A 114,689-nucleotide genomic window follows, 5' to 3' on the forward strand; every position below is an offset into this window, starting at 1 on the left:
CTGGAGCGCGTACGCCCAGGTGATGAGGAAGACATGGGCGACGACCAGGCTCACCGTGTACCGGCCGCTCATCGCGTGCCAGCGGGCGACCCGGTCCGAGCCCACCCGCCGCTCCAGCGCCGGCACCCGGGCCATCTGGAGGACGACCAGCGCCATCAGATAGCCGGACAGCAGTCCGGTGATCCGGCCCGCGGCCAGGATCCTGGCGGTGTTGTCCGCGAGGGACGGGGTGTTGTCCCACCACAGCCACAGCACCGCCGCCGCGCCCGCCCACAGGGCGATCAGCAGCGGGACGGCCGGGGAGCGGCGCGGGCGGATGCGGCGCATCGTCTGGCGGCGGGCGGCGCGGCCGCCTGCGAGCGTCGTGGTCACGGTTCCTCCGGGGACGGATCAAGGGGGGTGGCGTGGTCCCTTGGCCCTCAGGTACGTGTGGCGACGCCCGTGTGTTCAGCCGCTCATCGAGTCCAGTGCGGACTGAAGTGACTGGCGGTAACCGTCACTTGTGTACGTGGCCCCCGACACCGTGTCGATGTCCGCGCTCTGCGCCTGGAGGGCCTCGGTGCGCAGGGTCGGGATGGCGTAGCTGTTGATCTGCTGGTCCCGTGGGTTGTCCTGGGGGTAGTCGACCGCGGTCACCTCGGTGAGCTTGCCGTTCGTGACGGTGACACGGACCTGGACCGGACCCCAGCGGGTGTCCACGGAGTCGCCGGTCACGGTCTTCGTGCCGGTGACCTGGGCGCCGCCCGACGGCGCGGAGACGGCCGGCGCGGTCACCGCAGCGGTGTGCGGCTTGAACGACAGCAGCAGCACCACCCCGGAGACGGTGGCGGCACTCGCCAGCACGATCCGGCGCAGGGGGCGGTTCTTCTTCAACGCGTGCATGGCAGCGGCCTTACGACTCTCAGAGTTCGAACGACTCGTGGTGGATACGGCGGTCGGGCACCCCGGCGGTGCGCAGCGCCACGTACAGCTCGCGGGCGAAGCCCTGCGGACCGCAGAGGTAGACGTCCCGGTCGGCGATGTCCGGGAAGGTCGCGCGCAGGGCGGCGGCGGAGAGATCCGGGCGCTTTCCGTCCGGTCCGTTGAGGGCGTAGCGCACCTCGGCGCCGCGCCAGCGGGCGACGGCCTCCAGCTCGCCGCCGAGGGCCAGGTCCTCGGCCGTGCGGGCCCGGTAGAGGAAGGCGACATCGCCGGGCAGGGTCTCGAACAGGGCGCGCAGCGGGGTGACGCCCACCCCGGCGCCGATCAGCAGCGAGCGGGACGCGGTCCGCCGGTCCCCGGTCAGTGAGCCGTACGGCCCCTCCGCCCACACCCGGGTCCCGGGCCGCAGCAGTGCCACGGCCGCGCTGTGGCCGCCGAGCGCCTTGACGGTGATCCGCATGAGGTCCGGGCGCGGGGGCGCCGACAGCGAGTACGGCGTCGACGTCCAGCCCAGCCCCTGGCCCAGGAACCGCCAGCGGAAGAACTGCCCGGACCGCGCACCCAGCTCGTCCAGCCGCCGGCCGCGGACGACTACGGAGTACACGCCCGGCGCCTCGCGGTGCACCGACTCCACCCGCAGCCGGTGCCGCAGGTTCAGCCGCACCGGGGCGAGCACGCGGAACCACAGTACGAGGGCCGCCACCCCGAGGTACAGCACGTACCAGGCGGTCGTGGCCGCGGTGTGGCCGCTGAAGTCGTCGCCCAGCGTCAGCTGGTGGAAGAAGGCCAGGAACACGGCCGCGTACGTGAGCAGATGGACGTAGTACCAGAACTCGTAACTGAGCCGGCGGCGCGCGGCACGGGCCGAGGTGACGCCGACCGCGAGGAGGATCAGCGTGCCGAAGGCCGCCTTCAGCATGTCCGGGTAGTCGAGAACCACCGTCACCGTCTCGTGCCAGACCGAGGCCCGGTCCTGGGCGGCGTACCCGAGCAGGATCAGCACGATGTGCGCGACCAGCAGACAGACCGTGTACCGCCCGGCCATCGCATGCCAGCGCGCCACCCGGTCGGAGCCGACCCGCCGCTCAAGCAGCGGCACCCGGGCCATCAGCCCGACCAGCACCGCGCAGACGTACCCGCACAGCAGCCCGGCGATCCGCCCGGCCCCGGTCAGCCAGCCGGCCGTACCGACCACCGTGCCGGTGTCCGCCCACCACAGGCCGACCACGGCCGCCGCCCCCGCCCACAGCACGGCGAGCACCGCACCCGCGGGGGAGCGCGGTGCGGGCGGCGTCACGGCCGGTGCCGCCCGCCGTTCGTACACGGTGGTCATGTGTGCGCCCCTTCTCCTGCCTGTCTCCTGCCAGGGACGCCACTGTGCCGCCACAACTTCTCAGGACCCTCTGAACCGGCACCCCGCTCAGCCCACTCAGAGCAAACTCAGAGCATCCGACGGCGCCCGCGGCCCCCGCGAGGGGTGATCCTGGGAGGGCGATGAACACCACCCGCTCCGGCCGCCCGGCCCTCGCCCGCCCCGACGGCACGCCCCTGCGTGTCCTCGTCGTCGACGACGACCCCGATCTCGCCGAGGTGCTCTGCGGCGCCCTGCGCTACGAGGGCTGGGAGGTCCGCACGGCCGGCGACGGCGCCACGGCGGTGACCGCGGCCCGGGAGCTGCTGCCGGACGCGGTCGTGCTCGACGTGATGCTCCCGGACACCGACGGCTTCGCCGTACTGCGCTCCCTGCACACCGTGAAGCCCGATGTGTGCGTGCTCTTCCTCACCGCGCGGGACGCGGTCGAGGACCGCATCACCGGGATCACCGCGGGCGGCGACGACTACGTCACCAAGCCCTTCAGCCTGGAGGAGGTCGTCGCCCGGATCCGCGGACTGCTGCGCCGCGCCGGCATGGCCCGCCAGCTGGAGGAGGGGCCGCGGCTGACCGTCGGCGACCTGGTCATGGACGAGGAGGCCCGTGAGGTGACCCGGGCGGGTGAGCTCATCGAGCTGTCGCCGACCGAGTTCGAGCTGCTGCGCTTCCTCATGCGCAACCCGCGCCGGGTGCTCAGCAAGACCCAGATCCTCGACCGGGTCTGGTCGTACGACTTCGGCGGTCGCGCCCATGTCGTCGAGCTGTACATCTCCTATCTGCGCAAGAAGGTGGACGCCGGGCGCGAGCCGATGATCCACACGGTGCGCGGGGCGGGCTATGTGCTCAAGCCGGTGACCGGATGAGGCGCGTGCCGCCGCGCACCCTGCGGGCCCGGCTCACCCTCGGCCTGGTGGTGCTGCTGGCGGTGAGCTGCGCCGCGGTCGGCGTGGCCGCCGTCGTCGGACTGCGCGGCTTTCTCACCGGCCGCCTCGACGAGCAGCTGACCGAGGCGGGGAACCGGTTCGCGGTGAGTCTGGAGCACAAGGGAGAGCCGCCGGGTACATCCGGCGACCACGACGCCGACGATCGCGGCGACACCCGCCGCCAGGCCACCGGCACCTTCGGCGCCCGGCTGGTCGACGGCACGGCCACCCACGCGGCGGTCGTCCGTCCGAGCGGCACCAAGGACGTCACCCTCACCGAGCGCGACGAGAAACGGCTCGCCGAGATCCCGGCCGACGGCAAGGGCCACACCGTGGACCTCTCCGCGCTGCACGACTACCGCGTGCTGGTGTCGAGCGGCCTCGACGGCGACACTCTGGTCACCGGCCTGCCGATGGAGCCCGTGGAGGCCACGGTCCACCGGCTCGAACTGCTCGCCGGGATCGTCTTCGGCCTCGCGCTCACCGTCACCGGCGTGGTCGGCGCCCTCTGGGTGCGCTGGTCGCTGCGCCCGCTGAGCCGGGTCGCGGCGACCGCCACCCGGGTCAGCGAACTCCCGCTGGCCAGCGGCGAGGTGGCGCTGCCGCCCCGGGCCCCGGAGTCCGACCCCCGCAGCGAGGTCGGCCAGGTCGCCGGCGCCTTCAACCGCATGCTGGGTCATGTCGAGGACGCCCTCACCAAACGGCACGCCAGCGAGGAACGGCTGCGCAGCTTCGCGGCCGACGCCAGCCATGAGCTGCGCACCCCGGTCGCGTCGGTGCGCGGCCACGCCGAACTGGCGTTGCTGCACCCGGGCCCGGTCCCGCCGGAGATCACCCGGGCCCTGGAACGCATCGCCGCCGAGTCGTCCCGCATGGGCGAGATGGTCGACGAGATGCTGCTGCTGGCCCGGCTGGACGCGGGCCGCCCCCTGGAGCGCCGCCCGGTCGACCTCACGATGCTGGTCCTGGACGCGGTCACCGACGCCCGGGCCGCGGGCCCCGGCCACCGCTGGACCCTGGAACTCCCCGAGGAACCGGTGACGGTCAGCGGCGACGCCCACCGCCTGCAACAGGTGTTGGCCAACCTGTTGGCCAACGCGCGTGGGCACACACCCGTCGGCACCGAGGTGACGGTCTCCCTGGAGACCGTCGACACGTCGGTCGTCCTCACGGTCCACGACGACGGTCCCGGTGTCCCCGAGGACATCCAGCCCGGCGTCTTCGAACGCTTCACCCGAGCCGACCGTCGCCGCACCGACGCCCCGGGGGGCGGCGCCGGCCTGGGCCTGTCGATCGTGGCCGCGGTGGCCGAGGCGCACGGCGGAGAGGTGAGCCTGCGGAGCGCGCCGGGCTCGACCACCTTCACCGTCCGGCTCAGTACCGGGTGATCGCCGTAGGCCCGCCCGTCGTACCGATCGCGATGTGGGGCTCCCGACCGGGAGAGGCCCACTTCAGGATCCGGCGCATCGCGTCCGCCGGCACGGACACACAGCCCGCCGTCGCACCGTCGCCGTTGACGTGCAGAAAGATCCCGGCGCCCCGACCACGCACCGGATGGCTGTAGTTGAAGCCGATCACCATGGCGTACGCGTACTGCTTCTCGTACGTGATCAGATGCTCGGACTCGGCCGCCCGGCAGTCCTTGGCGCGCGGCTCGCTCCAACGGTTGTAGACGCGCGAGTCGTTGTCCTGGCACCACCAGGAACTCGCCCGCACCGGACGGTACTTGTACGAGGTCCCGCTCGGCGCGCCCTTGATGCCGAAGGCGTACGGCAGCTCGTACAGCCCCGCCGGTGTGGTGTTCGTGCCCTGCTTGCGCGAGGTGCCCGCCACGAGCCCGTTCGCCCCGAACCGCGCCTTCGCCGAACCGGCCTTCACCCACTGCCCGTTGCGCAGATCCCACCAGGTGACGGTCCCGGAGGTGGAGGTGTCCTTGGCGGCCACCGCGGTGATCAGCTGGCTGCCGCCCCCGGTGTCGGCCATGCGTGCGGGAAGCGGGAGTCGCCCGCCGTCAGGAGCGGCGCCGAGCACGAGGAGGGACGCGGACACGAGAGCCGTGGCGACGGCGGGGGAGCCCATGGCTCAGACGGTAGAGGGCGGCAGCGGCAACGGCAGCCCGGGTAGGCCATCCAGGCTCGTCGCGATGTGCTCCTTCTTGGCGAAGTAGGCGCTCAGGGATTCGTCGTCCTCGCGCGCGAAACGCCGGGCGTGCAGATCGCGGTCCTCGTCGTACGTCATGAAGGGCACCGCGTAGCCACAGGAGTCGCGGATCTGCCGGGCCGTCACGACGATGATCGCCCGCAGGCCGTGCAGGCGCGGGTCGATGTCCGGGAAATGCGTGAGCAGTTCCGGGAAGCGGGGGTCGTCGCGCAGCACCGCCTCGCCCTCGCCGTGCACCCGGACGATGTTGGGCGGGCCCTGGAAGGCGCACCACATGAGCGTGATCCGGCCGTTCTCCCGCAGATGCGCCACCGTCTCCGCGGTGGAGCCGGCGAAGTCCAGGTAGGCGACGGTCAGTTCGTCGAGGACGGCGAAGGATCCCTTGAGCCCCTTGGGGGAGAGGTTGACCGTGCCGTCACCGGAGAGAGGGGCGGTCGCGGTGAAGAAGAGGGGCTGCGCCTCGATGAAAGTGCGCAGCCTGCCGTCTATGCGCTCGTAAGTCTTTCCCATGTCTAACGATTATGGGCGCAGATCTTTCGCCTGTCTAATGAATTGCGGGGTCCGCTTCCCCGGTCCCCGCCGTGGCCGCCCCGGCCGGCGCATCACTCGGGGCGGCCACAGCACCTGTCACGTCACTGGGTGAGCGTGCAGGTGGCCAGGGAACCGAGGCCCTGGGGCTTCTCGGCGGTGCGGCCGATGGAGATGGCGATGCGGTCGATCGTGGACGTCCGCTTGTCCGCCAGCGGGCCGAGGATGGCGTTCTGGACGAAGTTGGGGCCGCCCTGGCCGACCGTGTTCACCAGGCGCGTGTTCGCCTCGTTGATCTGGGTCTGCAGGAGCGCGAGGTTGCGGTCCACCTCGGCCTGCGCGGAAGCCGGGATCGCGGGGAGCTGGGAGGCGACGTCAGGGCAGGTGATGGTGCCGACGCCGGCGTTGTCCGCATCGCCCGCGCCGTTGCCCGCGTCCTCGCCCGCGTTGCCGGTGTCCTGCCCGGCGTCCTGGCCCGTGTCCCCGGCAGCTTCCGAGGCGGGGGCGCTCGGCGTGGCCTCGGCCTCCCCGCCCGTGTCCGCGGCGCCGTCGGCGTTGAGGGTGCAGGGCGCGAGCGCGTCAAGGCCCTGGGGCTTCTCCGCCGTACGGCCGATCGCGGTGGCCATGCGGTTGACGGTCGCGATCCGCTTGTCCTCCAGCGGGCCCAGAATGGCGTTCTGGACGAAGTTGGGTCCGCCCTGGCCGACGGTGTCGACGAGACGCTTGTTGGCCTCGTCGATCTGGGTCTGGAGGAGGGCGAGGTTGCGGTCGATCTCCGCCTGCGCGCTCGCGGGGATGGCGGGGAGCTGGGAGGCGACGTCCGGGCAGGTGATGGTGCCCGGGCTCGCGAGGGTGCGCGCGGTGTTGTCGCCGCTGCTCTTGGAGGACTCCCCGGCGAGGGCGGAACCGGCGATCACCGCACCGGTCAGCACCAGTGCGGTAGCGCTGCCGATGAGGGCGACGCGGCGCTTGTTGTACTTCGGAAGGGCCCTGGACATGCGGATGCCTCACAAGGGTCGGGAGTGTCGTGATGTTCGTCGTGTGTACAAACGCGGCGCCTGCGTTCGGGGAGAGGTACGAGCAAGCGGTTTCCCATGTTCAAAGGGAATCCCAAAAACACGTCAGATTGACGAATCATGCAGTGGTCTGCATACTCATGCATAACACTCATGCACAACCCTGAATGCGGCGATGAGGAGCAACGCAAGTGAGCAGCAACAGCGGTGACGTCCGGCTCTGGGGCGGCCGTTTCGCCGACGGTCCCGCCGAGGCCCTGGCCAAGCTGTCCGCGTCCGTGCACTTCGACTGGCGGCTGGCTCCCTACGACATCGCCGGTTCGCGTGCCCACGCGCGCGTGCTGCACAAGGCGGGGCTCCTCACCGAGGGCGAGCTTCAGCGCATGATCGCCGGGCTCGACCAGCTGGAGGCCGACGTCGCCGCCGGTTCCTTCGTCGGCACGATCGCCGACGAGGACGTCCACACCGCCCTGGAGCGGGGCCTCCTGGAGCGCCTCGGCCCCGACCTCGGCGGCAAGCTCCGCGCCGGCCGCTCCCGCAACGACCAGGTGGCGACCCTCTTCCGGATGTACCTGCGGGACCACGCCCGGATCATCGCCGGCCTCATCGCCGACCTCCAGGACGCCCTGGTCGGCCTCGCCGAGGCCCACGCGGACGTGGCGATGCCCGGCCGCACCCACCTCCAGCACGCCCAGCCGGTGCTCTTCGCCCACCATGTGCTGGCCCACGCCCAGGCCCTCTCCCGGGACGCCGAGCGGCTGCGCCAGTGGGACGAGCGCACGGCCGTGTCGCCCTACGGCGCCGGCGCCCTGGCCGGCTCCTCCCTCGGCCTGGACCCGGAGGCGGTGGCGAAGGACCTCGGCTTCGAGCACGGCAGCGTCGGCAACTCCATCGACGGCACCGCCTCGCGTGACTTCGTCGCGGAGTTCGCCTTCATCACCGCGATGATCGGCGTGAACCTCTCCCGGATCGCCGAGGAGATCATCATCTGGAACACGAAGGAGTTCTCCTTCGTGACCCTGCACGACGCGTTCTCCACGGGCTCGTCGATCATGCCGCAGAAGAAGAACCCCGACATCGCGGAGCTGGCGCGCGGCAAGTCCGGCCGCCTGATCGGCAACCTGACGGGTCTGATGGCGACGTTGAAGGCGCTGCCCCTCGCCTACAACCGCGACCTCCAGGAGGACAAGGAGCCGGTCTTCGACTCCTGCGACCAGCTGGAGGTCCTCCTCCCCGCCTTCACCGGCATGATGGCCACCCTCACCGTCAACCGCGAGCGCATGGAGGAACTGGCCCCGGCCGGCTTCTCCCTCGCCACCGACATCGCCGAGTGGCTGGTCAAGCAGGGCGTCCCGTTCCGCGTCGCCCACGAGGTCGCCGGCGAGTGCGTCAAGGCCGCCGAGGCCGAGGGCAAGGAACTCGACGAACTGACGGACGACCAGTTCGCGAAGATCAGCGCCCACCTCACCCCGGAGGTCCGCACGGTCCTCAACGTCAAGGGTGCCCTGGCCTCCCGCAACGGCAGGGGCGGCACGGCCCCAAGTGCGGTGGCGATCCAGCTGGCGGAGGTAAAGGCGAACGTGGAGGCTCAGCACGCCTGGGCCACTGCGAAGAAGGGTTAGGGGCAGCGCCGCCAGGGGCGCGGGGAACTGCGCGAGCAACCACGAACCACCCGCACTCGCACAGCGAACCGCACCACCCGAGCTCTGAACCGAAGGTCATCGCGGGTTAGGTTGGGAACAGCCTTGAGCCGACCCAACGGAGCCCGCGATGCCCTTCGCCCGCCTGGCCACAGCGACCACCCCCACCTGCCACATCGGACTGGGCCTCGCGGCCGTGGGCCGCCCCGGCTACATCAACCTCGGCCGTGACGAAGACCTGGGCCTCGCGGAGAACCGCAGCGTCGAATCGCTGCGCGCCCGCACCCACGAACTCCTCGACGCCGCCTACGCCCAGGGCGTCCGCTACTTCGACGCGGCCCGCTCCTACGGCCGCTCCGAGGAGTTCCTCGCGGACTGGCTCAACGCCGACCCCGGCCGGAACGACGTGGTCATCGGCAGCAAATGGGGCTACACCTACACCGCCGCCTGGACGACGGACGCCGAGAAGCACGAGGTCAAGGACCACGGCCTCGACACCTACGAACGCCAGCGCCGCGAAACCGCCGAGCTCCTCGGCGATCATCTGGACCTCTACCAGATCCACTCGGTGACCCCGGACAGCCCGGCCCTCACCGACAAGGAACTGCACGCGAGGCTCGCCGAGGCCGCCGCCGACGGCATCAGCATCGGCTTCTCCACCAGCGGCCCCGCCCAGGCGGACGCCATCCGCGCCGCCCTGGAGGTGACGGTCGACGGCGAGCCCCTCTTCCGTACCGTCCAGGCGACGTACAACGCCCTGGAGACCTCCGCCGCCCCCGCCCTCGCCGAGGCGCACGACGCCGGACTCACGGTGATCGTCAAGGAGGGCATGGCCAACGGCAGGCTCGCGGGCCCGCATGCTCCGGACGCCCTGAAGGCCGTGGCCGAGGAGACGTCTCTCGGCTGTGACGCGGTCGCCCTCGCTCTCGTCCTGCGCCGGCCGTGGGCCGGGGTCGTCCTGTCCGGGGCGGCGACCACCGCCCAGCTGGCCTCCAATCTGCACGCGGCCGTCGTGGACCTGGACGAGGACCAGCTCGCGCGCCTCGCCGAGCTGACGGAGGAGCCGCGGGAGTACTGGGAGAAGCGCGGCAGCCTTCCCTGGCACTGAGACAACAAAACCCCTGCTCAGCACCACATGTGTGAGACGTTCATGCCTACAGTGAGACATCAATGTCTCACATGGGCTATGGTTGTCTCATGGCTGTCGACCGAGCTCATGTGCTGCGCAGCGCCGCGGCCCTGCTGACCCGCAAGTCCACCGCGACCATGGACGAGGTCGCCAAGGCCGCGGGGATCAGCCGGGCCACCCTGCACCGGCACTTCGCCGGGCGCGACGCGCTCGTACGCGCCCTTGAGGCACTCGGCATCGAGGAGTGCGAGGCCGCGCTGGACGCGGCCCGGCTCGACGAGGGCCCGGCGCGGGACGCCGTACACCGCCTCGTCCGCGAGATCGAACCGGCCGCCTCCCTGCTCGCCTTCCTCTACACCGAGAACCAGCTGTTCGAGGGGGAGGGGCAGAACCCCGGCTGGACCCGCATCGACGAGCGCATCGCGGCCCTGTTCCGACGCGGTCAGGCGGCCGGTGAGTTCCGCATCGACCTGACCCCGGCCTGGCTCACCGAGGCGCTGTACGGCCTGCTGGCCTCCGGCGCCTGGGCGGTGATGGAGGGCCGCGTGGCGGCGAAGGACTTCACGTACATGATCGCCGAGCTGCTGCTGGGCGGTGCGCTGAGGCACCACGCAGAGCCGCCTCCCGCACAACCGCGTCACACAGCAGCGCGTCACACAGAACCGCACCACACAGATACGAGAGAGGAATCATGACCAGCACCCTGCAGCCGGCGACCACGACCGAGGCGGTGACCAAGCGTCCGGGCCGTTGGCTCGCGCTGTCCGTCCTCGTGCTCGCCGTGCTGCTGGTGGCCGTCGACGCGACCGTCCTCGGTCTCGCGACCCCCTACATCAGCGAGGACCTGAATCCGACCGGCTCCCAGCTCCTGTGGATCGGCGACGTCTACTCATTCGTCATCGCGGGGCTGCTCGTCTCCATGGGCAGCCTGGGCGACCGCATCGGCCGCAAGCGCATCCTCCTGATCGGCGCGACCGCGTTCGGCGCGATATCGGTCCTCAACGCCTATGCCACGACACCGGAGATGATGATCCTCGCCCGCGCCCTTCTGGGCGTCGCGGGCGCGACCCTCATGCCGGCGACCCTCGCCCTGATCCGCAACCTCTTCCACGACCCGCGGGAACGCAGTCTCGCCGTGGGCATCTGGGGCGCGACGGCCTCCGCGGGCACCGCGATCGGCCCGATCGCCGGTGGCTTCCTGCTCGAACACTTCTGGTGGGGCTCGGTCTTCCTGATCAACCTGCCCGTGATGGCGGTCCTGGTCCTCGTCGGCATCAAGCTGCTGCCGGAGTCGAAGAACCCGAACCCGGGCCCGTGGGACCTGATCAGCGTCAGCCTGTCCCTGGTCGGCGTGATCGCGGTGGTGTACGCGGTCAAGGAGACGGCCACGCACGGCTTCGGCTGGGAGATCCTCGGCGTCGGCGCACTCGGCGCGGGGGCCCTGTACTGGTTCGTCCACCGCCAACTGACCCTGCCGACACCCCTGTTGGACATGCGGCTGTTCCGCAACCGCGGCTTCAGCGCGGCGGTCCTCGCCGACCTGCTGACCATCCTCGGCCTGTCCGGCCTGGTCTTCTTCCTCTCGCAGTATCTGCAACTCGTCCAGGGCCGCAGCCCGTTGGAGGCAGGCCTCGCCGAACTCCCCGCGGCCGTGGGCGCGGTGGCGGCCGGCCTGATCGCGGGCTGGGCGGCCCGCCGCTGGTCGGTCCGCGCGGTGGTCTCCGGCGGCCTGGCGGCGGTAGGCGTGGCACTGGCCTCGCTGACCGTCATCGACCAGTCCACCGGCTACCCGTTGCTGGGCGCGGCCCTGCTGGTCGTAGGCATCGGCGCCGGCTTCTCCTTCACCGTCACCGCCGACGTCATCCTGTCGAGCGTCCCGAAGGAACAGGCGGGCTCGGCGTCAGCGGTCTCAGAGACGGCCTACGAGTTGGGCGCGGCCCTGGGCATCGCCGTACTGGGCTCGATCGTGACGGCCGTGTACAGGGGCTTCACGGCTCCGGCCGGCACACCCGCGGGCGCCCATGAGTCACTGGGAGCAGCGGTGGAGTCAGCGGCGGGAATGCCGACGCAGCAGGCGCAAGCACTGCTGACGTCGGCGAGAGACTCCTTCGTGGACGGCCTGGCGATCGCGGCGGGAGCAGGAGCGGCAGTCCTGCTCGCCACGGCACTGGCAGCATGGTTCCTGCTACGAAACCAACGGTTGGATGGCCGGCCTTAAGGGGCGCGGGGAACTGCGCGACCAGCCCCCACCGGCCGTCGGACGAAGTACTACGCAGCCTTCGCCTTCGTCGCATACATGTCCACGTACTCCTGCCCGGACAACCGCATGACCTCGGTCATCACGGAGTCCGTCACGGCCCGCAGCACATACCGGTCCCGGTCCATCCCGTCGTACCGGGAGAACTCCATCGCCTCACCGAACCGAACAGTCACCCGCCCAGGGCGCGGCATCCCCGCGCCCCCCGGCTGCAACTTGTCCGTGCCGATCACGGCGAACGGCACCACAGGCGCCCCGGTCATCATCGTCAGCCGCGCGATACCGGTACGCCCCCGGTACAACCGCCCGTCGGGCGACCGCGTCCCCTCGGGGTAGATACCGAAGACCTTCCCCTCCTCCAGCACCCGCCGCCCGGTCATCAGCGCGGCGACGCCGCCACGTCCGCCGTCCCGGTCCACCGGGATCATGCCGACGCCGGTGAAGAACCACGCCATGAGCCGGCCCTTCAGGCTCTTGCCGGTGACGTACTCGTCCTTGCCGATGAAGAACACCTGGCGGTCGCAGACGAGCGGAAGGATCATCGAGTCGATGAAGGTGAGGTGGTTGCCGGCCAGGATGACCGGACCGTCTCCGGGGATGTGCTCGGCGCCTTCCACCTGTGGGCGGAACATCAGGCGCATGATCGGTCCGAGCACTGCCTTGATGAGCGCGAAGCGGGACAACGGGCCCTCCGGTGTCAAGGGAATCGGTCTAAGTCTGTGCAGGTGAGGACGATACTCGCGGCCCGGGGGGTCTTGCACATCGGGTTCACCGAGGTCTTACGCAGTGTTGACGCGGGTTTACCTGCGGCGGCGCGCCGAATACCGGTCGTAACCTGGCGGCCATGATGTGACGGACATCGCGCTCAGGGCCTGATGGGCCGTCAACTCCTGCCTCATGGACGACATCCCGCGTCACCCGCGTGTTCCGCCGCGGGTCTCCCCGCGGTCATGTACACGCACCTACGATCGGCCCGCAGTGACGAGCCGACGCAAGGAGGGCGCTCATGGGATCGCAGGATTCTCAGGCCGTGGACGGGCAGACGGGTGTAACCGGACGGCGGGCGCTGCTCGGCGCGGCCGTGCTCGGTGCCGGGGGAGCGGTCCTCGGGCTGTCCGGCACGGCGAGAGCCGCCGAGGCCGCCGGGACCGCCGAGGCCGCCGGGGCCGGTGGAGTGCGGCACGGCGGTGGGCTGAGCAGCCTGCCCGTGCCGACGATCATCGGGCACCGGGGCGCCAGCGGCTACCGGCCCGAGCACACCTTCGGGTCGTACCAGCTCGCCCTCGACCTGGGCGCCCATGTCGTCGAGGCCGGCGACCTGGTGCCCACCAAGGACGGTCACCTGGTCTGCCGTCATGAGCCGGAGATCGGCGGGACGACGGACGTCGCGGACCACAAGGAGTTCACCGACCGCAGGACGACGAAGGTCCTGGACGGTGTCTCCGTCACCGGCTGGTTCACCGAGGACTTCACGCTCGCCGAGCTGAAGACCCTGCGCGCGATCGAGCGCATCCCGGCCAACCGCCCGCACAACACCCTCTACAACGGCCGCTGGGAGATCCCCACCTTCGAAGAGGTCCTGAAGTGGCAGGACGAGCAGACCCGCAAGCGTGGCCGGCAGGTGTGGATCTACCCGGAGACCAAGCACCCCACCTACTTCCGCAAGCTGGGTCTCGGTCTTGAGGAGCGGGTCGCCAAGCTGCTGCGCAAGCACGGCAAGGACGGCCGCAACGCGCCGGTCATCCTCCAGTCCTTCGAGCCGACCAGCATCCAGCGCCTGAACCGGCTGGTCGACAACCCGCTGGTCGTGCTGCTCTCCTCCGCGACCAGCCGCCCCTGGGACTTCGTCGAGACGGGCGACCCGCGCACGGTCGCCGACCTGATCACGCCCGCCGGGCTGCGGGAGATCGCCGGATACGCCCAGGGCATCGGCCCCACCCTCGACCTGGTCATCCCCAAGGACGCCAACGGCGACCTCACCAGCCCGACCACCCTGGTCGCCGACGCGCACAAGGTGGGTCTGCTCCTCCACCCCTACACCATGCGCAACGAGAACCCGTTCCTGCCGACGAGCTTCCGCAAGGGCACCGACGCCGACGCCTACGGCGATGTCTTCGGCGCCTACAGGACGTACTTCGCCACCGGTATCGACGGTGTCTTCACCGACAACGCGGACACCGGCCTGCTGGCCCGCGAGGACTTCGTCAACCGGTGAGCGCCCGGCCCCGGTTGGGGTGACAGCCGGCCGTCCGGGCAACCCGCAGCCCGGACGGCCGCGTCGTGAGGCGTATGACGCACGACCTGATCGCCACCCCGCCGCGCGACCTGACCACCACCCCGCCGCACCACCCGGTCACCGCACCGCCGCACGACCTGCTCACCACCCTGCGCCCGCTGCTCACCGCCGAGGCCTTGGCGGAGGCGCACGCCTCCGGTGCCGAACCCGGCGACCTGGAACAGGCGGTCTGGCTCCGCCTCCTGGAGCGCCTCGACACCGACGGTCCGCCCGTGGACCCGCCGGGCTGGCTCCGCCGGGCGGTCCGCTCCGAGGCGCGCCGCTCCCGTCGTACGACGCGCCTCGAACGGCCGTATGAGACGGAACCCGCGGACGACGCCGGCCGCAGCCCCGAGGACCATGCTCTGGCGACCGCCCGGCGCCGGGCGCTGCGGGACGCCGTACGCCGTCTGCCCGGCCGCTGCCCCCGGCTGCTTGAGGCGCTGCTCTCCCCGATGGACCTCACCTACCGGGAAATCGCGGGGGAGTTGGGTATCTCACAGGGCAGTCTCGGTCCGGAACGTTCCAGATGCCTGGGATGTCTGCGTCGTTTGCTCACACCGGAGGTTGCGGCCCGCGGAGCGCGGGGATAGGAGTGAGGGACGACAGGCGATCAGGTGAGCGGGAGGCGTGCGCACATGGGCATGAGCGTGACCATCTCTGCGGCGACCGTGCAGGACGCGGAGCAGATCTTCAGGTTGCAGTACCTGTGCTTCCAGAGCGAGGCGGCGCTGTACGGCAACTACCGCATCGACCCGCTCGTCCAGAGCCTGGACTCGGTCCGTGAGGAGGTCGCCTCGGACTGCGTCTTCGTGGCCCGGCTCGGCGAGGAGGTCGTCGGCTCGGTCCGCGGCCATGTCACCGAGGACGGCTCGGCCGCCATCGGCAAGCTCTGCGTCCACCCCCGCCTCCAGGGCCACGGCATCGGCGCCCGACTGCTGCGGGCGGCGGAGTCGGCCCTGGCCGAGGAGCGCGGCGCCACCCGGTTCCGCCTCTTCACCGGCCACCGCAGCGAGGGCAACCTGCGCCTGTACCGCAAGGTCGGCTACGAGGCGGTGGGCACGTCGAAGGGCGCGGACGGCGTACCGATGATCGTCCTGGAGAAGCCGGCGGGGACGTACGCGGCTACCGCGTAGCGGAGGCGGTACCGGCCTTCCGCAGCCAGTAGAGGGCGGACAGCGGCAGCAGCACCGGGATGAAGACGTACCCCATGCCGAAGTCCGACCAGACGGTGGCGTCGGGGAAGGCGGACGGCTCCACCAGCGTCCACGTACCGACGATCAGTACGCCCGCGAGCTCGGCGGCGCAGCACACCTGTGCCGCCTTGCGGGCCGTCTCGCCACCCCGGACGAGCGAGTACGTGATGAACCCGTAGACCAGCCCCGCCACGGCGGACAGCGAGTAGGCCAGCGGAGCGCGGTCGAACTCGGTGGCGATCTGGTACGCCGAGCGCGACACCGCGCCGACCACCATCACCCCGTACAGCCAGACCAGCAGCATCCCCGGCCCGCTGATCAGCCGCGCCGGCTTCTCCTCGGTCGCCGTCACGTCAGCCTCCCCAGATGTCATAGAGCCGCACCTCCAGCACGGCCAGCACCACACCGCCCGCGGCCGCCGTCACCGAGCCCCACTTCGAGCGCTCGGTCAACGACATGAGCCCCGCCGCCGGGACGCACGCGAACGCGCCCACCAGATACGCCACGAAGATCGTCGTCCCCTGCTCCGGCTTCTCGCCGCGGGCCAGCTGCACGATCCCCACGACCAGCTGGACCAGTGCCAGCAGCGACACCACGCCCATCCCGATGAAGTGCCAGTCCTTCGTCGGCTGATCACGGTAGGCGGCCCAGCCGCACCAGGCGGCGAGCAGCAGCGCGGCGACGCCGGTCACGAGCGTCAGGGCATCAAGCATGGGGCGACCCTATTACGGAGCGGAAGACCGGCCGGGGTCGCCCCCGGCCTCGCCTCGACGCCCCGTGCAGCGAGAATCGAGCAGGGTTCGAGCGGCCGACGCGACCCCGTAGGGTCGACGGCATGAAGATCCGTGCACAGGCCATGCTTTTCGACAACGACGGCACCCTCGTCTCCTCCCTCGCCTCCGTGGACCGCTGCTGGCGGCAGTGGGCCGAGGAGTACGGCATCACGGCCGAGGACTTCGCGCGCGTGGAGCTGCACGGACGGCCGGCCGTCGAGATAGCCGCCGATCTGCTGCCCGCCGAGATCGTGCCCGAGGCCGTCGCGCGGATCGAGACGCTGGAGGTGGAGGACGTGCCCAACGACGGTGTCCAGCTGCTGCCCGGCACCCGGGAGTTCCTCGCCTCGCTGCCCGCCGACCGCTGGGCCGTCGTGACCTCCGCCACCCGCCGGCTCGCCGAGGCCCGCCTCGACGCCGTCGGCATCCTGCCCAAGACCCTCGTCTCCGCCGACGACATCACCCGCGGCAAGCCCGACCCCGAGCCCTACCTCCTCGCGGCCCGCGAACTCGGCGTCGACCCCGCCGACTGCGTCGTCTTCGAGGACGCCCCCGCGGGCCTCGCGGCCGGACGGGCCGCCGGGATGACCACCGTGGCATTGACCACAACCCACCAGGCCCACGAGCTGGCGGCCGACCTGGTGATCGAGAACCTCTCGGCCTTGTCCGCCCTGGTCACGGCGGCCGGCGTGGAGATCTCCGCCCGCCCGTGACACCTGTCCGCCGCTGTCCAGGATGCGGACAGCGGCGGTTGGTAAGGACCATACGTCTGCTTTACTGATTCCATGACCACGACGAGCGACCGCACCTTTGCGACCGAGGCGACCATGACGCCCGGTGCTCGCTGTATGTGTCGAATGTGCGCCTTCTAGAGGGCCCCCGCACCACCCCTGAGCCTCGCGCCCCGAAGCGAGCAGCCGTGGCATGTCCGTACCGGCCTCGCCGTACGTGACCGTGCTGCCCCGCGCACACCCGTTCCTCTCGTACCAGGGCACACCCACGCCCGCGTACGAACTCGACAGTGATGGAATCCCAGTGATCACCACCTCGGGCCTGACCAAGGTCTACCGCTCCCGCGGCCGTGAGGTCACCGCCCTCGACGGCGTCGATCTCCATGTCCGCGAAGGCGAGGTCTACGGCGTCATCGGCCAGTCCGGCGCCGGCAAGTCCTCCCTCATCCGCTGCGTCAACCTGCTGGAGCGCCCCACCGCCGGCACGGTCACCGTCGCCGGCCGCGACCTCACCGCCCTCGCCGGACGCGGCCCACGGGCCGGCAAGGAACTCCGCGAGGCACGCAGCCGTATCGGCATGGTCTTCCAGCACTTCAACCTGCTGTCCTCCCGGACCGTCCAGGACAACATCGAGCTGCCGCTCGAGATCCTCGGCAAGTCCGGCAAGGAGCGCTCGCGCAAGGCGCTGGAGCTGCTCGACCTCGTCGGGCTCGCCGACAAGGCGAAGGCCTACCCGGCCCAGCTCTCCGGCGGCCAGAAGCAGCGTGTCGGCATCGCCCGCGCCCTGGCCGGCGACCCCAAGGTCCTGCTCTCCGACGAGGCCACCAGCGCCCTCGACCCGGAGACCACCCGCTCCATCCTCCAGCTGCTGCGCGACCTCAACCGCCAGCTCGGCCTGACCGTCCTGCTCATCACCCACGAGATGGACGTCGTGAAGTCGATCTGCGACTCCGCCGCCCTCATGGAGAACGGCCGCATCGTCGAGTCCGGGACGGTGAGCGAGCTGCTCGCGACCCCCGGCTCCGAACTCGCCACCGCGCTCTTCCCGGTCGGCGGCGAGGCCACCGGCGCCGACCGCACCGTCGTCGACGTCACCTTCCACGGCGAGGCCGCGACCCAGCCGGTCATCTCCCAGCTGTCGCGCACCTACAACATCGACATCTCGATCCTCGGCGCCGCCATCGACACCGTCGGCGGTCTCCAGGTCGGCCGGATGCGCATCGAACTGCCCGGCCGTTACGAGGACAACGTCGTGCCGATCGGGTTCCTGCGCGAGCAGGGCCTCCAGATCGACGTCGTCGACGAGCCGGTGCTCGTGAAGGAAGGTGCCAAGTGACCTGGTCCGAGATGCAGCCCCTGCTGTCCCAGGCGTGTTGGGACACCCTCTACATGGTCGGGTGGTCCACCGTCATCGCCGTGGTGGGCGGCCTCCCGCTCGGCGTCCTCCTCGTCCTCACGGACCGGGGCGGACTGCTCCAAAACGTCGTCGCCAACAAGGTCATCGGCCAGGTCGTGAACGTCGCCCGGTCGATGCCGTTCATCATCCTGATGGTCGCGCTGATGGGCTTCACCCGTTCCATCACCGGCACCACCATCGGCCGCGAGGCCGCGATCGTGCCGCTCGCCATCGGGGCGATCCCGTTCTTCGCGCGGCTGGTCGAGACGGCGGTCCGCGAAGTGGACGGCGGGCTCGTCGAGGCCGTGCAGTCGATGGGCGGCAACACCTGGACCATCGTCCGCAAGGTCCTCGTACCGGAGTCGCTGCCCTCCCTGATCGCCAGCACCACGACCACGATCGTGGCGCTGATCGGCTACTCCGCCATGGCCGGCACCGTCGGCGCCGGCGGCCTCGGCGACATCGCCATCCGCTACGGCTACCAGCGCTTCGAGACCCAGCTCATGTGGATCACCGTGGCGATCCTCGCGGTCGTCATCTCGCTGATCCAGTTCGCCGGCGACTTCGCGGCCCGCTCGCTGCACAGCCGCGGCGGCAAGGCGGGTCCGGCGCCGAAACTGCGGCTGCTGAAGGCCGCGACGGCGGACACCAAGACCGTCTGACCCACCCCTCCCAAAACTTCCCCGCACACCCTTCGCGGGGTCGCTCTGCCCAAAAGGAAAGGCACTTTTCGTGCGTAACACCGCAAAGCTCACGACCGCAGTCCTCGCCGCCGGCGCCCTCACCTTCGGCCTCACCGCCTGCGGTTCGGACAACGACTCCGCCGGCTCCACCGACAAGAGCGGCCCGCTCGTCGTCGCCGCGAGCCCCGTCCCGCACGCCGAGATCCTCAACTACGTCAAGGACAACCTGGCGAAGAAGGCGGGCCTCGACCTGGAGGTCAAGGAGTTCACGGACTACGTCACGCCGAACACGGCGACGGAGGACGGCTCGGTCGACGCCAACTACTTCCAGAACCAGCCGTACCTCGACGACTTCAACAAGAAGAACGGCACCCACATCGTGCCCGTCGTGACGGTTCACCTGGAGCCGCTCGGCCTCTACTCCCACAAGGTGAAGAGCGCCGACGCCCTCAAGAGCGGCGCGACCGTCGCGGTCCCGAACGACAGCGTCAACGAGGCCCGTGCGCTCAAGCTCCTCGCCGCCAACGGGATCATCACGCTCAAGGACGGCGTGGGCAACGAGGCGACCCCCGCCGACATCACCAAGAACCCCAAGAACCTCAAGTTCAAGGAGCTGGAGGCGGCCCAGACCCCGCGCTCCCTGGACGACGTCGACGCGGCCGTCATCAACGGCAACTACGCCATCGAGGCCGACCTCTCGCCCGCCAAGGACGCCCTCGTCCTGGAGTCCGCGACGGACAACCCGTACGGCAACTTCCTCGCGGTGAAGGACGGCAACGAGGACGACCCGCGCGTGAAGAAGCTCGCCAAGCTCCTCACCTCCGACGAGGTCAAGAAGTTCATCGAGGACAAGTACGACGGTTCCGTCATCCCGTCCTTCTGATACGTACCGATACGTACAGGGTCCACTCGATCACCCCGAGTGGACCCTGTCGTGCGGTTGAGTGCCTTCATGCTGCATGCTGGGCAGTTCAGCAGGCCCTGAAAGTTCCCGAAGGTTACGGAGCGGCGCATGACTAGCACCTTCCCCAACATCTCCATCAGCACGGAGCGGTTGGTGCTGCGTCCCCTCGACGAGGACGACGTGCCCGCGTTGACCGAGATGATGAACGACGAGCAGATCGCCGCCTGGACCGACGTCCCGCAGCCCTTCACCGAGGAGAACGCGCGTGGCTGGATCGACGAGTACGCGCCCACCGAACGCACGGCGGGCCGCGGACTCGACCTCGCCGTCACCGAGTTCCTCACCCAGCGCCTGGTCGGCATCGTCCAACTGACGAAGACCAACTGGCACATCCGCGCCACCGAACTGTCGTACATCATCGCCCCCTGGGCCCGCGGCGAGGGCTACGCCTCCGAGGCCGCCCTCGCCACCGCCCAATGGCTGTTCACCGACCAGAAGTTCGAGCGCATAGAGCTCCGCACGGCCGCCGACAACACCGCCTCCCAGCAGGTCGCCCAGAAGATCGGCTGCATCAGCGAGGGCGTCCTGCGCAACGCCTGCATAGCGCGGGTCCGCACCGAGGACGACACCTGGGCCGACGTCCGCACCGACTTCATCGTCTGGAGCCTGCTGCCGGAGGACATCGAGGGCGCGGGGGAGCAGTTGGCCGACACGGGCGGTTTCACCTCGTACGGCGACTGGAACTGAACCAGGAGGGGCGGACGGTACCGCTGTCCGCGTTCGCCGGGTCGACCAGGTACCCTCACGGAACCCGCCCCTGACGACCTGCGCAAACCTGGAGACTGACGAAGATGGCCGACCGGGTCACGGTGATCGGCTGGGACGGCTCGCCGCTGACGGCCGCGGCCCGCGCCGCGCTCGGCGCCGCGACGCTGGTGGCGGGCGCCCCCCACCATCTGACGCTGCCCGAGGTACCGGCCGCCGCCGAACGCATCCGCCTCGGCAGTGTCTCGCTGGCCGCCCGCGGGATCGCCGGCCATCGCGGCACCGCGGTCGTCCTCGCGGACGGCGACCCCGGCTTCTTCGGCGTCGTACGCACCCTGCGCGCACCCGAGTTCGGCCTGGAGGTCGAGGTCGTCCCCGCCGTCTCCTCGGTCGCCGCCGCCTTCGCCCGCGCCGGCATGCCCTGGGACGACGCCCAGGTGGTCGTCGCACACCGCCGCACCCTGCGACGCGCGGTGAATGTGTGCCGCGCCCACACCAAGGTCGCCGTCCTCACCTCACCGGGCGCGGGCCCCGCCGAACTCGGCCTCCTGATGGAGGGCGTCCACCGCACCTTCGTCATCTGCGAGGAACTCGGCACCGCACGCGAACAGGTCACGGTCCTCACCTCGGACAAGGCCGCCGACCACACCTGGCGCGACCCCAACGTGGTCATCGTCATGGGCGGCCCGGTCGCCGCGGCCGACGGCGGCGGCTGGATCGCCGGCCGGGACCCCGGCACCGGACCGCGCGGCTGGGTCCAGCCCGCTGACGCCTACGACGGCCCGCTCGGCGAGGGCGAGACCGAGGTGCTGCGCGCGGCCCAACTCGCCCGGCTCGGCCCGCGCGTCGGCGACCTCGTCTGGGACATCGGCTGCGGCAGCGGGGCCTTCGCCACCGAGGCCGCCCGGGCCGGGGCCGCCGTCATCGCCGTCGACCGGGACCTCACCGCCTGCGGCCGCACCGACGCCGCCGCCCGCCGCTTCGGCGTCCAGCTCCAGATCGTCCGCGGCACCGCCCCGCACGTCCTGGAGAACCTCCCCGAACCGGACGTCGTCCGGGTCGGCGGCGGGGGAGCGGCGGTCGTCTCCGCGGTCGCCGACCGCCGCCCGCAGCGCATCGTCGCCCATGCCTCGACCCGCGACGAGGCCGAACTCCTCGGCCGCGACCTGACCGAACACGGCTACCGCGTCGAGTGCGCCCTCCTCCAGTCCGTCGAACTCGACACCAGGGCCTGGACGGAGACCGAACGGAGCGTCGCGTTCCTGCTCAGCGGGGTATTGCCCGACCGCACCGGGTGACCCTGTTTGTCCTCCCCGTGATCCTGTTGTCGTACTGCGCGCGGTAGGCTGGCCGACTGTTGTACCGCACCCGGTGGCCCGGCCTTTCGTTCGTCAATGTCCGGAAAACGCGCCCGTTTTGGGGTGGGTGTGGTACGGCAGAACCGGAGGACGCGCAACGTGGCGCAGTCCACAGCGGGCTGTCGCGGATCAACCTGTCGCGACGGGGGAACGGCCGGGACAATGCCAGTTAATGGCTTTGTCGTCTTTCTCGGCGGGCCGTTCGTGCCGCTGGGCACGCACGCTCGTTCTTCACTGCGGGGGCGGTCGGTGCGCCGTTCCCGGTGAGCTGGTCGTAGAAGCACTAACCGATGGGCGAGGGGTACGCATGACCGACACCGGCCAGGTCCCGGGCGAGGGACTGCCGGAGAACGCAGGCATGGTGGAACAGCCGGGCGCCCCCGCGCACGGTGCGTACACCTACCTCTCCGAGACCACCGCCGAGGACGAAGACCTGTTGCTGCTGCCGGGCGCCCAGGGCGCGTGGGGCAACGAGGTCGCCCCGCCCGCACCGGAGCCCGTCGTCGAGACCTGGGAGGCACCGTTCACGGAGCCGGCGCAGGAGCCGTACGCGGACACGGCGCAGGAGCCGTACGCGGACGCCGCGCAGGAGCCGTACGCGGACGCCGCGCAGGAGTCATTCGGGCAGCCCGTCCAGGAGCCCTATGGGGAGTTCGCACAGGGTTCCTCCGCGGAGGCCGTGCACGAGCCTGGTCCGCATGAGACCGCCGGCCGCGACAGTGGTTCCGTCGACCTCGGTGGCGTCCGCCTCCCCACCCCGCAGCCCGTTCCGTCGGCTCCTACGACGCCGATCCCGCCGATCACCCCCCGTCGGCCGCTGCATCTCGGCCCGCCCATCCCCGACGCCTCCGCGAGCCCGGTCCGCTCCCTCGCCGACCGCGGCCCCGCAGGCGCGCCGGCCCGCCACGCGGGCCCGCCGACGACGGGCCCCGAGTACCTCGACGTCCCCCAGCCCCTGCGTGAGATGGCCCCGCAGGGTGCCGTGCCCTGGGGCGCCGCGGGCGTGGTGGCCCAGGCTGCCGAAACGGTTGTCCCGGCGACGGATCATCACGCGGCCCTGCAAGCCCCGGAGCCGGTGGGCGCGGCCCAGGCCGCGGTCGCCCGCCTGACGGGTGAGGCGGGGGTCGCCCCGGCTGTGGGGCAGACGGGGGGTGCGGGTCCGGAGGGCGTGCCGTCCGAGGCCGCGTATCAGGAGGGCGTGCCGTCCGAAGGCGTGCCGTCGGAGGGTGTGCCGTCGGAGGGTACGTATCCGGCACAGGCTCCGATCGGCGGTGAGGGTGCGCCGGTCGCTGGTGCTGTGTCCGAGACGGGCGGTGGGGAGCCGCCGCTGGTCGGGGAGGTTCCGGCCGAAGTTCCGGCCGAGGCTTCCGAGACCGGCGGGGCGGACCTGCCCGATGCCGATGCCGAGCAGACCGCTGCCGTGGTGAACGGCGATGCGATCGATCAGGTTGCCGAGGCTCCGGTCGCACCGGAGCCGCAGACGGTGCTACCCCCGGAGGCCGTCGCGCCCGAGGCCGAGCAGGTCGCGGATGCCGTGGCGACTGAGGAGGCCGGGCAGACTGCCATGGCTGAGCCCGCCGACCCCACCATCGTGCCCGAAGCCATTGCCCTCACCGCCGATCCCACGGCTGTGGCAGAAGAGGCCACCCCCGCAGTCCCCGGACCGGAGGCCACGGCCGCCGAGCCTGACGCCGCCGCCCCGACCGTCATCGCAGCCGTACCCGCGCCCGAGATCACTGAGGCCACCGCTGCCGTAGCCGAGACGAGCGCCCCCGCAGAGGCTCCCGTCGAAGCCCCCGCCGCTACGCCCGAGGCCCCCGTAGCCGAGACCATGACCGTCTCCGAGCACACCGCCCCGATCCCGACGCCTGTCCCGGCTCCGGCCCCGGACGCCCCCGAAGCCGTACCGACCCCGCAGGCCCCCGAAGCCGTACCGCAGCCCGCGGCGACCTCACCGGCAACCGCCCCCGCGACACCCGCGGCGGACACCCCCACGGCTCCCGCGGCGGACGCTCCCACGGCTCCCGCCACGGACGCTCCCCCGGCTCCCGCCACGGACGCTCCCACGGCTCCCGTCATCGACATCCCGGCGCCCCCTGCCACCGACACCCCCGCAGCGGCCGTCGTCGGGCAGATCGCGCAGCCGGAGGCCACCGCCCCGGCCGCCGAGCCCGTCGCCCCCGCGGAGGTCACCGTCGTGGAACCGTCGCCCGAGACCGCCCCCGGCGCCGAGCCGCTGCCCCACCCCACGGACCTCGCACCGGGCACCCCCGACCAGCAGACCGCTGCCGCCGAGGCGGAAGCCACCCCGCAGCCGGTCGCCGTCCCCGACCCCGCCTCCCAGGTCGCGGACGCACCTCAGCCCGAGGTTCCTGCGACGGACGCGGCCCAGCCGGGAGACGACCTCCAAGCCGTTCCCGTTCCGGCTCCCGTCGCCCCTGCCGCGCAGGTGGACGTCCCGCAGCCCCCGGCCGCCCCCCACGGCCTCATCGCCGAACCCGCAGGCCCCCAGGTGCTGTTCATGGACCAGGCCACGCCCGCGCAGACGCCCGGCGGCGTTGCCACCCCCCATCCCGGCCAGCCCCTGGGCCAGTTCGTCCAGGTGGAGGGTTCCGTGCCGACGACTCCGCACCTCGCTCCCACCCCGCCGCAGCCGCTGATCCTGCCCGCGGAAACCCCAGGGGACGCGGAGGCCCACCAGGACCAGCCCGCTGTCCCCGCACCGCGCGAGGGCGACGACCCGGAACACGTGGAACTCGTACAGAACGCCGACGACCTGGACACCCGGGCCGCCGATCAGGAAGAAAGCACGGCCACCGTGGAAGAAGTACGCCAGTCCACCGGCCCGGCCGCGCCCGCCTACGACGACGCCGAGCGCGAGGCCGTCCTCAAGGTCATGCGCGAGCGGCGCGACATCCGCAACGGCTTCCGCGGTGACCCCATCCCGCACGAGGTGCTGCTCCGTGTCCTGGAGGCGGCCCACACGGCCCCGTCCGTCGGCCACTCGCAGCCGTGGGACTTCGTCGTCATCCGCTCCGCCGACACCCGGCGCAGCATGCACGAATTGGCCATGCGCCAGCGCGACGCGTACGCCAAGTCCCTCCCCAAGGGCCGGGCGAAGCAGTTCAAGGAACTGAAGATCGAGGCCATCCTCGACACTCCCGTGAACATCGTCGTCACCGCCGACCCGACCCGCGGCGGCCGGCACACCCTCGGCCGGCACACCCAGCCGCAGATGGCGCCGTACTCCGCCGCGCTCGCGGTCGAGAACCTGTGGCTCGCCGCCCGCGCCGAGGGCCTCGGCGTCGGCTGGGTCAGCTTCTTCGACGAGCGCGAGATGGTCCGCGCGCTCGGCCTGCCCGAACACCTCGAAGTCATCGCCTACCTGTGCGTCGGGTACGTCGACGAGTTCCCGGACGAGCCCGAGCTGATGCAGGCCGGCTGGTCCAAGCGCCGTCCGCTGTCCTGGGTCGTCCACGAGGAGACGTACGGCCGCCGCGCCCTGCCCGGCGAGGAGCCGCACGACCTGCTCGCCGAGACCGTCGCCCAGATCCGCCCGCTGGACGCCAAGGCGCTCGGCGAGGCCTGGGAGCGGCAGAAGCGGATGACCAAGCCGCCGGGCTCGCTCGGCATGCTGGAGATCATCTCCGCCCAGCTGTCCGGCCTGTCCCGCCAGTGCCCGCCGCCGATCCCGGAGCCCGCGGCGGTCGCGATCTTCGCCGGTGACCACGGCGTGCACGCCCAGGGCGTCACCCCCTGGCCCCAGGAGGTGACGGCCCAGATGGTCGCCAACTTCCTCGGCGGCGGCGCGGTCTGCAACGCCTTCGCGAGCCAGGTGGGCGCCGAGGTCTGTGTGGTGGACGTCGGCGTCGCGGCCGACCTCCCCGCGACCCCCGGTCTCCTGCCCCGCAAGGTCCGCGCGGGCACGTCCGACATGACCACCGGCCCCGCGATGACCCGCGAGGAGGCCAAGCAGGCCATCGAGGTCGGCATCGAGACGGCCCGCGACCTGGTGGCGGCAGGCAACAAGGCGCTTCTGACGGGCGAGATGGGCATCGCGAACACCACCGCGTCCGCCGCCCTGATCTCGGTCTTCACGGACACCGACCCGGCCGAGGTGACCGGCCGCGGCACCGGCATCAACGACGAGACTCTCGCCCGCAAGACCGAGGTCGTCCGGCGCGCCCTCGAACTCCACCAGCCGGACCCCGCCGACCCGATCGGCGTCCTGGCCGCGATCGGCGGCTTCGAACACGCGGCGATCGTCGGCCTCCTCCTGGGCGGCGCCTCCCTCCGCACCCCGGTGATCCTGGACGGCGTCAGCGCCGGCGCCGCCGCCCTGGTGGCCCGCGCCATCGCCCCCGAGGTCCTCGCGGCCTGCATCGCGGGTCACCGCAGCGCGGAGCCGGGCCACGTGGCCGCCCTGAACAAGCTGGGCCTGCGCCCCCTGGTCGACCTCGACCTCCGCCTCGGCGAGGGCACCGGCGCGCTGCTCGCCCTGCCGCTGGTCCAGAGCACGGCGAGGGCGATGCACGAGGTGGCGACGTTCGACTCGGCAGGGGTCACGGAGAAGTAGGACGGAAGCGAGAGGGCTCGGGGAATCCCCCGAGCCCTTTTCTCCGTGGGTCCGCACCTGGTTCTCGGTGGGTCCCGCACCCGGCTTCTCCATGGATCCGCGCCCGGCAGCGACGCCCAGCCACCGGACACCCGACCCGCCAAACCCGCCCACCCCTTAAAATCTGCACGTCAGGGCCACTGCCAAGCCCCCGGAGGAGCCGCCCCTCATGGCCGAAAACCCCGCCTACCCCGTAGGCCTCCGCCTCACCGGCCGCAAGGTCGTCGTCCTCGGCGGCGGCCAGGTCGCCCAGCGCCGCCTCCCGGCGTTGATCGCGGCGGGCGCGGACGTCCTCCTCGTGTCTCCCGAGGCGACCCCCTCCGTCGAGGCCATGGCGGACGCGGGTGAGATCGCCTGGGAGAAGCGCCCCTATGCGACCGGTGACCTCGCCGACGCCTGGTACGCCCTGATCGCCACCAGCGACACCGACGCGAACACCGCGGCCTCCGCCGAGGCCGAAGCGCACCGCGTCTGGTGCGTCCGCTCCGACGACGCGGACCAGGCGACCGCCTGGACCCCGGCCACCGGCCACAGCGAGGGCGTCACGGTCGCCGTCCTCACCACGAACGCCAAGGGCCGCGACCCCCGGCACACCGCGGCCATCCGCGACGCGGTCGTGGAGGGCCTGCGCGACGGCACCCTCGTCGCCCCGCACCACCGCACCCGCACCCCCGGCGTCGCCCTCGTCGGCGGTGGCCCCGGTGACCCGGACCTGATCACGGTCCGCGGCCGCCGTCTCCTCGCCGAGGCCGACGTCGTCATCGCCGACCGCCTCGGCCCGCGCGACCTCCTCGCCGAACTCCCGCCGCACGTCGAGGTGATCGACGCGGCGAAGATCCCGTACGGCCGTTTCATGGCCCAGGAGGCCATCAACAACGCCCTGATCGAGCACGCGAAGCAGGGCAAGTCGGTCGTACGACTCAAGGGCGGCGACCCCTACGTCTTCGGCCGCGGCATGGAGGAGCTGCACGCCCTCGCCGAGGCCGGCATCCCCTGCACCGTCGTGCCCGGCATCTCCAGCTCGATCTCGGTCCCGGGCGCGGCCGGCATCCCGGTCACCCATCGCGGTGTCGCACACGAGTTCACGGTGGTCAGCGGCCATGTCGCCCCTGACGACGAGCGCTCGCTCGTCGACTGGCCGTCGCTGGCCAAGCTCACCGGCACCCTCGTGATCCTCATGGGCGTCGACAAGATCGGCAAGATCGCGGAGACGCTCGTGGCGCACGGCAAGCCGGCGGACACCCCGGTCGCCCTGGTCCAGGAGGGCACCACGGCCGCCCAGCGCCGCGTGGACGCCACCCTCGCGACCGTCGGCGAGACGGTCGTACGCGAGGATGTGAGGCCCCCGGCGGTGATCGTCGTCGGCGCGGTCGTCGGCGTAGGCCCGCAGACATCCGCGTAACCCCGGGTAACCCAACTCGTACCCAGCCGTTGGCACCGCACCCAGAGCAAGGCAGTATCACCCTGTGGCCGATCTCATCACCGTCGAGGATCCCGACGACCCGCGCCTGCGCGACTACACAGGCCTGACCGACGTGGAGCTGCGCCGCAAGCGCGAACCGGCCGAGGGCCTGTTCATCGCCGAGGGCGAGAAGGTCATCAGACGCGCCAAGGACGCCGGCTACGAGATGCGGTCGATGCTGCTGTCCGCGAAGTGGGTCGACGTCATGCGCGACGTCATCGACGAGCTGCCCGCCCCGGTGTACGCGGTCAGCCCGGAGCTCGCCGAGCGGGTCACCGGCTACCACGTGCACCGCGGCGCGCTCGCCTCCATGCAGCGCAAGCCGCTCCCGACGGCGACCGACCTCCTGCAGACCGCCCGCCGGGTGGTGGTCATGGAGTCGGTCAACGACCACACCAACATCGGTGCGATCTTCCGCTCGGCGGCGGCCCTGGGCATGGACGCGGTGCTGCTGTCGCCCGACTGCGCGGACCCGCTCTACCGCCGCAGCGTGAAGGTCTCGATGGGCGCGGTCTTCTCCGTCCCCTACGCCCGCCTCGACAGCTGGCCCAAGAGCCTGGAGTCGGTCCGCGAGGCGGGCTTCTCGCTCCTCGCGCTCACCCCGGACGAGAAGGCCAAGACCCTGGACGAGGCCGCCCCGCACAAGATGGACCGGGTCGCCCTGATGCTCGGCGCCGAGGGCGACGGCCTCTCCACCCAGGCCCTGGTCGCCGCCGACGAATGGGTCCGCATCCCGATGGCCCACGGCGTCGACTCCCTCAACGTCGGCGCCGCGGCGGCGGTGGCCTTCTACGCGGTGGCCACGGGCCGCCCCGAGCTGTAGGCCCGGTGCCGCAGCGCCAGGCGATCGTCGCGGTCCTCCTCCGGGCGGACCGCGTCCTGGTGATCCGCCGCGCCGCGGGCGTGGCCCGCCCCGGCTACTGGCAGCCCCTCAGCGGCAAGCTCGAACCGGGGGAGACCCAGCGGGAGGCGGTGATCAGGGAGGTCCGCGAGGAAGTCGGCCTGACGGTCGTCCCGCTCGCCAAGGTCTGGGAGTCGGAGACCGACGACGGCGTCTTCCGCCTCCACTGGTGGACGGCCCGCGCCGACGACGGCGAGGTGGTCCCCGACCCCTCGGAGGTAGCCGACACCCGCTGGATCACCCCTGCGGAATTCCCGGCCCTGGACCCGGTGTTCGAGGGCGACCTCGAGTTCTTCGACCGGATCCTCCCGGGCCTGTGACGCCTCAGTCGGACGTCTCCAGCGTCGACTCGAACCGTTCGGACATCAACTTCCCCTCGTCCAGCGGCGGATGGTGCACCCGCTGCTGCCGTACGACATCACGGTCGTCGCCGATGCCCCGCGCGGGCCCCTGACACCCCTGGGCCGCCGCGATGCCGAGCGCCACCAGCAGGGTCACGACCACGAACACGAACAGCCGCTGCCGCAGCAGCCGCGGATTGGCGGGCCGCCGGCCCGTCCCCGTGGTCCTGGGCGCCGGACGCCCCGTACCGCTGCGCTGCGCGGGACGGTTCCCGCCCCCGGAACGGGTCGTGTTCCGCGAGGCCGGCGTGGGCCGGGCACCGGACCGGGAGGTGGGGCCACCCCCGCGCGACGGCGTCCCGTTCCGCGACGGAGCGGGCCCGCGCGAGGACGACGGCGTACCACCGCGCGGCGCCGGAGTGCGCTGCGTGGGCCCCGGCTGCGTCCCCTGAGGCCGCCGCTGCTGCATCCGCTGCTGGTCGGGATAGCTCTCGGTGACCCGCCCGGCAGGCCGGTCCACATCGGCCCCACGGGGCGCCGGAGGCCGCACATCCGCGAGCCCCTGCGCCTCCCGCGCGGCGATCTCCTTGAGCCGCAACGACAGTTGGAGCGTGCTGGGCCGTTCCTCCGGGTCCTTGGCGAGACAGGCACGCACGAGCGGAGCAAGAGCATCCGGTACGCCGTGCAGCTGGGCCTCCTCGTGCACGACCCGGTACAGCATCACCTCGGAACTCCCGTGCCCGAAGGGCGAGTCGCCCATCGAGGCGTACGCCAGCGTCGCGCCGAGCGAGAACACGTCCGTGGCCGGGGTGACGGCGGCGCCCCGCACCTGCTCCGGCGCGAGAAAGCCGGGCGAACCGACGGCGGTACCCACATGCGTGAGCGTCGAGGCCCCGGTCGCCCAGGCGATGCCGAAGTCGATGATCCGCGGACCCTTGGGGGAGAGCAGGATGTTGGACGGCTTCAGATCCCGGTGCACGACACCGGCCTCGTGCACGGCGACCAGCCCCTCCGACAGGGCCGCACCGATCGCGGCGACCTCGGCCGCGACCAGGGATCCCTCGTCGGCGACCTTGTCGTGCAGGGAGGGCCCGGGCACGTACTGGGTGGCGAACCACGGCCGCTCGGCGTCCAGATCGGCGGCCACGAGCCGTGCCGTGCAGCCGCCCCTGATCCGCCGGGCCGCCGAGACCTCACGCGCGAACCGCGAGCGGAACTCCTGGTCCTCCGCCAGATCGGGCCGGATCACCTTCAGCGCGACCCGCTGCCCCTTCTTGTCGGAGCCCAGGTAGACGACGCCCATACCGCCCGCGCCGAGCCGTCTGTGAAGCCTGAACGAGCCGACGACGCGCGGGTCCTCGCGCCTCAGGCGCATCATCGCCATGTTCATCCCCGCTGCCCGGTCCGTGTGACGTGCCACAGCTTACGTTTATGCGGCCGCCCACGCGCAGAGGCCGCGCCCTCTCGTCCCGACGGATTGTCAGTGCCCGGTGGGAGAATTGAGGGGTGGTCAGGGAGCGCGCGCTCGGACGGGCTTTGATCCGCGCGCCTTCCCAACCATCCGTCGCAGAAGGGGGATTGAACCCGTGAAGGGTGATCGCGTGGAGATAGTCGTGGACGCAGGAGACACGACGCGTACGTACGAGGTGGTGGCGAGCAGGGCGGGTCGCCGAGTGGAGACGGCGGTCCGCCGAGGTGTGGTGGAAGTGAGCGAAGTCACCCGTAGCGGCTCCGTCGTCCGGACGGCCCGCTTCATGGCGACCCGGGTCCTGGCGCTGGTCGAGCAGCCGGTGCCGCGCGAGGACGGCTCGGAGAAAGCCGGGTAAAGCGGGCGCCCCCTCGGGGAAGACCCGGAGACCTAGGTCCTCGTCTCCACCCAGGGGAGTACTCCGCAGGTCATGGCTCATCCTCCGGGAGGCCCGGCAATCGGTACGAGGGCATGACGTGCGGCGCTCGCCGTCCGCCTAGATTTGAGGTCAAGCGGCGGGTGCAGCACTCGTCCCCCGAGGTCAGACACCCGCCGCTGCCAACGACAACAGAACGGTCAGGAGAGGGACCATGGCCCACACGGCACCGCGGACGATCGTCCGCACACAGGAACGCACCACGTTCCGCCCCCGCCGCACGGGCCGTCGCCACCCCTTGGTGGCGACGCTGATGGCCCTTCCTCCTGCGGTCCTGCTCTTCCTCCTCTTCGGAGGCTGGGAGACCGTGGCCACACAGGCGTCGTCCGTGGGAGTGATGCTGGGGCGCTGAGCGGCGACCCCAGGCCCGGAAGAGCGGTCCGGGCGGGGACATCCACCCATGAAACCCCGTGGGGACGGGGGTGCGGCGGACGGCACAAATGCCGGCGCAGCTGGGGAGCTGCGCCGGCATTGCTTTTCCCCGGCGGCTTTCCGCGACGCGGTCGAAGCGGGCCCTGCCCGTACCCTCGCAGTCACACCCCGCACCGCCTCCAGGGAGCCCCGTGACCGCCTCCGCCCTGCTGCTCTCCGAGCTCACCACCCGAGCCAGGGTCACGGCCCACTCCGCCACCTCGACCTGCGTCTGCGGCACCAGCACCCTCGCCGACCGGCCCGACGCCACGGTGGTCCGGCACGCCGACACGGTCGCCAAGGCCCACGCACCCGCCACACCACCCGCCGAACTGACCGCCCGCCTCGCCACGGCCGCCCACCTCCCCGGCATCCTCCTCCCGCCGCTCACCCCGACACCGGCGGACCTGCACGGCCGCCTCGTCACGTTCTGGCCCTACGGCGCCCCCGTGGACCCGGAGAACCCGGACGCGGCCCCCTGGGAGGAGGCGGCGGTCCTCCTCGCCCGCCTCCACCGCACCCCCGCCGCCCCCGACCTGCCCCCGATGCGCGGCCCGGCCAAGGCGGCCCAGGCGGTCGACCGCCTCCGCGCGGCCCCTCACCGCCCGGCGACCGACCCCGTCCTGCGCGCCTGGGCCGCCCTCCCCGCCTGGGCCCGCGCCGAGGCGCCCCTGCCGGACACCCGCACCCTGTGTCACGGCGACCTCCACCTCGGCCAACTCGTCCGCCACCCCGCGCCCGACGGCCCCTGGCTCCTCATCGACGTCGACGACCTCGGCACCGGCGTCCCCGCCTGGGACCTCGCCCGCCCGGCGGCCTGGTTCGCCTGCGGTCTGCTCCCGCCCGACGAGTGGACCCGCTTCCTCGACGCCTATCGCGCAGCGGGCGGCCCCGCCGTACCGCGGGACGGCGACCCCTGGCCCGCCCTGGACGTCCCCGCCCGCGCCCTGACCGTCCAGACCGCGGCACGCGCCCTGACGAAGGCCCTGACCGCGGGCCGTCCGCTGGACGAGGTGGAACAGTCCCTGATCGACGCCTGTGCCCGAATGGGTTCCGCCCCACCCGAGTTGACCGGGACATTCGCGAAGTAGGGTGCAACCGACCGCAGCCGGACAGTGTCTGTCCTGGCGATACATGAAGCAGGACCGACCGGCGAGGAGTTGAGCCGACCATGCAGTGTCCCAAGTGCCATGCACCCATGCACACGTACAACCGCAACGGCGTTCAGATCGAGCAGTGCAGCGGCTGCCGCGGGATATTCCTGGACTACGGCGAGCTCGAGGCGCTGACCCGCCTGGAGTCCCAGTGGAGCCAGCCCGCCCCGCCGCCCCCGGCCGCCCCGCAGGCGTACCCGGCGGCCCCCGCGGCTCCCGCCTGGGGTACCCCGCAGCACGGTGGTCACTACGGCGGCCACCACGGCCACCACCAGCGGCACAAGAGCTTCGGCCACATGCTGTTCTCCAGCTGACACGAAGAAGCCCCCGGCACAAGGCCGGGGGCTTCGGTGTGTGGACGATACTGGGATTGAACCAGTGACCTCTTCCGTGTCAGGGAAGCGCTCTCCCGCTGAGCTAATCGTCCTCGGGATCACAGTCGAGACTGTGGATCTTGCGTGCGCGATACTGGGATTGAACCAGTGACCTCTTCCGTGTCAGGGAAGCGCTCTCCCGCTGAGCTAATCGCGCGGGTCAGACCTTCGATGACCTCGAAGATCCAGTGGACGATACTGGGATTGAACCAGTGACCTCTTCCGTGTCAGGGAAGCGCTCTCCCGCTGAGCTAATCGTCCTTGGAGGTGGAGACGGGATTTGAACCCGTGTAGACGGCTTTGCAGGCCGTTGCCTCGCCTCTCGGCCACTCCACCAGGAGTGTCGGGGGGTCGGGATGATCCCCCTTGCTCTTCCGAGCGAACGACGAGGTTCGAACTCGCGACCTCAACCTTGGCAAGGTTGCGCTCTACCAACTGAGCTACGTTCGCCTGTCTTTCCGTTCCGCTTGCGCGTCCCGGCGACGTGTTGAACTCTAGCGGATTCCTGGGCCAGCACAAAAACGCGTTTGTGCAGCGTGCTGCGCTGTGCCCGCCCGCACACCTGGTCAGGGGCTCCGAACGGACATGACCAGGTCACCCGCGGGACACCCGCCATAGACTCGACGCGTGCTCGACCTCGCTCCTCTCGCCCGCTTCGGTGACCGTGTCGCCACCGGTCTCCTCGATGTCACCAGCGACCCGGCCGCCCTGGACTCCAGCGGCTTCTGGGCGGTCTGCGCCGACTTCGAAGGCCGTCTGACCTGCGCCCGCTTCCGGGACGTACGCCAGGAGCCGGTACCCGCCCCGGTGCCGGGGGCGTGGCACGGACCGGCGGTCGGCGACTGGACGTCGTCCCTCGACCGCGCCGGGTACACGGCCGGGGTGCGGCGCATCCGCGAGCACATCGCGGCCGGCGAGGTCTATCAGGCGAACCTCTGCCGCGTCCTGAGCGCACCCGTGGCACCCGACGCCGACGTGGACGCACTCACCGCCCTGCTGGCCCGCGGCAACCCGGCGCCGTACGCAGGAACGATCCGGCTGCCGGAGCACGGCGTGGAGATATCCACCGCGTCCCCCGAGCTGTTCCTGCGCCGCGACGACCGGGTCGTCGAGTCCGGGCCGATCAAGGGCACCGGGCGCACCGAGGCGGACCTCCTGGAGAAGGACTACGCCGAGAACGTCATGATCGTGGACCTGGTCCGCAACGACATCGGGCAGGTCTGCGCCGCCGGCAGCGTGAGCGTCCCCGACCTGTGCGCCGTGGAGAAGCACCCCGGCCTCGTGCACCTCGTCTCGACGGTCCGCGGCGAGCTGCGCGACGGCGCCGGCTGGCCGGAGCTGCTGGCCGCCGCCTTCCCGCCCGGGTCCGTCACCGGCGCGCCCAAGTCCAGCGCCCTGCGCATCATCGACGCCCTGGAGACCGCACCCCGCGGCCCGTACTGCGGGGGCGTCGGCTGGGTCGACGCCGACCGGGGTACCGGAGAGCTGGCCGTCGGCATCCGCACCTTCTGGATCGACCGCGCCGAGGGCGTGCTGCGCTTCGGCACCGGCGCGGGCATCACCTGGGGATCCGACCCCGAGGGGGAGTGGCGGGAGACCGAACTGAAGGCCGCCCGACTGCTCGCGGTAGCGTCGGGAACGTACGAGGTGAGTGGAGAGGGACTACCGACGTGAAGATATGGCTCGACGGCGCACTGCAGGACAGCGAGTCCGCCCGCGTCTCCGTCTTCGACCACGGGCTGACCGTGGGCGACGGCGTCTTCGAGACCGTGAAGGCGGTGGACGGCCGTCCGTTCGCCCTGACCCGGCACCTGGACCGGCTGACCCTCTCGGCGCGCGGCCTCGGTCTGCCCGACCCGGACCTGGACGAGGTGCGCCGCGCCTGCGCCGCCGTTCTCGACGCCAACCCCATGCCGCTCGGCCGGCTGCGCATCACCTACACCGGCGGCCACGGCCCGCTCGGCTCCGACCGCGGCGAGCACGGCCCGACCCTGGTCGTCGCCCTGGGTGAGACGACCCGCCGCCCCGACTCCACGGCCGTGATCACGGTCCCCTGGACCCGTAACGAGCGCAGCGCGCTGACCGGCCTGAAGACCACCTCGTACGCGGAGAACGTCGTCGCGCTCTCCCGCGCGCACGGCCAGGCCGCCTCCGAGGCGCTGTTCGCCAACACCGTCGGACAGCTGTGCGAGGGCACCGGGTCGAACGTCTTCGTCGTCCTGGACGGCGAGATCCACACCCCGCCGCTCGCCTCCGGCTGCCTCGCGGGCATCACGCGCGCGTTGACGGTCGAATGGACCGGCGCCAAGGAGACCGACCTGACGCTGGACGTCCTGGAGCGGGCCGAGGAGGTCTTCCTCACCTCCACCCTGCGCGACGTGCAGGCCGTGCACCGCGTCGACGGACGCGAACTGCCCGGCACCCCGGGGCCGGTGACCGCCAAGGCCATGCGCGTCTTCGACGAGCGGGCCGGGAACGACCTCGACCCGTAGGGGCTTGCCCCGGGGGCGAGCGAATATTCGGCTGCTCCGGGGCACGGCAGCGGGTAGAACACCCGTGATGACCACGACCCTGCGGCCGACCGAGCCGCTCCAGCAGAACGCCGACGGCATGCGTTCGCGCCGCTATCAGGTGTGCGTGAACAGCCGTCCCGTCGGCGCCGTCCACCTCGGCACGTCGCCCGCCTTCGGGCCCTCGGTGGCGCGCATCCACGATCTGCGCATCGAGGAACCCGACCGGCGACGGGGCCGCGGGACGGTGGCCGCGCTGGCCGCCGAGGAGGTCGCGCGCGGCTGGGGCTGCCGGGAGATCGAGATCGGCGTCCCCGGGAGTGCCGAGGCGGCCCTGCGGCTCGTCGCGGCGCTCGGCTACGTCCTGCGCAACCGCGGCATGGAGAAGCGGCTTGGCGACACCCCGCCCACCCTGCCGGACGGCTACCGGGCGCGGCCCATGACCGAGGCCGACTTCGACGCCTGGCGGGCGCACGAGTCGGAGGACTACGTGCGCACCTGGATCGACCGGGGCGTGCCCGAGGCCGAGGCCCGCGCCAAGGCCGAGCGCGACCACGCGATGCTCCTGCCCCAGGGGCTCGCCACCGAGGACATGTGGTTCAACGTCCTCGAACACGAGGGCACGCGCGTGGGCGTCCTGTGGCTCGCCCTGCGCGACGGACAGCCCTTCGTCTACGACGTCGAGGTCGACGCGGACCAGCGCGGCCACGGCCACGGCCGCGCCCTGATGCTGCTCGCGGAGATCCAGGCACACGCCCTCGGCAAGCACACGCTCGGCCTCAATGTGTTCGCGGACAACACCCCGGCCGAACGGCTGTACGAGTCGCTCGGGTACGAGACGACGCGGTACGCCTACTACAAGCCGCTGCTGTAGTCCTAGGCGTCCTGACCGGCGGCCAGCAGCCGGTCCACGATCTCCTCGATGCGCTCGCGCAGCCCCTCCTGGCTCTTGCCGCCGTCGAGACGCTCGCCGTCCACGACGTACGTCGGGGTGCCGGTCACGCCGATCGCCTTGCCCTCGGCCTGGTCGGCGTCCACGATCAGGATGTGCCGGCCGTCGATCAGCGCGGTGTCGAACTCCTCGGCGTCGAGGCCCAGTTCACCGGCCACCTCGACCAGGAAGGGCTCTCCCTTGCGGTCCAGCTCCTCGACCCGCCCCAGCACGGCCTCGACGTATTCCCACGCCTTGCCCTGCTCCGCGGCCTCCTCGGCGGCCTGCGCCGCCGCGAACGCGTGCTTGTGCTTCTCCAGCGGGAAGTGCCGCAGCCGCAACTCCAGCCGGTCGCCGTAGCGGGCGCGCAGGGCCCGGACGTCGTCCAGGGCGCCACGGCAGTCCGGGCACTGAAGCTCGCACCAGACATCGAGCACGGGGACGGCGGGACGCACGGGGGAGGAGTCACTCATGCCGCCAGTCTCCCAGCCCACCCCCGAACGACCGAATCGACCTGCCTCCGACGCGGTTGGAGGGGGTTCGGGCGACGGAACGGGAACGGCCTGCCCCCGACGTGGTTGGAAGGGTCAGGGGGACGGATCGGTCGCCCTCCGGCGCGGTTGGGGACGGCTTGGGGGACGGAATCGGTCGGCCTCCTGGGTGATTGGGGGCGGCTTGGTGGATGGGATCGGCGGTTCTCCGACGCGGTTGGAGGGGACTTGGGGGACGGATCGGCCGCCCTCCGGCGCGGCTGGGGCAGCTCGGGGGACGGAATCGGTCGGCCTCCTGCGTGGTTGGGGGCGGCTTGGTGGATGGGATCGGCGGTTTTCCGACGCGGTTGGAGGGCGCTTGAGGGGCGGGAACGGTCGGCCTCCTGCGTGGTTGGGGGCGGCTTGGTGGACGGGATCGGCGGTTCTCCGACGCGGTTGGAGGGGACTTGAGGGACGGGAACGGTCGGCCTCCTACGCGGTTGGGGGCACCTCGGGGGGCGGAATTGGCCTGCCCCCTGCGCGATTGGAGGGGCTTGGGCCGCGGAGTCGGCATGGCACAGGCACGGTCGGACGGACCTGGGGGAAGGAGAGTCGGACTGGCTGCTGCGCGGCTGCAGGGGGCCGGGGCGGCCGAATCGGCCTGACCGCGGCGTGGCTGCACGGCCCTGGCCGACCGAGCCGGACTCGGTCCGCCGCGACGCGCGGGGGTGGGCTCAGGAATTTGAGCCGGTCTGGATACGTCCCGCCTCGACCGGCCATCGACACGAGGCGCCGCCCGTCCGCCTGCCCCGTGCCTCGGTGTACAGACCTGCCCGTCGGACCCTCGTCTCGGTGCAGGCCGGTCCGGCTGATCGGCGTTCTCTGTGTGCAGACCCGCCGGTCCGACCCGCGCCTCGGTGTGCAGTCCCGTCCGTCCGGCCCGCGTCTCGGCGTGCGGCCCCGTCCCTCCGATCCGCATCGTGGTGCCCGGCCTCGTGAGTCCGATCCTCGTCTCGGTGTGCAGGCTCGTCCGTCCACCCCGTGCCTCGGCGCGCAGGCCCGTCCTCTGATCCGCACCGCGATAGCCGCCCCGCCCCGTCCGCTCGCACCGCGACGCGCGGCCCCCACCACCCGCCCTGCGCCCCGGCGCGCAAAACACCTCCCGACCCCCTCCAGCTCCGCCCCTCGGTGTGCTCCCGACCGGCACCTGCGGACGATCTGACCCGGAGATGTCCCTGATGTCCCGCCGGAGCATGGCCCCGTGGGGTTCGGGCGGTGCAGGATGGAAGGGACGAAGTGCCCGACCGACCCCTGCCTGGAGGACCGGATGATTGCCGAGACCGTCTGTTCCGCCGTCTCCGTGGCCGGCCTGGGCATCGCGGCGGTCACGGCGTACCGCAAGCGCTACCTGGCCGCCGCCCGCCTCGCCGCGTACTCGCTCGTGCCGATCGGCCTGGTGATGACCGGTGTCGTGGAGTGGCTGGCGGACACCGCGTTCAGCGTCACGGCGTGGGCCGGCTTCGGGGTGCTCGGCGCCGCGTGGCTGCTCTTCTCCGCCACGCGAGCGGTGGAGCGCCGGCGTGGTGGCACCCGCAAGGAGCGCAAGGCAGCCGCCCGCTCCGCGCAGCGGGAGGCGGTCGCCCCGACGGCCTCGGCGCCCTCCCTCGGTCAGGCCGCGCGCCCGGCGCCCCGTCCGGCCGCCGCACCGCGCGCGGAGTCCGCGGAGGACTTCAGCGACATCGAGGCCATCCTCAAGAAGCACGGCATATGACGGATGCGGACGGACTGAAACGACACAGGCCCGTACGCATCCGAACGCGCACGTGAACGTTTCGGACCGGAGATCACGGGATCCGGCGAACTCCCCTTGTCATTCGGGCGTGTTGGTGACAGCAGGGGTGCTCTCTGCGTCATCATCGCCCGCGAGATGCTGGACACGACACAGAGCGACACCGCGCCGCCGCAGGACGAGCCGCGTGGATGCCTTTTCGCCCTTTCCCAGCCACCGCTGATGATCTTTCTTGCGGTGATCGGGTGTCTGCTGCTCATGGCTGCGCTGCACGATCTGCTGCTGCTCTGAGCCGTACCCGCGGTACCCGGCGTCACCCGCCGGGTACCGCGTCGACACATCTCCGCGCAGCCCTGGGGCTCAGCCCGCCGCCTCCTTGCGGCGCGCCCGGTACGCGGCCACGTGCAGACGGTTCCCACAGGTGCGGCTGTCGCAGTAGCGGCGGGACCGGTTGCGGGAGAGGTCGACGAAGGCGCGCCGGCAGTCGGGCGCCTCGCAGCGCCGCAGGCGCTCCTGCTCCCCGGCGACCACGAAGAAGGCCAGCGCCATCCCGCAGTCGGCCGCCAGGTGATCGGCGACGGAGGCACCCGGCGCGAAGTAGTGGACATGCCAGTCGTAGCCGTCGTGGTCCGTGAGCCGGGGCGTGGTGCCCGCGGCGGCCACCAGCTCGTTGATCATCCCGGCCGCGGCCCGGGCGTCCGGCGCCGAGAAGATCGCGGCGAACCGTCCGCGGATCTTGCGCACCGCGGAGAGGTCGAACTCCGAGAGGACCCCGACGTCACTGATTTCGTTCTTTCGTACGAAATCCTCGAGAGCAGCGAGGTCCGCCAGCGCGTCCGGGGTCGTGGTGTCCTCCGGTGCGGTGTTCACCAGATCCACCACGGCATCGAGGGCACACCGGGTGTCATGGGTGATGAGCACGTTTCGCTCCCTGGCCTGGGGGTCGGGCGGGCGCCCGCCCGTGCTGGCCGATCGTAGTGGCTCCACGTGCGCCCGTACCGGCCCCGACCGTGGCGAACCCCACACCGACGGGCGGACGCACGCCGGCGCCGCCCCGCGGGAATCCGCGGCGACGGCGCCGGTGTGCGTACCTATGGAGTTGTCTTGGCCCGAGCCGTCACCCCGAGTCGACGGCGCCGGGCGGCTTGGTGAGGCCTCGCCCTAGCTTTCCGCCAGGATGTGCGAGAGCTCCTGATCGAGGTCGAAGTGCCGGTGCTCCGTGCCGGGCGGCACAGCAGCGTCCGTGCGCTTCAGGAACGACTCCAGGGCCCGTGCCGGGGCCTCGAGCAGTGCTTCGCCCTCCGGAGAGCTCAGGGCGATGCACACGACGCCCTGACCATGACTGCGCGACGGCCAGACTCGGACGTCGCCGGTGCCGGTGGGCCGATGGAGGCCCTCGGCGAGGAGGTCGCGGGCGAACACCCACTCGACGGTCTCCTCGGCACCGGTGTGGAAGGTGGCGTGCACGGCGTAGGGGTCGGCCGTGTCGTACCGCAGGCCTGCGGGGACAGGCAGGGAGGACTCGCTCGACACAACGAGGCGCAGGTGCAGCTCGCAGCTGACCGTGGTGTTCATAAGCGCCAGGGCCTTTCGCTCAGTGTGCGCTCGGGGATTCGCACGTCGGCGAAATCGACATGCCACCTACGGTGCCGTTGTAAACCCCTCTGAGTGTTTTGCGTGCCTTTACGTAACTCTTCCGGCCGAGGTCCTGTTCGCGAGGTACGACCATTCCGGTGACTGGTTTCTCTCCGGTAGGGTTTGGCTGTATGAACACGGGGAGTGACGACCGGGCCGAGGCGGCCTTGGCATCGGACGAGACGCGGACCAGCGAGGCGGAGAGCGGGCACGGGCTCGGCTCGAAAGCGCCGGAATTCATCAAGGCGCGCCGCGTGCTGCACCTGAGCTGGCAGGTCGGGATCTTCATCATCGGCCTGGCGGTCGTGGTCCTGGGCATCATCATGCTTCCGCTGCCGGGGCCCGGCTGGGTCGTGATCTTCGGCGGCATGGCGATCTGGGCGACCGAGTTCGTCTGGGCCCAGCTGGTGCTGCGCTGGACGAAGCGCAAGGTGACCGAGGCGGCCCAGAAGGCGCTCGACCCCAAGGTCCGCCGGCGCAACATCATCCTGACGTCGATCGGCCTGGTGATCGTGGCCGCGCTCGTCGGGGTCTATCTCTACAAGTTCGGCTTCGAGATGCCCTGGAACATCAAGGACCAGTGAGCCGCGACCGGGGGTGCCGGTACCGGTTCGCGCTGGTCACAGGCACCCCCTGACATGGGGTAATGTTCTTCCTGCGTCCGGGCGATTAGCTCAGTGGGAGAGCGCTTCGTTCACACCGAAGAGGTCACTGGTTCGAACCCAGTATCGCCCACCGGATGCGACGGCCCGTCTGCGAGAGCAGGCGGGCCGTCGTCGTTCACGCCCCCTGGTGCGGCAGCCCCTCGCCGGCCGCGAAACCTCCGGCGAGTTTCAGCCGGACAATCTCCGGGCCCCCCGGGTCAGTTCACGTTCGACCGACCGAACCCTCGCTCCTCACCTGCGACTTCGTCGTGTGTGCTGCGGCACAGTCGGGCGATGCGTCGTCAACTCGCCGATCAGTCCCGCAAGAAAATCCTGTCCGAATCATTGACGCCCTCCGAGGGGCTTCGTACCTTGTGCCAGCAAGCGCTTACTTGAAACGATTCATGCAGGCGGCAATGACGCTGCGCGGGGAGGGCCCGACTGTGGGAACCAGCAGGAATGTTGAGAGGCGTACGATCCTGAAGGTGGCCGGTGGAGCGGCGGCCACGCTTGGGCTGGCCACGACGACGGCGTGCGGAGGTGACAGCGGCTCCGGCGACGGGAATGTGACGCTCCGTTATGCGTGGTGGGGCGGCGAACCGCGCACCATTGCCATGAAGAAGGCGATCGCGGTCTTCGAGAAGAAGTACCCGAAGATCAAGATCAAGCCCGAATTCACCGACTACGCGGCGTTCTGGGAGAAGTTCCAGACGCAGGCCTCCGGTGGAAATCCGCCGGACGTTTTCCAGAATGCCGTCGGATTCCTGCGCAAGTACGACAAGCGCGGAGTTCTGATGGACCTCAAGTCCCAGGCGGACTCCGGGAACCTGGACCTGAAGAACTTCCGCAACGGCGTTCTGGCGAACGGTCAGGTCGACGGCAAGCAGCTCGGCATCCCCGTCGGCGCCAACACCATGGCGCTCGTCATCGACCTCAAGGCCTTCAAGAAGGCGGGCGTCGAGGCGAAGATGGGCTGGACCTGGGACGAGTACTTCGACGCGCTCCAGACGATCCAGGACAAGCTGAAGATCGCCGGTGACACCGGCTACTTCGGCATCATGTACCTGTACGACCTGTACCTCCGTCAGAACGGCAAGGCGTTCTTCACGGACTCCGACCTCGGCTTCACCGAGGACGATCTGACGCAGTGGTGGTCGGACGGCTACAAGCGCGTGAAGTCCGGGCTGGTCGCCGACCCCAAGAAGATCGAGCAGGTCCAGCCCAAGTCGGGTCTGTCGGCCGGCCTCGCCGCGTCCGAGTTCACCTGGGACAACTTCTCCATCCGCTACGAGGGTGAGGGAGAGTCGGACTACGGGCTCGCGCCGATCCCCACCACGGACGGCAAAAACACCGGCCAGTACCTCGGCTCGCTGATGCTCAGCGCCTTCTCCGGGAGCAAGCACCCCAAGGAAGCCGCCCAGTTCATCAGCTTCATGGTCCACGACCCCGAGGTCGGCAAGATCATGGGCTACGACCGCGGCATCCTCTCCACGACGGAGCAGTACGACGCGTTCGTGCCCACCGACGACCAGAACAAGGGCGTCAAGGCGTACGAGGAAGAGGTCGCCAAGGCCGGCGTGCTGGGGAAGATCACCCCGCACCCGTCCGGCGCCGATGTCGTCGAGGCGGCGTTCCTGCGCATCGGCGGTGAGGTCTCCCAGGGCAAGACCAAGCCGGCCGACGCCGCCAAGGCGCTGTTCAGCGAGGCCAAGGCCGCGTTCGCGGGCTGAGGGGACGTACCACCATGACGCTCGTCAAGGAAGCGCCCGTGCGCCCGGCGAAGAAGCGGTCCGCCGCTCCTGCCGCCGGGCGGCGCGGGCGGCGCCGCGAGAACATCGCCGGCTATCTCTTCATGTCGCCGTGGATCGCCGGGTTCCTGGTGCTCACGGCGGGGCCGATGATCGCGTCGCTGTACTACGCGTTCACCCGGTACAACCTGTTCACGCCACCCGAGTGGGTGGGGCTGGACAACTTCAGGACGATGTTCCAGGACCCGCGCTGGCAGAAGTCGGTCGAGGTCACACTGAAGTACGTCGTCGTGGCCACCCCGCTGAAGCTGCTGCTCGCGCTCGGTGTCGCGCTGCTGCTCGCACAGAAGCGGCGCGGACAGGGGCTGTACCGGGCCGCGTTCTACATGCCCTCGCTCATCGGCGCCAGCGTCTCCGTCGGCTTCGTGTGGCGGGCGCTGTTCTCGGACGACGCGATCGTGGACCGTACCCAGAAGGTCTTCGGACTCGACGTCGGCGGCTGGATCGGCAACCCCGACTACGTCATCTACGCCCTGGTGGCGCTGAGTATCTGGCAGTTCGGCGCGCCGATGGTCATCTTCCTGGCCGGTCTCAAGCAGGTTCCGCAGGAGCTGTACGAGGCCGCCGAGATGGACGGAGCCGGGCCCCTGCGCCGGTTCTGGAACATCACCCTGCCGATGATTTCCCCCGTGCTGTTCTTCAACGTGCTGTTGGAGTCGATCCACGCGTTCCAGGTGTTCGGGTCCGCGTACGTCGTCTCCAACACCCAGTGCGGGCCCGCCGACGCCACCCTCGTCTACACCTGTTACCTCTACCAGAAGGGCTTCAAGGAGGCCCAGATGGGCTTCGCCTCCGCGATGGCCTGGACGCTGGTGGTCGCGGTGGCGCTCGTCACGGCGGTCCTGTTCTGGTCGCAGAAGAAGTGGGTGCACTACGAGGAGGCCGCCAAGTGACCAGCGCCACCAGCAGTCCCGTCGTCCACACCCCGAGCGAGCGGCGGCGCTTCGGATCGGTCGCCTGGCATGTGGGGTCGCTCGCGGTCCTCGCGGTCGTCCTCTACCCGGTGATCTGGGTGCTCGGCGCCTCGTTCAAGCCGAGCAAGGACATCATCGCCAGCATCGACCTGCTGCCGACCAAGCCGGTCTGGGAGAACTTCTCGGGGCTTGCCGACGGCATCTCCGGCATCTCCATCGGCACCTTCTTCACCAACTCCCTGCTGTACGCCGGACTGGCCGTGGCCGGGGTCGTGCTGTCCAGCTCGCTGACCGCGTACGCCTTCGCCAAGATCCGGTTCGCGGGGCGCAACCTGCTGTTCACGATGATGATCGGCACCCTGCTGCTGCCGTATCACGTGCTGCTCATCCCGCAGTACGTGATGTTCCGCAAGCTGGAGCTCACCGACACCCTGGTGCCGCTCGTCGCGGGCAAGTTCCTGGCCACGGAGGCGTTCTTCGTCTTCCTCATGGTGCAGTTCATGCGCGGGCTCCCCAAGGAGCTGGACGAGGCCGCCAAGCTCGACGGCTGCGGGCACTTCAGGACCTACTGGTCCATCGTGCTGCCGCTGACCCGCCCGGCCCTCATCACCAGCGCCATCTTCACGTTCATCAACGCCTGGAACGACTTCATGGGGCCGTTGATCTACCTCAACACCCCGGACAAGTACACCGTCTCGCTCGGCCTGATGATGTTCCGCGACCAGGAGGGCATCTCCAACTACGGCAGCATGATCGCGATGTCGCTGGTGGCGTTGGTGCCGGTCATCGCCTTCTTCATGGCCTTCCAGCGGTATCTCATCGACGGCATGGCGACGTCCGGACTGAAGTGAGGCGGTTGTTCCCATGGCCCAAGCGCGTGTGAAGGCCCGCAGGCTGTCCTTCCTCGGAGGCGAGCGGTTCGCCGTGTTCGCCGAGTGTCTGCTCACCGGGGTGTGGATCGCGGTGGCCTCGCTCGGAGTCGTCACCTACCCCGCGGCCTTCGCCGCCGGCGCCCGGCACCTCCGGCGTCGTACCGGCCACGAGGGCGGCGGCTGGGGGGAGTTCGTCGCGGACTTCCGTACGGCGCTGCGCGGCGGGTGGGCCGTCGGGCTCGCCGGGTGGGCGGTCGCCGGCGTGGTCTGGGTGGACATCCTGGCCGCGCGGGCCGGGCTGCCCGGTGGGCCGCTCGTCGGGGCCGTCGGCATCTTCGCGCTGATCGGAGTCGTCGTGGCCCTGCTGCGGGCGGCCGCCGTCTGGGCGCCCGGGGACAGCTGGCGGGCGCTGCTCGCCGCTGCCGGGCGGCGGACCGTGCTCGATCCCGCCGGGTCCTTCCTGGTCGTCTGCGGTCTGGGCGTGGTCGCCCTGTCCGCCATGTTCGTCGCGCCGCTAGCGGTTCCCGTCCTGGGAGCCGTCGCGGCGGCCGCCGTCGCCGTCGAGGAGCGGTACCGCAACCGCTGACGGGCGGTGTCCTCGCACCACAAGGTCGGCGCCCCGGGCGCCGTACCTCCCTCTGTCATGCCCCTGACCAGCCGCACAGTCGCACATGGAAAGGAATGACCATGTCTCCCATCCCCCGCAGGTCCCTCCTCAAGGCAGCCGCCGTCGCCGGCGCCGCCGCGCAGTTCAGCTGGGCGCTAGGAGCGAAGGACGCGCAGGCCGCGCCCAGAGCCGCCGAGACCGACGCCGATCCCGTGACCCTGGACTGGCTGGAGGACGGCGGACTCGGCGCCGCCCCCGGCTCCACCCTCGGTGTGCCCTGGCCCAAGGGCGCCTACCAGGAAGACCAGACCTTCGCGCTGACGGACGCCGACGGCAAGTCCGTACCCGTGCAGTCCTGGCCGCTCGCCTACTGGCCGGACGGCTCCCTCAAGTGGACCGCCCACGCGGTGAGTTCGGGCAACGGCAAGCTCACGCTGGCCGCGGGCGAGGCCACCGTGCCCGACAAGAAGGTCACCGTCGACCAGGGCGGCGGCACGATCACCGTCTCCACCGGTGTCATCACCGCGAAGATCGGCAAGTCCGGCGCCACGCTCATCAAGTCCGTCACCCGCGGCTCCACCGAGATCGCCAAGAACGGCAAGCTCGTGTTGATCCGCCAGCCCGAGATCGAGGACGAGGACCAGGGCGCGGTCAAGACCGAGCGCTTCGACGGGGCCATCTCGGAGGTGACCGTCGAGCAGGACGGTCCGGTCCGCGCGGTCGTCCGCATCGACGGCAAGCACCGCAAGGGCGACCGGAGTTGGCTGCCGTTCTCGATCCGCCTGTACTTCTACGCGGGCGCCGAATCCTTCCGCATGGTGCACACCATCACCTTCGACGGCACCCAGGAGCCGGGCAAGGCCAGCGGCGACTTCATCCGCGGCATCGGCGTCCGCTTCACCGTGCCGATGCGCGACCAGTCCTACGACCGCCACATCCGCATCGGCGGCGAGGGCACCGGTCTGCTGCGTGAGGCCGTCAAGGGCATCACGGGCCTGCGCCGCGACCCGGGAGCCGCCGTCCAGGCCGCCCAGTACGCGGGCGAGAAGCTGCCCGACCCCTCCACCTGGGACCAGCGCGTCACCACCCGCCTCCAGTACATCCCCGAGTGGGGCGACTACACCCTCTCCCAGCTCTCCGCCGACGGCTTCACCCTGCGCAAGCGCACCAAGAAGGGCCACGGCTGGATCGGCGCCGGCGGCGGCAAGCGGGCCTCCGGGTTCGGTTACGTCGGCGGCGTCAGCGGCGGACTCTCCTTCGGCCTGCGGGACTTCTGGGAGAAGTTCCCCGCCCAGCTCGACATCCGCGACGCCCAGACCGACGAGGCCGAGGTCACCCTCTGGCTCTGGTCGCCCGAGGCGCAGCCCATGGACCTGCGCTTCTACCACGACGGCATGGGCCAGGACACCTTCGCCGAGCAGCTCGAGGGCCTCAACATCACCTACGAGGACTACGAGCCCGAGTTCGGCACCCCGTACGGCATCGCCCGTACCTCGGAACTGCTGTTCTGGGCCAACGAGTCGACCCCGACCCCGGCGAAACTCGCCGAACAGGTCGAGGCCGTACGGGTGCTGCCGCAGCTGGCCGCGCCGCCCAAGCAGCTCATCAAGGCGAAGGTCTTCGGACCCGGCCTGTACTCCGAGCCCGACCGTTCCACCGCCGCCAAGGCGAAGATCGAGGACCACCTCGACTTCCTCTTCACCTACTACAAGGACCAGGTGGAGCAGCGCCGTTGGTACGGCTTCTGGGACTACGGCGACATCATGCACACCTATGACACCGTCAGGCACCAGTGGCGGTACGACATCGGTGGCTACGCCTGGGACAACTCCGAGCTCTCGCCCGACCTGTGGCTGTGGTTCGCGTACATCCGCTCCGGCCGCGCGGACATCTTCCGGTTCGCCGAGTCGATGACCCGCCACACCGGTGAGGTCGACGTCTACCACCTCGGCAAATGGGCCGGCCTCGGCACCCGGCACGGTGTGCAGCACTACGCCGACAGCGCCAAGCAGCAGCGCATCGCCAACACCACCTACCGGCGCTACTACTACTTCCTCACCGCGGACGAGCGGGTCGGCGACCTCATGCACGCCAACGTCGACTCCGACGAGACGTTCCTCGTCCTCGACCCGCTGCGCAAGGTCCGCACCGACGTCTACACCCCCGACCGGCACGCCCTGTCGGTCGGCTTCGGCACGGACTGGAGCGGGCTCGTCTCCGCGTGGCTGACGGAGTGGGAGCGCAAGGGCCCCAAGTGGGAGAAGGCCAAGGCCCGCGTGCTGTCCACGATGGAGGGCATCGCCGCACAGCCCAACGGGTTCGTCCAGGGCAGCGGCCTGTACGACCTCGACACGGGCAAGTTCGCGGTCGCCGCGACTCCGGTGGTCGGGGTCTCGCACCTCTCCGCCGTCTTCGGCCTCAACGAGCTGTGCGCCGAACTCATCGACCTCGTCGACATGCCCAAGTTCAACGAGGCGTACTTCGACTACTGCCGCTACTTCAACGCCACCAAGGCCGAGCAGGCGGCGCGGTACGGGTCCAACTTCGGGACGCTGCTGCTGTTCCAGGGGCACTCACGGCTCGACGCGTACGCGGCCGTGAAGACCGGGGACGAGAAGCTGGCCAAGCGGGCGTGGGAGAAGTTCTACAACTCCGACGGATACAAGGAGTCGGCGCCCTGGAAGACGGAGGAGCTGAGCGGGCCGGCGACGTTGGTCGCGGGTAGTGAGGCGGCGTGGATCTCTACCAACGACACGGCTCTGTACGGGCTTGCGGCGATTGAGAACCTGGCGCTTCTCGGGGACAAGATGCCTTCGTAGCGATTCGGGTTGTGGGGAACTGCGGGACCGTTGTGGCTGGTCGCGCAGTTCCCCGCGCCCCTTCAGGGCGTCTCAGTGGAGGTTGCCCAGCTTGTTCCGCAGCCGTCGTACGTCCCTGATGCGTTGCTCGTACGTCGCTCCCAGGGCGAGGAGCAGGAGGCCAGCCAGGGCCGGGGGGACCCAGCGGGGGAGGGCGTCCGTCACCTGGACGATGTACGGGGCCAGTTCGTGGAGGGCGTCCAGGGTCAGGACCGAGCCGCCCAGGACCAGGGGCGCCTGGAGGCTGTAGCCGCCGCCCAGCAGGGTGAGGGACAGGGCCGCCAGGCCCAGGAGCAGGGGGCGGGTCCAGTTCGGGTCGCCCCAGGCCGCGGCCAGGCTCGGCAGGAGTGTGGTGGCCAGGCCCGGGCCGTACGCCGTCCAGGACGACGTCCGTGGATCGCGCCGCCTGCGGAGGAAGCCGACGAGCAGGGCCGGGGCCGTGACCGGGAGGGTGTAGGCCTCGGGGATGCCGACGTCCCAGGCCGCCAGGCGCACCCAGCTGGCCAGGACGAAGAGGACGGCGGCCGCGTAGCCGACGGAGCGGCGGCCGGGGCGCAGCGCGGTGCCCGTGGCGATCACTCCGCACAGGGCCAGGACCAGGGCGAGCATCGGCAGGTCGGTCGCGGACAGGGCGAGGGCCAGGAGCGCGGCCACGGCTCCGGTGACCTCCACCGCCACGGTCGCCCGGGCGTCCTTGAGCCGTGCCGCCAGCAGGGCCGCCGCCACCGGGACCGCCAGCACGAGCAGGGCCGTGTACGGCGGCTGCCAGCCGGCCGCTGTTCCGGTGGCGCAGGCCAGCGCGGTGGCGTAAGTGAGGGCGGTCGGGGCGGTGATGGCGGTGCACCGCCAGGAGACCACGGCGAAGAACACCGTGAGGGCGCCGAGCGCGGTGAGGGTCGCCGACTGGGAGGCGAGGGCGGTGAAGGCGAGGTCGGCCGAGGTGGCGAGGGCCAGGACGGTCGCGGTCGGTTGGCCGTAGGGAGAGGCCAGGACCACGCCCGTCACCGAGCCCAGCACCAACAGGCCGAGCGTGTACGGCAGTTCCAGCACCGCGGGGAGCGTCAGCGCCGCCGCCCACGTCAGTACCAGCGCGCCGGTGAGGGCGCGTGGACGCCAGTCCGTGTGCCGTACGGCCAGGGCCAGTACCGCCGCCACGGTCACCAGGACCAGCGGGGCCGTCGCCGCGTCCGGCGGCCAGGGGGCGTCCACCGTGACCGCCTCGCGAAGGTCGGCCGGCGCCCCGGACCAGGCATCAGTCACCCAGGCGACCGGGCCCAGCAGAGTCACCGCCACGACGGGCAGGGTCCACGCCACGGCCAGGGCCTGTACGGCACCGGAGGCCACCGCGAACCCGCGCCGCATCTGCTCCGGCAGCCGGTCCTGTCGTACCGCCGCCAACAGGGCGATCCCGCAGGCGAGATGGACCGGAACGGTCCAGATGCCGGGCAGCGCGGAGCGCGCCACGCCGCCGAGCGCGGCGACCGTCAGGAGGGCGGAGGCGACCGAGAGGCCGAGGGCGTGACCGGTGCCCTGTGACGCCGGGGCGTCCGCCGCGCGCCGGCCGTCGCTCGCGCCTCGCCACGCCGCGGCGAGGGTGATGGCCGCGGCGAGGAGGAGGAGCGCCGCCGCACGGGCGGCGGCGCTCGGGCCGGTTGCCGTCCAGGACAAGGAACCGGCCGCCCATACGCCCGAGCCGCCCAGACCGTACGCGCCGACGACGGCGAGCAGACGTACGGGACCGGCGGTCGCTCGGAGCGCCACACCTGTGTCGAACGCGGCCGTCACCAGCACGGCCGCCGTGACGCCGTAGGAGTCGGCGTCCAGCGCCAGCGCGCCGAAGAAGAGCGGCAGTTGGGCCGCGAGGAGGGCCGAGGGGCGCGGCAGTCGCAGCTCCCGCAAGGGCGGCAGCAGACCGTACGCCAGCCACAGGGCCGCCAGCAGCGTCGATGCGATCGCCGTGTAGGGCGCGCCCTCCGCCGCCACGAACACCGCCCCGTGCAGCGCGTACGCGTCGAGGACCGTCAGCGCCAGGCCCAGGCCCGCCACCGACTCGGCGGTGGAGCGCAGGCCCCGCTTCAGCAGCGCCAGGGGTGCGGCCAGCGCGGCCGCGGTGACCGCGCCGAGCACCAGGGCCCGCCCGGCGATCCCCAGCTCACCCCAGCTGACCAGGGTGAACGCCGTCGCCGCGATGACCAGCAGCACACCGCCGAGCACCAGCAGCACGTTCTGCACCCGGGGCGCGGCGGCCTCGGGGCGGGGCGGGGTGGACGGGCGCGGCGGAGCGGACGGCGTCTGCAGCGCGGTGACCAGCCAGGCGCGGCGCCTGAGCAACTGGACCCGGCGCGCGTCGAGATGGAACAGCTCCGCGTCCAGGAGCCGCAACTCCTCGGCCGGGGGCGGAAAGTGCGTCATGCCTTGGAGTGTGGCCCGGGTCACGTCGTACGGCATGAGTGCGCGTACTCAGAACGTACTCAGTTCCCTGCGGGCAGACTCTGTGCATGGACTGGAGCCATTACCGCTTCCACACCCGGTGGACCGTGCCCGCGCCGCCGGCCACCGTCTACGACGTGCTCGAACAGGCCGAGGAGTACCCGCGCTGGTGGCCCCAGGTCCGTGCCGTGGAGCGCCTCGACGACACCACCGGCGTCATCAGGATCCGGGCGACGCTGCCGTACGACCTCGTGTTCACCGCGCGTGAAGTGCGACGCGACCGGGCGGGCGGGGTGCTGGAGATCGCCATGACCGGGGACCTGGAGGGCTGGGCGCGCTGGACGATCACGGCGGACGGTGCGGGCACCCTCGCGGTGTACGACCAGGTCGTCGACGTGAACAAGCCGCTGCTGCGGCGGCTCGCGGTGCCGGGGCGGCCGGTGTTCCGGGCCAACCACCGGCTGATGATGTGGGCCGGACGGCGGGGCCTGGTCGCGTACTTGGAAGCGGTTTGAAGGAAGCCCGTCGGGGCCTGTATTGTTCAGTGCGTTCCCGGGCGATTAGCTCAGTGGGAGAGCGCTTCGTTCACACCGAAGAGGTCACTGGTTCGAACCCAGTATCGCCCACCGGGAGAAAGCCGGTCCGCGTCACGCGGACCGGCTTCTTTTATGCCCGGGCCGCTCTTCAGGCGGCAGCGGCCGGCAGCTCCGGACGCAGGGGCCACGACGGGTCCACCGCCTCCGGGGTGCCGCTGCGCGCGAACCACGCCTGGAGCCCGCGGGCCTGTGCCGCGTGCCAGTCCGTCTGGAGGGTGTGCAGCTCGTTCGGGGACAGCCGCTCCAGCCGGGCTGCGAAACGGCGCCCAACCGCTCGTACGACCTCCAGTGCGGCCAGGGCGTCCGCCCCCGCGTCATGCGCGCCGTCCAGCGTGACGCCGTAGTGCGCGCACAGGTCGGTCAGGGTGCGGCGGCCCTTGCGGTAGCGGTCCAGATGCTTGTCCAGGACCCGCGGATCGAGGACCCGCAGCGGCGCCGACTCGAACCAGCGGTCCAGGGACGAGGCCCGATGGCGGCGCAACTCCCGGTCCAGGAGCGTCAGATCGAAGGGCGCGTTCATCACCACCAACGGCCGCCCCGCGGACGCCTGTTCACCCAGGTGTTCCGCTATCTCGTACATCACCGGCGCCGGCCAGCGGCCGTTGCGCTGGAGGTGTTCGTCCGTCAGCCCGTGCACCGCCGTCGCGCCCTCGGGCACCGGCACACCCGGGTTCACCAGCCATCGGGCCACCCGCGGCCGGGTACCCGGGGCGTCCTGGACGACGACGGCGGCCGACACGATCCGGTCGGTCTCCACGTCGACGCCCGTCGTCTCCGTGTCGAAGGCGGCCAGGGGCCCCTCGTACCAGCACGTCATACCAACACAACCCCTCGTTCACCCACGGCAGCTGACGCACCGTCTTCTGCCTGTTTGGTGATACCCGGGCTGTTTGCGCCGTACGCCGGAAGGACACAACAGGAATACGGGTCTTTGCAGTTCAGAGACCCGCGGTTCGGATTCACCGAGCGTGGAAGGCTGTTGGTCATGGCGATAGCGCAGCCCGAGCGGGGCGGGCTGCTGCCCGAACGTACGGGCTCCCTGCGCGGCACACTCGCCACCACCGCCTGCATGGAGACCCTGCAGGTGGGTTATCTGCACGCGGTCGCCGCGGCGGCCGGCTGCTCGCTGTCGCAGCCCTTCCCCGACAACGGCATCGACTGGCACGTCAGTCACGGCTCGCCGGGGCACACCGTCGACGACGAGGTGACCATCAAGGTACAGCTCAAGTGCACCTACCAGGTGGCCCCGAACCCGCCCGGCCGGTTCTTCTCCTTCACGCTCGACAACGACCATCTGCGCAAGCTCGCGCGCACCCCCGTCTCGGTGCACAAGATCCTCGTGGTCATGCTGGTGCCGCGATCCCAGGACGACTGGCTGCGCGCCAGCCACGACCGCCTCGACCTGCGGCACTGCTGCTACTGGGTCAACCTCGCCGGGCACCCGATCACGGGCCGGACCCGGACCACCGTGCGGATACCGACCTCACGCATCTTCGACGACCGGGCGCTGTGCGAGATCATGACGCGGGTCGGGACGGGAGGCAGACCATGACGCACCGCCCCGTGGAGGAGCCCCTGCGGCCGGTGCGACCGCACCCGGTGGACGCCGCCTGGAACCGCGCCCCCGAACCGGACGAGGTCGATCCCGCCGTCCTCAGCGCCCTGCTGCACCGGCACGGCTGGCAGCGCCGAGGCGGCGCTCCCGGGCGCTACGGCCGCTGGACCCCACCGGGGCCAGGCGGTGGCGGCACGAGCCTCCTCGTACCCGAGAGCCGTGCCTTCCCCGACAGCGACGACCTGCTCGGCGAGGCGCTCGACGCGCTCGCCCGCAGCGGAACGCCCTCCGCGCGCGAGGTCCTCGTCGGCCTCGCCGTGCCCAGCGACGAGATCCGCTGGTGGCGGGACGTGCCGGCCGGCCCGGCGGGAGCCGCGTCCTGGGCGGTGGAGGAGCAGTTGCGCGCCGCTGCCCGCCAGTGCCTCCTCGCGGGCGCGCTCGCCACACGCGCGCGTGCCGGCTACTACGGTGCCCGGCATCGCCGTGCCGCGCTCTCCCTGCTGGAGCACGTCCTGGTCGGCGCCGCCATCGACGGCAGACTGACCGCCTTCGTCCCCGTAGGCACCGGCCGCCCCCTCGCCGTACGCCTCCACCAGGCCCTGTACGCCGCCCGCGAGGCCATCGACTACCAGCGGGCCACCGGCGGCATGGACGCCTTCGACGGGGCGGTCGAGGCAGGCGTCAGCCGTGAGCTCACCGAGGCTCTGATCGCGCTCGTGCGCGGTACGGAAGGGGCGCGCATCGCCGTGGACTGGGCACCGGCCGCGGGGGTGCCCGAGGGATGTGCCGCCTCCGGGGAGCCCGTCGAGTTCTCGCCCGGCGACCTGCCCGTGCTGCGTGAGGCCGGGGCCCGCTATCTGCGCGAGGAGCCGTCCGTGCCGGTGCGGGTCACCGGGACGGTGGTGCGGATGCGCAGGTCGGGCCCGCGCGGGGAGGGCAGCGTACGGCTGCGGGTGATCGCCGGGGTGGAGGTGCCGCACGTCCGGCTGACCCTGGACGAGGAGGCGTACCGGATCGCCGGGCATGCGCACCTCGTCGGGCTGCCGGTGCGGGTGCACGGGCGGCTGGAGAGCCGGGGCGGCTTCCGGCGGCTGACCGCCGCCACCGCGGTCGTGCCCGTGCAGGTGGACGAGGCCGAGCGGGACCGGCTGATGAAGTCCTTGCAGGAGAACCTGGACTTCTTCGAGGAAGCCTGTGGCGGGGAGTACGACGGGGACTGATTTCGCGGTCGGTGGGTGCGGGTCGGTACGATCCCCTATTGCGCGCGCTCACGGTATGGCGCCCGCATCCCCTTCAGTCAGGAGAGACCGGTGTCAGACGTCCGTGTGATCATCCAACGCGATTCCGAGCGGGAAGAGCGCACGGTGACGACGGGCACCACGGCCGCCGAGCTGTTCGCCGGCGAGCGCTCGATCATCGCCGCGCGCGTGGCCGGTGAGCTGAAGGACCTGGCGTACGTGGTCGCCGAGGGCGACGAGGTCGAGGGCGTCGAGATCTCGTCCCAGGACGGCCTCAACATCCTGCGCCACTCCACCGCGCACGTCATGGCGCAGGCCGTGCAGGAGCTCTTCCCCGAGGCCAAGCTGGGCATCGGCCCGCCGGTCAAGGACGGCTTCTACTACGACTTCGACGTCGAGAAGCCGTTCACGCCCGAGGATCTCAAGGCCATCGAGAAGAAGATGCAGGAGATCCAGAAGCGCGGCCAGCGCTTCAGCCGCCGCGTGGTGACCGACGAGGCGGCCCGCGAGGAGCTGTCGGACGAGCCGTACAAGCTGGAGCTGATCGGCCTCAAGGGCTCGGCGTCGTCGGACGACGGCGCGGACGTCGAGGTCGGCGCCGGTGAGCTGACGATCTACGACAACCTCGACGCCAAGACCGGCGACCTGTGCTGGAAGGACCTCTGCCGCGGTCCCCACCTGCCCACCACCCGGAACATCCCGGCGTTCAAGCTGATGCGCAACGCGGCCGCCTACTGGCGCGGCAGCGAGAAGAACCCCATGCTCCAGCGCATCTACGGCACCGCCTGGCCCTCCAAGGACGAGCTGAAGGCGCACCTCGACTTCCTCGCCGAGGCCGAGAAGCGCGACCACCGCAAGCTGGGCAACGAGCTCGACCTGTTCTCCATCCCGGAGCAGATCGGTTCCGGCCTCGCCGTCTTCCACCCCAAGGGCGGCATCATCCGCCGGGTCATGGAGGACTACTCGCGCCGCCGGCACGAGGAGGAGGGCTACGAGTTCGTCTACACCCCGCACGCGACGAAGGGAAAGCTCTTCGAGACGTCCGGGCACCTGGACTGGTACGCCGACGGCATGTACCCGCCCATGCAGCTCGACGAGGGCGTGGACTACTACCTGAAGCCCATGAACTGCCCGATGCACAACCTGATCTTCGACGCGCGCGGCCGTTCCTACCGTGAACTGCCGCTGCGCCTCTTCGAGTTCGGCACCGTGTACCGGTACGAGAAGTCGGGCGTCGTGCACGGCCTGACCCGCGCGCGTGGCTTCACGCAGGACGACGCGCACATCTACTGCACCCGCGAGCAGATGTCGGAGGAGCTCGACAAGACGCTCACCTTCGTCCTCGGCCTGCTGCGGGACTACGGTCTGACCGACTTCTACCTGGAGCTGTCCACCAAGGACCCGGAGAAGTTCGTCGGCACCGACGAGGTCTGGGAGGAGGCGACCGAGACACTGCGCGAGGTCGCCGAGAAGCAGGGCCTGCCGCTGGTCCCGGACCCGGGTGGCGCCGCGTTCTACGGGCCGAAGATCTCCGTCCAGGCCAAGGACGCCATCGGCCGTACCTGGCAGATGTCGACGATCCAGCTCGACTTCAACCTGCCCGAGCGCTTCGACCTGGAGTACACGGGTCCGGATGGCTCGAAGCAGCGCCCGGTCATGATCCACCGCGCGCTCTTCGGCTCGATCGAGCGGTTCTTCGCCGTCCTCCTGGAGCACTACGCGGGCGCGTTCCCGGCGTGGCTCGCGCCGGTCCAGGCGACGGGTATCCCGATCGGCGACGCGCACGTCGAGTACCTGGAGAAGTTCGCCGCCGCCGCGAGGAAGCAGGGGCTGCGCGTGGACGTGGACTCCTCCTCGGACCGGATGCAGAAGAAGATCCGCAACGCCCAGAAGCAGAAGGTGCCCTTCATGGTCATCGCGGGCGACGAGGACATGTCGGCCGGCTCGGTGTCCTTCCGCTACCGCGACGGCTCGCAGGAGAACGGCATCCCGTTCGACGAGGCCATCGCGAAGATCGCGAAGGTCGTCGAGGAGCGCGCACAGATCTGATCGTGTTGGAGAGGCCCCCGGGAGGCTCAGCTTCCCGGGGGCCTCTCGTCGTCCTCCCGTGAGAAGACCTGGAGCAGCCAGGAGGCGAAGGTGCCGGTCACCGCGCCCAGCAGGGCCAGTCCCACGGCCATGATCCCGACCGCGATGAACCGCCCGCGCGGGGTGACGGGGGTGACGTCGCCGTACCCCACGGTCGCCAGGGTCGCGCAGGTCCACCAGAGGGCGTCCCCGAAGGTGCGCATGGTCGACCCCGGTGCCCCGCGCTCCTGCTGGTAGACGGCGAGGGAACCGGCGAAGCCCAGCAGGACGGTCGAGAGTCCCGCGTAGAAGATCACGCGCGCGTGCAGCGCCAGCCGGGGGCGTCCGTGCCGACGCTGCACCGCCTCGTACACCTTGACCACGCGCAGGGGGCGCAGCAGCGGCAGCACGAGCACCACCGTGTCCAGCCAGTGCGTCCGCACGAACCGCAGCCGCATCCCGCTGAGCCGCCAGCGGACCACGTAGTCGACCGCGAACAGCGCCCAGGCGGCCAGCGTCACCGCGAGGCAGAGGTCCTTCCAGCCGTCCGACAGCCCCTCCGCCAGCACCCGGATCGCGTACGCGCCCAGGAACAGCAACGAGGCCACGGCGAGCGGCACCTCAGTACGTTGCTCCCAACGAGCCTCGGGGCCCGGCTCCTCGTTGTCCTTGCGGCTGTCAGCGTCCACCCGGTCAGCTTCGCTCGGGACGGCTGGGGCGGAACCCCGGCGACACGCCGCGAACGGGCGAAGCCATATGCTTCCCTGCATGACGAGTGAGCCGGAGCAGCAGTGGGGAGTGGGGACCCAGGACGCGTTCCAGCGTCTGTGGACGCCCCATCGGATGGCCTACATCCAGGGTGAGAACAAGCCGACCGGCCCGGGTGCCGACGACGGCTGTCCCTTCTGCTCCATCCCGGCCAAGTCCGACGAGGACGGTCTGATCGTCCGGCGCGGCGAGCAGGTGTACGCGGTGCTGAATCTGTACCCGTACAACGGCGGTCACCTGATGGTCGTGCCCTACCGGCATGTGGCCGACTACACCGATCTGACCGACCTGGAGACTGCCGAGCTGGCCGCCCTGACCAAGCAGGCGATGACGGCCCTGCGCACCGCGTCCGGCGCGCACGGCTTCAACATCGGGATGAACCAGGGCACGGTGGCCGGCGCCGGCATCGCCGCCCACCTGCACCAGCACATCGTTCCGCGCTGGGGCGGCGACACGAACTTCATGCCGGTCGTCGGCCACACCAAGGTGCTGCCGCAGCTGCTCGCCGACACCCGGAAGATGCTGGCGGACGCCTGGCCCGCGTAGGCGCTGCCTACGCGTCGTAGAGGTCGGCCTTCCTGGGGGACGGGTCCTGGATCGCCGTGCTGAGGAACGCCGACCTGTTGCCGAACTTCTCCGTGTCGACGCCGTTGTCCTCCAGGACCTTGATCGCCGCCGCGTGCACCACCCGCAGCACCGGCGTCGCCGCGCGCATGGCGTCGTCGGCCATGAAGCGATGGCGCCAGGGCTTGTCGGCCCACACGTGCCGCAGGCCGAAGGGCTCGGGGAGGGCGATGGTCCCCCCGAGCCAGTTCAGCAGCGGCGGGTACCAGGTCAGCGGGGCGCGCACGGTCAGTCGTACGACCTCGTCGGTGGGGACCAGCGGGAGGTTCACCTTGCGGGTCTCCCACGGCTTGAACGACTTCGGGACGTCCTTCGACGGGGCCTCGGAGGCGCCCGTGAACAAGGAGTTCACGGGACCCAGCGCATGGCCGGTCACCTCGATGCGCAGCGTCTCGTGCAGCACGGTGACGGTGATCATCATGGTGAGGATCAGCTGGCCGTCCCAGAGCGTCCACTGCACGCCGAGGTAGTGCCGGTTGCCGCTGCCGAACTGCTGCTTGTTGCAGATGTCCTGTATCGAGTGCTGGCGGTGCTGGAACGCCTCGATGTCCGCCGACTGCTCGGTGCGGGCCACCGCCTTGGCGTTCTCGCCGATCGGGGTGACGATCCAGTGGCGTATGGACGCCTTCGGGAAGCCGCCCGTGTTGATCGTGTTCCGCTCCAGCATGCGCAGCCGGGCCTCGATGTTGCGGATGACGTCCCAGCTGCGGAACGGGTGGATCTCGCGGGTCGGGTCGGCGGGAGTGAGGTCCTCGGCGAGCTGCCAGCTGCCCCAGCGGGTGCCCATGCCCAGGATGCCCTTGGGGCCGGCGTAGAAGACGGAGTTGGACTGCTGCTCGGCGCTCAGCTTGGCCAGGGACTGGCGCTTCTGCTCGGCCTGGGTCTCGCCGGGGCTGCTCGGCACCGCCTCGGGGACCTGGGCGCCGACGCTGCTGCCGGCGATCAGCCCGTCCCAGCGGGCCCGAAGATCCCTCGCGGCGCCGTCGCAGATCTGCTTGGCCCAGAACCAGCCGGCGACGGGCGCGACCACGCACGCGCGTGCGTACCAGCCCCAGAAGCCCGTGAACGGCATCTTGATCAGGAAGATGACCGCGAGCGCGCCGACGCCGAGGAGCAGCGTCGTGGCCAGGGCGGAGGCCCGTTTGTTGGGGTTCTTGTCGATGGTGGTGCGGATCGCGAAGACCAGCAGCCACACGATCAGGCCGGGCAGGAACAGCACCCCGCACAGCAGCATCACGGTCGACAGCCGCAGGTCCCGCGCCCGGCGCAGCCGGTAGGCGGCCAGACAGTGGTCGACGACGACCTGGGGCTCGGTGCCGAAGGACTGGATGAGCGGCTTGCGGCCCGGACCGATCATGCGGTCGATCACCGCCCGGGAGAACGCCTCACCGAGGTTGGGCTTGAACAGTCCGCCGGCCCAGGACTGGCCCTCCTTGACCGTCGTCTCGTGCCACTCGCTGTTGGCCTTCTTGATGTCGTCGACCGGATTGTCGCGGTACGCCGCCGAGGCAAGCGCGAACGTCGCCGTCTGGCTCTCGTCCCCCGTGCGGGGAACCTGTGGTCCGAAGACGCTCTCGTACCCGGTGTCAACGGTCATTCCCGCCCCCGATCGCCGCCATGGTCGCTCCTGCGGCCTTCCCGACTTGCTTGCTTCGCACACCTGTTGATCAGGTCATCAGCGTATCCGCAGCCACCGACATTCGTCGGCGGACGGCCGAAGCCGCCCGCCGACTCGGAGGGGAGCGTTCCACAAAGGTCTGTCGTACGGGCACTTGGAGTCTGCCCGGTGCGGACCGCCGGTCAACTCCTAGGCATCGCGCGTCTCTTCACGGATCCTCTCGGCGACCTGCGCCGGCATCGGTTCGTGCCGCGCGTAGGAGCGGTTGAAGCGGGCCGTGCCGTGTGACAGGGAGCGCAGGTCGACGGCGTACCGGCCGATCTCGATCTCCGGCACCTCGGCCTTGACGACGGTGCGGTTGCCGCTGGTCTGCTCGGTGCCGAGGACCCGGCCGCGCCGCCCGGACAGGTCGCTCATCACGGCGCCCACGTAGTCGTCGCCGACCAGGATGCTCACCTCGGCGACCGGTTCCAGCAGATGGATCTTCGCGTCGGCCGCCGCCTCCCGCAGCGCCAGCGCCCCGGCCGTCTGGAAGGCGGCGTCGGAGGAGTCCACCGAGTGCGCCTTGCCGTCGAGCAGCGTGATCCGCACGTCGATGAGCGGGTAGCCGGCGGCAACTCCCTTGGTCGCCTGGGCCCTCACGCCCTTCTCGACCGACGGGATGAACTGCCGCGGCACGGCGCCGCCGATGACCTTGTCCACGAACTCGATGCCCGAGCCGTTCGGCAGCGGTTCCACCTCGATCTCGCAGATCGCGTACTGCCCGTGACCGCCGGACTGCTTCACATGCCGCCCGCGCCCGCCCGACTTGCCGGCGAACGTCTCCCGCAGCGGGACCTTGTGGGGTACGACGTCGACCTGGACGCCGTAACGGCTGCGCAGCCGCTCCAGCGCGACGTCGGCGTGCGCCTCGCCGAGGCACCACAGCACGACCTGGTGGGTGTCCTGGTTCTGTTCGAGACGCATCGTGGGGTCCTCGGCGACCAGCCGGGACAGGCCCTGCGAGAGCTTGTCCTCGTCGGCCTTGCTGTGCGCCTGGATGGCGAGCGGCAGCAGTGGGTCGGGCATCTCCCAGGGCTCCATCAGGAGCGGGTCGTCCTTGGCCGAGAGGGTGTCGCCGGTCTCCGCGCGGCTGAGCTTCGCCACGCACACCAGGTCGCCTGCGATGGCGTGGGTCACCGGGCGCTGCTGCTTGCCGAAGGGCATGGACAGGGCGCCGACGCGTTCGTCGACGTCATGGTCCTCGTGGCCGCGGTCGGACAGCCCGTGCCCGGAGACGTGGACGGTCTCGTCGGGGCGCAGGGTGCCGGAGAAGACGCGGACCAGGGAGACGCGGCCCACGTAGGGGTCGGAGGACGTCTTGACGACCTCCGCGACCAACGGGCCCTCGGTGTCGCAGGCCTTGATCTCGCGCGGCTCGCCGTCGATGGTCGTGACGCCCGGCGTCGGGTGCTCGAACGGCGTCGGGAAGCCCCGGGTGATCAGCTCCAGCACCTCGACCGTGCCGAGCCCCTGCTTGCCGCCGTCGCCTGCGGGGGCGGCGGCCAGGACGGGATGGAACACCCCGCGCGCGACGGCCCGTTCGAGGTCCTCGATCAGGGTCTTGACGTCGATCTGCTCACCGCCGAGATAGCGGTCCATGAGGGTCTCGTCCTCGCTCTCCGAGATGATCCCCTCGATCAGCCGGTTACGTGCGTCCTCCAGCTCCGGGAGCTCGTCCTCGCCCGGCTCGGACTCCTTGCGCTCGCCCGTGGAGTAGTCGAACAGCTTCTGCGACAGCAGCCCGGTCAGACCGGTCACGGGCGCGTGCCCGTCCGGCCCCTGCGGGCCGTGCAGCGGCAGATAGAGCGGGAGCACGGCATCCGGGTCGTCGCCGCCGAAGGCCTCCGCGCAGATGCGCGTCATCTCCTCGAAGTCCGCGCGGGCCGCCTCCAGGTGGGTGACGACGATCGCGCGCGGCATGCCGACGGCCGCGCACTCCTCCCACACCATGCGGGTCGAGCCGTCCACGCCGTCCGAGGCGGAGACGACGAAAAGGGCCGCGTCCGCCGCTCGCAGACCGGCCCTGAGTTCCCCGACGAAGTCGGCGTATCCGGGGGTGTCCAGCAGATTGACCTTGATGCCGTCCCATTCGACGGGCACCAGGGAGAGCTGCACCGAACGATTCTGCCGGTGCTCGATCTCGTCGTAGTCGGAGACGGTGCCGCCGTCCTCCACGCGGCCCGCCCGGTTCACCGCCCCCGCGGTCAGCGCGAGAGCTTCCACCAATGTCGTCTTGCCCGATCCGGAGTGGCCGACCAGCACCACATTCCGTACGGACGCGGGGTGGTCGGCCGCTGTTGCCCTTCCGGCGGCTCCGGGGTGTGCGTTCGCCTTGTCGCCCATGGCCTTGCCTCCCGTGCACGGTGAGGTCACTGTGGGCGCGGACATGCCGGTCCGCGTGCGATGGCGGCTCCGGTGACGCCCGCGGTTCTTCGAGCTTTCCACTCTCGTCACGGTGCGTCCATACAGCGGACGCGATCGCCCCGTGACCCGTATGCCGTCGGGCCGTGACACGGGGCTCGGGTGCCCGGCGGTCGCACACGCGCGCGCGTGGCTACGATGGGCCAGCCGGTGGCCAGCAGGGGCCGCGCGGCGAAACCGACCCTCGGGAAGGCCATGCTGAACAAGTACGCGCGTGCATTCTTCACGCGTGTCCTCACACCGTTCGCCGCGTTTCTGATCCGCAGGGGCGTCAGCCCCGACACGGTGACCCTTCTCGGAACCGCCGGGGTGGTCGCGGGCGCGCTGGTCTTCTACCCCATGGGCGAGTTCTTCTGGGGCACGGTCGTGATCACGCTCTTCGTGTTCTCCGACCTCGTCGACGGCAACATGGCCCGCCAGCTCGGCCGCTCCAGCCGCTGGGGCGCCTTCCTGGACTCCACCCTGGACCGGGTCGCCGACGGCGCGATCTTCGGCGGCTTCGCCCTCTGGTACGCCGGTGGCGGCGACGACATCGCGCTGTGCGCCGTCTCGATCTTCTGCCTGGCGAGCGGCCAGGTGGTGTCGTACACCAAGGCCCGGGGCGAGGCTATCGGGCTGCCGGTCGCGGTGAACGGGCTGGTCGAGCGGGCCGAGCGGCTGGTGATCTCCCTGGTCGCGGCCGGTTTCGCGGGCCTGCACAAGTTCGGTGTGCCGGGTATCCAGTACCTGCTGCCCGTCGCCCTGTGGATCGTCGCCGTGGGCAGCCTGGTGACCCTGATCCAGCGCGTGGTCACGGTCCGCCGCGAGTCGGCCGAGGCGGACGCGGCGGCCGCGCAGGAGGCCGCGAAGTGAGCGCACAGGACCGGCTGACCGACGCCATGTACGGCCTCGGTTGGGGAGCCGTCAAGAAACTCCCCGAGCCGGTCGCCGTGCGCCTCGGACAGACCATCGCCGACCTCGCCTGGAAGAAGCGCGGCAAGGGCGTCCAGCGCCTGGAGAGCAACTACGCGCGCGTGGTGCCCGACGCGAGCCCCGAGCGGCTCGCCGAACTGTCCCGCGCGGGCATGCGCTCGTACCTGCGCTACTGGATGGAGTCCTTCCGGCTGCCCGCGTGGAGCGCGGAACGCGTGAAGACGGGCTTCGACCCCAAGGACGTCCACTACCTCACCGACGGCATCGCCTCCGACCGGGGCGTGATCCTCGCGCTGCCCCACATGGGCAACTGGGACCTCGCCGGCGCCTGGGTCACCACCAAGCTGGAGACGCCCTTCACGACCGTCGCCGAACGCCTCAAGCCCGAGACGCTGTACGACCGTTTCGTCGCCTACCGCGAGGGCCTCGGCATGGAGGTCCTGCCGCACAGCGGCGGCACCGCCTTCGGCACCCTGGCGCGGCGGCTGCGCGACGGCGGTCTGGTCTGCCTGGTCGCCGAGCGCGACCTGTCGTCCTCCGGTGTCGAGGTCCAGTTCTTCGGCGAGGCGACCCGTATCCCGGCCGGGCCCGCGCTGCTCGCCCAGCAGACCGGGGCGCTGCTGCTCCCGGTGACGCTCTGGTACGACGACTCACCGGTGATGCGGGGCAGGGTGCATCCCCCGATCGAGGTGCCCGAGTCAGGTACGCGGGCGGAGAAGACGTCTGTCATGGCACAGGCGCTGGCCGATGCCTTCGCCTCGGGGATCGCCGACCATCCGGAGGACTGGCACATGCTGCAACGGCTGTGGCTCAAGGATCTCGACCCCAGTAAGGCGCCCTCGTGAGGATCGGCATCGTCTGCCCGTACTCCTGGGACGTGCCGGGCGGCGTCCAGTTCCACATCCGTGATCTCGCCGAGTACTTCATCCGGCTCGGCCACGACGTCTCCGTCCTCGCCCCCGCCGACGACGACACCCCGCTGCCGCCGTACGTCGTCTCGGCCGGCCGCGCGGTGCCGGTGCCGTACAACGGCTCGGTGGCCCGGCTGAGCTTCGGCTTCCTGTCGGCGGCACGCGTGCGCCGCTGGTTGCACGACGGCGAGTTCGACGTGGTCCACATCCACGAGCCGTCCTCGCCATCGCTCGGTCTGCTCACCTGCTGGGCTGCGCAGGGCCCGATCGTCGCCACCTTCCACACCTCGAACCCGCGCTCCCGGGTCATGGTCGCCGCGTACTCGATCCTCCAGGCCGCCCTGGAGAAGATCAGCGCCCGGATCGCCGTCAGCGAGTACGCCCGTCGCACGCTCGTCGAACACCTCGGCGGCGACGCGGTCGTGATCCCCAACGGCGTCGACGTCGACTTCTTCGCCAAGGCCGAGCCCAAGCCGGAGTGGCAGGGCGAGACCATCGGCTTCATCGGCCGCATCGACGAGCCCCGCAAGGGCCTGCCGGTGCTGATGAGAGCCCTGCCGAAGATCCTCGCCGAGCGGCCGCGGGCCAGGCTGCTGGTGGCGGGCCGCGGCGACGAGGAGGAGGCCGTGGAGTCGCTGCCCGCGGAACTCCGCTCGCGCGTCGAGTTCCTCGGCATGATCAGCGACGAGGACAAGGCCCGCTTCCTGCGCAGCGTCGACCTGTACATCGCCCCCAACACCGGCGGCGAGAGCTTCGGCATCATCCTGGTCGAGGCCATGTCGGCGGGCGCCCCGGTGCTCGCCTCCGATCTGGACGCCTTCGCCCAGGTCCTCGACCAGGGCGCCGCGGGCGAGCTCTTCACCAACGAGGACGCGGACGCGCTCGCCGAGGCGGCGGTACGCCTCCTGGCGGACCCGGACCGGCTCGCCGAACTGCGGGAGCGGGGAAGCGCACATGTGCGCCGCTTCGACTGGTCGACGGTCGGCGCGGACATCCTCTCGGTCTACGAGACGGTGACGGCCGGCGCGGCGGCGGTGGCCGCGGCGGACGACGACAGGGCGACGGGGCTGCGGGCGCGGTTGGGGTTGGCGCGGGACTGAGGGGCGGGGCTCGCCCGGCCACGGCGCCGGTGGGTCCGGACCGAGGGGCGGGTAGGGCGGCGGTCGGGCGTCGGTCGGACCGAGGGGCGCGTGGGACGGCGGCCGGGCGGCGGTGGGACCGAGGGGCGCGTAGGACGGCCGCCGGGCGTCGGTAGGGTTTGGGCCCGTGACCGCAACCCTCATCTGGACCCTCGTCGCCCTCGTGGCGGTCGGCCTGTACTTGAGCTGGACCGCAGGCCGGCTGGACCGCCTGCACGCCCGGATCGACGCCGCCCGCGCGGCGCTCGACGCGCAGTTGCTGCGCCGTGCCTCGGTGACCCAGGAGCTGGCCACGTCCGGCGTCCTCGACCCGGCCGCGTCGATCGTCCTCTACGAGGCCGCCCACGCCGCCCGGCAGGCCGAGGAGGAGCAGCGGGAGGTCGCCGAGAGCGAGCTGAGCCAGGCGTTGCGGGCGGTCTTCGCGGAGAGTCCGCAGGTGGAGACGGTGAAGGAGGCACCCGGGGGAGAGGCCGCGATCCATGAGCTGACCGAGGCGGTACGCCGGGTGCCGATGGCCAGGCGCTTCCACAACGACGCCGTCGGCGCGGCCCGCCGACTGCGCGAGCACCGCAAGGTCCGCTGGTTCCGGCTGGCCGGTCACGCCCCCTTCCCGATGGCGTTCGAGATGGACGACGAGCCTCCGGTGGCCCTGGTGGACCGGTCCACCTGAGGCCGCGCGCGCGGGTGATCCACTCGTAAAACCCTCAAAACGATCCACCGCCTCACCATTGGCCCTTGCTGTGGCCTGGTCTCTTCACGTTTCCTCGGTGCCGTAGAAATCCTCTTTTCACATCAGTGAGGTCAACCCGTGTCCAGCACCGAGAACCAGACCCCCGAGACCGGCACCGCGCGCGTGAAGCGCGGCATGGCCGAGCAGCTCAAGGGCGGCGTGATCATGGACGTCGTGACCCCGGAGCAGGCGAAGATCGCCGAGGACGCGGGCGCCGTCGCCGTCATGGCCCTGGAGCGGGTCCCGGCCGACATCCGCAAGGACGGCGGCGTGGCCCGGATGTCCGACCCGGACATGATCGAGGGCATCATCAACGCGGTCTCCATCCCCGTGATGGCCAAGTCCCGCATCGGTCACTTCGTCGAGGCCCAGGTCCTGCAGTCCCTCGGCGTCGACTACATCGACGAGTCCGAGGTCCTCACCCCGGCCGACGAGGTCAACCACTCCGACAAGTGGGCCTTCACGACCCCCTTCGTCTGCGGTGCCACCAACCTCGGTGAGGCCCTGCGCCGGATCGCCGAGGGCGCGGCCATGATCCGCTCCAAGGGCGAGGCCGGCACCGGCAACGTCGTCGAGGCCGTACGCCACCTGCGCCAGATCAAGAACGAGATCGCCAAGCTGCGCGGCTTCGACAACAACGAGCTGTACGCCGCCGCCAAGGAGCTGCGCGCCCCGTACGAGCTCGTCAGGGAAGTCTCCGAGCTCGGCAAGCTTCCCGTGGTGCTGTTCTCCGCCGGTGGCGTCGCCACCCCGGCCGACGCCGCGCTCATGCGCCAGCTCGGCGCCGAGGGCGTCTTCGTCGGCTCCGGCATCTTCAAGTCCGGCGACCCGGCCAAGCGCGCCGCCGCCATCGTGAAGGCCACCACCTTCTACGACGACCCGAAGATCATCGCGGACGCCTCCCGTGACCTCGGCGAGGCCATGGTCGGCATCAACTGCGACACCCTCCCCGAGGCCGAGCGTTACGCGAACCGAGGCTGGTAATGACCGATCCCGTGATCGGAGTGCTCGCACTCCAGGGGGACGTACGGGAGCACCTGATCGCCCTGGCCGCGGCTGACGTCGTGGCCAGGCCGGTCCGGCGCCCCGAGGAGCTCGCCGAGGTGGACGGCCTGGTCCTCCCCGGCGGCGAGTCCACGACCATCTCCAAGCTGGCCGTCCTGTTCGGCGTGATGGAGCCCCTCCGCGCGCGGGTGCGGGCCGGTATGCCGGTCTACGGCACCTGCGCGGGCATGATCATGCTGGCCGACAAGATCCTCGACCCGCGCTCGGGCCAGGAGACGATCGGCGGCATCGACATGATCGTGCGCCGCAACGCCTTCGGCCGGCAGAACGAGTCCTTCGAAGCGGCGGTCGACGTGACCGGCGTCGAGGGCGATCCTGTAGAAGGCGTCTTCATCCGCGCCCCCTGGGTCGAGTCCGTCGGCGCCGAGGTCGAGGTGCTCGCCGAGCACGACGGCCACATCGTCGCGGTCCGCCAGGGCAACGCGCTCGCCACGTCGTTCCATCCGGAGCTGACCGGCGACCACCGCGTGCACTCCCTGTTCGTCGACATGGTGCGCGCGAACCGGGCGGCGGAGTCCTTGTAGGATCTCCGGGGGTCCCCCCAGCTGTTCAGGTCTGGGGGAGTTCGTTGTTGGATGGGTTACGCGAAGGAGACAGGCAGATGTCCGGCCACTCTAAATGGGCTACGACGAAGCACAAGAAGGCCGTGATCGACGCCAAGCGCGGCAAGCTCTTCGCGAAGATGATCAAGAACATCGAGGTCGCGGCCCGCACGGGTGGCGCCGACGTGTCCGGCAACCCGACGCTGTTCGACGCCATCCAGAAGGCCAAGAAGAGCTCGGTCCCCAACAAGAACATCGACTCCGCGGTCAAGCGCGGCGCCGGTCTCGAGGCGGGCGGCGCCGACTACGAGACGATCATGTACGAGGGCTACGGCCCGAACGGTGTCGCGGTGCTCATCGAGTGCCTCACCGACAACCGCAACCGTGCCGCCTCGGACGTACGTGTCGCCATGACCCGCAACGGCGGTTCGATGGCCGACCCGGGCTCCGTCTCGTATCTCTTCAACCGCAAGGGCGTCGTGATCGTCCCCAAGGGCGAGCTGACCGAGGACGACGTCCTGGGAGCCGTCCTGGACGCGGGCGCCGAGGAAGTCAACGACCTCGGTGAGTCCTTCGAGATCCTCTCCGAGGCCACCGACCTGGTTGCGGTCCGCACCGCCCTTCAGGACGCCGGGATCGACTACGACTCCGCCGACGCCAACTTCGTCCCGACCATGCAGGTCGAGCTCGACGAGGAAGGCGCCCGCAAGATCTTCAAGCTGATCGACGCGCTGGAGGACAGCGACGACGTGCAGAACGTCTTCGCCAACTTCGACGTCAGCGACGAGGTCATGGAGAAGGTCGACGCGTAGCGCTGCCGCGAGCTGAGCCGTTTCGGCGGGCCGGTTGGGACACGTCCCACCGGCCCGCCGCCGTTGTCGGTGGCAGCGGATAGCCTGACGAGAGCCAAAGATCGCCGTCCGCGGGCCGCAACCATCAATTGAGGAACCCCGACGGCGCTCAGCCAGGTCCGCGAGAGCGGCGGCGGTTTAGCCGCAAAAAGGGGAGGGGGCGTGGTGCGCGTACTCGGGGTGGACCCCGGACTGACGCGGTGCGGCGTGGGTGTCGTCGAGGGAGTCGCGGGCCGGCCGCTGACCATGATCGGCGTCGGAGTCGTCCGCACGCCCGCCGACGCCGAGTTGGGGCAACGGCTCGTCGCCATCGAGCAGGGCATCGAACAGTGGCTGGACGAGCACCGGCCCGAATTCGTCGCCGTGGAGCGGGTGTTCAGCCAGCACAACGTCCGTACGGTCATGGGCACCGCCCAGGCCAGCGCCGTCGCCATGCTCTGCGCCGCCCGCCGCGGCATCCCCGTCGCCCTGCACACCCCCAGCGAGGTCAAGGCCGCCGTCACCGGCAGCGGCCGGGCCGACAAGGCCCAGGTCGGCGCCATGGTCACCCGGCTGCTGCGGCTCGACGCCCCGCCCAAGCCGGCGGACGCCGCCGACGCCCTCGCGCTCGCCATCTGCCACATCTGGCGCGCCCCCGCGCAGAACCGACTCCAGCAGGCCGTGGCCCTGCACGCATCGAAAGGCCGTAGGGCATGATCGCCTTCGTGAGCGGCACGGTCGCCGCGCTCGCCCCCGACACCGCAGTCGTCGAGGTCGGCGGTGTCGGCATGGCCGTGCAGTGCACGCCGAACACGCTGTCCACGCTCCGCCTGGGCAAGCCGGCCAGGCTCGCCACCTCCCTCGTCGTCCGAGAGGACTCGCTGACCCTCTACGGCTTCGTGGACGACGACGAGCGCCAGACCTTCGAGCTGCTCCAGACCGCGAGCGGCGTCGGCCCGCGCCTGGCCCAGGCGATGCTCGCGGTCCACACCCCCGACGCCCTTCGCAGAGCGGTGGCCACCGCTGACGAGAAGGCGCTGATCGCCGTCCCCGGCATCGGCAAGAAGGGCGCCCAGAAGCTGCTCCTCGAACTGAAGGACCGGCTCGGCGAGCCGATCGGCGCCCCCGCGATCGGCGCCCCGGTCACCCAGGGCTGGCGCGACCAGCTACACGCGGCGCTCATCGGGCTGGGCTACGCGACCCGCGAGGCCGACGAGGCGGTGTCCGCGGTGGCCCCGCAGGCCGAGGCCGCCGGCGGCACGCCCCAGGTGGGCCAACTGCTGAAGGCCGCCCTGCAGACCCTGAACCGCGCCCGCTAGGAGAACGTCAGTGAACTGGGACGACACGACCGACGAGACGGCCGCCGCCGAGCGGCTGGTGGGCTCTGTCGCCGACCGTGAGGACCAGGCCGTCGAGGCCGCCCTGCGCCCCAAGGACCTGGGCGAGTTCATCGGCCAGGAGAAGGTCCGCGAACAGCTCGACCTCGTCCTGCGCGCCGCACGCGCGCGGGGCGCCACCGCGGACCACGTGCTGCTCTCCGGCGCCCCGGGGCTCGGCAAGACCACCCTGTCGATGATCATCGCGGCCGAGATGGGCGCCCCCATCCGCATCACCTCCGGCCCCGCCATCCAGCACGCCGGCGACCTCGCCGCGATCCTCTCCTCCCTCCAGGAGGGCGAGGTCCTCTTCCTCGACGAGATCCACCGCATGTCCCGGCCCGCCGAGGAGATGCTCTACATGGCGATGGAGGACTTCCGGGTCGACGTCATCGTCGGCAAGGGCCCCGGCGCCACCGCGATCCCCCTCGAACTGCCCCCGTTCACCCTGGTCGGCGCCACCACACGCGCGGGGCTGCTGCCGCCCCCGCTGCGCGACCGCTTCGGCTTCACCGCGCACATGGAGTTCTACGAGCCGGCCGAGCTCCAGCGCGTCATCCACCGCTCGGCCAATCTCCTCGACGTCGAGATCGACACCGACGGTGCCGCCGAGATCGCCGGCCGCTCCCGGGGCACGCCCCGTATCGCCAACCGCCTGCTGCGCCGGGTCAGGGACTATGCGCAGGTCAAGGCCGACGGCGTGATCACGCGCGAGATCGCGGGCGCCGCGCTGCAGGTCTACGAGGTGGACGCGCGCGGACTCGACCGGCTCGACCGCGGTGTCCTCGAAGCGCTGCTCAAGCTGTTCGGCGGCGGCCCGGTCGGCCTGTCCACGCTCGCGGTCGCGGTGGGCGAGGAGCGGGAGACCGTGGAAGAGGTCGCCGAACCCTTCCTCGTCCGGGAGGGACTGCTCGCCCGGACCCCGCGCGGCCGGGTCGCGACCCCCGCGGCATGGGCGCATCTCGGCCTCACCCCGCCGCGCCCGGCGGGCACAGGAAACGGACAACAGGACCTGTTCGGGGCGTGACGACCGGTGTGACGGCCGACGTGATGGGTTTGTGACGGCGGGGTATTGGCCGGGCCAGGAACCCGGGTGCCATGCTGAGCGTTGTTCCATGCGCGCGGACTCGCTTAGACTCCGCCGATGCCGCCTTTGTCGGCGGCGCACACACCCCCAACCAGCAGGCCGCTCAGCATCGCGGTCGCGTGAAGGAAGTACCGACCCGTGAGTCTCGTGACCCTCCTCCCGTTCATCGTGCTCATCGGGGCCATGTTCCTGATGACCCGGTCGGCGAAGAAGAAGCAGCAGCAGGCCGCCAACATGCGGAATGACATGCAGCCCGGCAGTGGCGTCCGCACCATCGGGGGGATGTACGCCACGGTCAAGGAGGTCAACGAGGACACGGTCCTCCTCGACGCCGGCCCGGGTGTCGACCTTCTCTTCGCGAAGAACGCGATCGGTGCCGTCCTGACGGACGACGAGTACAACCGCATCGTGCACGGCATCGAGCACGACCTGAAGACTGACGTCGTCCCCGACGACGCCTCCTCTCTTGCCGGCCCCGACGAGTCCGACGACGAAGCTGCCGCCGCCTCCGACGAGAAGTCCGTCGACCTCGGCAAGAAGGACGAGCCCGCCGAGGAGGCCGTGAAGGCCGACGAGGCCGCCGAGGCGAAGACGGACGACGAGCCGAAGAAGACCGACGGCGACTCCGACGCGAAGTAGTCGTACCCGGGGCGCGCGGGCCACGCCTGCGCGCCCTCGGATGTACGCAGCTCGCACGGGATCGACACCATGTCATGGCCGCCCGCCCGCAGACCCGGCGCGCAGCGGCCCGAGAGGGAGTACGAGAAGGTGGCAGCACCTAAGAGGGGCCGGAGCGCGAGCGCCCAGAGCAAGCCAGGGCGCTCGCTGGTCCTGATCCTGATCGCCATCGTGGCGCTCACCGGGGGAATGTTCCTCTCCGGGCACACGACCCCGCGCCTCGGCATCGACCTGGCCGGCGGCACGAGCATCACGCTCGAGGCGAAGGCCGATCAAGGGTCCGCGATCAACAAGGCCAACATGGACACCGCGGTCGAGATCATGAACCGCCGTGTCAATGGTCTGGGCGTCTCCGAGGCGGAGGTGCAGACCCAGGGCGACAAGAACATCATCGTCAACATCCCCAAGGGCACCAACTCCAAGGAAGCCCGGGACCAGGTCGGCACCACCGCCAAGCTGTACTTCCGTCCCGTCCTGGCCCAGGACGCCACCGGCTCCGCCGCGGCCGCCTCGCCGAGCCCGTCCGCGAGCGGCTCCTCCAGCGCCTCGCCGAGCCCCTCCGCGAGCAAGTCGGGTTCCACGGGTGAGACGGCGACCTCGTCGTCCTCCCCGTCGGCCTCCGCCACCACCCAGGGCCGCCCCGTCACCGACGCGCTGAAGGCCGACGCCTCCCCGTCGGCGTCCGCCACCGCGTCGTCCTCCGCGAGCCCCTCCGCCTCGGCGAGCGGCGACACCGGCACCTCCGCCGACGCCAAGCTCCAGGCCGCGTACACCGCCCTCGACTGCTCCAAGCCGGCCCAGCGCGCCAAGGCGGGCGAGGGCGCAAAGCCCGGCGAGTCCACCGTGGGCTGCGGCGAGATCAACGGCGTCTGGTACAAGTACCTGCTCGGCCCGGCCAGCCTGGCCGGCACCGAGGTCAAGAAGGCCGACGCCATCTACAACACGCAGACGGCGGCCGGCTGGCAGGTCAACATGACCTTCACCGGCAGCGGCGCCAAGAAGTTCGGTGAGGTCACCGGCCAGCTCGCGCAGAACGCCACGCCCCCGCTGAACGAGTTCGGCATCGTCCTCGACGGCGAGGTCGTCTCCAGCCCGACCGTCAGCCAGGCCATCACCGGCGGCGAGGCCCAGATCTCCGGCAGCTTCACGCAGGAGGAGGCCCAGAGCCTCGCCAACATGCTGTCGTACGGCGCGCTCCCGCTCTCCTTCCAGGAGCAGAGCGTCACGACCGTGACCGCCGCGCTCGGCGGCGACCAGCTGCACGCCGGTCTGCTGGCCGGTGCGATCGGCCTCGCGCTGGTCGTGCTCTACCTGGTGTTCTACTACCGCGGTCTGTCCGTCGTGGCCATGGCCTCGCTGCTGGTCTCCGGCATCCTCACCTACGTGATCATGGCGCTCCTCGGCCCGGCCATCGGCTTCGCGCTGAACCTGCCGGCCGTCTGCGGTGCCATCGTCGCCATCGGTATCACCGCGGACTCGTTCATCGTCTACTTCGAACGCATCCGGGACGAGATCCGTGAGGGCCGCTCGCTGCGCCCCGCCGTCGAGCGGGCCTGGCCGCGCGCCCGGCGCACCATCCTGGTCTCCGACTTCGTGTCGTTCCTCGCCGCCGCCGTGCTGTTCATCGTGACCGTCGGCAAGGTCCAGGGCTTCGCGTTCACACTGGGCCTCACCACCGTCCTCGACGTCGTCGTGGTGTTCTTCTTCACCAAGCCGCTGATGACGCTGCTGGCCCGCCGGAAGTTCTTCGCGAGCGGCAACAAGTGGTCCGGCCTCGACCCGAAGAGCCTGGGCGCACAGCCGCCGCTGCGCCGCACCCGCCGTCCTGCCGCCCCCGTCGAGACCAAGGAGGCGTGAGCATGTCGAAACTCGGCAACCTCGGCGCCCGACTGCACCGTGGCGAGATCAGCTACGACTTCATCGGTCACCGCAAGCTCTGGTACGGCATCTCGATCCTGATCACCATCACGGCGATCGTGGGCCTCGCGGTACGCGGCCTCAACATGGGCATCGACTTCCAGGGCGGCGCGGTCTTCACCACCGAGAAGACCAGCGTCTCCGTCTCCCAGGCCGAGGACTACGCGAAGGAGGCCTCCGGCCACGACGCGGTCGTGCAGAAGCTCGGCAACGGGACGATGCGCATCCAGATCGCCGGCATGGACACCCAGCAGTCCGACGAGATCAAGAACAAGCTCGCCGAGGACTTCAAGGTCGACCCGGAGAAGATCGCCGCCGACCTCGTCGGCCCCAGCTGGGGTGACCAGATCGCCAACAAGGCCTGGCAGGGCCTGGCGATCTTCATGGTCCTCGTCGTGATCTATCTGGCGATCGCCTTCGAGTGGCGCATGGCCATCGCGGCGCTCGTCGCGCTGATCCACGACATCACCATCACCGTCGGCATCTACGCCCTCGTCGGCTTCGAGGTCACGCCCGGCACGGTGATCGGTCTGCTGACGATCCTCGGTTACTCGCTCTACGACACGGTGGTCGTCTTCGACTCCCTCAAGGAGCAGACGAAGGACATCACCAAGCAGACCCGCTTCACCTACAGCGACGTCGCCAACCGTTCGATCAACGGCACCCTGGTCCGTTCGATCAACACCACGGTCGTCGCCCTGCTCCCGGTCGCCGGTCTGCTGTTCATCGGCGGCGGCTTCCTCGGCGCGGGCACGCTCAACGACATCTCGCTGTCGCTGTTCGTCGGCCTCGCGGCCGGCGCGTACTCCTCGATCTTCATCGCCACGCCGCTCGTCGCCGACCTCAAGGAGCGCGAGCCGCAGATGAAGGCCCTGCGCAAGCGGGTCCTGGCCAAGCGCGCCCAGGCCGCCGCCGAGGAGGAGCTCGCGGAGACCCGCGGCGACGCCGCCGGCGACCCCGAGGACGCCACCCCGGCCGTCGTCGGACCGCGTGCCACGCGCCGCCGCCCCTCGGGGAAGCGCCGATGACCGACATCCAGGAGCTGCTGCTCAGCCGCATCCGTGACGTGGCCGACTACCCGGAGCCGGGCGTGATGTTCAAGGACATCACCCCGCTCCTGGCGGACCCGGCGGCGTTCACGGCGCTGACGGACACGCTGGCGGAGATCGCGGAGCGCACGGGCGCCACGAAGATCGTCGGCCTGGAGGCCCGCGGCTTCATCCTGGGCGCCCCGGTCGCCGTCCGCGCGGACCTGGGCTTCATCCCCGTACGCAAGGCGGGCAAGCTCCCCGGAGCGACCCTGGCCCAGGCGTACGACCTGGAGTACGGCTCGGCGGAGATCGAGGTCCACGCCGAGGACCTGACCGGTGACGACCGCATCCTGATCGTCGACGACGTCCTCGCCACCGGCGGCACGGCCGAGGCCGCGATCCAGCTGATCCGCCGCGCCGGCGCCGAGGTGGCGGGCCTGGCGGTCCTGATGGAACTCGGCTTCCTGGCGGGCCGCCCCCGCCTGGAGCCAGCCCTGGAGGGCGCTCCACTGGAAGCGCTGCTGGTGGTCTGAGACCACGGTTCTGCATGACGACAACGGCCGCTCCGCATATCAGGGGCGGCCGTTTCGTGCCGGTAAGGGGCGCGGGGAACTGTGCGACCAGCCACGACGGTGCCGCAGTCGGCGATGCACATCAGCCCCTTGGACAGAACCCGGAATGCCCGCGGCAACCCCTCACGTTCCACAGGTAGACGCCGCTCACATCGGCCTGAAGGCGATCCCCGGCCGCAGGATCGCTACCATGGGTTCTCCGGAGCCTGATCGGGGGACCCGGTTCGCGCACGAGGAGTCCTCTTGCCAGACGAGGCCCAGCCACTGACCGCCGCCAAGCCCGAGCCCGCCTCGGGCCCCGCGGCGACGCCCGCGAAGAACCCCACGCAGGGCTCGGTCGAGCACGCCCAGTCCGCGCCCGTCGACAAGTCGGCCGAGCAGCCGCGCCCCAAGCCGGCCCCGCCCGAGCGTCCCGCGCCCGCGTCCACGCCCCCCGCGGTCCGTCCGCCCGCAGGCCAGCCCGCCCGCTCCGGCTCCTCCAACCGCGTCCGCGCCCGCCTCGCCCGTCTCGGCGTCCAGCGCTCCAACCCGTACAACCCGGTGCTGGAGCCCCTGCTGCGGATAGTGCGCAGCAACGACCCGAAGATCGAGACCGCGACGCTGCGCCAGGTCGAGAAGGCCTACCAGGTCGCGGAGCGCTGGCACCGCGGCCAGAAGCGCAAGAGCGGCGACCCGTACATCACGCACCCGCTCGCGGTGACCACCATCCTCGCCGAGCTCGGCATGGACCCGGCGACCCTCATGGCCGGTCTGCTGCACGACACGGTCGAGGACACCGAGTACGGCCTCGACCAGCTCCGCCGCGACTTCGGTGACTCGGTCGCCCTCCTCGTCGACGGTGTCACCAAGCTGGACAAGGTCAAGTTCGGCGAGGCCGCGCAGGCCGAGACCGTGCGCAAGATGGTCGTCGCCATGGCCAAGGACCCGCGCGTCCTGGTCATCAAGCTCGCCGACCGCCTGCACAACATGCGCACCATGCGCTATCTCAAGCGCGAGAAGCAGGAGAAGAAGGCGCGCGAGACCCTGGAGATCTACGCGCCGCTCGCCCACCGCCTGGGCATGAACACCATCAAGTGGGAACTGGAGGACCTCGCCTTCGCGATCCTCTATCCCAAGATGTACGACGAGATCGTGCGTCTGGTGGCCGAGCGGGCGCCGAAGCGCGACGAGTACCTCGCCATAGTGACCGACGAGGTGCAGCAGGACCTGCGCGCGGCCCGCATCAAGGCGACCGTCACCGGCCGCCCGAAGCACTACTACAGCGTCTACCAGAAGATGATCGTCCGCGGTCGCGACTTCGCGGAGATCTACGACCTGGTCGGCATCCGAGTCCTCGTGGACACGGTCCGGGACTGCTACGCGGCCCTGGGCACCGTCCACGCCCGCTGGAACCCGGTTCCGGGGCGGTTCAAGGACTACATCGCGATGCCCAAGTTCAACATGTACCAGTCGCTGCACACCACGGTCATCGGCCCCAACGGCAAGCCCGTCGAACTCCAGATCCGCACCTTCGACATGCACCGCCGCGCCGAGTACGGCATCGCCGCGCACTGGAAGTACAAGCAGGAGGCCGTCGCCGGAACCTCCAAGGTCCGCTCGGACCAGCCGCGGACCACCGGCAAGGACGACCACCTCAACGACATGGCGTGGCTGCGCCAGTTGCTCGACTGGCAGAAGGAGACCGAGGACCCCGGCGAGTTCCTGGAGTCCCTGCGCTTCGACCTGTCGCGCAACGAGGTCTTCGTCTTCACGCCCAAGGGCGACGTGATAGCGCTGCCGGCCGGCGCCACCCCCGTCGACTTCTCGTACGCGGTCCACACCGAGGTCGGCCACCGGACGATAGGCGCACGCGTCAACGGACGCCTCGTCCCCCTCGAATCCACCCTGGACAACGGCGACCTGGTGGAGGTCTTCACCTCCAAGGCGGCCGGCGCGGGACCGTCCCGCGACTGGCTCGGCTTCGTCAAGTCGCCGCGCGCTCGCAACAAGATCAGGGCCTGGTTCTCCAAGGAGCGCCGCGACGAGGCGATCGAGCAGGGCAAGGACGCCATCGTCCGCGCGATGCGCAAGCAGAACCTGCCGATCCAGCGCATCCTCACCGGCGACTCCCTCGTCACGCTCGCGCACGAGATGCGCTACCCCGACATCTCCGCCCTGTACGCGGCGATCGGCGAGGGCCATGTCTCCGCGCAGAACGTCGTCCAGAAGCTCGTCTCCGCGCTCGGCGGTGAGGAGGCCGCGACCGAGGAGATCGACGAGGCGGTCCCGCCGACCCGCAACCGAGGTCGCAAGCGCCGCTCCAGCGCCGACCCGGGCGTCGTGGTCAAGGGCGTCGACGACGTGTGGGTCAAGCTCGCCCGCTGCTGCACCCCCGTCCCCGGCGACCCCATCATCGGTTTCGTCACGCGCGGTAGCGGCGTATCGGTTCACCGCAGCGACTGTGTCAACGTGGAGTCACTGTCCCGCGAGCCCGAGCGCATCCTCGACGTCGAGTGGGCGCCCACCCAGTCCTCGGTCTTCCTGGTCGCCATCCAGGTCGAGGCCCTCGACCGCTCGCGGCTCCTCTCCGACGTCACCCGTGTCCTGTCCGACCAGCACGTGAACATCCTCTCCGCGGCCGTCCAGACCTCCCGCGACCGCGTCGCCACCTCCCGCTTCACCTTCGAGATGGGCGACCCCAAGCACCTCGGCCACGTTCTGAAGGCGGTACGCGGCGTCGAGGGCGTCTACGACGTCTACCGCGTGACGTCGGCACGCGCCCGGTCGTAGGGCATACGACGAGAAGGGCCCCGTACCTCGTGTACGGGGCCCTTCTCGTCGTATGCAGCGGAACCTCGGCCTGTCAGCCGCCGAACTCGTGCAGACCCTTCAGCGCCTGGTCCAGAAGCGCCTGGCGGCCCTCCAGCTCACGCTCGAGCTTGTCGGCGCGGGCGTTGTTGCCCTGGGCGCGCGCCTGCTCGATCTGGCCGCGGAGCTTGTCCACGGCGGCCTGGAGCTGGCCCGTCAGACCCTCGGCACGCGCGCGTGCCTCCGGGTTGGTGCGCCGCCACTCGGTCTCCTCGGCCTCCTGGATGGCCCGCTCCACGGCGTGCATCCGGCCCTCGACCTTGGGGCGGGCGTCGCGCGGGACATGGCCGATGGCCTCCCAGCGCTCGTTGATCTGACGGAACGCGGCCCGCGCGGCCTTGAGGTCGGTCACCGGGAGGATCTTCTCGGCCTCGTCGGCCAGCTCCTCCTTGAGCTTGAGGTTCTCGCCCTGCTCGGCGTCGCGCTCGGCGAAGACCGAGCTGCGGGCGGCGAAGAAGACGTCCTGGGCGCCGCGGAAGCGGTTCCACAGGTCGTCCTCGTGCTCGCGCTGGGCACGGCCCGCGGCCTTCCACTCCGCCATCAGCTCGCGGTAGCGGGCCGCCGTCGGACCCCAGTCGGTGGAGTTGGACAGCGCCTCGGCCTCGGAGACCAGCCGCTCCTTGGTCTTGCGGGCCTCCTCGCGCTGCGCGTCCAGCGAGGCGAAGTGCGCCTTGCGGCGCTTGGAGAACGCCGACCGGGCGTGCGAGAAGCGGTGCCACAGTTCGTCATCCGACTTGCGGTCCAGACGCGGCAGACCCTTCCAGGTGTCCACCAGGGCCCGCAGCCGCTCGCCGGCCGCCCGCCACTGGTCGGACTGCGCCAGCTCCTCGGCCTCGACGACCAGCGCCTCCTTGGCGTGCCGGGCCTCGTCGGACTGCTTCGCGCGCTGCTGCTTGCGCTCCTCGCGACGCTTGTCGACGGTCTCCACGAGCTTGTCGAGACGCACCTTGAGGGCGTCCAGGTCGCCGACCGCGTGGTGCGCGTCGACCTGCTCGCGGATGTGGTCGATGGCTACCGACGCGTCCTTCGCCGACAGATCGGTGGTCTTCACTCGCTTCTCGAGGAGGCCGATCTCGACCACCAGGCCCTCGTACTTGCGCTCGAAGTAGGCCAGCGCCTCCTCAGGGGAGCCGGCCTGCCAGGAACCGACGACCTGCTCGCCGTCGGCCGTACGCACGTACACGGTCCCCGTCTCGTCGACGCGGCCCCACGGGTCGCTGCTCACAGCGCCTCCTCCACATGATGCCTGCGGAAGGCTTCAGCGCCCCCGGGCATCGTCCACAGTTTCGTCACGGCCAACATAGGCGACCGGCGGGTTGCCTGTCCGCATCCCGCGCGACCGAAATTTCGCTGCTGAGGGTCAGGATTTGCTGACCGTTGCCTTGTTGATCACGACCGTCGCGTTGGGAGCGCCGTCGCCCGCGCCGGTGTTCTCACCCGCGGCGGCGATCTTCTTCAGGACGGTCATACCGGATTCGGACACGGTACCGAACGGTGTGTAGTTGGCCGGCAGTGGACTGTCCTGGTAGACGAGGAAGAACTGGCTGCCGCCGCTGTTCTTGCCCTCGCCCGTCTGGGCGTTGTACTGGTTCGCCATCGCGACCGTGCCGGCCGGGTAGGTGTCGCTCTTGAGCGACTTGTCCTTCAGGTTCTCGTCCGGGATCGTGTAGCCGGGGTCGCCGCTGCCGCTGCCCGTGGGGTCACCGCACTGGAGCACGTAGATGCCGTTGGTGGTGAGCCGGTGGCACTTGGTGTGGTCGAAGTAGCCCTTCGACGCCAGGAAGTTGAACGAGTTCACGGTGTGCGGCGCCGCGGACGTCTTGAGCGCTATGTCGATGTCGCCGCAGGTCGTCGCCAGCTTCATCGTGTACTTGGCCGACTTGTCGATCGTCATCGCCGGCTCCTTCTTCCACGTCGCCGTCTTGACCTTGCCCTCGGCGGCCTTCTTGCACGGGTCGGAGACCGCGCTGGGCGTCGGGGACGCCGTCGCGCCCGCGTTGGCCTTGTCGTCGCCGTCGTCCTTGAGGACACCGGTCGTGTAGAGCGCCAGGCTGCCCACGATGATCACGCCGAGCACCGACGCGATCACGGAGTTGCGCATGCGGGCCTTGCGCCGCGCGGCGGTGCGCCGCTGCTGCTGCCGCAGAAACTTCTCCCGGGCGAGCTGCCGCTTCCGCTGTTCCTGGGTGACCACCGGGTTCTCTCCTCATGCGTCTCGTACGCCGACTGGGACGCGTGCGTCTTATGAGCCGACCGCCTGCGTGTGCCCCGTACCGTATATGGGTTCGCTGAGGAATCGGCAGCGCCGGTAGGCTCTCACCACAGGTGCAGCCGTTTTGAGGCCACCGCAGTCCGCACTTATCGACACAACGAAGGACGATCGTGCTCATTGCCGGGTTCCCCGCCGGGGCCTGGGGGACGAACTGTTTTCTCGTCGCCCCCGCCGCGGGTGAGGAGTGCGTGATCATCGACCCGGGCCATCAGGCCGCCCAGGGAGTCGAGGAGACGCTCAGGAAGCATCGGCTCAAGCCCGTCGCCGTCGTCCTCACCCATGGCCACATCGACCATGTGGCCTCGGTCGTCCCGGTCTGCGGCGCGCACGACGTGCCCGCGTGGATCCACCCCGAGGACCGGTTCATGATGAGCGACCCAGAGAAGGCGCTCGGCCGCACCATCGGCATGCCGCTCATGGGCGAGCTGGCCGTGGGGGAGCCCGACGACGTCAAGGAGCTGACGGACGGGGCGAAGCTGGAGCTGGCGGGCCTGGAGCTCACCGTCGCGCACGCGCCGGGCCATACCAGGGGGTCGGTGACCTTCGGCCTGCCCGAGACGGCGGACATCCCGCCGATCCTGTTCTCGGGCGACCTGCTGTTCGCCGGCTCCATCGGACGCACCGATTTCCCCGGTGGCTCCATGGACGACATGCTCGAGTCCCTGGCCCGCGTGGTCCTGCCGCTCGACGACTCGACCGTGGTGCTGCCCGGCCACAACGAGCAGACGACCATCGGCCGTGAGCGTGCCACCAACCCGTATCTGCGGCAGGTGGCAGCCGGCCCGGGAGCGGATGTCGACGCTCCCCGACGAGGAATGTGACGAGACTTTCCGTGAGCACCTTCAAGGCCCCCAAGGGCACGTACGACCTGATCCCGCCGGACAGCGCCAAGTTCCTCGCGGTCCGCGAGGCGATCGCCGCCCCGCTGCGCAACTCCGGCTACGGCTACATCGAGACGCCCGGCTTCGAGAACGTGGAGCTCTTCGCGCGCGGTGTCGGCGAGTCCACCGACATCGTCACCAAGGAGATGTACGCCTTCGAGACCAAGGGCGGCGACCAGCTCGCCCTGCGCCCCGAAGGCACCGCCTCCGTCCTGCGGGCGGCCCTGGAGGCCAACCTGCACAAGGCGGGCAACCTCCCCGTCAAGCTCTGGTACTCGGGCTCGTACTACCGCTACGAGCGCCCGCAGAAGGGCCGTTACCGCCACTTCTCCCAGGTCGGTGCCGAGGCGATCGGCGCCGAGGACCCGGCCCTGGACGCCGAACTGATCATCCTGGCCGACCAGGCGTACCGGTCGCTGGGGCTGCGGAACTTCCGCATCCTCCTCAACAGCCTGGGCGACAAGGAGTGCCGTCCGGTGTACCGGGAGGCGCTGCAGACCTTCCTGCGCGGCCTGGACCTCGACGAGGAGACGCTGCGCCGGGCGGACATCAACCCGCTGCGCGTCCTGGACGACAAGCGTCCCGACGTCCAGAAGCAGCTCGGCGACGCCCCGCTGCTGCGCGACTACCTCTGCGACGCCTGCAAGGCGTACCACGAGGAGGTCCGTGAGCTGATCACGGCCGCGGGCGTCGCCTTCGAGGACGACCCGAAGCTGGTCCGCGGTCTGGACTACTACACCCGTACGACCTTCGAGTTCGTCCACGACGGTCTGGGCTCCCAGTCCGCGGTGGGCGGCGGCGGCCGCTACGACGGCCTCTCCGAGATGATCGGCGGCCCCGCGCTCCCGTCCGTGGGCTGGGCCCTCGGCGTCGACCGCACGGTCCTTGCCCTGGAGGCGGAGGGCGTCGAGCTCCAACTGCCCTCCACGACCAGCGTCTTCGCGGTGCCGCTCGGCGAGGAGGCCCGCCGGGTCCTGTTCGCCAAGGTGACGGAGCTGCGCAAGGTCGGCATCGCGGCCGACTTCTCGTACGGTGCCAAGGGCCTCAAGGGCGCGATGAAGAACGCCAACCGCAGCGGCGCCCGCTACACGGTCGTCGCCGGCGAGCGCGACCTCGCCGACGGCGTGGTCCAGCTCAAGGACATGGAGTCCGGTGAGCAGACGGCGATCGGCGTGAACGAGATCGTGGCCGAGCTGGAGGCCCGTCTCGGCTGACGGACCGCCATGGGGGCCGGACGGCGATGTGCCGTCCGGCCTTCGTGTTTTCGGGGCGGCGGACCGACCCCGAGCGGAGCGAGCCGACGACGGGAACCGGCCAGATCTCGCCCCTCGTCAACGCCGTGGACGCCGATTCGCCCTGCCGGGCGGTTCCCCCACGGGACCTCCACGCGCGCGTGCCGCTCGCCGGATCGGCGCCGACATCCCCGTGCCGTTCGCGCGGTTCCCGCACATCCGTCGCGAGTCTGTTCGCCCGGGTCGTCATCGCATTCGAAACCCGGCCGGAACCGAGCGTTCAGGGACGGCCGTGCGTCCTTCCTTATCTCCAGCGAACGGTGGACAGAGCCCTGTGTGCGGCACAATGGCCCTGCCCGAAGAAGGTCCAACTCTCAAGCAGACGGAATCGGCGTGATGAGCAAGACGACAGTCAAGGACGTCTCCACCGAGCCCGGGCCAGACCGCTCGGCCGCCGAGCCACGGACGGAGGGCGGCAGCCGCGCCCTCGCCATCCTGCTGGTGCTCACCGGCGCGGCCGGCCTGCTCGCCGCGTGGGTCATCACGTTCGACAAGTTCAAGCTCCTCGAAGCCAAGGTCGAGGGCAAGACCTTCACGCCGGGGTGCAGCCTGAACCCCGTGGTCTCCTGCGGCAGCGTCATGGAGTCCAAGCAGGCCGCCGTCTTCGGCTTCCCCAACCCGATGCTCGGTCTCGTCGCCTACGGCATCGTCATCTGTGTCGGCGTGAGCCTGCTCGCCCGCGCCCGCTTCCCGCGCTGGTACTGGCTGACCTTCAACGCCGGAACCCTCTTCGGTGTCTCGTTCTGCGCCTGGCTGATGTTCCAGTCCCTGTACCGGATCAACGCGCTGTGCCTGTGGTGCTCCCTGGCATGGGTCGCGACGATCATCATGTTCTGGTACGTGACCTCGTTCAACGTGCGCAACGGCTTCATCTCCGCCCCGCGCTGGCTGAAGAGCTTCTTCGGCGAGTTCACGTGGGTCCTGCCGGTCCTGCACATCGGGATCATCGGCATGCTGATCCTGACGCGCTGGTGGGACTTCTGGACCAGCTGACCGTCGGGACCGACTGTCAGTGCGGTGATTTAGGGTTTTCGATGTGGAGCCCGATCTGTTCACCGCCGCAGCCGAAGAACGCCAGGAGAAGGACCCCGCCGGGAGTCCCCTGGCGGTGCGGATGCGCCCCCGCACCCTCGACGAGGTGGTGGGCCAGCAGCATCTGCTGAAGCCCGGCTCGCCCCTGCGCCGCCTGGTCGGCGAGGGCGCGAGCGGCCCGGCCGGGCCGTCCTCCGTGATCCTGTGGGGCCCGCCCGGCACCGGCAAGACGACCCTCGCCTACGTCGTCTCCAAGGCCACCAACAAGCGCTTCGTCGAACTGTCGGCGATCACCGCGGGCGTCAAGGAGGTCCGCGCGGTCATCGACGGCGCCCGCCGCGCCACCGGGGGATACGGCAAGGAGACCGTCCTCTTCCTCGACGAGATCCACCGCTTCAGCAAGGCCCAGCAGGACTCCCTGCTCCCGGCCGTCGAGAACCGCTGGGTCACCCTCATCGCGGCGACCACCGAGAACCCCTACTTCTCGGTGATCTCCCCGCTCCTGTCCCGCTCCCTCCTCCTCACCCTCGAACCCCTCACCGACGACGACCTGCGCGCTCTGCTCCGCCGGGCCCTCACCGACGAGCGCGGCCTCAAGGGCGCCGTCACCCTCCCCGAGGACACCGAGGACCACCTGCTGCGGATCGCCGGTGGTGACGCCCGCCGCGCGCTGACCGCCCTGGAGGCCGCCGCCGGGGCCGCCCTCGACCAGGACGAGAGCGAGATCAGCCTCCAGACCCTGGAGCAGACGGTCGACCGCGCGGCCGTGAAGTACGACCGCGACGGCGACCAGCACTACGACGTCGCCAGCGCCCTGATCAAGTCCATCCGCGGCTCGGACGTCGACGCCGCGCTGCACTACCTGGCCCGCATGATCGAGGCCGGCGAGGACCCCCGCTTCATCGCCCGGCGTCTGATGATCTCGGCGAGCGAGGACATCGGCCTCGCCGACCCGAACGCGCTGCCCATCGCGGTCGCCGCCGCCCAGGCCGTCGCCATGATCGGCTTCCCCGAGGCCGCCCTCACCCTCAGCCACGCCACCATCGCCCTCGCGCTCGCCCCCAAGTCCAACGCCGCGACCATGGCGATCGGCGCCGCCCTGGGCGACGTACGCAAGGGAATGGCGGGCTCCGTGCCGCCCCACCTGCGGGACGGGCACTACAAGGGCGCCGCCAAGCTCGGGCACGCGCAGGGGTACGTGTATCCGCACGACCTGCCGGAGGGCATCGCCGAGCAGCAGTACGCCCCGGAGGAACTCAAGGACCGCGAGTACTACGCGCCGACCCGGCACGGCGCGGAGGCGCGGTACGCGGACGCCGTCGAGTGGACCCGTAAGCACCTCGGTCGCAAGCGGTCCTGAGCAGCCTGTAGAATCCCTCGAAGTGCTGTGTCCCGTGCAGTCAGAACGGGACGGTCAGCCGGAACCCCCTGGGGTTCCAGGAGCGTCGCGCACCGTTCGAATGGTGTCGCGGGCCGCCCACCACCACTCACCAGCAGGTGAGACCGGTCGGTGGGCCACTCGCGTGCTGCACGTATGTGCCCAGACCAGGGAGCGGCTGCCCACCAGGCCCGGCAACGGACCCGGAGGGTTTCCCCGGCTGCGGATGCGACCTCCCGCAACCCTGACAAGCCGAACACCGAGAAATGAGAGATTGTGGCGAACCAGTCCCGCCCCAAGGTCAAGAAGTCGCGTGCCCTCGGCATCGCGCTGACCCCGAAGGCCGTCAAGTACTTCGAGGCCCGTCCCTACCCGCCGGGTGAGCACGGCCGTGGCCGCAAGCAGAACTCGGACTACAAGGTCCGTCTGCTGGAGAAGCAGCGTCTGCGTGCGCAGTACGACGTCTCCGAGCGTCAGCTGGTCCGCGCCTACGAGCGTGCCTCCAAGGTGCAGGGCAAGACCGGCGAGGCCCTCATCATCGAGCTCGAGCGCCGTCTCGACGCCCTGGTCCTGCGTTCGGGCATCGCCCGCACCATCTACCAGGCCCGTCAGATGGTCGTCCACGGCCACATCGAGGTCAACGGTGGCAAGGTCGACAAGCCGTCGTTCCGCGTCCGTCCCGACGACGTCGTGATGGTCCGCGAGCGCAGCCGCGAGAAGACCCTCTTCTCGATCGCCCGCGAGGGCGGCTTCGCCCCCGAGGGTGAGACCCCGCGCTACCTCCAGGTGAACCTCAAGGCCCTGGCGTTCCGCCTGGACCGTGAGCCGAACCGCAAGGAGATCCCGGTGATCTGCGACGAGCAGCTCGTCGTCGAGTACTACGCCCGCTGATCACCAGCAGGTTGTAGGACACGCACCACCTCAGCCCGCCGTCTCCCCGCCCTTACGGGTGCGGGAGGCGGCGGGTTCGTGCATGGTAACGGGCCCTCGTCCATGCCGCGCCTGGCCGCGCGGACCGGGCAGCGGCGCCGGCGGCCGCCCCAGCGCACGGGCCACCGCCGCCTCCCGGCCGAGCCGGGCCCCTTCCCGTACGCACTCCGCGTACCGCGCGTCGCCCAGCCGTTCCCGCGCCGTCGCCTCGCACAGCTCGTGCGGGGCGTTGTAGTAGGCCGAGCCGAACAGCGGCAGCCCCACCGAGGGCCACATCGCCCCCGCCGCGCCCTGCAGCACCGCCGCCTCGGCGGCGTCCGCGGCCTCGCCCCGCGCTGCCGTGACCAGGGCCAGCAACTCGATCGACAGCACCGAACCCAGCAGATCGCTGAACGCGTGCGCGGCACCGAGGCAGTCGGTGAGCAGCTCCCGGGCGTCGGTCAGGTTCCCCTCGGTCCAGGCCGCGTACGCCAGCACATACAAGGCGTACGACCTGGTCCAGCGCTCCCCGTGGTCCTCGCAGACCCGGCGGACGTCCTCGCACAGCTTCACGGCCTCCGGCAGATCGCCCTGGAAGGCCCGCGTCATCGCCAGCTCGACCTGCCCCATCAGCACATTGCTGTTGAGCTCGCCGATCTCCTGGTAGCGCTCCAGCGCCGACCGCAGCAGCGTTTCTGCGCGGGGCATGTCGTCCGTGACCAGCGCCAGACAGCCGGTGCGGTGCTCGGCGTAGGCGATCGCCGTCGGGTTCGCCGAGCGCTCCGCCTCCTCCCGGCACTCCTGGAGCGCGGCCAGCGCGGGCACCTTGTCGCCCTGGAGGATCGCGACATAGCCGAGCACCCACAGCGCCTTCAGCCGGGACAGCTCATGGTCGGACTCCAGCTGCACGGACTGCTCCAGCCAGTGCCGGCCCTCCGACAGCCGCCCGCAGCCGACCCAGTAGAACCAGAGCGAGCCCGCGAGGTACTGCCCCAGATACGCCTCGTCCGGGTCGGCCAGACAGCGCTCCAGGGCGCAGCGCAGATTCGGCAGCTCCGCCTCGATCCGCGCCGCCACCTCGCCCTGCCGCGGTGAGAACCAGTCCAACTCGCACCAGGTGGCCAGGCCCAGATACCAGTCGCGATGGCGACGGCGCAGCCGGTCCGCGTCCCCAGTTGCCTCCAGCCAGTCCTCGCCGTACGCCCGGACCGTGTCCAGCATCCGGTAGCGCACCCCCGCCGTCGTCTCCTCACGCCCGACCACCGACTGCGCGAGCAGTTCCGTCAGCACGTCCAGGACGTCCTGCTCGGCCAGGCCGTTGCCGCTGCACACGTACTCCACGGCCTCCAGGTCGAACAGCCCGGCGAACACCGAGAGCCGCGACCACAGCAGCCGCTCCTCCGGTGTGCACAGTTCATGGCTCCAGCCGATCGCCGTGCGCAGCGTGCGGTGCCGCGCCGGGAGCCCGTGGGCCGCGCCCGTCAACAGCCGGAAGCGGTCGTCGAACCGGGCCAGCAACTGGGCGGGGGACAGGGCCCGCAGCCGCCCGGCCGCCAGCTCGACGGCGAGCGGGATGCCGTCCAGCCGCCGGCACAGCTCCCGTACGTCGGGATCGTCACCGACGGCCGCACCCTGACCGCCCGCGCGGTCGACGAAGAGCTCCACGGCCTCGTCCTCGCCCAGCGGCGCCAGCGTGAACACCCGCTCGCCCGGCACGGACAGGGGCCGGCGGCCCACGGCGAGCACGGTGAGCCCCGGCACCCGGCCCAGCAGGTCCGTCACCAGCTCGGCGCACGCCTCGACGAGATGCTCGAACCCGTCCAGGAGGAGGAGCAGTTGCCGGTCGCACCGACCGAGACGCGCGAGCAGCGTCTCGCGCGGCAGCCGCGTGGTGTGGTCGGTCAGCCCCAGCGCCTGCACGACCGCGTAGTCGACGAACTCCGGGTCGCGCACCGGCGCCAGTTCGACCCGCCAGGCCACCCTGCCCAGGGCGGCCCGGGCCGCGAGCCGTGACTTGCCCACGCCACCGGCGCCGGTCACGGTCACCAGGCGTGAGGTCTCCAGCAGTCGGGACAGCGCGGCGAGTTCGGCCGGGCGGCCCACGAACGCGTCCAGTTCGAGAGGCAGATTGCCGTCGCTGAGCCGATCATCCCGCATAGGACACGGAGCGTACTGAACCGTATTCACTCCGTACAATCGCTTCGTGCAACTCGGGCCCGCGCGGGCGGTAATCCGGTGCGGAGCCCCACCCACGGCGCGATAGGCTCGGGCCACTGTTCTTTTCTGGGTTCCGATGTTCAGAGCACGTATCAGGGAGCGGGTGCGCAGTGTCCGGTGGAGAGGTGGCCGGCATCCTGGTGGCCGTCTTCTGGGCGATCCTGGTCTCCTTCCTCGCCGTCGCGCTGGCGAGGCTGGCCCAGACGCTCAGGGCGACCACCAAGCTGGTGGCGGACGTGACCGACCAGGCCGTACCGCTCCTCGCGGACGCCTCCTCCGCGGTGCGCTCCGCGCAGACCCAGATCGACCGGGTGGACGCGATCGCCTCCGATGTCCAGGAGGTCACCTCCAACGCCTCCGCGCTCTCCACCACCGTCGCCTCCACCTTCGGCGGGCCGCTGGTCAAGGTCGCGGCCTTCGGCTACGGCGTGCGCCGGGCGATCGCCGGCCGCAAGGACGACGTGCCCGCCAAGACACCCCGGCGTACCGTGATCGTGGGCCGCACGGTTCCGGCGTCACGACGGAGCAAGCGGAAGAAGGACTGAGACCAGCGATGTTCCGCCGTACGTTCTGGTTCAGCACGGGCGTCGCCGCCGGTGTGTGGGCCACCACCAAGGTCAACCGCAAGCTGAGGCAGCTGACCCCGGAGCACCTCGCCGTCGCCGCGACGAACAAGGCGATCGAGGCCGGGCACAAGCTCAAGGACCGCGCGGTGGGCTTCGCGCTCGACGTCCGCGACAACATGGCCCAGCGGGAGGAAGAGCTGGGGGAGGCGCTGGGTATCAACGCGAACCCCGAACTCCCCGCGCCTCGGCGGTTCGCCGCCATCGAGAACCGCAACAACCCGAAGTACGCCGAGGGATCGACGTACAAGACGTACCCGTACAACCGGAATGAGGACCACTGATGGAGTCGGCCGAGATTCGCCGCCGCTGGCTGAGCTTCTACGAGGAGCGCGGTCACACCGTCGTCCCTTCGGCGTCGCTCATCGCGGACGACCCGACTCTGCTCCTGGTCCCCGCCGGCATGGTCCCCTTCAAGCCGTACTTCCTCGGTGAGGTCAAGCCGCCGTGGGCGCGCGCGACCAGCGTGCAGAAGTGCGTGCGCACGCCCGACATCGAAGAGGTCGGCAAGACCACCCGCCACGGCACGTTCTTCCAGATGTGCGGCAACTTCTCCTTCGGCGACTACTTCAAGGAAGGCGCCATCAAGTACGCCTGGGAGCTGCTCACCAGCCCCCAGGACAAGGGTGGTTACGGCCTGGAGCCCGAGAAGCTCTGGATCACGGTCTACCTGGAGGACGACGAGGCCGAGCGCATCTGGCACGAGGTCGTCGGCGTGCCCAAGGAGCGCATCCAGCGCCTCGGTATGAAGGACAACTACTGGTCCATGGGCGTCCCCGGACCCTGTGGCCCCTGTTCCGAGATCAACTACGACCGCGGCCCCGAGTTCGGCGTCGAGGGCGGCCCCGCCGTCAACGACGAGCGGTACGTGGAGATCTGGAACCTCGTCTTCATGCAGTACGAGCGCGGCGAGGGCATCGGCAAGGACAACTTCGAGATCCTCGGCGAGCTCCCCAGCAAGAACATCGACACCGGCCTCGGCCTCGAGCGCCTCGCGATGATCCTGCAGGGCGTGCAGAACATGTACGAGATCGACACCTCCATGGCCGTCATCAAGAAGGCCACCGAGCTGACGGGGGTCGCCTATGGCGACGCCCACGGCTCGGACGTCTCCCTGCGCGTGGTCACCGACCACATGCGTACGTCGGTGATGCTCATCGGTGACGGTGTCACCCCGGGCAACGAGGGTCGCGGTTATGTGCTGCGCCGCATCATGCGCCGCGCCATCCGCAACATGCGTCTGCTCGGCGCCACCGGACCGGTCGTGCTCGACCTGATCGACACCGTGATCGCCATGATGGGCCAGCAGTATCCCGAGCTGGTCACCGACCGCGAGCGCATCGAGAAGGTCGCCGTCGCCGAGGAGAACGCCTTCCTCAAGGCCCTCAAGGGCGGCACGAACATCCTCGACACCGCCGTCACCGAGACCAAGGCCGCCGGTGGCACGGTCCTCGCCGGCGACAAGGCGTTCCTGCTCCACGACACCTGGGGCTTCCCGATCGACCTCACCCTGGAGATGGCCGCCGAGCAGGGCCTCTCCGTGGACGAGGACGGCTTCCGCCGCCTGATGAAGGAGCAGCGGGACCGCGCGAAGGCCGACGCCCAGGCCAAGAAGACCGGCCACGCCGGTGCCGGTGCCTACCGGGAGATCGCCGACAAGACGGGCGAGACCGAGTTCATCGGCTACAGCGACACCGAGGGCGAGTCCACGATCGTCGGCATCCTCGTCGACGGCGCCTCCTCCCCGGCCGCCACCGAGGGCGACGAGGTCGAGATCGTCCTGGACCGCACCCCGTTCTACGCCGAGGGCGGCGGCCAGATCGGCGACACCGGCCGGATCAAGGTCGACTCCGGTGCCGTCATCGAGATCCGCGACTGCCAGAAGCCGGTCCCGGGTGTCTACGTCCACAAGGGCGTCGTGCAGTTCGGCGAGGTCACCGTCGGTGCCAAGGCCCACGCCTCCATCGACAGCCGCCGTCGCACGGCCATCGCCCGCGCCCACTCGGCCACCCACCTCACGCACCAGGCGCTGCGTGACGCCCTCGGCCCGACGGCCGCCCAGGCCGGTTCCGAGAACCAGCCCGGCCGCTTCCGCTTCGACTTCGGCTCGCCGTCCGCCGTTCCGACGGCCGTGATGACCGACGTCGAGCAGAAGATCAACGAGGTGCTTGCGCGCGACCTCGACGTCCGCGCCGATGTCATGGGCATCGACGAGGCGAAGAAGCAGGGTGCCATCGCCGAGTTCGGTGAGAAGTACGGCGAGCGCGTGCGCGTCGTGACCATCGGCGACTTCTCCAAGGAGCTGTGCGGCGGCACGCACGTCCACAACACCTCGCAGCTCGGCCTGGTCAAGCTGCTCGGTGAGTCGTCCATCGGCTCCGGTGTCCGCCGTATCGAGGCCCTCGTCGGTGTCGACGCCTACAACTTCCTCGCCCGGGAGCACACGGTCGTCGCCCAGCTCCAGGAGCTGATCAAGGGCCGTCCGGAGGAGCTGCCGGAGAAGGTCTCCGCGATGCTCGGCAAGCTGAAGGACGCCGAGAAGGAGATCGAGAAGTTCCGCGCGGAGAAGGTGCTGCAGGCCGCGGCCGGCCTCGCCGAGTCGGCGAAGGACATCCGTGGCATCGCCGTTGTGACCGGCCAGGTCCCGGACGGCACGACCGCCGACGACCTGCGCAAGCTGGTCCTCGACGTGCGGGGCCGTATCCAGGGCGGGCGGGCCGCGGTCGTGGCCCTGTTCACCACGGCCAACGGCAAGCCGCTGACGGTCATCGCCACCAACGAGGCCGCCCGCGAGCGCGGCCTCAAGGCCGGTGACCTGGTCCGTACGGCCGCCAAGACCCTCGGCGGCGGCGGTGGCGGCAAGCCGGACGTCGCCCAGGGCGGCGGCCAGAACCCGGCCGCGATCGGCGAGGCCGTCGAGGCCGTCGAGCGGCTGGTCACGGACACCGCGAAGTGACGATGCGCAGAGGGCGTCGACTCGCGATCGACGTCGGGGACGCCCGGATCGGGGTCGCCTCGTGCGACCCCGACGGGATCCTCGCCACTCCGGTGGAGACGGTGCCGGGCCGGGACGTCCCGGCCGCCCACCGCCGGCTGAAGCAGTTGGTGGAGGAGTACGAACCGATCGAGGTCGTCGTCGGACTCCCTCGCTCCCTCAAGGGGGGCGAGGGCCCGGCCGCAGTGAAGGTCCGAGGCTTCGCCCAGGAGCTGGCCAAGGGCATCGCGCCGATCCCGGTCCGCCTGGTGGACGAGCGGATGACCACGGTCACGGCAAGCCAGGGACTGCGCGCCTCAGGTGTGAAATCCAAGAAGGGCCGCTCCGTCATCGATCAAGCAGCCGCTGTGATCATCCTTCAGCAGGCGCTCGAATCCGAACGGGTGTCAGGTAAAGCACCCGGAGAGAGCGTCGAAGTGGTCATCTGATCGCGATACGGTAACGTTCCGCGCGATCGCGGCGCTGTTCGAACAGGTGCCGCACAGAGAGAGGCGGAACGGATGCCGTGCCACAAGCCGCGCGACCGCCGCCTCGCGGCTCTAGGGGATCGATGACTGAGTATGGCCGGGGCCAGGAAGGCTCCGAACCGTGGCATCCGCAGGACCCGTATTACGGGGACGGCGGATGGGAAGGGCAGCAGGGCCACCCCGGCCATCAAGCTGCCTACGGCGGCCAGCCGCAGCACTATCCGCAAGCGCCGCAGCAGTCGGAGTACGGCGACTGGGGCACCGGCCAACAGGCCGACTACGGTCAGGCGCAGCAGCAGTACCAGCAGCAGCACTACGGCCAGCAGCACCAGCAGCAGTACGACCCGAACCAGCAGTACGGCCAGCAGCAGTACGCGCCCCAGCAGCCTCAGCAGCCCCACCAGCAGTACGACAACGGTGCCTGGGGCACCGGGACGCACACGCATGTCCAGTACCAGGACCCCTCGGACCCGTACGGCCAGCAGGCCGCCGCGTACGGCGTCGGTGACCAGCCCGACTACTACGGCACCCCCGACGCGTACCCGCCGCCGGAGCCGCCCAGCCGTCGCCGAGCAGAGCCGGAACCGCAGCGGACGGACTGGGACCCCGGCCCCGACCAGGGCGAACACGCCTTCTTCGCGGGCGGCGGGGACGATGACGGCGACGGCGCCCCCGACGACGAGGGCGGCCGTGGCGACCGCAGGGGCCGCGGCGGCAAGAAGCCCAAGAAGCGGCGCAGTGGCTGCGCCTGCCTGGTGGTCGTGCTGGTCTTCGGCAGCGGTATCGGCGGCATCGGCTATTTCGGTTACCAGTTCTACAAGGATCGTTTCGTCTCGGCGCCGGATTATTCGGGTGACGGTAGCGACCCGACGGTGTCGATCGTCGTCCAGAAGGGGGCGGGCGGTGCCGACATCGGGCGATTGCTGAAGGCGAAGGGTGTCGTCAAGAGCGTCGACGCATTCGTTTCTGCGTTCACCCGGAACGAGGGGGAGAAGAAAGTCCAGGCCGGCGCCTATCTGCTGAAGACGCAGATGTCCGCCGAGAGCGCCGTGAAGATGATGCTCGATCCGAAGAGCCAGAACGCCGTGATGGTCACGCCGGGTCAGCGCAATATCGCGGTCTACAAGCTTATCGACGACAAACTCGACCTGAAGTCGGGTGCCACCCTCAAGGTGGCCAAGGCGGATTACAAGAGCCTCGGGCTTCCGGACTGGATGGAAGTCAACAGCGAGATGAAGGATCCGCTGGAGGGCTTCCTGTATCCGGGCACCTATCCGGCGGCCAAGGGCATGAAGCCCGAAGCGGTCCTCAAGGGCATGGTGTCCGCGGCCACCAAGAAGTACGACGCGCTCAACCTGGAAGCCAAGGCCAAGGCACTCAAGGTGGACAGTCCCCTCGACCTCGTCACCATCGCGAGCCTCGTCGAGGCCGAGGGCAAGACCCCCGACGACTACCGGAAGATCGCGGAGGTGGTCTACAACCGTCTCGACTACGCGAACCCGCAGACCTATGGATCGCTCCAGTTCGACTCGACGTACAACTACGCGAAGAACGAGAGCAACATCGACATCAGCGAGTCGGAGATCAGCAAGGACAAGGACCCGTACAACACGTACACCAACAAGGGTCTGCCGCCCGGCCCGATCGGGAACCCGGGCGCCGACGCGCTCAAGTCGACGCTGAATCCCACCGACGACGGCTGGTACTACTTCGTGGCGACCGACGGCGTGAGCAAGACAGAATTCGCCAAAACGCACGAAGAGTTCCTGAGACTCAAGGAAAAGTTCGATGAGAGCAGGGGCAACTGACGCCCGCCGGGCCGCTGTGCTCGGTTCGCCCATCACCCACTCCCTCTCCCCGGTGCTCCATCGCGCCGCGTACGAGGAACTGGGGCTCAAGGGCTGGTCGTACGACCGCTTCGAGATCGACGAGGCAGCACTGCCCGGGTTCTTCGCGGAACTCGGACCCGAGTGGGTCGGGCTGTCGCTGACCATGCCGCTGAAGCGGGCGGTCATCCCGCTGCTCGACGAGATCAGTGAGACGGCGGCCTCGGTGGAGGCGGTCAACACGGTTGTGTTCACCGAGGACGGCCGCAAGGTCGGCGACAACACCGACATCCCCGGCATCGTCGCCGCCCTGCGTGAGCACGGCATCGAGACGGTGGACTCCGCCGCGATCCTCGGTGCCGGCGCGACGGCGTCCTCGGCGCTGGCCGCACTGGCCCGGGTCTGCACCGGTGAGGTGGTCGTCTACGTCCGCAGCGAGGCCCGCGCCGCCGAGATGCGGCAGTGGGGGGAGCGGCTGGACGTGGAGGTCCGTACGGAGGACTGGTCCGCGGCGGCCGACGCGCTGCACCGGCCGCTGGTGATCGCCACCACCCCGGCGGGCACCACGGACGCCCTGGCCGCCGAGGTGCCCGAGCGGCCCACCACCCTCTTCGACGTGCTGTACGAGCCGTGGCCCACCCAGCTCGCGGCCCGCTGGTCGATGTTCGGCGGAGCCGTCGTCAGCGGCCTCGACCTGCTGGTGCACCAGGCGGTGCTCCAGGTCGAGCAGATGACGGGCCGCACCCCCGCACCACTGGCCGCGATGCGCGCGGTGGGCGAACGGAGCCTCGCGCGCGCGTGATGGGGCCGTGGCGCGACGGTGTGCCGTTCCTCCGCATTCGGAATTCACAGTTCCGCGTGATCTTGGCATGAGAAGCGATTAGTGTGCGATCTCTCGCGATGATCATGGAAGAGGAATTGTGATAAAGAGACGCATCAGTTCGGTCGCGGCGGGGCTCGGAATAGCGGGCGTCGTCGGCCTGGTCGGGGCGACGCCGGCCGCCGCGGCCGCGTCCACTCCCGAGGCGGCCTGCGGATCGGGCTATTACGTGCTGGAGTCCCACACGGTGGGCTACGACAAGAGCACGGGCAAGCCCGCCGCGCGCGTGTCCCTTCTCTACAACGCCTCCAGCGGCAACAACTGCGTCGTGACCATGCATATCAATGGATATGTCGGTTACGGGGCCGTGACCGAGGCCGGAATCCTCGTGGAGGGCGGCAGCTGGAAGCGGGACAAGGCCGAGTACCAGTACTACGCCGGACCCGTCTACGCCTCCGCGGCCAACAAGTGTGTGAAATACACCGGCGGCGTCGAGTACTACGACAACGGGATCTTCTGGGACAGCTACACCAGCGGTTTCGGCCACTGCGGCTGAGGCGCTGACAGGGGGCCCGGTCGCCCGACGCGGCGACCGGGCCCCTCGGCACGATCGGCTCCGCCTGAGCCTTGCTAGTGGATGTCCGTCCGCCTGGTGGACCGGCGGCCGGACATGTCCGTGGGACGTGGGAGGATCGAAGGTGGCGGGCCCGGGCCGCGCACCTGGTCACGCCATTGCCGTACGCGAGGACGCGCGTACGCAGGGCAGTACGAGGGCGCGAGCATAGAGGAGCACCGTTGAGCAGGTTGCGCTGGCTGACCGCGGGGGAGTCCCACGGCCCCGCACTCGTCGCGACGCTGGAGGGTCTGCCCGCCGGCGTGCCGATCACCACGGAGCTGGTGGCGGACCACCTGGCCCGGCGCCGGCTCGGCTATGGACGCGGTGCCCGGATGAAGTTCGAGCAGGACCAGGTCACCTTCCTCGGTGGCGTCCGGCACGGTCTCAGCCTCGGTTCCCCGGTGGCCGTCATGGTGGGCAACACCGAGTGGCCGAAGTGGGAGCAGGTCATGTCGGCCGACCCGGTGGACGAGGAGATCCTCGCCGGGCTCGCCCGCAACGCCCCGCTGACCCGCCCGCGTCCTGGTCATGCGGACCTCGCGGGAATGCAGAAGTACGGCTTTGACGAGGCTCGGCCGGTCCTGGAGCGTGCCTCGGCCCGCGAGACGGCCGCCCGCGTGGCGCTGGGCGCGGTCGCCCGGTCGTACCTGAAGGAGACGGCCGGGATCGAGATCGTCAGCCATGTCGTCGAGCTGTGCTCGGTGAAGGCGCCACAGGGTGTGTATCCGACTCCGGCCGATGTCGAGAAGCTGGACGCCGATCCGCTGCGCTGCCTGGACGCGGACACGTCGAAGGCGATGGTGGCCGAGGTCGACCAGGCCCACAAGGACGGCGACACCCTGGGTGGTGTGGTCGAGGTCCTGGCCTACGGCGTGCCCGTCGGCCTCGGTTCGCATGTCCACTGGGACCGCAAGCTGGACGCCCGTCTGGCGGGTGCGCTGATGGGCATCCAGGCCATCAAGGGCGTCGAGATCGGTGACGGCTTCGAGCTGGCGCGCGTGCCGGGTTCCAAGGCGCACGACGAGATCGTCAACACGCCGGAGGGCATCCGCCGCGTCTCCGGCCGTTCCGGCGGTACTGAGGGCGGTCTGACCACCGGCGAACTGCTGCGTGTGCGGGCTGCGATGAAGCCCATCGCCACTGTGCCGCGTGCCTTGCAGACCGTCGACGTCTCCACCGGTGAGGCGGCTCCCGCCAACCACCAGCGCTCCGATGTCTCCGCGGTCCCGGCCGCCGGGATCGTCGCCGAGGCGATGGTCGCGCTGGTCCTCGCGGACGCGGTCGCCGAGAAGTTCGGCGGCGACAACGTGGTCGAGACCCGCCGCAACGTCCAGTCGTACCTCGACCACCTGGCCATCCGATGAGCCCTCGGGTGGTGCTCGTCGGCCCGATGGGCGTGGGCAAGTCCACCGTCGGGCAGTTGCTCGCCGAGCGGCTCGGCGTGCGCTACCGGGACACCGACGACGACATCGTCGCCGCGCAGGACCGGACCATCGCCGAGATCTTCGTCGACGAGGGCGAGCCCGCCTTCCGCGCCATCGAGAAGGCGGCCGTACAGCGGGCGCTGACCGAGCACGACGGCGTCCTCGCCCTCGGCGGTGGCGCGATCCTCGACGAGGACACGCGCGCGTCGCTCGCCGGGCTGCCGGTCGTCTATCTCTCGATGGACGTCGAGGAGGCCGTCAAGCGCACCGGCCTCAACGCGGCCCGCCCGCTGCTCGCGGTCAACCCGCGCAAGCAGTGGCGCGAGCTGATGGAGGCGCGGCGGCACCTCTACGAGGGCATCGCCACCGCGGTCGTCGCCACGGACGGTCGTACGCCCGAAGAAGTCACCGAAGTCGCCCTGGACGCACTGGAGTTGAAGCAGGCATGAGTGAGGCAGTGACCCGGATCCAGGTCGGCGGCACCGCGGGCAGCGAGCCGTACGAGGTCCTGGTGGGTCGTCAACTCCTGGGCGAGCTCGGCGGGTTGATCGGCGACAAGGCCAAGCGGGTGGCGATCGTGCACCCCGAGGCGCTCGCCGAGACCGGCGAGGCCCTGCGGGCCGACATCGCCGAGCAGGGCTACGACGTCGTCGCCATCCAGGTGCCCAACGCGGAGGAGGCCAAGACCGCCGAGGTCGCCGCCTACTGCTGGAAGGCGCTCGGGCAGTCCGGTTTCACCCGCACCGACGTCGTCGTGGGCGTCGGCGGCGGCGCGACCACGGACCTCGCGGGCTTCGTGGCCGCCACCTGGCTGCGCGGGGTGCGCTGGATCGCCATCCCCACCACCGTCCTGGCGATGGTGGACGCGGCCGTCGGCGGCAAGACCGGCATCAACACCGCCGAGGGCAAGAACCTCGTCGGCGCCTTCCACCCGCCGGCCGGTGTCCTGTGCGACCTGGCCGCGCTGGACTCCCTCCCGGTCAACGACTACGTCTCCGGCCTCGCCGAGATCATCAAGGCCGGCTTCATCGCCGACCCGGCGATCCTGGAGCTCATCGAGTCCGACCCGCAGGCCGCGCGCACTCCGGCGGGCCCGCACACGGCCGAGCTGATCGAGCGGTCCATCCGGGTCAAGGCCGAGGTCGTCTCGTCCGACCTGAAGGAGTCGGGCCTGCGGGAGATCCTCAACTACGGCCACACGCTCGCCCACGCCATCGAGAAGAACGAGCGCTACAAGTGGCGGCACGGCGCCGCGGTCTCCGTCGGCATGCACTTCGCCGCCGAACTCGGCCGCCTGGCGGGCCGGTTGGACGACGCGACGGCGGACCGCCACCGCACGGTCCTCGAGTCGGTCGGCCTGCCGCTGCACTACCGTTACGACCAGTGGCCCAAGCTGCTGGAGACCATGAAGGTCGACAAGAAGTCCCGCGGTGACCTGCTGCGCTTCATCGTCCTGGACGGACTGGGCAAGCCCACCGTCATGGAGGGCCCGGACCCGGCCGTCCTGCTGGCCGCGTACGGAGAAGTGGGCCAGTAACCGGCCGCGACCCCCTCCGTCCCATGTGCCTTGCGGTCCCGGGCACTTAGGGCCGTCCCCGGCCGTTCACCAAACGGCGACCGGGGACGGTACCGTTCGGTAAGGAGCGGGTCCGTACCCGCTCGGCCAGCGCCCATTGCCTTGTACGAGACGGAGTGGCACCGGATGCAGCACGCAGTGGGTTCTCCGCTGCCGCCGCCCCACCAGCCGGGGCACGGACCGGCCGCCGGCTGGTCGCCGGCCGCACACCACCCGGGTCCCCAGCACCCGGGCGCGCACCAGGGCCCGGCCCCGGTGCCCCCACCGCCCGCGGCCCCGGGCTTCGTGCCTCCCTCGCACCAGCCCCCACCCCAGCACCCCTCGGCGCCGCACGCCCCGCCGCACCAGCCGGCGGCACCGCACCCGTCGGCGCCCCCGGCCCCGGACACCACCGGTCATGTCCCGCTGCCGCCCGGCGGCCCGGTCGGCGTTCCCAGCAGCCCGCCCGCCGCGGCCATGCCCGACCCGACGGCCACCACCCTCGCGGTGCTGCTCATCGGCCCCGCCGGCGCGGGCAAGACCAGCGTCGCCAAGTACTGGGCCGAGCACCGCCGGGTGCCCACCGCCCACATCAGCCTCGACGACGTCCGCGAATGGGTCCGTTCCGGGTTCGCCGACCCCCAGTCCGGGTGGAACGACCACTCCGAGGCCCAGTACCGCCTGGCCCGCCGCACCTGCGGCTTCGCCGCCCGCAACTTCCTGGCCAACGGCATCTCCTGCATCCTCGACGACGCCGTCTTCCCGGACCGCCCGGTGGTCGGCCTCGGCGGCTGGAAGCGCCACGTGGGCCCCGGGCTCCTCCCCGTGGTCCTGCTGCCGGGCCTGGAGATCGTCCTGGAACGCAACGCCGAACGCTCGGGCAACCGCCGGCTCACGGACGAGGAGGTCGCCCGTATCCACGGCCGTATGGCGGGGTGGTACGGGTCCGGACTGCCGATCATCGACAACTCGCAGCTGGACGTTCCCCAGACGGCCCAGGTCCTGGACGACGTACTCGCACGGTCCATCGCAAGCCCGCCCAGCTGGTAAGGGCTTTTGGCTTTCGGGGGCGCGGGGCGGTATCGGTTTGCGGCTCCGCCGCGTGGGCGCGACAAGCCCCCACCGGCTCGCGGGCGGCACGCAACCCCCCATTGGCACCCCCTCAACCGGCACAAACCAGACACCGCTCCTACGCTCGTCTCATGTCAGAGGTCTACGCGGCCCGCCGCTCCAAACTGAGGGCACAGTGCAACGCGGCCGGTAGCGCGGCAGCACTGGTCACGCGCCCCGCCAACGTGCGCTACCTGTCCGGCGCCGCCCCCCGGGGCGCCGTCCTGCTGCTCGGCAAGACCGAGGACCTGCTCGTGTGCACCGGCCCGCCGGAGGACCGTCCCAGCGACGGCCGCCCGGACGAGGCACTGCGGCTGCACACCCTGCCCGGCGCCGGCGGCGACCCCGCCGTAGCGGCGGCCGACTTCGCCGCGGCGCAGGGCGCGGACTCGCTCGCCGTGGAGGAACACCACCTCACGGTGGCCCGGCACAGGGAGATCCGCTCCGTCGTCCCCCGTCTGCGCCTCGCCGAACTGGGCGGCGCCGTGGAGCAGCTCCGCGTCGTCAAGGACGAGGAGGAGCTCTCCTGCCTTCGCATCGGCGCCGAGATCGCCGACCAGGCCCTCGGCGAGCTCCTCGAATCCATCCTCGTCGGCCGTACCGAGCGGCATCTCGCCCTCGAACTCGAGCGCCGCCTCGTCGACCACGGCGCCGACGGGCCCGCCTTCCCCACCTCCGTCGCCACCGGCCCCCACTCCGGCCGCCGCGCTCACCACCCCACCGACCGGCGCGTGGAGGAGGGCGACTTCCTCTCCGTCTGCCTCGGCGCGACGTACCGCGGCTACCGGTGTGAGATCGGCCGTACTTTCGTGATCGGTACGTCCCCCGCCGACTGGCAGATCGAGCTGTACGACCTCGTCTTCGCCGCTCAGCGCGCCGGACGGGAGAGCCTCGCACCCGGCGTCGCCTACCGCGACGTGGACCGTGCGGCACGCCAGGTGCTGGACTCCGCCGGGTACGGAGAGAGCCTGCCGACCCTGACCGGACACGGCGTCGGACTCGAAATCGACGAGGACCCGCAGTTGGCCCCCGCGGCCATGGGTAAACTGGACGCTTGCGTGCCGGTCACCGTCGAACCGGGGGTCCACCTCCCGGGCCGGGGCGGTGTCCGGATCGATGACACGCTCGTCGTACGCCCCGAGGCGGACGGCGGACCCGAGCTACTCACCATCACGACCAAGGAGCTGCTCGCGCTGTAGTTTCCGCTACGCGCGTGCGCCGGGGTCGTCCACGTCAGTCCAGGAGATTCCGCAACCGTGGCTTCCACGAACGACCTCAAGAACGGCCTCGTGCTCAAGCTCGACGGAGGCCAGCTCTGGTCCGTCGTCGAGTTCCAGCACGTCAAGCCCGGCAAGGGCCCGGCCTTCGTGCGCACCAAGCTGAAGAACGTGCTCTCCGGCAAGGTCGTCGACAAGACGTTCAACGCCGGCGTCAAGGTCGAGACGGCCACGATCGACAAGCGCGACATGCAGTTCTCGTACATGGACGGCGAGTACTTCGTCTTCATGGACATGGAGACCTACGACCAGCTGATGGTCGACCGCAAGGCCGTCGGCGACGCCGCCAACTTCCTGATCGAGGGCTTCACCGCCACCGTCGCGCAGCACGAGGGCGAGGTGCTCTTCGTCGAGCTGCCGGCCGCCGTCGAGCTCGTCATCCAGGAGACCGAGCCGGGCGTCCAGGGCGACCGCTCCACCGGTGGCACCAAGCCCGCCACCCTGGAGACCGGCCACCAGATCCAGGTCCCGCTCTTCATCACCACCGGTGAGAAGATCAAGGTCGACACCCGCACCAGCGACTACCTCGGCCGGGTGAACAGCTAACCGTGGCTGCCCGCAACACGGCCCGCAAGCGCGCCTTCCAGATCCTCTTCGAGGGCGACCAGCGCGGGGCAGACGTCCTGACGGTCCTCGCGGACTGGATCCGGCTCTCCCGGACCGACACCCGGCAGCCGCCGGTGAGCGAGTACACCATGCAGCTGGTCGAGGGCTACGCGCAGCACGCGAAGCGCATCGACGAGCTGATCGCGCAGTACTCGGTCGGCTGGACGCTGGACCGGATGCCGGTCGTCGACCGCAACATCCTGCGGCTCGGCGCCTATGAGCTGATCTGGGTCGACGGGACCCCGGACGCGGTCGTGCTCGACGAGATGGTCGAGATCGCCAAGGAGTTCTCCACGGACGAGTCACCGGCGTTCGTGAACGGCCTCCTCGGCCGTCTCAAGGACCTGAAGCCCACGCTGCGCCGCGAAGAGGCGTAAGCAGAGGTACGACATCGCCAGGGGCCCACAGCGTGCGCGCTGTGGGCCCCTGGCGTATCCCGTGCCGGTATCGGTGCCCGGGAGACTCCTGAGGAGCGCAGAAAGCCGCCGGGGTGGCCGGAACCATGAAGTTCCGGCCACCCCGGCGGCACGTTTCTGCTGAGGCGGGAAGCGGCTCAGCTCTCCTCGTGGGACACCGCGCGACGCGCGTCCGCGTCCAGCACGCCCCAGCTGATCAGCTGCTCGGTGAGGACCGAGGGCGACTGGTCGTAGATGACGGCGAGTGTGCGCAGGTCGTCCTGGCGGATCGAGAGCACCTTGCCGTTGTAGTCACCGCGCTGCGACTGGATCGTCGCGGCGTAGCGCTGGAGGGGGCCCGCCTTCTCGGCCGGCACGTGGGCCAGCCGCTCCAGGTCGAGGACCAGCTTCGGCGGCGGCTCGGCGGCGCCGCCCGGCGTGGTGCCCGGCAGCAGTTCCTGAACGGGCACACCGTAGAAATCCGCCAACTCGGCGAGGCGCTGCACGGTCACGGCACGGTCGCCGCGCTCGTACGAACCGACCACGACCGCCTTCCAGCGTCCCTGGGACTTCTCCTCGACACCGTGGAGGGAAAGGCCCTGCTGGGTGCGGATGGCCCGGAGCTTGGCCCCGAGCTGTTTGGCGTATTCGCTGGACATATAGCTCCCCGGCACTGTGTCGACGCGGCCGGCAGGGGCGCCGTACCGCGCGGCTGGTAACTCACTGTGAGGTTACGCAGCGTTACTCTTCTGCGTCAAGCCGAATGAGCCGCACCGACTCTTCCGTGGTGGCGGTGGCCGATTAGGCCATGGGGGTGATCGGGGGTGTCCTCCGGGCCTGATACCGTGGATGGCGCAATTCCGACGTCCTTTAAGGTCCGTCCCGTGAGGCGGAGAAGGAGGTCCGTTTCTTATGGACAAGCAGCAGAACCAGCAGGACATCCAGCAGGACGCATCGAGCGATGCGCGGCCCGTTCTCGAAGGCCCCGACATCGCCCGCGTGCTGACCCGGATCGCCCACGAGATCGTCGAACGCGCCAAGGGCGCCGACGACGTGGTGCTCCTCGGCATTCCGACCCGAGGCGTCTTCCTCGCCCAGCGGCTCGCCGCCAAGCTGGAGGAGATCACCGACCGCAAGATTCCGGTCGGTTCGCTCGACATCACCATGTACCGCGACGACCTGCGCATGCACCCGCCGCGTGCGCTGGCCCGCACCGAGATTCCCGGTGACGGCATCGACGGCCGCCTCGTCGTCCTCGTCGACGACGTGCTCTTCTCCGGCCGCACCATCCGCGCCGCCCTCGACGCCCTGAACGACATCGGGCGTCCGCGCGCGGTGCAGCTCGCGGTCCTCGTCGACCGCGGCCACCGCGAACTGCCCATCCGCGCCGACTACGTCGGCAAGAACCTCCCCACGTCGTTGCGGGAGACGGTCAAGGTCCAGCTCGCCGAGGAGGACGGTCGCGACACCGTGCTGCTCGGTGCCAAGCCGACCCAGTAGCAGACGTCCGCGCGCGCCTTTCGGTGTGCCCTCGCCTGCCCGGAATCTCCCACTGAACTTCCCTACGGAGCCTGACAGATGCAGCGTCATCTCATCTCGGCCGCCGACCTCACCCGTGACGACGCCGTCCTGATCCTCGACACCGCCGAGGAGATGGCCCGGGTCGCCGACCGGCCGATCAAGAAGCTGCCGACCCTGCGCGGCCGCACGATCGTCAACCTCTTCTTCGAGGACTCCACGCGCACGCGTATCTCGTTCGAGGCCGCCGAGAAGCGCCTCTCGGCCGATGTCATCAACTTCACCGCCAAGGGGTCGAGCGTCTCCAAGGGCGAGTCCCTTAAGGACACCGCCCAGACCCTGGAGGCCATGGGCGTCGACGCCGTCGTCATCCGGCACGGCGCCTCCGGAGCGCCGTACCGGCTCGCCACCTCCGACTGGATCGACGCCGCCGTCATCAACGCCGGTGACGGCACCCACCAGCACCCCACACAGGCCCTGTTGGACGCCTTCACGATGCGCCGTCGGCTCATCGGGCGGGACGCCGGGCTCGGCCAGGACCTGTCCGGCAAGCGCATCACGATCGTCGGGGACGTCCTGCACAGCCGGGTCGCCCGCTCCAACGTAGACCTGCTGCACACCCTCGGCGCCGAGGTCACCCTCGTCGCGCCGCCGACCCTGGTGCCGGTCGGCGTCGAGACCTGGCCCTGCGAGGTGTCCTACGACCTGGACAGCACGCTCGCCAAGTCCGACGCGGTGATGATGCTGCGTGTGCAGCGCGAGCGCATGAACGCCGCGTTCTTCCCGACCGAGCGCGAGTACTCGCGGCGCTACGGCCTCGACGGCGACCGCATGGCGCGGATGCCCGAGCACGCCATCGTGATGCACCCCGGCCCGATGGTCCGGGGCATGGAGATCACCGCCGAGGTCGCCGACTCCGACCGCTGCACCGTCGTGGAGCAGGTCGCAAACGGAGTCTCCATCCGGATGGCCGTTCTGTACCTGCTGCTGGGTGGAAACGAGCCCGCCGTCAGCCACACCCGTATCGAGGAGAAGTAAGAGACATGAGCAAGATCCTGATCCGTGGTGCGAAGGTGCTCGGCGGCGAGCCGCAGGACGTCCTGATCAACGGTGATCTGATCGAGGCGGTCGGCCAGGGGCTCTCGGACGAGGGCGCCGAGGTCATCGAGGCCGGCGGCAAGGTCCTCCTGCCGGGCCTCGTCGACCTGCACACCCATCTGCGCGAGCCCGGCCGTGAGGACTCCGAGACCGTGCTCACCGGCACGCGCGCGGCGGCCTCCGGCGGCTACACCGCCGTGTTCGCCATGGCCAACACCTTCCCGGTCGCCGACACCGCCGGTGTGGTCGAGCAGGTCTGGCGACTGGGCCGGGAGCACGGGTACTGCGACGTGCAGCCCATCGGCGCCGTCACGGTCGGCCTGGAGGGCAAGAAGCTCGCCGAGCTCGGTGCCATGCACGAGTCGGCCGCCGGTGTCACCGTCTTCTCCGACGACGGCAAGTGCGTCGACGACGCGGTGATCATGCGGCGCGCCCTGGAGTACGTGAAGGCCTTCGGCGGGGTCGTCGCCCAGCACGCGCAGGAGCCGCGGCTGACCGAGGGCGCCCAGATGAACGAGGGCATCGTCTCCGCCGAGCTGGGGCTCGGGGGCTGGCCCGCGGTGGCCGAGGAATCGATCATCGCCCGGGACGTCCTGCTCGCCGAGCACGTCGGCTCCCGCGTCCACATCTGCCATCTGTCGACCGCCGGCTCCGTCGAGATCGTCCGCTGGGCCAAGTCCCGCGGCATCGACGTCACCGCCGAGGTCACCCCGCACCACCTGCTGCTGACGGACGAGCTCGTCCGGACCTACAACCCGGTCTACAAGGTCAACCCGCCGCTGCGCACCGAGCGCGACGTCTTCGCCCTGCGCGAGGCGCTCGCCGACGGCACGATCGACATCGTCGCCACCGACCACGCCCCGCACCCGCACGAGGACAAGGACTGCGAGTGGGCCGCGGCCGCCATGGGGATGGTGGGCCTGGAGACCGCGTTGTCAGTGGTGCAGGAGACCATGGTGGACACCGGGCTCCTCACCTGGGCCGGGGTCGCCGAGCGCATGTCCGTCAAGCCCGCCGAGATCGGGCAGGCGAAGGGCCACGGGCGACCCGTCTCGGCTGGTGAGCCCGCCAACCTCACGCTCGTCGACACGGCATACCGTGGGTCCGTGGACCCCGCGGGCTTCGCCTCGCGCAGCCGGAACACCCCGTACGAGGGGCGTGAGCTGCCGGGCCGTGTGACGCACACGTGGCTCCGGGGCAAGGCCACGCTCGTCGACGGGAAGCTCACGTGACACCTGTAATCCTGCTCGCCAACGGTCTCGCCGCCGAGAAGGAATCGGCCGAGGTCACCGACTGGGCCGCGCGCATCGGCTGGCTCGTGGGGCTGGCGCTGTTCGTCGCGCTCATCTACTGGCTGATGCGCGAGGGCTGGAAGTGGCGCGGCACGCTCCAGAGCGACCTGCCCGAGCTGCCCGACGCGCCGGACGACCTCGGTGCGGCGAGACTGACGATGAGCGGCCGCTACCACGGCTCCACCACCGCCGGGCAGTGGCTCGACCGCATCGTGGCGCACGGCCTGGGCACCCGCAGCCGGGTCGAGCTCACGCTGACGGACGCGGGACTGGACGTCGTACGCCCCGGTGCGACCGACTTCTTCGTCCCGGTCTCCGCGCTGCGGGAGGCCGTGCTCGGCAAGGGCATCGCCGGCAAGGTCCTCACCGAGGGCGGCCTGCTGATCGTGACCTGGGAGCACGGGGACAAGCTGATCGACTCCGGCTTCCGCTCCGACCACGCGGCCGAGCACAACGAGTGGGTCGACGCCATTAACGCCATGATCAACAAGACGGACAAGACGGAAACGGAAGGCGCACGATGACGACCTCCACAAGGGGAGCCTCGAAGGTTCCCGCGGTACTCGTCCTGGAGGACGGCCGGATCTTCCGCGGCCGCGCCTACGGGGCCGTGGGGGTGACCTTCGGCGAGGCGGTGTTCTCCACCGGCATGACCGGCTACCAGGAGACCCTCACCGACCCGTCGTACCACCGCCAGGTCGTCGTGATGACCGCCCCGCACGTCGGCAACACCGGCGTCAACGACGAGGACCCCGAGAGCAAGCGGATCTGGGTCGCCGGATACGTCGTGCGCGACCCCGCGCGCGTGCCGTCCAACTGGCGCTCGCGCCGCTCCCTCGACGAGGAGCTCGCCCAGCAGGGTGTCGTCGGCATCTCCGGCATCGACACGCGCGCGTTGACGCGCCATCTGCGTGAGCGCGGCGCCATGCGCGTCGGCATCTTCTCCGGCAGCGCGCTGCCCGACGAGGGCACCATGCTCACCGAGGTGCGCCAGGCCCCCGAGATGAAGGGCGCCGACCTCTCCGCGGAGGTCGCCACCAAGGAGGCGTACGTCGTCCCCGCGGTCGGTGAGAAGAAGTTCACCGTCGCCGCCGTCGACCTCGGCATCAAGGGCATGACCCCGCACCGGATGGCCGAGCGCGGCATCGAGGTGCACGTGCTGCCCGCGACGGCCACCGTCGAGGACATCTACGCCGTCAACCCCGACGGTGTGTTCTTCTCCAACGGTCCCGGCGACCCGGCCACCGCCGACCACCCGGTCTCCGTCATGCAGGCCGTCCTGGAGCGCAGGACGCCGCTCTTCGGCATCTGCTTCGGCAACCAGATCCTGGGACGCGCCCTCGGCTTCGGCACCTACAAGCTGAAGTACGGCCACCGCGGCATCAACCAGCCGGTGCAGGACCGTACGACCGGCAAGGTCGAGGTCACCGCGCACAACCACGGCTTCGCCGTCGACGCCCCGCTCGACAAGGTCTCCGACACGCCCTACGGCCGCGCCGAGGTCTCCCACGTCTGCCTCAACGACAACGTGGTGGAGGGCCTCCAGCTGCTCGACCAGCCGGCCTTCAGCGTCCAGTACCACCCCGAAGCGGCAGCGGGCCCGCACGACGCCGCCTACCTGTTCGACCGCTTCACGTCTTTGATGAGCACCGCTTCGATGGAGGGCCAGCGTGCCTAAGCGCACCGATATCCAGTCCGTCCTGGTCATCGGCTCCGGCCCGATCGTCATCGGCCAGGCCGCCGAGTTCGACTACTCCGGCACCCAGGCCTGCCGCATCCTGCGCGCCGAGGGCCTGAGGGTCATCCTGGTCAACTCCAACCCGGCGACGATCATGACCGACCCGGAGATCGCCGACGCCACGTACGTCGAGCCGATCACCCCCGAGTTCGTCGAGAAGATCATCGCCAAGGAGCGCCCCGACGCCCTGCTGCCCACCCTGGGCGGCCAGACGGCCCTCAACACGGCCATCTCGCTGCACGAGGCGGGCACGCTGGAGAAGTACGGCGTCGAGCTGATCGGCGCCAACGTCGAGGCCATCAACAAGGGCGAGGACCGCGACCTGTTCAAGGGCGTCGTCGAGGAGGTGCGCAAGAAGATCGGGCACGGTGAGTCCGCCCGCTCGGTCATCTGCCACTCCATGGACGACGTCCTCAAGGGCGTCGACACCCTCGGTGGCTACCCGGTCGTCGTCCGCCCGTCCTTCACCATGGGCGGCGCCGGCTCCGGCTTCGCGCACGACGAGGAGGAGCTGCGCCGCATCGCCGGTCAGGGACTCACGCTCTCCCCGACCACCGAGGTGCTCCTGGAGGAGTCCATCCTCGGCTGGAAGGAGTACGAGCTGGAGCTGATGCGCGACACGAACGACAACGTCGTGGTCGTCTGCTCCATCGAGAACTTCGACCCGATGGGCGTCCACACCGGCGACTCGATCACCGTCGCGCCCGCGATGACGCTGACCGACCGCGAGTACCAGCGCCTTCGCGACATCGGTATCGCGATCATCCGCGAGGTCGGCGTCGACACCGGCGGCTGCAACATCCAGTTCGCGATCAACCCCGAGGACGGTCGCGTGATCGTCATCGAGATGAACCCGCGCGTGTCCCGGTCCTCGGCGCTCGCCTCCAAGGCGACCGGCTTCCCGATCGCTAAGATCGCCGCCAAGCTCGCCGTCGGCTACACGCTGGACGAGATCCCGAACGACATCACGCAGGAGACCCCGGCCTCCTTCGAGCCCACGCTCGACTACGTGGTCGTCAAGGCTCCGCGCTTCGCCTTCGAGAAGTTCCCGCAGGCCGACTCCACGCTGACCACGACCATGAAGTCGGTCGGCGAGGCCATGGCCATCGGCCGGAACTTCACCGAGGCCTTCCAGAAGGCGCTGCGCTCGCTGGAGAAGAAGGGCAGCCAGTTCACCTTCGTCGGCGAGCCCGGCGACAAGGAGGCGCTGCTCGCGGAGTCCGTCCGGCCCACCGACGGCCGGATCAACACCGTCATGCAGGCCATCCGCGCGGGTGCCACGCCGGAGGAGATCTTCGAGTACACGAAGATCGACCCCTGGTTCGTCGACCAGCTCTTCCTCATCAAGGAGATCGCCGACGAGCTCGCCGAGGCCCCGGAGCTCACTTCCGAACTCCTCGCCGAGGCCAAGCGGCACGGCTTCTCCGACCAGCAGATCGCCGAGATCCGCGGCTTGCGCGAGGACGTGGTCCGCGAGGTCCGGCACGCGCTCGGCATCCGCCCGGTCTACAAGACGGTCGACACCTGCGCCGCCGAGTTCGCCGCGAAGACGCCGTACTTCTACTCCTCCTACGACGAAGAGACCGAGGTCGCGCAGCGCGAGAAGCCGGCCGTCATCATCCTCGGCTCCGGCCCCAACCGCATCGGTCAGGGCATCGAGTTCGACTACTCCTGCGTCCACGCCTCCTTCGCGCTGAGCGACGCCGGGTACGAGACCGTGATGGTCAACTGCAACCCGGAGACCGTCTCCACGGACTACGACACCTCCGACCGCCTGTACTTCGAGCCGCTGACGCTGGAAGACGTGCTGGAGATCGTCCACGCGGAGTCCCTCGCGGGCCCGATCGCCGGTGTCGTCGTCCAGCTGGGCGGCCAGACCCCGCTGGGCCTGGCGCAGGCGCTCAAGGACAACGGCGTGCCGATCGTGGGCACCTCGCCGGAGGCCATCCACGCGGCCGAGGACCGGGGCGCCTTCGGGCGCGTGCTCGCCGAGGCGGGCCTCCCGGCCCCCAAGCACGGCACCGCGACCACCTTCGCCGAGGCCAAGGCCATCGCCGACGAGATCGGCTACCCGGTCCTGGTGCGGCCGTCGTACGTCCTCGGCGGACGCGGCATGGAGATCGTCTACGACGAGACCCGCCTCGCCTCCTACATCGCCGAGTCGACCGAGATCAGCCCCTCCCGGCCGGTCCTCGTCGACCGCTTCCTCGACGACGCCATCGAGATCGACGTCGACGCGCTCTACGACGGCGAGGAGCTCTACCTCGGCGGCGTCATGGAGCACATCGAGGAGGCCGGCATCCACTCCGGCGACTCGGCGTGCGCCCTGCCCCCGATCACACTGGGCGGCTTCGACATCAAGCGCCTGCGCGCCTCGACCGAGGCCATCGCGCGCGGTGTCGGTGTCCGCGGCCTGATCAACATCCAGTTCGCGATGGCCGGCGACATCCTCTACGTCCTGGAGGCCAACCCGCGCGCGTCCCGCACGGTCCCCTTCACCTCGAAGGCGACCGCGGTACCGCTGGCCAAGGCCGCCGCCCGCATCTCGCTCGGCGCGACCATCGCCGAACTGCGTGCCGAGGGCCTGCTCCCGGCGAACAGCGACGGCGGCGAGCTGCCCTTCGACGCGCCGATCTCCGTCAAGGAGGCCGTCATGCCGTGGTCGCGCTTCCGCGACATCCACGGCCGCGGCGTCGACACCGTCCTCGGACCGGAGATGCGCTCCACCGGCGAGGTCATGGGCATCGACTCGGTCTTCGGCACGGCGTACGCCAAGTCGCAGGCCGGCGCCTACGGCCCGCTGCCCACCAAGGGCCGCGCGTTCATCTCGGTCGCCAACCGCGACAAGCGGTCGATGATCTTCCCCGCCCGTGAGCTCGTCGCCCACGGCTTCGAGCTGCTCGCCACCTCCGGCACCGCCGAGGTCCTCAAGCGCAACGGCATCAACGCCACCATCGTGCGCAAGCAGTCCGAGGGCACCGGCCCGGGCGGCGAGAAGACCATCGTCCAGCTCATCCACGACGGCGAGGTCGACCTCATCGTCAACACCCCGTACGGCACCGGTGGCCGCCTCGACGGCTACGAGATCCGTACGGCGGCCGTGGCGCGGTCGGTGCCGTGCCTGACGACGGTCCAGGCGCTCGCCGCGGCCGTCCAGGGCATCGACGCCCTCAACCACGGCGACGTGGGCGTCCGTTCGCTCCAGGAACACGCGGAACACCTGACCGCGGCCCGCGACTAGCAGCCCTGAGGGGGACACCGGAAACGGTGTCCCCCTCTTCGTGAGGACACCATGTACAAGATCTTCTTCAAGCTCGTCTTCCGGCGGATGGACCCCGAGCAGGCGCACTACCTGGCCTTCCGGTGGATCCGCCTCGCGGTCCGTATCCCCGTGCTGCGCACCTTCGTCGCCGCCGCCCTCGCGCCCCGCCACAAGGAACTGCGCACCGAGGCCTTCGGTCTGCGGATGCACGGCCCCTTCGGCCTCGCCGCCGGCTTCGACAAGAACGCGGTCGCGATCGACGGCATGTCGATGCTCGGCTTCGACCACGTCGAGATCGGCACGGTGACGGGGGAGGCCCAGCCCGGCAACCCCAAGAAGCGGCTGTTCCGCCTCGTGCAGGACCGTGCGCTCATCAACCGCATGGGCTTCAACAACGAGGGCTCACTGGCCGTCGCGGCCCGTCTGGCGTCCCGTGAGGAGGTCTTCAGGACCGTCGTGGGCGTCAACATCGGCAAGACCAAGGTCGTACCGGAGGCCGAGGCCGCCGCGGACTACGTGAAGTCCACCGAGCGGCTCGCGCCCTACGCCGACTACCTGGTCGTGAACGTGTCGTCGCCGAACACGCCCGGGCTGCGCAACCTCCAGGCCACGGAGTCGCTGCGGCCGCTGCTGAGCGCCGTACGCGAGGCCGCCGACCGCACGGTGACGAGTCGCCGTGTCCCGCTGCTGGTGAAGATCGCGCCCGACCTCGCCGACGAGGACATCGACGCCGTCGCCGACCTGGCCGTAGAGCTGGGCCTCGACGGGATCATCGCCACGAACACGACCATCGCGCGCGAGGGGCTCGGTCTGAAATCCGAACCCTCGCTGGTGAAGGAGACCGGCGGCCTGTCCGGAGCACCGCTCAAGGCGCGCTCCCTGGAGGTGCTCAGGCGCCTCTACGCGCGCGTGGGCGACCGCGTCACGCTCGTCGGCGTCGGCGGCATCGAGAACGCCGAGGACGCCTGGCAGCGCATCCTCGCCGGTGCCACGCTCGTACAGGGCTACAGCGCGTTCATCTACGAAGGCCCCTTCTGGGGTCGGGCCATCCACAAGGGGCTCGCCGCGCGTCTGCGCACCAGCCCGTACGCCACACTCGCCGACGCGGTCGGCGCCGATGTGAGGGAGACCGCATGACTGACGCCTTCGGCACCCGCCTGCGCCGGGCCATGGACGAGCGCGGCCCCCTGTGCGTCGGTATCGACCCGCACGCCTCCCTGCTCACCGAGTGGGGGCTGAACGACGACGTGGCCGGCCTGGAGCGGTTCAGCCGCACGGTGGTCGAGGCGCTGGCCGACCGGGTGGCGGTCTTCAAGCCGCAGGCCGCGTTCTTCGAGCGCTTCGGCTCGCGCGGCGTCGCCGTACTGGAGAAGACGGTCGAGGAGGCGCGGGCGGGCGGCGCGCTGGTCGTCATGGACGCCAAGCGCGGCGACATCGGCTCGACCATGGCGGCGTACGCCGAGGCCTTCCTGCGCAAGGACTCGCCGCTGTTCTCCGACGCGCTGACCGTCTCGCCGTACCTCGGCTACGGCTCGCTGTCGCCGGCGATCGCGCTGGCCAGGGAGAGCGGCGCAGGGCTGTTCGTGCTGGCGCTGACCTCGAACCCCGAGGGCGGCGAGGTCCAGCACGCCGTCCGCGCGGACGGCCGGAACATCGGCGCCACCATGCTCGCGCACCTCGCGGCCGAGAACACCGGGGAGGAGCCCCTCGGTTCCTTCGGGGCGGTGGTCGGCGCCACGCTCGGCGATCTGTCGTCCTACGACCTGGACATCAACGGTCCCCTCCTCGCGCCCGGCATCGGCGCCCAGGGGGCCACTCCGGCCGATCTGCCGGCGGTGTTCGGCAAGGTGCTGCGCAACGTCCTGCCCAACGTCAGCCGGGGCGTGCTGCGGCACGGTCCCGACGTCGGCGCGCTGCGGGAGTCCGCGGAACGGTTCGCGGCGGAGATCAAGGCGGCTGTGGCGCTCGTATGACGGTCGTCCGGGGCGTTCGAGACGCTCTCGCGAGTCCTCCGATGAGTGTTCCCGGGACGACTTGAGTCTGAATACATCCTCAAATCCGGGGCAGTTTGTCTGAAATGTACGGCCTGACGGAGGCTGACCAGGACTTTTCCGCTGTTCTCGCTGACTCTGGCGGACTTGGCCGCTAGTCTCCGAGCAGAGTCTGTGGGCAAGCGTGTTGCTCGTGGCTCACCAGGTGAGGGGCGACTAGGTTCCTCACCGGTCCGTATCCGACAGTTCAACATCCGAGGTGACGTAGGCGTGGCTCTTCCGCCCCTTACCCCTGAACAGCGCGCAGCCGCGCTCGAAAAGGCCGCCGCGGCTCGCCGGGAGCGGGCCGAGGTCAAGAATCGACTCAAGCACTCCGGCGCCTCCCTTCACGAGGTCATCAAGCAGGGCCAGGAGAACGACGTCATCGGCAAGATGAAGGTCTCCGCGCTGCTCGAGTCCCTGCCGGGCGTGGGCAAGGTCCGCGCCAAGCAGATCATGGAGCGTCTGGGCATCTCCGAGAGCCGCCGCGTGCGTGGTCTCGGTTCGAACCAGATCGCTTCCCTGGAGCGTGAGTTCGGCAGCACCGGTTCCTGAGTCCGGCACCGTCTGGACCGGGAGTCCCGGGCACCCCGGGATTGCTGGAATAATCGCTGCATGGCTGCAACATTCCGGGGGACGACCCCCGAGCCCCCGGACGTACGTCCGCGGCTGACCGTGCTCTCCGGCCCCTCCGGGGTCGGCAAGAGCACGGTCGTCGCCCATATGCGCAAGGAACACCCCGAGGTCTGGCTCTCGGTGTCGGCGACGACCCGCAGGCCCCGCCCCGGCGAGCAGCACGGAGTCCACTACTTCTTCGTCAGCGACGAGGAGATGGACAAGCTGATCGCCAACGGCGAGCTGCTGGAGTGGGCCGAGTTCGCCGGGAACCGCTACGGCACCCCCCGCAAGGCCGTCCTGGAACGGCTGGAGGCGGGGGAGGGGGTCCTGCTGGAGATCGACCTCCAGGGCGCCCGGCAGGTCCGGGAGTCCATGCCGGAGGCCCAGCTGGTGTTCCTGGCTCCTCCCTCCTGGGAGGAGCTCGTGCGCCGACTCACCGGCCGGGGCACCGAGTCGCCCGAGGTCATCGAGCGTCGGCTCGACGCCGCGAAGGTGGAACTGGCGGCCGAGCCCGAGTTCGACGAGACCCTGGTCAACACCTCCGTCGAGGACGTGGCGCGCGAGCTGCTAGCCTTGATGGACGTTGTGTGATCGTTTTCTAGATCTCATCCCAACTTTCGGAAGGCAGAGCGTGTCCTCTTCCATCACCGCGCCCGAGGGCATCATCAACCCTCCGATCGACGAGCTCCTCGAGGCCACCGACTCGAAGTACAGCCTCGTGATCTACGCGGCCAAGCGTGCCCGTCAGATCAACGCGTACTACTCGCAGCTCGGCGAGGGTCTCCTTGAGTACGTCGGTCCGCTCGTCGACACCCACGTGCACGAGAAGCCGCTCTCGATCGCGCTGCGCGAGATCAACGCGGGTCTGCTGACGTCCGAGGCCGTCGAGGGCCCGGCGCAGTAGTACTTTCAGATTGCGGTTGACTTTTCCACAGGCCCGACAGCGCGACTGTCGGGCCTGTGGTCTGCTCGGGGGTGCGGGGGTCGTCCCCTGCTGTGATGCAGCATGGGAGTCGTAGGTTCGAGGGGTTCGAGGGATGGGAGACCTGGTGGACAAGCCGAGGGTCGTGCTGGGGGTCAGCGGTGGCATCGCCGCGTACAAGGCCTGTGAGCTGCTGCGCAGACTGACGGAGTCGGGGCATGACGTCCGTGTCGTCCCCACCGCCTCCGCGCTGCACTTCGTCGGCGCCGCCACCTGGTCCGCCCTGTCCGGCCATCCCGTCTCGACCGAGGTGTGGGACGACGTCCACGAGGTGCCGCACGTCCGCATCGGCCAGCACGCCGACCTGGTCGTCGTGGCCCCGGCGACCGCCGACATGCTCGCCAAGGCGGCCCACGGTCTGGCGGACGACCTGCTCACCAACACGCTCCTGACCGCCCGCTGTCCGGTCGTCTTCGCCCCCGCGATGCACACGGAGATGTGGGAACACCCGGCCACCCAGGAGAACGTGGCGACGCTGCGCCGCCGCGGCGCGGTCGTCATCGAACCCGCCGTCGGGCGCCTCACCGGCGTCGACACCGGCAAGGGGCGGCTGCCCGACCCGGCGGAGATCTTCGAGGTGTGCCGCCGGGTCCTCGCCCGGGGCGTGCGCGAGCCCGATCTGGCCGGCCGCCATGTCGTCGTCAGCGCCGGTGGCACCCGCGAACCCCTCGACCCGGTCCGCTTCCTCGGCAACCGCTCCTCCGGCAAGCAGGGTTACGCCCTCGCCCGCACCGCCGCCGCGCGCGGCGCCCGGGTCACCCTCGTCGCCGCGAACACCGGTCTGCCGGACCCGGCTGGCGTGGACGTCGTCCCGGTCGGCACGGCCGTGCAGCTGCGGGAGGCGGTGCTCAAGGCGGCCGCGGACGCCGACGCGGTCGTGATGGCCGCGGCCGTCGCGGACTTCCGCCCCGAGAACTACGCGACCGGCAAGATCAAGAAGAAGGCCGGTCAGGACCCGGACCCCATCGTGCTCGTACGGAATCCGGACATCCTGGCCGAGATCTCGGCCGACCGCGCCCGCCCCGGGCAGGTGGTCGTCGGGTTCGCCGCCGAGACGGACGACGTCCTCGCCAACGGCCGGACCAAGCTCACCCGTAAGGGGTGCGATCTCCTCGTCGTCAACGAGGTGGGCGAGCGCAAGACCTTCGGGGCGGAGGAGAACGAGGCGGTGGTGCTCGGCGCCGACGGCACGGAGACCCCGGTGCCGCACGGCCCCAAGGAGGCCCTGGCCGA

The 114,689-nt window shown here is 70.5% G+C and carries 107 protein-coding genes and 7 tRNA genes (2 of these 114 cut by a window edge); 87 read left to right on the forward strand and 27 right to left on the reverse strand.

Annotation, left to right across the window (positions count from 1 at the left end; genetic code table 11):
- The 3 genes from OG885_RS36355 to OG885_RS36365 all read right to left on the reverse strand — a co-directional run.
- A protein-coding gene (locus tag OG885_RS36355) for a ferric reductase-like transmembrane domain-containing protein (RefSeq protein ID WP_405739041.1) crosses the window boundary here: on the reverse strand, positions 1-372 show its 5' portion. 1,011 nt of this gene lie to the left of the window's left edge; the window shows 372 of its 1,383 coding nt (coding positions 1-372); the start codon lies at positions 370-372; its stop codon lies off the left edge, out of view.
- Positions 373-447: 75 nt separating this feature from the next.
- The gene (locus OG885_RS36360) at positions 448-882 is read right to left on the reverse strand and encodes an FMN-binding protein (RefSeq protein WP_405739044.1); all 435 of its coding nucleotides are present in this window, start codon (positions 880-882) and stop codon (positions 448-450) included.
- A 19-nt stretch (positions 883-901) separates the two neighbouring features.
- Positions 902-2,254 carry a ferric reductase-like transmembrane domain-containing protein gene (locus OG885_RS36365; RefSeq protein WP_405739047.1) on the reverse strand — a complete coding sequence of 451 codons (1,353 nt, stop codon included), beginning with the start codon at positions 2,252-2,254 and terminating at the stop codon, positions 902-904.
- A 161-nt stretch (positions 2,255-2,415) separates the two neighbouring features.
- Here OG885_RS36365 and OG885_RS36370 point away from each other — a divergent pair, with 161 nt between their 5' ends.
- Both OG885_RS36370 and OG885_RS36375 read left to right on the forward strand, forming a co-directional pair.
- Positions 2,416-3,156, forward strand: coding sequence for a response regulator transcription factor (locus OG885_RS36370; protein ID WP_405739050.1), 741 nt, complete (start codon positions 2,416-2,418; stop codon positions 3,154-3,156).
- Positions 3,153-4,604, forward strand: a complete 1,452-nt coding sequence (locus tag OG885_RS36375; RefSeq protein WP_405739053.1) for a sensor histidine kinase — start codon at positions 3,153-3,155, stop codon at positions 4,602-4,604. Before OG885_RS36370 ends, OG885_RS36375 begins: the two co-directional genes overlap by 4 nt.
- Here the strand turns inward: OG885_RS36375 and OG885_RS36380 are convergent.
- The 3 genes from OG885_RS36380 to OG885_RS36390 all read right to left on the reverse strand — a co-directional run bounded on the left by OG885_RS36380 (position 4,591) and on the right by OG885_RS36390 (position 6,902).
- Positions 4,591-5,295, reverse strand: a complete 705-nt coding sequence (locus OG885_RS36380) for a L,D-transpeptidase (RefSeq protein ID WP_405739055.1) — start codon at positions 5,293-5,295, stop codon at positions 4,591-4,593. The two genes, OG885_RS36375 and OG885_RS36380, sit on opposite strands and share 14 nt — an antisense overlap.
- Before the next feature lie 3 nt (positions 5,296-5,298).
- The gene (locus OG885_RS36385) at positions 5,299-5,886 is read right to left on the reverse strand and encodes a pyridoxamine 5'-phosphate oxidase family protein (protein WP_405739058.1); all 588 of its coding nucleotides are present in this window, start codon (positions 5,884-5,886) and stop codon (positions 5,299-5,301) included.
- Between the two features lie 122 nt (positions 5,887-6,008).
- Positions 6,009-6,902: a hypothetical protein gene (locus tag OG885_RS36390; protein ID WP_405739060.1), complete on the reverse strand. Its 894-nt coding sequence runs from the start codon at positions 6,900-6,902 to the stop codon at positions 6,009-6,011.
- A 209-nt stretch (positions 6,903-7,111) separates the two neighbouring features.
- On the opposite strand from OG885_RS36390, the gene argH reads away from it, so the two are divergent.
- From argH to OG885_RS36410, 4 genes are all read left to right on the forward strand, one after another.
- A complete protein-coding gene (gene argH / locus OG885_RS36395; protein WP_405739063.1) occupies positions 7,112-8,542 on the forward strand; it encodes an argininosuccinate lyase in 1,431 nt (476 codons plus the stop codon).
- 148 nt (positions 8,543-8,690) lie between these two features.
- The gene (locus OG885_RS36400; protein WP_405739066.1) at positions 8,691-9,668 is read left to right on the forward strand and encodes an aldo/keto reductase; all 978 of its coding nucleotides are present in this window, start codon (positions 8,691-8,693) and stop codon (positions 9,666-9,668) included.
- An 89-nt stretch (positions 9,669-9,757) separates the two neighbouring features.
- Positions 9,758-10,384, forward strand: coding sequence for a TetR/AcrR family transcriptional regulator (locus tag OG885_RS36405; protein ID WP_405739069.1), 627 nt, complete (start codon positions 9,758-9,760; stop codon positions 10,382-10,384).
- The gene (locus OG885_RS36410; RefSeq protein WP_405739072.1) at positions 10,381-11,907 is read left to right on the forward strand and encodes an MFS transporter; all 1,527 of its coding nucleotides are present in this window, start codon (positions 10,381-10,383) and stop codon (positions 11,905-11,907) included. Before OG885_RS36405 ends, OG885_RS36410 begins: the two co-directional genes overlap by 4 nt.
- Positions 11,908-11,957: 50 nt before the next feature.
- Here OG885_RS36410 and OG885_RS36415 read toward each other — a convergent pair whose 3' ends face one another.
- On the reverse strand, positions 11,958-12,629 hold the full coding sequence (locus tag OG885_RS36415; RefSeq protein ID WP_405743035.1) for a lysophospholipid acyltransferase family protein: 672 nt from the start codon (positions 12,627-12,629) through the stop codon (positions 11,958-11,960).
- Positions 12,630-12,952: 323 nt separating this feature from the next.
- Here OG885_RS36415 and OG885_RS36420 point away from each other — a divergent pair, with 323 nt between their 5' ends.
- From OG885_RS36420 to OG885_RS36430, 3 genes are all read left to right on the forward strand, one after another.
- Positions 12,953-14,161 carry a glycerophosphodiester phosphodiesterase gene (locus tag OG885_RS36420; protein ID WP_405739075.1) on the forward strand — a complete coding sequence of 403 codons (1,209 nt, stop codon included), beginning with the start codon at positions 12,953-12,955 and terminating at the stop codon, positions 14,159-14,161.
- A gap of 74 nt (positions 14,162-14,235) precedes the next feature.
- A complete protein-coding gene (locus OG885_RS36425; RefSeq protein WP_405739078.1) occupies positions 14,236-14,814 on the forward strand; it encodes a sigma-70 family RNA polymerase sigma factor in 579 nt (192 codons plus the stop codon).
- Between the two features lie 45 nt (positions 14,815-14,859).
- Positions 14,860-15,357: a GNAT family N-acetyltransferase gene (locus tag OG885_RS36430; RefSeq protein WP_329341235.1), complete on the forward strand. Its 498-nt coding sequence runs from the start codon at positions 14,860-14,862 to the stop codon at positions 15,355-15,357.
- Here OG885_RS36430 and OG885_RS36435 read toward each other — a convergent pair.
- Together OG885_RS36435 and OG885_RS36440 are read right to left on the reverse strand one after the other, a co-directional pair.
- A complete protein-coding gene (locus OG885_RS36435) occupies positions 15,347-15,769 on the reverse strand; it encodes a hypothetical protein (RefSeq protein WP_405739083.1) in 423 nt (140 codons plus the stop codon). The two genes, OG885_RS36430 and OG885_RS36435, sit on opposite strands and share 11 nt — an antisense overlap.
- Before the next feature lies 1 nt (position 15,770).
- Positions 15,771-16,130, reverse strand: a complete 360-nt coding sequence (locus OG885_RS36440; RefSeq protein ID WP_109500094.1) for a hypothetical protein — start codon at positions 16,128-16,130, stop codon at positions 15,771-15,773.
- A 122-nt stretch (positions 16,131-16,252) separates the two neighbouring features.
- Here OG885_RS36440 and OG885_RS36445 point away from each other — a divergent pair, with 122 nt between their 5' ends.
- The 10 genes from OG885_RS36445 (at position 16,253) to OG885_RS36490 (ending at position 29,325) form a co-directional block, all read left to right on the forward strand.
- Positions 16,253-16,903, forward strand: coding sequence for an HAD-IA family hydrolase (locus OG885_RS36445; RefSeq protein WP_405739086.1), 651 nt, complete (start codon positions 16,253-16,255; stop codon positions 16,901-16,903).
- Positions 16,904-17,225: 322 nt separating this feature from the next.
- On the forward strand, positions 17,226-18,257 hold the full coding sequence (locus OG885_RS36450; RefSeq protein WP_405743037.1) for a methionine ABC transporter ATP-binding protein: 1,032 nt from the start codon (positions 17,226-17,228) through the stop codon (positions 18,255-18,257).
- On the forward strand, positions 18,254-18,979 hold the full coding sequence (locus tag OG885_RS36455; RefSeq protein ID WP_405739089.1) for a methionine ABC transporter permease: 726 nt from the start codon (positions 18,254-18,256) through the stop codon (positions 18,977-18,979). The genes OG885_RS36450 and OG885_RS36455 overlap by 4 nt, the downstream gene beginning before the upstream one ends.
- Positions 18,980-19,049: 70 nt before the next feature.
- On the forward strand, positions 19,050-19,883 hold the full coding sequence (locus OG885_RS36460; protein ID WP_405739092.1) for a MetQ/NlpA family ABC transporter substrate-binding protein: 834 nt from the start codon (positions 19,050-19,052) through the stop codon (positions 19,881-19,883).
- Positions 19,884-20,012: 129 nt separating this feature from the next.
- Complete coding sequence (locus tag OG885_RS36465) at positions 20,013-20,651, forward strand: GNAT family N-acetyltransferase (RefSeq protein ID WP_405739095.1); 639 nt, start codon at positions 20,013-20,015, stop codon at positions 20,649-20,651.
- Positions 20,652-20,755: 104 nt separating this feature from the next.
- Positions 20,756-21,967, forward strand: coding sequence for a precorrin-6y C5,15-methyltransferase (decarboxylating) subunit CbiE (gene cbiE / locus OG885_RS36470; protein WP_405739098.1), 1,212 nt, complete (start codon positions 20,756-20,758; stop codon positions 21,965-21,967).
- A 367-nt stretch (positions 21,968-22,334) separates the two neighbouring features.
- Positions 22,335-26,603, forward strand: a complete 4,269-nt coding sequence (gene cobT / locus OG885_RS36475; RefSeq protein ID WP_405739101.1) for a nicotinate-nucleotide--dimethylbenzimidazole phosphoribosyltransferase — start codon at positions 22,335-22,337, stop codon at positions 26,601-26,603.
- A gap of 208 nt (positions 26,604-26,811) precedes the next feature.
- Entirely contained in the window at positions 26,812-28,044 is a 1,233-nt protein-coding gene (gene cobA / locus OG885_RS36480; RefSeq protein ID WP_405739103.1) for a uroporphyrinogen-III C-methyltransferase, read from the forward strand.
- 64 nt (positions 28,045-28,108) lie between these two features.
- On the forward strand, positions 28,109-28,927 hold the full coding sequence (locus OG885_RS36485) for a TrmH family RNA methyltransferase (protein ID WP_405739105.1): 819 nt from the start codon (positions 28,109-28,111) through the stop codon (positions 28,925-28,927).
- Between the two features lie 5 nt (positions 28,928-28,932).
- Complete coding sequence (locus OG885_RS36490; RefSeq protein WP_405739112.1) at positions 28,933-29,325, forward strand: NUDIX domain-containing protein; 393 nt, start codon at positions 28,933-28,935, stop codon at positions 29,323-29,325.
- Between the two features lie 4 nt (positions 29,326-29,329).
- Here OG885_RS36490 and OG885_RS36495 read toward each other — a convergent pair whose 3' ends face one another.
- Complete coding sequence (locus OG885_RS36495; protein WP_405743039.1) at positions 29,330-30,736, reverse strand: protein kinase domain-containing protein; 1,407 nt, start codon at positions 30,734-30,736, stop codon at positions 29,330-29,332.
- Between the two features lie 196 nt (positions 30,737-30,932).
- On the opposite strand from OG885_RS36495, the gene OG885_RS36500 reads away from it, so the two are divergent.
- The 4 genes from OG885_RS36500 (at position 30,933) to OG885_RS36515 (ending at position 33,129) form a co-directional block, all read left to right on the forward strand.
- Positions 30,933-31,172, forward strand: a complete 240-nt coding sequence (locus OG885_RS36500; protein ID WP_046261530.1) for a hypothetical protein — start codon at positions 30,933-30,935, stop codon at positions 31,170-31,172.
- Between the two features lie 232 nt (positions 31,173-31,404).
- A complete protein-coding gene (locus OG885_RS36505) occupies positions 31,405-31,602 on the forward strand; it encodes a hypothetical protein (protein ID WP_405739115.1) in 198 nt (65 codons plus the stop codon).
- 211 nt (positions 31,603-31,813) lie between these two features.
- Entirely contained in the window at positions 31,814-32,752 is a 939-nt protein-coding gene (locus OG885_RS36510) for a phosphotransferase family protein (protein ID WP_405739118.1), read from the forward strand.
- 80 nt (positions 32,753-32,832) lie between these two features.
- Positions 32,833-33,129: a zf-TFIIB domain-containing protein gene (locus tag OG885_RS36515; RefSeq protein WP_405739121.1), complete on the forward strand. Its 297-nt coding sequence runs from the start codon at positions 32,833-32,835 to the stop codon at positions 33,127-33,129.
- Positions 33,130-33,170: 41 nt separating this feature from the next.
- Here the strand turns inward: OG885_RS36515 and OG885_RS36520 are convergent.
- The 5 genes from OG885_RS36520 to OG885_RS36540 form a co-directional block, all read right to left on the reverse strand.
- A tRNA-Val gene (locus OG885_RS36520) sits at positions 33,171-33,242 on the reverse strand.
- 32 nt (positions 33,243-33,274) lie between these two features.
- Positions 33,275-33,346 (reverse strand) — tRNA-Val (locus OG885_RS36525).
- A 32-nt stretch (positions 33,347-33,378) separates the two neighbouring features.
- A tRNA-Val gene (locus OG885_RS36530) sits at positions 33,379-33,450 on the reverse strand.
- A gap of 1 nt (position 33,451) precedes the next feature.
- Positions 33,452-33,525 (reverse strand) — tRNA-Cys (locus OG885_RS36535).
- A gap of 41 nt (positions 33,526-33,566) precedes the next feature.
- Positions 33,567-33,639 (reverse strand) — tRNA-Gly (locus OG885_RS36540).
- A 177-nt stretch (positions 33,640-33,816) separates the two neighbouring features.
- On the opposite strand from OG885_RS36540, the gene OG885_RS36545 reads away from it, so the two are divergent.
- The 3 genes from OG885_RS36545 to OG885_RS36555 all read left to right on the forward strand — a co-directional run bounded on the left by OG885_RS36545 (position 33,817) and on the right by OG885_RS36555 (position 36,573).
- Entirely contained in the window at positions 33,817-34,863 is a 1,047-nt protein-coding gene (locus tag OG885_RS36545; protein ID WP_405739124.1) for a chorismate-binding protein, read from the forward strand.
- The gene (locus OG885_RS36550; protein WP_405739127.1) at positions 34,860-35,681 is read left to right on the forward strand and encodes an aminotransferase class IV; all 822 of its coding nucleotides are present in this window, start codon (positions 34,860-34,862) and stop codon (positions 35,679-35,681) included. Before OG885_RS36545 ends, OG885_RS36550 begins: the two co-directional genes overlap by 4 nt.
- Before the next feature lie 67 nt (positions 35,682-35,748).
- On the forward strand, positions 35,749-36,573 hold the full coding sequence (locus OG885_RS36555; RefSeq protein ID WP_405739130.1) for a GNAT family N-acetyltransferase: 825 nt from the start codon (positions 35,749-35,751) through the stop codon (positions 36,571-36,573).
- Between the two features lie 2 nt (positions 36,574-36,575).
- On the opposite strand, the gene OG885_RS36560 is transcribed toward OG885_RS36555, so the two are convergent.
- Positions 36,576-37,103 (reverse strand): DsbA family protein, encoded by a 528-nt coding sequence (locus OG885_RS36560; protein ID WP_405739133.1) that lies wholly within the window; start codon positions 37,101-37,103, stop codon positions 36,576-36,578.
- A 1,324-nt stretch (positions 37,104-38,427) separates the two neighbouring features.
- On the opposite strand from OG885_RS36560, the gene OG885_RS36565 reads away from it, so the two are divergent.
- Positions 38,428-38,871: a hypothetical protein gene (locus tag OG885_RS36565; RefSeq protein ID WP_405739135.1), complete on the forward strand. Its 444-nt coding sequence runs from the start codon at positions 38,428-38,430 to the stop codon at positions 38,869-38,871.
- A gap of 156 nt (positions 38,872-39,027) precedes the next feature.
- On the forward strand, positions 39,028-39,180 hold the full coding sequence (locus OG885_RS36570) for a hypothetical protein (protein ID WP_170068264.1): 153 nt from the start codon (positions 39,028-39,030) through the stop codon (positions 39,178-39,180).
- Between the two features lie 69 nt (positions 39,181-39,249).
- Here the strand turns inward: OG885_RS36570 and OG885_RS36575 are convergent, their stop codons facing one another.
- The gene (locus OG885_RS36575) at positions 39,250-39,810 is read right to left on the reverse strand and encodes a CGNR zinc finger domain-containing protein (RefSeq protein ID WP_405739138.1); all 561 of its coding nucleotides are present in this window, start codon (positions 39,808-39,810) and stop codon (positions 39,250-39,252) included.
- 240 nt (positions 39,811-40,050) lie between these two features.
- Positions 40,051-40,464: an SsgA family sporulation/cell division regulator gene (locus OG885_RS36580; protein ID WP_004002642.1), complete on the reverse strand. Its 414-nt coding sequence runs from the start codon at positions 40,462-40,464 to the stop codon at positions 40,051-40,053.
- A 191-nt stretch (positions 40,465-40,655) separates the two neighbouring features.
- On the opposite strand from OG885_RS36580, the gene OG885_RS36585 reads away from it, so the two are divergent.
- The 7 genes from OG885_RS36585 to OG885_RS36615 all read left to right on the forward strand — a co-directional run bounded on the left by OG885_RS36585 (position 40,656) and on the right by OG885_RS36615 (position 48,188).
- Positions 40,656-41,108, forward strand: a complete 453-nt coding sequence (locus tag OG885_RS36585) for a TIGR02611 family protein (RefSeq protein ID WP_399958179.1) — start codon at positions 40,656-40,658, stop codon at positions 41,106-41,108.
- Positions 41,109-41,187: 79 nt separating this feature from the next.
- Positions 41,188-41,259, forward strand: a tRNA-Val gene (locus OG885_RS36590).
- Positions 41,260-41,611: 352 nt separating this feature from the next.
- On the forward strand, positions 41,612-42,898 hold the full coding sequence (locus OG885_RS36595; protein WP_405739142.1) for an extracellular solute-binding protein: 1,287 nt from the start codon (positions 41,612-41,614) through the stop codon (positions 42,896-42,898).
- Positions 42,899-42,912: 14 nt separating this feature from the next.
- Positions 42,913-43,869, forward strand: coding sequence for a carbohydrate ABC transporter permease (locus OG885_RS36600; RefSeq protein ID WP_405739145.1), 957 nt, complete (start codon positions 42,913-42,915; stop codon positions 43,867-43,869).
- Positions 43,866-44,741, forward strand: a complete 876-nt coding sequence (locus OG885_RS36605) for a carbohydrate ABC transporter permease (protein WP_405739147.1) — start codon at positions 43,866-43,868, stop codon at positions 44,739-44,741. The genes OG885_RS36600 and OG885_RS36605 overlap by 4 nt, the downstream gene beginning before the upstream one ends.
- A 13-nt stretch (positions 44,742-44,754) precedes the next feature.
- A complete protein-coding gene (locus tag OG885_RS36610) occupies positions 44,755-45,348 on the forward strand; it encodes a hypothetical protein (RefSeq protein WP_405739150.1) in 594 nt (197 codons plus the stop codon).
- A gap of 101 nt (positions 45,349-45,449) precedes the next feature.
- Positions 45,450-48,188 (forward strand): Tat pathway signal sequence domain protein, encoded by a 2,739-nt coding sequence (locus tag OG885_RS36615; RefSeq protein WP_405739153.1) that lies wholly within the window; start codon positions 45,450-45,452, stop codon positions 48,186-48,188.
- Between the two features lie 72 nt (positions 48,189-48,260).
- Here the strand turns inward: OG885_RS36615 and OG885_RS36620 are convergent, their stop codons facing one another.
- Entirely contained in the window at positions 48,261-50,675 is a 2,415-nt protein-coding gene (locus OG885_RS36620) for an SCO7613 C-terminal domain-containing membrane protein (RefSeq protein WP_405739155.1), read from the reverse strand.
- 50 nt (positions 50,676-50,725) lie between these two features.
- Between OG885_RS36620 and OG885_RS36625 the strand changes: the two genes are divergently transcribed.
- Together OG885_RS36625 and OG885_RS36630 are read left to right on the forward strand one after the other, a co-directional pair.
- Positions 50,726-51,172 carry an SRPBCC family protein gene (locus tag OG885_RS36625; protein WP_405739158.1) on the forward strand — a complete coding sequence of 149 codons (447 nt, stop codon included), beginning with the start codon at positions 50,726-50,728 and terminating at the stop codon, positions 51,170-51,172.
- 39 nt (positions 51,173-51,211) lie between these two features.
- Positions 51,212-51,283, forward strand: a tRNA-Val gene (locus OG885_RS36630).
- A gap of 58 nt (positions 51,284-51,341) precedes the next feature.
- On the opposite strand, the gene OG885_RS36635 is transcribed toward OG885_RS36630, so the two are convergent.
- Positions 51,342-52,070, reverse strand: a complete 729-nt coding sequence (locus tag OG885_RS36635; RefSeq protein WP_405739161.1) for a 3'-5' exonuclease — start codon at positions 52,068-52,070, stop codon at positions 51,342-51,344.
- A 168-nt stretch (positions 52,071-52,238) separates the two neighbouring features.
- On the opposite strand from OG885_RS36635, the gene OG885_RS36640 reads away from it, so the two are divergent.
- The 3 genes from OG885_RS36640 to thrS all read left to right on the forward strand — a co-directional run bounded on the left by OG885_RS36640 (position 52,239) and on the right by thrS (position 56,095).
- Positions 52,239-52,805 (forward strand): DUF4365 domain-containing protein, encoded by a 567-nt coding sequence (locus OG885_RS36640; RefSeq protein ID WP_399958201.1) that lies wholly within the window; start codon positions 52,239-52,241, stop codon positions 52,803-52,805.
- Positions 52,802-54,028 (forward strand): hypothetical protein, encoded by a 1,227-nt coding sequence (locus tag OG885_RS36645; protein ID WP_405739164.1) that lies wholly within the window; start codon positions 52,802-52,804, stop codon positions 54,026-54,028. The genes OG885_RS36640 and OG885_RS36645 overlap by 4 nt, the downstream gene beginning before the upstream one ends.
- Before the next feature lie 90 nt (positions 54,029-54,118).
- A complete protein-coding gene (thrS, locus tag OG885_RS36650) occupies positions 54,119-56,095 on the forward strand; it encodes a threonine--tRNA ligase (protein WP_405739167.1) in 1,977 nt (658 codons plus the stop codon).
- Positions 56,096-56,121: 26 nt separating this feature from the next.
- Here thrS and OG885_RS36655 read toward each other — a convergent pair whose 3' ends face one another.
- Positions 56,122-56,802, reverse strand: a complete 681-nt coding sequence (locus tag OG885_RS36655; RefSeq protein WP_405739170.1) for a potassium channel family protein — start codon at positions 56,800-56,802, stop codon at positions 56,122-56,124.
- 67 nt (positions 56,803-56,869) lie between these two features.
- Here OG885_RS36655 and OG885_RS36660 point away from each other — a divergent pair, with 67 nt between their 5' ends.
- Complete coding sequence (locus OG885_RS36660; protein WP_405739173.1) at positions 56,870-57,427, forward strand: HIT family protein; 558 nt, start codon at positions 56,870-56,872, stop codon at positions 57,425-57,427.
- Positions 57,428-57,434: 7 nt separating this feature from the next.
- Here OG885_RS36660 and OG885_RS36665 read toward each other — a convergent pair whose 3' ends face one another.
- Both OG885_RS36665 and OG885_RS36670 read right to left on the reverse strand, forming a co-directional pair.
- Positions 57,435-59,102, reverse strand: coding sequence for a hypothetical protein (locus OG885_RS36665; RefSeq protein ID WP_405739175.1), 1,668 nt, complete (start codon positions 59,100-59,102; stop codon positions 57,435-57,437).
- A 210-nt stretch (positions 59,103-59,312) separates the two neighbouring features.
- On the reverse strand, positions 59,313-61,508 hold the full coding sequence (locus OG885_RS36670) for an elongation factor G-like protein EF-G2 (protein ID WP_405739177.1): 2,196 nt from the start codon (positions 61,506-61,508) through the stop codon (positions 59,313-59,315).
- A 216-nt stretch (positions 61,509-61,724) separates the two neighbouring features.
- Between OG885_RS36670 and pgsA the strand changes: the two genes are divergently transcribed.
- The 15 genes from pgsA to OG885_RS36745 all read left to right on the forward strand — a co-directional run bounded on the left by pgsA (position 61,725) and on the right by OG885_RS36745 (position 77,145).
- The gene (pgsA, locus tag OG885_RS36675; RefSeq protein ID WP_405743041.1) at positions 61,725-62,438 is read left to right on the forward strand and encodes a phosphatidylinositol phosphate synthase; all 714 of its coding nucleotides are present in this window, start codon (positions 61,725-61,727) and stop codon (positions 62,436-62,438) included.
- Positions 62,435-63,343 (forward strand): phosphatidylinositol mannoside acyltransferase, encoded by a 909-nt coding sequence (locus tag OG885_RS36680; protein ID WP_405739180.1) that lies wholly within the window; start codon positions 62,435-62,437, stop codon positions 63,341-63,343. The genes pgsA and OG885_RS36680 overlap by 4 nt, the downstream gene beginning before the upstream one ends.
- On the forward strand, positions 63,340-64,509 hold the full coding sequence (locus tag OG885_RS36685; protein WP_405739183.1) for a glycosyltransferase family 4 protein: 1,170 nt from the start codon (positions 63,340-63,342) through the stop codon (positions 64,507-64,509). Before OG885_RS36680 ends, OG885_RS36685 begins: the two co-directional genes overlap by 4 nt.
- A gap of 166 nt (positions 64,510-64,675) precedes the next feature.
- Positions 64,676-65,218 carry a hypothetical protein gene (locus OG885_RS36690; protein ID WP_405739185.1) on the forward strand — a complete coding sequence of 181 codons (543 nt, stop codon included), beginning with the start codon at positions 64,676-64,678 and terminating at the stop codon, positions 65,216-65,218.
- A 138-nt stretch (positions 65,219-65,356) separates the two neighbouring features.
- On the forward strand, positions 65,357-66,262 hold the full coding sequence (gene pdxS / locus OG885_RS36695) for a pyridoxal 5'-phosphate synthase lyase subunit PdxS (protein WP_405739187.1): 906 nt from the start codon (positions 65,357-65,359) through the stop codon (positions 66,260-66,262).
- Complete coding sequence (pdxT, locus tag OG885_RS36700) at positions 66,262-66,867, forward strand: pyridoxal 5'-phosphate synthase glutaminase subunit PdxT (protein WP_399958230.1); 606 nt, start codon at positions 66,262-66,264, stop codon at positions 66,865-66,867. Before pdxS ends, pdxT begins: the two co-directional genes overlap by 1 nt.
- 77 nt (positions 66,868-66,944) lie before the next feature.
- Positions 66,945-67,697, forward strand: a complete 753-nt coding sequence (locus tag OG885_RS36705; protein ID WP_266833215.1) for a YebC/PmpR family DNA-binding transcriptional regulator — start codon at positions 66,945-66,947, stop codon at positions 67,695-67,697.
- Positions 67,698-67,901: 204 nt separating this feature from the next.
- Positions 67,902-68,432: a crossover junction endodeoxyribonuclease RuvC gene (gene ruvC, locus OG885_RS36710; RefSeq protein ID WP_399958234.1), complete on the forward strand. Its 531-nt coding sequence runs from the start codon at positions 67,902-67,904 to the stop codon at positions 68,430-68,432.
- Positions 68,429-69,034 carry a Holliday junction branch migration protein RuvA gene (ruvA, locus tag OG885_RS36715; RefSeq protein ID WP_405739191.1) on the forward strand — a complete coding sequence of 202 codons (606 nt, stop codon included), beginning with the start codon at positions 68,429-68,431 and terminating at the stop codon, positions 69,032-69,034. Before ruvC ends, ruvA begins: the two co-directional genes overlap by 4 nt.
- Positions 69,035-69,044: 10 nt before the next feature.
- A complete protein-coding gene (gene ruvB / locus OG885_RS36720; RefSeq protein WP_405739194.1) occupies positions 69,045-70,118 on the forward strand; it encodes a Holliday junction branch migration DNA helicase RuvB in 1,074 nt (357 codons plus the stop codon).
- Between the two features lie 198 nt (positions 70,119-70,316).
- Positions 70,317-70,817: a preprotein translocase subunit YajC gene (yajC, locus tag OG885_RS36725; RefSeq protein WP_399958243.1), complete on the forward strand. Its 501-nt coding sequence runs from the start codon at positions 70,317-70,319 to the stop codon at positions 70,815-70,817.
- A 129-nt stretch (positions 70,818-70,946) separates the two neighbouring features.
- Positions 70,947-72,713: a protein translocase subunit SecD gene (secD, locus tag OG885_RS36730; RefSeq protein WP_399958246.1), complete on the forward strand. Its 1,767-nt coding sequence runs from the start codon at positions 70,947-70,949 to the stop codon at positions 72,711-72,713.
- A 2-nt stretch (positions 72,714-72,715) separates the two neighbouring features.
- Positions 72,716-73,801 (forward strand): protein translocase subunit SecF, encoded by a 1,086-nt coding sequence (gene secF, locus OG885_RS36735; protein ID WP_405739197.1) that lies wholly within the window; start codon positions 72,716-72,718, stop codon positions 73,799-73,801.
- Entirely contained in the window at positions 73,798-74,337 is a 540-nt protein-coding gene (locus tag OG885_RS36740) for an adenine phosphoribosyltransferase (RefSeq protein WP_405739200.1), read from the forward strand. Before secF ends, OG885_RS36740 begins: the two co-directional genes overlap by 4 nt.
- 282 nt (positions 74,338-74,619) lie before the next feature.
- Positions 74,620-77,145 carry a RelA/SpoT family protein gene (locus OG885_RS36745; protein WP_405739203.1) on the forward strand — a complete coding sequence of 842 codons (2,526 nt, stop codon included), beginning with the start codon at positions 74,620-74,622 and terminating at the stop codon, positions 77,143-77,145.
- A gap of 73 nt (positions 77,146-77,218) precedes the next feature.
- Here the strand turns inward: OG885_RS36745 and OG885_RS36750 are convergent, their stop codons facing one another.
- Positions 77,219-78,448, reverse strand: coding sequence for a DUF349 domain-containing protein (locus OG885_RS36750; protein WP_405739205.1), 1,230 nt, complete (start codon positions 78,446-78,448; stop codon positions 77,219-77,221).
- 135 nt (positions 78,449-78,583) lie between these two features.
- Positions 78,584-79,417: a peptidylprolyl isomerase gene (locus OG885_RS36755; RefSeq protein WP_405739208.1), complete on the reverse strand. Its 834-nt coding sequence runs from the start codon at positions 79,415-79,417 to the stop codon at positions 78,584-78,586.
- A 188-nt stretch (positions 79,418-79,605) separates the two neighbouring features.
- On the opposite strand from OG885_RS36755, the gene OG885_RS36760 reads away from it, so the two are divergent.
- The 5 genes from OG885_RS36760 (at position 79,606) to rpsD (ending at position 84,969) form a co-directional block, all read left to right on the forward strand.
- Entirely contained in the window at positions 79,606-80,316 is a 711-nt protein-coding gene (locus OG885_RS36760) for an MBL fold metallo-hydrolase (RefSeq protein WP_399958265.1), read from the forward strand.
- Between the two features lie 11 nt (positions 80,317-80,327).
- The gene (gene hisS, locus OG885_RS36765) at positions 80,328-81,590 is read left to right on the forward strand and encodes a histidine--tRNA ligase (RefSeq protein WP_405739210.1); all 1,263 of its coding nucleotides are present in this window, start codon (positions 80,328-80,330) and stop codon (positions 81,588-81,590) included.
- A 414-nt stretch (positions 81,591-82,004) separates the two neighbouring features.
- Positions 82,005-82,661: a vitamin K epoxide reductase family protein gene (locus tag OG885_RS36770; RefSeq protein WP_405739212.1), complete on the forward strand. Its 657-nt coding sequence runs from the start codon at positions 82,005-82,007 to the stop codon at positions 82,659-82,661.
- 43 nt (positions 82,662-82,704) lie between these two features.
- Positions 82,705-84,060, forward strand: a complete 1,356-nt coding sequence (locus OG885_RS36775) for a replication-associated recombination protein A (protein WP_405739214.1) — start codon at positions 82,705-82,707, stop codon at positions 84,058-84,060.
- A 294-nt stretch (positions 84,061-84,354) separates the two neighbouring features.
- The gene (rpsD, locus tag OG885_RS36780; protein WP_030053239.1) at positions 84,355-84,969 is read left to right on the forward strand and encodes a 30S ribosomal protein S4; all 615 of its coding nucleotides are present in this window, start codon (positions 84,355-84,357) and stop codon (positions 84,967-84,969) included.
- A 30-nt stretch (positions 84,970-84,999) separates the two neighbouring features.
- On the opposite strand, the gene OG885_RS36785 is transcribed toward rpsD, so the two are convergent.
- Positions 85,000-87,144 (reverse strand): ATP-binding protein, encoded by a 2,145-nt coding sequence (locus OG885_RS36785; RefSeq protein ID WP_405739218.1) that lies wholly within the window; start codon positions 87,142-87,144, stop codon positions 85,000-85,002.
- Positions 87,145-87,314: 170 nt separating this feature from the next.
- On the opposite strand from OG885_RS36785, the gene OG885_RS36790 reads away from it, so the two are divergent.
- The 14 genes from OG885_RS36790 to nusB all read left to right on the forward strand — a co-directional run bounded on the left by OG885_RS36790 (position 87,315) and on the right by nusB (position 100,900).
- Complete coding sequence (locus OG885_RS36790) at positions 87,315-87,749, forward strand: DUF948 domain-containing protein (protein WP_399958280.1); 435 nt, start codon at positions 87,315-87,317, stop codon at positions 87,747-87,749.
- Between the two features lie 8 nt (positions 87,750-87,757).
- On the forward strand, positions 87,758-88,111 hold the full coding sequence (locus OG885_RS36795; RefSeq protein ID WP_329341339.1) for a hypothetical protein: 354 nt from the start codon (positions 87,758-87,760) through the stop codon (positions 88,109-88,111).
- Positions 88,111-90,783 carry an alanine--tRNA ligase gene (alaS, locus tag OG885_RS36800; RefSeq protein WP_405739222.1) on the forward strand — a complete coding sequence of 891 codons (2,673 nt, stop codon included), beginning with the start codon at positions 88,111-88,113 and terminating at the stop codon, positions 90,781-90,783. Before OG885_RS36795 ends, alaS begins: the two co-directional genes overlap by 1 nt.
- Before the next feature lie 2 nt (positions 90,784-90,785).
- Positions 90,786-91,250: a Holliday junction resolvase RuvX gene (gene ruvX, locus OG885_RS36805; RefSeq protein ID WP_405743044.1), complete on the forward strand. Its 465-nt coding sequence runs from the start codon at positions 90,786-90,788 to the stop codon at positions 91,248-91,250.
- 122 nt (positions 91,251-91,372) lie between these two features.
- On the forward strand, positions 91,373-93,097 hold the full coding sequence (gene mltG, locus OG885_RS36810; protein ID WP_405739224.1) for an endolytic transglycosylase MltG: 1,725 nt from the start codon (positions 91,373-91,375) through the stop codon (positions 93,095-93,097).
- Positions 93,078-93,917: a shikimate dehydrogenase gene (locus tag OG885_RS36815; RefSeq protein ID WP_405739227.1), complete on the forward strand. Its 840-nt coding sequence runs from the start codon at positions 93,078-93,080 to the stop codon at positions 93,915-93,917. The genes mltG and OG885_RS36815 overlap by 20 nt, the downstream gene beginning before the upstream one ends.
- A gap of 118 nt (positions 93,918-94,035) precedes the next feature.
- The gene (locus OG885_RS36820; RefSeq protein WP_405739229.1) at positions 94,036-94,491 is read left to right on the forward strand and encodes a hypothetical protein; all 456 of its coding nucleotides are present in this window, start codon (positions 94,036-94,038) and stop codon (positions 94,489-94,491) included.
- Between the two features lie 239 nt (positions 94,492-94,730).
- Positions 94,731-95,915, forward strand: coding sequence for a chorismate synthase (gene aroC, locus OG885_RS36825; RefSeq protein WP_405739231.1), 1,185 nt, complete (start codon positions 94,731-94,733; stop codon positions 95,913-95,915).
- A complete protein-coding gene (locus OG885_RS36830) occupies positions 95,912-96,424 on the forward strand; it encodes a shikimate kinase (protein WP_405739234.1) in 513 nt (170 codons plus the stop codon). The genes aroC and OG885_RS36830 overlap by 4 nt, the downstream gene beginning before the upstream one ends.
- A complete protein-coding gene (aroB, locus tag OG885_RS36835) occupies positions 96,421-97,512 on the forward strand; it encodes a 3-dehydroquinate synthase (protein ID WP_405739237.1) in 1,092 nt (363 codons plus the stop codon). Before OG885_RS36830 ends, aroB begins: the two co-directional genes overlap by 4 nt.
- A 165-nt stretch (positions 97,513-97,677) precedes the next feature.
- Complete coding sequence (locus OG885_RS36840) at positions 97,678-98,580, forward strand: Pro-rich N-terminal domain-containing protein (RefSeq protein WP_405739240.1); 903 nt, start codon at positions 97,678-97,680, stop codon at positions 98,578-98,580.
- Between the two features lie 152 nt (positions 98,581-98,732).
- Positions 98,733-99,839: an aminopeptidase P family protein gene (locus OG885_RS36845; RefSeq protein ID WP_405739243.1), complete on the forward strand. Its 1,107-nt coding sequence runs from the start codon at positions 98,733-98,735 to the stop codon at positions 99,837-99,839.
- Between the two features lie 57 nt (positions 99,840-99,896).
- The gene (gene efp / locus OG885_RS36850) at positions 99,897-100,463 is read left to right on the forward strand and encodes an elongation factor P (protein ID WP_059196374.1); all 567 of its coding nucleotides are present in this window, start codon (positions 99,897-99,899) and stop codon (positions 100,461-100,463) included.
- A 2-nt stretch (positions 100,464-100,465) separates the two neighbouring features.
- The gene (gene nusB, locus OG885_RS36855) at positions 100,466-100,900 is read left to right on the forward strand and encodes a transcription antitermination factor NusB (protein WP_097261491.1); all 435 of its coding nucleotides are present in this window, start codon (positions 100,466-100,468) and stop codon (positions 100,898-100,900) included.
- A 176-nt stretch (positions 100,901-101,076) separates the two neighbouring features.
- Here nusB and bldD read toward each other — a convergent pair whose 3' ends face one another.
- The gene (bldD, locus tag OG885_RS36860) at positions 101,077-101,577 is read right to left on the reverse strand and encodes a transcriptional regulator BldD (protein WP_003956405.1); all 501 of its coding nucleotides are present in this window, start codon (positions 101,575-101,577) and stop codon (positions 101,077-101,079) included.
- Positions 101,578-101,830: 253 nt separating this feature from the next.
- Between bldD and pyrR the strand changes: the two genes are divergently transcribed.
- From pyrR to coaBC, 12 genes are all read left to right on the forward strand, one after another.
- Positions 101,831-102,418, forward strand: coding sequence for a bifunctional pyr operon transcriptional regulator/uracil phosphoribosyltransferase PyrR (pyrR, locus tag OG885_RS36865; protein ID WP_405739248.1), 588 nt, complete (start codon positions 101,831-101,833; stop codon positions 102,416-102,418).
- 78 nt (positions 102,419-102,496) lie between these two features.
- The gene (locus OG885_RS36870; protein WP_399958310.1) at positions 102,497-103,474 is read left to right on the forward strand and encodes an aspartate carbamoyltransferase catalytic subunit; all 978 of its coding nucleotides are present in this window, start codon (positions 102,497-102,499) and stop codon (positions 103,472-103,474) included.
- Between the two features lie 5 nt (positions 103,475-103,479).
- The gene (locus OG885_RS36875; RefSeq protein WP_405739251.1) at positions 103,480-104,766 is read left to right on the forward strand and encodes a dihydroorotase; all 1,287 of its coding nucleotides are present in this window, start codon (positions 103,480-103,482) and stop codon (positions 104,764-104,766) included.
- On the forward strand, positions 104,763-105,350 hold the full coding sequence (locus OG885_RS36880) for a hypothetical protein (protein ID WP_405739254.1): 588 nt from the start codon (positions 104,763-104,765) through the stop codon (positions 105,348-105,350). The genes OG885_RS36875 and OG885_RS36880 overlap by 4 nt, the downstream gene beginning before the upstream one ends.
- On the forward strand, positions 105,347-106,504 hold the full coding sequence (gene carA, locus OG885_RS36885; protein WP_405739257.1) for a glutamine-hydrolyzing carbamoyl-phosphate synthase small subunit: 1,158 nt from the start codon (positions 105,347-105,349) through the stop codon (positions 106,502-106,504). The genes OG885_RS36880 and carA overlap by 4 nt, the downstream gene beginning before the upstream one ends.
- Positions 106,497-109,805, forward strand: a complete 3,309-nt coding sequence (carB, locus tag OG885_RS36890; protein ID WP_405739260.1) for a carbamoyl-phosphate synthase large subunit — start codon at positions 106,497-106,499, stop codon at positions 109,803-109,805. The genes carA and carB overlap by 8 nt, the downstream gene beginning before the upstream one ends.
- 51 nt (positions 109,806-109,856) lie before the next feature.
- Entirely contained in the window at positions 109,857-110,963 is a 1,107-nt protein-coding gene (locus OG885_RS36895) for a quinone-dependent dihydroorotate dehydrogenase (RefSeq protein WP_405739263.1), read from the forward strand.
- Positions 110,960-111,799 (forward strand): orotidine-5'-phosphate decarboxylase, encoded by an 840-nt coding sequence (gene pyrF / locus OG885_RS36900; protein ID WP_399958324.1) that lies wholly within the window; start codon positions 110,960-110,962, stop codon positions 111,797-111,799. The genes OG885_RS36895 and pyrF overlap by 4 nt, the downstream gene beginning before the upstream one ends.
- A 288-nt stretch (positions 111,800-112,087) precedes the next feature.
- Entirely contained in the window at positions 112,088-112,411 is a 324-nt protein-coding gene (locus tag OG885_RS36905; protein ID WP_003977346.1) for an integration host factor, read from the forward strand.
- A 60-nt stretch (positions 112,412-112,471) separates the two neighbouring features.
- Positions 112,472-113,065 (forward strand): guanylate kinase, encoded by a 594-nt coding sequence (gmk, locus tag OG885_RS36910; RefSeq protein WP_399958327.1) that lies wholly within the window; start codon positions 112,472-112,474, stop codon positions 113,063-113,065.
- 40 nt (positions 113,066-113,105) lie between these two features.
- Entirely contained in the window at positions 113,106-113,378 is a 273-nt protein-coding gene (gene rpoZ / locus OG885_RS36915; RefSeq protein ID WP_003982715.1) for a DNA-directed RNA polymerase subunit omega, read from the forward strand.
- A 145-nt stretch (positions 113,379-113,523) separates the two neighbouring features.
- Positions 113,524-114,689, forward strand: partial view of a bifunctional phosphopantothenoylcysteine decarboxylase/phosphopantothenate--cysteine ligase CoaBC gene (gene coaBC, locus OG885_RS36920; protein ID WP_405743046.1) — the 5' portion only. It continues 37 nt past the right edge of the window; 1,166 of the gene's 1,203 nt are visible here — the first part of the coding sequence; the start codon lies at positions 113,524-113,526; the stop codon falls past the right edge of the window.

Origin of the sequence: Streptomyces sp. NBC_00028 (assembly GCF_045041065.1) — a bacterium.
Classification (GTDB): domain Bacteria; phylum Actinomycetota; class Actinomycetes; order Streptomycetales; family Streptomycetaceae; genus Streptomyces.

What these genes read in the sequence shown, in the direction of transcription:
- pyrR (WP_405739248.1), top strand. Translation starts at nt 101,831, where the DNA reads ATGGACAAGCAGCAGAACCAGCAGGACATCCAGCAGGACGCATCGAGC.
- pdxT (WP_399958230.1), top strand. Translation starts at nt 66,262, where the DNA reads ATGACCGATCCCGTGATCGGAGTGCTCGCACTCCAGGGGGACGTACGG.
- OG885_RS36645 (WP_405739164.1), top strand. Translation starts at nt 52,802, where the DNA reads ATGACGCACCGCCCCGTGGAGGAGCCCCTGCGGCCGGTGCGACCGCAC.
- OG885_RS36440 (WP_109500094.1), bottom strand. Translation starts at nt 16,130, where the DNA reads ATGCTTGATGCCCTGACGCTCGTGACCGGCGTCGCCGCGCTGCTGCTC.
- cbiE (WP_405739098.1), top strand. Translation starts at nt 20,756, where the DNA reads ATGGCCGACCGGGTCACGGTGATCGGCTGGGACGGCTCGCCGCTGACG.
- OG885_RS36625 (WP_405739158.1), top strand. Translation starts at nt 50,726, where the DNA reads ATGGACTGGAGCCATTACCGCTTCCACACCCGGTGGACCGTGCCCGCG.
- OG885_RS36515 (WP_405739121.1), top strand. Translation starts at nt 32,833, where the DNA reads ATGCAGTGTCCCAAGTGCCATGCACCCATGCACACGTACAACCGCAAC.
- OG885_RS36555 (WP_405739130.1), top strand. Translation starts at nt 35,749, where the DNA reads ATGACCACGACCCTGCGGCCGACCGAGCCGCTCCAGCAGAACGCCGAC.
- OG885_RS36615 (WP_405739153.1), top strand. Translation starts at nt 45,450, where the DNA reads ATGTCTCCCATCCCCCGCAGGTCCCTCCTCAAGGCAGCCGCCGTCGCC.
- OG885_RS36400 (WP_405739066.1), top strand. Translation starts at nt 8,691, where the DNA reads ATGCCCTTCGCCCGCCTGGCCACAGCGACCACCCCCACCTGCCACATC.
- OG885_RS36770 (WP_405739212.1), top strand. Translation starts at nt 82,005, where the DNA reads ATGAGCAAGACGACAGTCAAGGACGTCTCCACCGAGCCCGGGCCAGAC.
- OG885_RS36380 (WP_405739055.1), bottom strand. Translation starts at nt 5,295, where the DNA reads ATGGGCTCCCCCGCCGTCGCCACGGCTCTCGTGTCCGCGTCCCTCCTC.
- OG885_RS36585 (WP_399958179.1), top strand. Translation starts at nt 40,656, where the DNA reads ATGAACACGGGGAGTGACGACCGGGCCGAGGCGGCCTTGGCATCGGAC.
- ruvX (WP_405743044.1), top strand. Translation starts at nt 90,786, where the DNA reads ATGCGCAGAGGGCGTCGACTCGCGATCGACGTCGGGGACGCCCGGATC.
- OG885_RS36425 (WP_405739078.1), top strand. Translation starts at nt 14,236, where the DNA reads ATGACGCACGACCTGATCGCCACCCCGCCGCGCGACCTGACCACCACC.
- OG885_RS36360 (WP_405739044.1), bottom strand. Translation starts at nt 882, where the DNA reads ATGCACGCGTTGAAGAAGAACCGCCCCCTGCGCCGGATCGTGCTGGCG.
- OG885_RS36580 (WP_004002642.1), bottom strand. Translation starts at nt 40,464, where the DNA reads ATGAACACCACGGTCAGCTGCGAGCTGCACCTGCGCCTCGTTGTGTCG.
- OG885_RS36370 (WP_405739050.1), top strand. Translation starts at nt 2,416, where the DNA reads ATGAACACCACCCGCTCCGGCCGCCCGGCCCTCGCCCGCCCCGACGGC.
- OG885_RS36640 (WP_399958201.1), top strand. Translation starts at nt 52,239, where the DNA reads ATGGCGATAGCGCAGCCCGAGCGGGGCGGGCTGCTGCCCGAACGTACG.
- OG885_RS36405 (WP_405739069.1), top strand. Translation starts at nt 9,758, where the DNA reads ATGGCTGTCGACCGAGCTCATGTGCTGCGCAGCGCCGCGGCCCTGCTG.
- OG885_RS36635 (WP_405739161.1), bottom strand. Translation starts at nt 52,070, where the DNA reads ATGACGTGCTGGTACGAGGGGCCCCTGGCCGCCTTCGACACGGAGACG.
- OG885_RS36740 (WP_405739200.1), top strand. Translation starts at nt 73,798, where the DNA reads ATGACCGACATCCAGGAGCTGCTGCTCAGCCGCATCCGTGACGTGGCC.
- OG885_RS36815 (WP_405739227.1), top strand. Translation starts at nt 93,078, where the DNA reads ATGAGAGCAGGGGCAACTGACGCCCGCCGGGCCGCTGTGCTCGGTTCG.
- ruvA (WP_405739191.1), top strand. Translation starts at nt 68,429, where the DNA reads ATGATCGCCTTCGTGAGCGGCACGGTCGCCGCGCTCGCCCCCGACACC.
- alaS (WP_405739222.1), top strand. Translation starts at nt 88,111, where the DNA reads ATGGAGTCGGCCGAGATTCGCCGCCGCTGGCTGAGCTTCTACGAGGAG.
- carA (WP_405739257.1), top strand. Translation starts at nt 105,347, where the DNA reads ATGACGACCTCCACAAGGGGAGCCTCGAAGGTTCCCGCGGTACTCGTC.
- OG885_RS36830 (WP_405739234.1), top strand. Translation starts at nt 95,912, where the DNA reads ATGAGCCCTCGGGTGGTGCTCGTCGGCCCGATGGGCGTGGGCAAGTCC.
- pyrF (WP_399958324.1), top strand. Translation starts at nt 110,960, where the DNA reads ATGACTGACGCCTTCGGCACCCGCCTGCGCCGGGCCATGGACGAGCGC.
- cobA (WP_405739103.1), top strand. Translation starts at nt 26,812, where the DNA reads ATGGCCGAAAACCCCGCCTACCCCGTAGGCCTCCGCCTCACCGGCCGC.
- OG885_RS36465 (WP_405739095.1), top strand. Translation starts at nt 20,013, where the DNA reads ATGACTAGCACCTTCCCCAACATCTCCATCAGCACGGAGCGGTTGGTG.
- OG885_RS36495 (WP_405743039.1), bottom strand. Translation starts at nt 30,736, where the DNA reads ATGAACATGGCGATGATGCGCCTGAGGCGCGAGGACCCGCGCGTCGTC.
- OG885_RS36505 (WP_405739115.1), top strand. Translation starts at nt 31,405, where the DNA reads ATGGCCCACACGGCACCGCGGACGATCGTCCGCACACAGGAACGCACC.
- OG885_RS36875 (WP_405739251.1), top strand. Translation starts at nt 103,480, where the DNA reads ATGAGCAAGATCCTGATCCGTGGTGCGAAGGTGCTCGGCGGCGAGCCG.
- aroB (WP_405739237.1), top strand. Translation starts at nt 96,421, where the DNA reads ATGAGTGAGGCAGTGACCCGGATCCAGGTCGGCGGCACCGCGGGCAGC.
- OG885_RS36410 (WP_405739072.1), top strand. Translation starts at nt 10,381, where the DNA reads ATGACCAGCACCCTGCAGCCGGCGACCACGACCGAGGCGGTGACCAAG.
- bldD (WP_003956405.1), bottom strand. Translation starts at nt 101,577, where the DNA reads ATGTCCAGCGAATACGCCAAACAGCTCGGGGCCAAGCTCCGGGCCATC.
- OG885_RS36620 (WP_405739155.1), bottom strand. Translation starts at nt 50,675, where the DNA reads ATGCCGTACGACGTGACCCGGGCCACACTCCAAGGCATGACGCACTTT.
- OG885_RS36845 (WP_405739243.1), top strand. Translation starts at nt 98,733, where the DNA reads ATGTCAGAGGTCTACGCGGCCCGCCGCTCCAAACTGAGGGCACAGTGC.
- OG885_RS36445 (WP_405739086.1), top strand. Translation starts at nt 16,253, where the DNA reads ATGAAGATCCGTGCACAGGCCATGCTTTTCGACAACGACGGCACCCTC.
- OG885_RS36420 (WP_405739075.1), top strand. Translation starts at nt 12,953, where the DNA reads ATGGGATCGCAGGATTCTCAGGCCGTGGACGGGCAGACGGGTGTAACC.
- OG885_RS36565 (WP_405739135.1), top strand. Translation starts at nt 38,428, where the DNA reads ATGATTGCCGAGACCGTCTGTTCCGCCGTCTCCGTGGCCGGCCTGGGC.
- pgsA (WP_405743041.1), top strand. Translation starts at nt 61,725, where the DNA reads ATGGGCCAGCCGGTGGCCAGCAGGGGCCGCGCGGCGAAACCGACCCTC.
- mltG (WP_405739224.1), top strand. Translation starts at nt 91,373, where the DNA reads ATGACTGAGTATGGCCGGGGCCAGGAAGGCTCCGAACCGTGGCATCCG.
- OG885_RS36665 (WP_405739175.1), bottom strand. Translation starts at nt 59,102, where the DNA reads ATGACCGTTGACACCGGGTACGAGAGCGTCTTCGGACCACAGGTTCCC.
- gmk (WP_399958327.1), top strand. Translation starts at nt 112,472, where the DNA reads ATGGCTGCAACATTCCGGGGGACGACCCCCGAGCCCCCGGACGTACGT.
- OG885_RS36670 (WP_405739177.1), bottom strand. Translation starts at nt 61,508, where the DNA reads ATGGGCGACAAGGCGAACGCACACCCCGGAGCCGCCGGAAGGGCAACA.
- OG885_RS36600 (WP_405739145.1), top strand. Translation starts at nt 42,913, where the DNA reads ATGACGCTCGTCAAGGAAGCGCCCGTGCGCCCGGCGAAGAAGCGGTCC.
- secF (WP_405739197.1), top strand. Translation starts at nt 72,716, where the DNA reads ATGTCGAAACTCGGCAACCTCGGCGCCCGACTGCACCGTGGCGAGATC.
- OG885_RS36365 (WP_405739047.1), bottom strand. Translation starts at nt 2,254, where the DNA reads ATGACCACCGTGTACGAACGGCGGGCGGCACCGGCCGTGACGCCGCCC.
- OG885_RS36385 (WP_405739058.1), bottom strand. Translation starts at nt 5,886, where the DNA reads ATGGGAAAGACTTACGAGCGCATAGACGGCAGGCTGCGCACTTTCATC.
- OG885_RS36570 (WP_170068264.1), top strand. Translation starts at nt 39,028, where the DNA reads ATGCTGGACACGACACAGAGCGACACCGCGCCGCCGCAGGACGAGCCG.
- OG885_RS36870 (WP_399958310.1), top strand. Translation starts at nt 102,497, where the DNA reads ATGCAGCGTCATCTCATCTCGGCCGCCGACCTCACCCGTGACGACGCC.
- OG885_RS36375 (WP_405739053.1), top strand. Translation starts at nt 3,153, where the DNA reads ATGAGGCGCGTGCCGCCGCGCACCCTGCGGGCCCGGCTCACCCTCGGC.
- OG885_RS36560 (WP_405739133.1), bottom strand. Translation starts at nt 37,103, where the DNA reads ATGAGTGACTCCTCCCCCGTGCGTCCCGCCGTCCCCGTGCTCGATGTC.
- OG885_RS36610 (WP_405739150.1), top strand. Translation starts at nt 44,755, where the DNA reads ATGGCCCAAGCGCGTGTGAAGGCCCGCAGGCTGTCCTTCCTCGGAGGC.
- OG885_RS36705 (WP_266833215.1), top strand. Translation starts at nt 66,945, where the DNA reads ATGTCCGGCCACTCTAAATGGGCTACGACGAAGCACAAGAAGGCCGTG.
- OG885_RS36430 (WP_329341235.1), top strand. Translation starts at nt 14,860, where the DNA reads ATGGGCATGAGCGTGACCATCTCTGCGGCGACCGTGCAGGACGCGGAG.
- OG885_RS36840 (WP_405739240.1), top strand. Translation starts at nt 97,678, where the DNA reads ATGCAGCACGCAGTGGGTTCTCCGCTGCCGCCGCCCCACCAGCCGGGG.
- OG885_RS36795 (WP_329341339.1), top strand. Translation starts at nt 87,758, where the DNA reads ATGTTCCGCCGTACGTTCTGGTTCAGCACGGGCGTCGCCGCCGGTGTG.
- OG885_RS36390 (WP_405739060.1), bottom strand. Translation starts at nt 6,902, where the DNA reads ATGTCCAGGGCCCTTCCGAAGTACAACAAGCGCCGCGTCGCCCTCATC.
- OG885_RS36895 (WP_405739263.1), top strand. Translation starts at nt 109,857, where the DNA reads ATGTACAAGATCTTCTTCAAGCTCGTCTTCCGGCGGATGGACCCCGAG.
- OG885_RS36785 (WP_405739218.1), bottom strand. Translation starts at nt 87,144, where the DNA reads ATGCGGGATGATCGGCTCAGCGACGGCAATCTGCCTCTCGAACTGGAC.
- OG885_RS36660 (WP_405739173.1), top strand. Translation starts at nt 56,870, where the DNA reads ATGCTTCCCTGCATGACGAGTGAGCCGGAGCAGCAGTGGGGAGTGGGG.
- cobT (WP_405739101.1), top strand. Translation starts at nt 22,335, where the DNA reads ATGACCGACACCGGCCAGGTCCCGGGCGAGGGACTGCCGGAGAACGCA.